The sequence below is a fragment of the Salinicola sp. RZ23 genome, assembly GCF_003206675.1.
In the GTDB taxonomy this organism is placed as follows: Bacteria; Pseudomonadota; Gammaproteobacteria; order Pseudomonadales; family Halomonadaceae; genus Salinicola; species Salinicola endophyticus.
The window spans coordinates 57672-172201 of sequence record NZ_PZJK01000015.1 but is presented as its reverse complement, the minus strand read 5'-3'; the positions used below and the strand labels follow the sequence as shown (position 1 = coordinate 172201).

General features: G+C 65.3%; 103 protein-coding genes and 6 tRNA genes (2 of these 109 cut by a window edge). 32 read left to right on the top strand and 77 right to left on the bottom strand.

Annotation, left to right across the window (positions count from 1 at the left end; all coding sequences use genetic code 11):
* From DOM67_RS15595 to fliD, 21 genes are all read right to left on the bottom strand, one after another.
* A protein-coding gene (locus DOM67_RS15595) for an RNA polymerase sigma factor FliA (protein ID WP_110677568.1) crosses the window boundary here: on the bottom strand, positions 1 to 188 show its 5' portion. The gene continues 511 nt to the left of window position 1, outside the view; the window shows 188 of its 699 coding nt (coding positions 1–188); its start codon is at positions 186 to 188; its stop codon lies beyond the left edge, outside the window.
* A 110-nt stretch (positions 189 to 298) separates the two neighbouring features.
* Positions 299 to 739 (bottom strand): flagellar protein FlhE, encoded by a 441-nt coding sequence (locus tag DOM67_RS15590; protein WP_110677566.1) that lies wholly within the window; start codon positions 737 to 739, stop codon positions 299 to 301.
* Entirely contained in the window at positions 739 to 2823 is a 2085-nt protein-coding gene (flhA, locus tag DOM67_RS15585; RefSeq protein WP_110677564.1) for a flagellar biosynthesis protein FlhA, read from the bottom strand. Before flhA ends, DOM67_RS15590 begins: the two co-directional genes overlap by 1 nt.
* Positions 2820 to 3989 carry a flagellar biosynthesis protein FlhB gene (gene flhB / locus DOM67_RS15580; RefSeq protein ID WP_110677562.1) on the bottom strand — a complete coding sequence of 390 codons (1170 nt, stop codon included), beginning with the start codon at positions 3987 to 3989 and terminating at the stop codon, positions 2820 to 2822. Before flhB ends, flhA begins: the two co-directional genes overlap by 4 nt.
* 364 nt (positions 3990 to 4353) lie before the next feature.
* Positions 4354 to 5013, bottom strand: a complete 660-nt coding sequence (gene cheZ, locus DOM67_RS15575) for a protein phosphatase CheZ (protein WP_110677560.1) — start codon at positions 5011 to 5013, stop codon at positions 4354 to 4356.
* A 19-nt stretch (positions 5014 to 5032) separates the two neighbouring features.
* Complete coding sequence (cheY, locus tag DOM67_RS15570) at positions 5033 to 5422, bottom strand: chemotaxis response regulator CheY (RefSeq protein WP_035471732.1); 390 nt, start codon at positions 5420 to 5422, stop codon at positions 5033 to 5035.
* Between the two features lie 67 nt (positions 5423 to 5489).
* On the bottom strand, positions 5490 to 6554 hold the full coding sequence (locus tag DOM67_RS15565; protein WP_110677558.1) for a chemotaxis response regulator protein-glutamate methylesterase: 1065 nt from the start codon (positions 6552 to 6554) through the stop codon (positions 5490 to 5492).
* Positions 6551 to 7447, bottom strand: coding sequence for a CheR family methyltransferase (locus tag DOM67_RS15560; protein ID WP_110677999.1), 897 nt, complete (start codon positions 7445 to 7447; stop codon positions 6551 to 6553). The genes DOM67_RS15565 and DOM67_RS15560 overlap by 4 nt, the downstream gene beginning before the upstream one ends.
* Positions 7448 to 7461: 14 nt before the next feature.
* Complete coding sequence (locus DOM67_RS15555; RefSeq protein ID WP_110677556.1) at positions 7462 to 9633, bottom strand: PAS domain-containing methyl-accepting chemotaxis protein; 2172 nt, start codon at positions 9631 to 9633, stop codon at positions 7462 to 7464.
* Between the two features lie 129 nt (positions 9634 to 9762).
* Positions 9763 to 11397 carry a methyl-accepting chemotaxis protein gene (locus tag DOM67_RS15550; RefSeq protein ID WP_110677554.1) on the bottom strand — a complete coding sequence of 545 codons (1635 nt, stop codon included), beginning with the start codon at positions 11395 to 11397 and terminating at the stop codon, positions 9763 to 9765.
* A gap of 340 nt (positions 11398 to 11737) precedes the next feature.
* On the bottom strand, positions 11738 to 12238 hold the full coding sequence (cheW, locus tag DOM67_RS15545; protein ID WP_110677552.1) for a chemotaxis protein CheW: 501 nt from the start codon (positions 12236 to 12238) through the stop codon (positions 11738 to 11740).
* A complete protein-coding gene (cheA, locus tag DOM67_RS15540) occupies positions 12235 to 14382 on the bottom strand; it encodes a chemotaxis protein CheA (RefSeq protein ID WP_110677550.1) in 2148 nt (715 codons plus the stop codon). The genes cheW and cheA overlap by 4 nt, the downstream gene beginning before the upstream one ends.
* A gap of 333 nt (positions 14383 to 14715) precedes the next feature.
* Positions 14716 to 15777, bottom strand: coding sequence for a flagellar motor protein MotB (gene motB, locus DOM67_RS15535; RefSeq protein ID WP_110677548.1), 1062 nt, complete (start codon positions 15775 to 15777; stop codon positions 14716 to 14718).
* Positions 15774 to 16661: a flagellar motor stator protein MotA gene (gene motA, locus DOM67_RS15530; protein ID WP_110677546.1), complete on the bottom strand. Its 888-nt coding sequence runs from the start codon at positions 16659 to 16661 to the stop codon at positions 15774 to 15776. Before motA ends, motB begins: the two co-directional genes overlap by 4 nt.
* A 174-nt stretch (positions 16662 to 16835) precedes the next feature.
* Positions 16836 to 17426, bottom strand: a complete 591-nt coding sequence (gene flhC, locus DOM67_RS15525; RefSeq protein ID WP_110677544.1) for a flagellar transcriptional regulator FlhC — start codon at positions 17424 to 17426, stop codon at positions 16836 to 16838.
* A 3-nt stretch (positions 17427 to 17429) separates the two neighbouring features.
* Entirely contained in the window at positions 17430 to 17762 is a 333-nt protein-coding gene (flhD, locus tag DOM67_RS15520; RefSeq protein WP_110677542.1) for a flagellar transcriptional regulator FlhD, read from the bottom strand.
* A 289-nt stretch (positions 17763 to 18051) separates the two neighbouring features.
* A complete protein-coding gene (locus DOM67_RS15515) occupies positions 18052 to 18339 on the bottom strand; it encodes an EscU/YscU/HrcU family type III secretion system export apparatus switch protein (RefSeq protein WP_110677540.1) in 288 nt (95 codons plus the stop codon).
* A complete protein-coding gene (locus DOM67_RS15510) occupies positions 18336 to 19589 on the bottom strand; it encodes a flagellar hook-length control protein FliK (protein ID WP_157958878.1) in 1254 nt (417 codons plus the stop codon). Before DOM67_RS15510 ends, DOM67_RS15515 begins: the two co-directional genes overlap by 4 nt.
* Positions 19586 to 19966 carry a flagellar protein FliT gene (locus tag DOM67_RS15505; RefSeq protein ID WP_110677536.1) on the bottom strand — a complete coding sequence of 127 codons (381 nt, stop codon included), beginning with the start codon at positions 19964 to 19966 and terminating at the stop codon, positions 19586 to 19588. Before DOM67_RS15505 ends, DOM67_RS15510 begins: the two co-directional genes overlap by 4 nt.
* A 14-nt stretch (positions 19967 to 19980) precedes the next feature.
* Positions 19981 to 20379, bottom strand: a complete 399-nt coding sequence (fliS, locus tag DOM67_RS15500) for a flagellar export chaperone FliS (RefSeq protein WP_110677997.1) — start codon at positions 20377 to 20379, stop codon at positions 19981 to 19983.
* 21 nt (positions 20380 to 20400) lie between these two features.
* Positions 20401 to 21729 (bottom strand): flagellar filament capping protein FliD, encoded by a 1329-nt coding sequence (gene fliD, locus DOM67_RS15495; protein WP_110677534.1) that lies wholly within the window; start codon positions 21727 to 21729, stop codon positions 20401 to 20403.
* Between the two features lie 242 nt (positions 21730 to 21971).
* On the opposite strand from fliD, the gene DOM67_RS15490 reads away from it, so the two are divergent.
* The 7 genes from DOM67_RS15490 (at position 21972) to DOM67_RS15460 (ending at position 26757) form a co-directional block, all read left to right on the top strand.
* The gene (locus DOM67_RS15490; RefSeq protein WP_110677532.1) at positions 21972 to 22472 is read left to right on the top strand and encodes a hypothetical protein; all 501 of its coding nucleotides are present in this window, start codon (positions 21972 to 21974) and stop codon (positions 22470 to 22472) included.
* 132 nt (positions 22473 to 22604) lie between these two features.
* Positions 22605 to 23228 carry a CBS domain-containing protein gene (locus DOM67_RS15485; RefSeq protein WP_110677530.1) on the top strand — a complete coding sequence of 208 codons (624 nt, stop codon included), beginning with the start codon at positions 22605 to 22607 and terminating at the stop codon, positions 23226 to 23228.
* Entirely contained in the window at positions 23212 to 24285 is a 1074-nt protein-coding gene (locus DOM67_RS15480; RefSeq protein ID WP_232825277.1) for an asparaginase, read from the top strand. The genes DOM67_RS15485 and DOM67_RS15480 overlap by 17 nt, the downstream gene beginning before the upstream one ends.
* Complete coding sequence (queC, locus tag DOM67_RS15475) at positions 24282 to 24971, top strand: 7-cyano-7-deazaguanine synthase QueC (RefSeq protein WP_110677528.1); 690 nt, start codon at positions 24282 to 24284, stop codon at positions 24969 to 24971. Before DOM67_RS15480 ends, queC begins: the two co-directional genes overlap by 4 nt.
* Positions 24972 to 24998: 27 nt before the next feature.
* Positions 24999 to 25655: a 7-carboxy-7-deazaguanine synthase gene (gene queE, locus DOM67_RS15470; protein ID WP_110677526.1), complete on the top strand. Its 657-nt coding sequence runs from the start codon at positions 24999 to 25001 to the stop codon at positions 25653 to 25655.
* Positions 25655 to 26506: a 6-carboxytetrahydropterin synthase gene (locus DOM67_RS15465; RefSeq protein WP_110677524.1), complete on the top strand. Its 852-nt coding sequence runs from the start codon at positions 25655 to 25657 to the stop codon at positions 26504 to 26506. Before queE ends, DOM67_RS15465 begins: the two co-directional genes overlap by 1 nt.
* Positions 26503 to 26757, top strand: a complete 255-nt coding sequence (locus tag DOM67_RS15460) for a YkgJ family cysteine cluster protein (protein WP_110677522.1) — start codon at positions 26503 to 26505, stop codon at positions 26755 to 26757. Before DOM67_RS15465 ends, DOM67_RS15460 begins: the two co-directional genes overlap by 4 nt.
* Positions 26758 to 27008: 251 nt before the next feature.
* Here the strand turns inward: DOM67_RS15460 and DOM67_RS15455 are convergent, their stop codons facing one another.
* The 11 genes from DOM67_RS15455 to DOM67_RS15405 all read right to left on the bottom strand — a co-directional run bounded on the left by DOM67_RS15455 (position 27009) and on the right by DOM67_RS15405 (position 37608).
* Positions 27009 to 28031, bottom strand: a complete 1023-nt coding sequence (locus DOM67_RS15455) for an NADP-dependent oxidoreductase (RefSeq protein ID WP_110677520.1) — start codon at positions 28029 to 28031, stop codon at positions 27009 to 27011.
* Positions 28032 to 28163: 132 nt separating this feature from the next.
* Complete coding sequence (locus DOM67_RS15450; protein ID WP_110677519.1) at positions 28164 to 29993, bottom strand: SurA N-terminal domain-containing protein; 1830 nt, start codon at positions 29991 to 29993, stop codon at positions 28164 to 28166.
* A 261-nt stretch (positions 29994 to 30254) separates the two neighbouring features.
* Positions 30255 to 30527: a nucleoid-associated protein HU-beta gene (gene hupB, locus DOM67_RS15445; RefSeq protein ID WP_035471690.1), complete on the bottom strand. Its 273-nt coding sequence runs from the start codon at positions 30525 to 30527 to the stop codon at positions 30255 to 30257.
* Between the two features lie 178 nt (positions 30528 to 30705).
* Positions 30706 to 33108, bottom strand: a complete 2403-nt coding sequence (gene lon / locus DOM67_RS15440) for an endopeptidase La (RefSeq protein ID WP_110677517.1) — start codon at positions 33106 to 33108, stop codon at positions 30706 to 30708.
* A gap of 244 nt (positions 33109 to 33352) precedes the next feature.
* Positions 33353 to 34645 carry an ATP-dependent Clp protease ATP-binding subunit ClpX gene (gene clpX, locus DOM67_RS15435; protein ID WP_035471685.1) on the bottom strand — a complete coding sequence of 431 codons (1293 nt, stop codon included), beginning with the start codon at positions 34643 to 34645 and terminating at the stop codon, positions 33353 to 33355.
* 64 nt (positions 34646 to 34709) lie between these two features.
* Positions 34710 to 35330: an ATP-dependent Clp endopeptidase proteolytic subunit ClpP gene (gene clpP / locus DOM67_RS15430; protein ID WP_106420094.1), complete on the bottom strand. Its 621-nt coding sequence runs from the start codon at positions 35328 to 35330 to the stop codon at positions 34710 to 34712.
* Between the two features lie 125 nt (positions 35331 to 35455).
* Positions 35456 to 36811 carry a trigger factor gene (gene tig, locus DOM67_RS15425; RefSeq protein WP_110677515.1) on the bottom strand — a complete coding sequence of 452 codons (1356 nt, stop codon included), beginning with the start codon at positions 36809 to 36811 and terminating at the stop codon, positions 35456 to 35458.
* 356 nt (positions 36812 to 37167) lie between these two features.
* A tRNA-His gene (locus DOM67_RS15420) sits at positions 37168 to 37242 on the bottom strand.
* Positions 37243 to 37265: 23 nt separating this feature from the next.
* A tRNA-His gene (locus tag DOM67_RS15415) sits at positions 37266 to 37340 on the bottom strand.
* 74 nt (positions 37341 to 37414) lie between these two features.
* Positions 37415 to 37491 (bottom strand) — tRNA-Arg (locus tag DOM67_RS15410).
* A gap of 40 nt (positions 37492 to 37531) precedes the next feature.
* Positions 37532 to 37608, bottom strand: a tRNA-Pro gene (locus DOM67_RS15405).
* Between the two features lie 273 nt (positions 37609 to 37881).
* On the opposite strand from DOM67_RS15405, the gene folD reads away from it, so the two are divergent.
* Complete coding sequence (gene folD, locus DOM67_RS15400) at positions 37882 to 38739, top strand: bifunctional methylenetetrahydrofolate dehydrogenase/methenyltetrahydrofolate cyclohydrolase FolD (protein ID WP_110677513.1); 858 nt, start codon at positions 37882 to 37884, stop codon at positions 38737 to 38739.
* Positions 38740 to 38767: 28 nt separating this feature from the next.
* Positions 38768 to 39472 (top strand): 5'-methylthioadenosine/S-adenosylhomocysteine nucleosidase, encoded by a 705-nt coding sequence (mtnN, locus tag DOM67_RS15395; RefSeq protein ID WP_110677510.1) that lies wholly within the window; start codon positions 38768 to 38770, stop codon positions 39470 to 39472.
* A gap of 190 nt (positions 39473 to 39662) precedes the next feature.
* Here the strand turns inward: mtnN and cysS are convergent, their stop codons facing one another.
* Positions 39663 to 41054: a cysteine--tRNA ligase gene (cysS, locus tag DOM67_RS15390; protein WP_110677993.1), complete on the bottom strand. Its 1392-nt coding sequence runs from the start codon at positions 41052 to 41054 to the stop codon at positions 39663 to 39665.
* Positions 41055 to 41059: 5 nt separating this feature from the next.
* Positions 41060 to 42772 (bottom strand): glutamine--tRNA ligase/YqeY domain fusion protein, encoded by a 1713-nt coding sequence (locus DOM67_RS15385; protein ID WP_110677508.1) that lies wholly within the window; start codon positions 42770 to 42772, stop codon positions 41060 to 41062.
* A 180-nt stretch (positions 42773 to 42952) separates the two neighbouring features.
* On the opposite strand from DOM67_RS15385, the gene DOM67_RS15380 reads away from it, so the two are divergent.
* Both DOM67_RS15380 and DOM67_RS15375 read left to right on the top strand, forming a co-directional pair.
* Entirely contained in the window at positions 42953 to 43444 is a 492-nt protein-coding gene (locus DOM67_RS15380) for a peptidylprolyl isomerase (RefSeq protein ID WP_110677506.1), read from the top strand.
* A gap of 59 nt (positions 43445 to 43503) precedes the next feature.
* Positions 43504 to 44229, top strand: coding sequence for a UDP-2,3-diacylglucosamine diphosphatase (locus DOM67_RS15375; RefSeq protein WP_110677504.1), 726 nt, complete (start codon positions 43504 to 43506; stop codon positions 44227 to 44229).
* Positions 44230 to 44412: 183 nt separating this feature from the next.
* On the opposite strand, the gene DOM67_RS15370 is transcribed toward DOM67_RS15375, so the two are convergent.
* Both DOM67_RS15370 and DOM67_RS15365 read right to left on the bottom strand, forming a co-directional pair.
* Positions 44413 to 48327, bottom strand: coding sequence for an AAA family ATPase (locus tag DOM67_RS15370; protein WP_110677502.1), 3915 nt, complete (start codon positions 48325 to 48327; stop codon positions 44413 to 44415).
* 52 nt (positions 48328 to 48379) lie between these two features.
* Positions 48380 to 49021, bottom strand: a complete 642-nt coding sequence (locus DOM67_RS15365; protein ID WP_110677501.1) for a tRNA-(ms[2]io[6]A)-hydroxylase — start codon at positions 49019 to 49021, stop codon at positions 48380 to 48382.
* A gap of 303 nt (positions 49022 to 49324) precedes the next feature.
* On the opposite strand from DOM67_RS15365, the gene acnB reads away from it, so the two are divergent.
* On the top strand, positions 49325 to 51928 hold the full coding sequence (gene acnB / locus DOM67_RS15360; protein WP_110677499.1) for a bifunctional aconitate hydratase 2/2-methylisocitrate dehydratase: 2604 nt from the start codon (positions 49325 to 49327) through the stop codon (positions 51926 to 51928).
* A 114-nt stretch (positions 51929 to 52042) separates the two neighbouring features.
* Here acnB and DOM67_RS15355 read toward each other — a convergent pair whose 3' ends face one another.
* On the bottom strand, positions 52043 to 52330 hold the full coding sequence (locus DOM67_RS15355; protein ID WP_157958877.1) for a hypothetical protein: 288 nt from the start codon (positions 52328 to 52330) through the stop codon (positions 52043 to 52045).
* A 249-nt stretch (positions 52331 to 52579) separates the two neighbouring features.
* On the opposite strand from DOM67_RS15355, the gene DOM67_RS15350 reads away from it, so the two are divergent.
* Positions 52580 to 53170, top strand: a complete 591-nt coding sequence (locus DOM67_RS15350) for an outer membrane beta-barrel protein (RefSeq protein WP_110677495.1) — start codon at positions 52580 to 52582, stop codon at positions 53168 to 53170.
* Between the two features lie 424 nt (positions 53171 to 53594).
* Positions 53595 to 55409, top strand: a complete 1815-nt coding sequence (locus tag DOM67_RS15345) for a glycerophosphodiester phosphodiesterase (RefSeq protein ID WP_110677493.1) — start codon at positions 53595 to 53597, stop codon at positions 55407 to 55409.
* Between the two features lie 121 nt (positions 55410 to 55530).
* Here DOM67_RS15345 and ppsA read toward each other — a convergent pair whose 3' ends face one another.
* On the bottom strand, positions 55531 to 57903 hold the full coding sequence (gene ppsA / locus DOM67_RS15340) for a phosphoenolpyruvate synthase (protein WP_110677491.1): 2373 nt from the start codon (positions 57901 to 57903) through the stop codon (positions 55531 to 55533).
* 252 nt (positions 57904 to 58155) lie between these two features.
* On the opposite strand from ppsA, the gene DOM67_RS15335 reads away from it, so the two are divergent.
* Positions 58156 to 58989, top strand: coding sequence for a pyruvate, water dikinase regulatory protein (locus DOM67_RS15335; RefSeq protein ID WP_110677489.1), 834 nt, complete (start codon positions 58156 to 58158; stop codon positions 58987 to 58989).
* Between the two features lie 367 nt (positions 58990 to 59356).
* Positions 59357 to 59746: a tautomerase family protein gene (locus DOM67_RS15330; RefSeq protein WP_110677487.1), complete on the top strand. Its 390-nt coding sequence runs from the start codon at positions 59357 to 59359 to the stop codon at positions 59744 to 59746.
* Between the two features lie 135 nt (positions 59747 to 59881).
* On the opposite strand, the gene DOM67_RS15325 is transcribed toward DOM67_RS15330, so the two are convergent.
* The 3 genes from DOM67_RS15325 to DOM67_RS15315 form a co-directional block, all read right to left on the bottom strand.
* A complete protein-coding gene (locus DOM67_RS15325) occupies positions 59882 to 60454 on the bottom strand; it encodes a hypoxanthine-guanine phosphoribosyltransferase (RefSeq protein ID WP_110677485.1) in 573 nt (190 codons plus the stop codon).
* Between the two features lie 68 nt (positions 60455 to 60522).
* Positions 60523 to 61539 carry a beta-N-acetylhexosaminidase gene (gene nagZ, locus DOM67_RS15320; RefSeq protein WP_110677483.1) on the bottom strand — a complete coding sequence of 339 codons (1017 nt, stop codon included), beginning with the start codon at positions 61537 to 61539 and terminating at the stop codon, positions 60523 to 60525.
* A 79-nt stretch (positions 61540 to 61618) separates the two neighbouring features.
* The gene (locus DOM67_RS15315) at positions 61619 to 62275 is read right to left on the bottom strand and encodes a TetR/AcrR family transcriptional regulator (RefSeq protein WP_110677481.1); all 657 of its coding nucleotides are present in this window, start codon (positions 62273 to 62275) and stop codon (positions 61619 to 61621) included.
* A gap of 282 nt (positions 62276 to 62557) precedes the next feature.
* Between DOM67_RS15315 and lexA the strand changes: the two genes are divergently transcribed.
* Complete coding sequence (lexA, locus tag DOM67_RS15310) at positions 62558 to 63205, top strand: transcriptional repressor LexA (RefSeq protein ID WP_110677479.1); 648 nt, start codon at positions 62558 to 62560, stop codon at positions 63203 to 63205.
* Between the two features lie 12 nt (positions 63206 to 63217).
* Positions 63218 to 64279 carry a DNA polymerase IV gene (dinB, locus tag DOM67_RS15305; protein WP_110677477.1) on the top strand — a complete coding sequence of 354 codons (1062 nt, stop codon included), beginning with the start codon at positions 63218 to 63220 and terminating at the stop codon, positions 64277 to 64279.
* A 37-nt stretch (positions 64280 to 64316) separates the two neighbouring features.
* Here the strand turns inward: dinB and purU are convergent, their stop codons facing one another.
* Positions 64317 to 65165, bottom strand: a complete 849-nt coding sequence (purU, locus tag DOM67_RS15300; protein ID WP_110677475.1) for a formyltetrahydrofolate deformylase — start codon at positions 65163 to 65165, stop codon at positions 64317 to 64319.
* Positions 65166 to 65478: 313 nt separating this feature from the next.
* Between purU and DOM67_RS15295 the strand changes: the two genes are divergently transcribed.
* Positions 65479 to 67080 carry a ribonuclease J gene (locus DOM67_RS15295; protein WP_110677991.1) on the top strand — a complete coding sequence of 534 codons (1602 nt, stop codon included), beginning with the start codon at positions 65479 to 65481 and terminating at the stop codon, positions 67078 to 67080.
* Between the two features lie 335 nt (positions 67081 to 67415).
* Here the strand turns inward: DOM67_RS15295 and DOM67_RS15290 are convergent, their stop codons facing one another.
* From DOM67_RS15290 to DOM67_RS15240, 11 genes are all read right to left on the bottom strand, one after another.
* On the bottom strand, positions 67416 to 67706 hold the full coding sequence (locus DOM67_RS15290; protein ID WP_110677473.1) for an H-NS family nucleoid-associated regulatory protein: 291 nt from the start codon (positions 67704 to 67706) through the stop codon (positions 67416 to 67418).
* A gap of 160 nt (positions 67707 to 67866) precedes the next feature.
* Positions 67867 to 68856 carry a GTP 3',8-cyclase MoaA gene (gene moaA, locus DOM67_RS15285; RefSeq protein WP_110677470.1) on the bottom strand — a complete coding sequence of 330 codons (990 nt, stop codon included), beginning with the start codon at positions 68854 to 68856 and terminating at the stop codon, positions 67867 to 67869.
* The gene (gene moaE, locus DOM67_RS15280) at positions 68853 to 69314 is read right to left on the bottom strand and encodes a molybdopterin synthase catalytic subunit MoaE (RefSeq protein WP_110677468.1); all 462 of its coding nucleotides are present in this window, start codon (positions 69312 to 69314) and stop codon (positions 68853 to 68855) included. The genes moaA and moaE overlap by 4 nt, the downstream gene beginning before the upstream one ends.
* Before the next feature lie 40 nt (positions 69315 to 69354).
* Complete coding sequence (moaC, locus tag DOM67_RS15275) at positions 69355 to 70137, bottom strand: cyclic pyranopterin monophosphate synthase MoaC (protein ID WP_110677466.1); 783 nt, start codon at positions 70135 to 70137, stop codon at positions 69355 to 69357.
* Between the two features lie 171 nt (positions 70138 to 70308).
* Complete coding sequence (gene mobB, locus DOM67_RS15270; protein WP_110677464.1) at positions 70309 to 70878, bottom strand: molybdopterin-guanine dinucleotide biosynthesis protein B; 570 nt, start codon at positions 70876 to 70878, stop codon at positions 70309 to 70311.
* Positions 70875 to 71480: a molybdenum cofactor guanylyltransferase MobA gene (mobA, locus tag DOM67_RS15265; protein WP_110677462.1), complete on the bottom strand. Its 606-nt coding sequence runs from the start codon at positions 71478 to 71480 to the stop codon at positions 70875 to 70877. Before mobA ends, mobB begins: the two co-directional genes overlap by 4 nt.
* Entirely contained in the window at positions 71477 to 72106 is a 630-nt protein-coding gene (gene upp / locus DOM67_RS15260) for a uracil phosphoribosyltransferase (RefSeq protein ID WP_110677461.1), read from the bottom strand. The genes mobA and upp overlap by 4 nt, the downstream gene beginning before the upstream one ends.
* 128 nt (positions 72107 to 72234) lie before the next feature.
* Positions 72235 to 72927, bottom strand: a complete 693-nt coding sequence (gene ung / locus DOM67_RS15255; RefSeq protein ID WP_110677460.1) for a uracil-DNA glycosylase — start codon at positions 72925 to 72927, stop codon at positions 72235 to 72237.
* Positions 72928 to 72986: 59 nt separating this feature from the next.
* Positions 72987 to 73475 (bottom strand): xanthine phosphoribosyltransferase, encoded by a 489-nt coding sequence (gene gpt / locus DOM67_RS15250; protein ID WP_110677459.1) that lies wholly within the window; start codon positions 73473 to 73475, stop codon positions 72987 to 72989.
* Between the two features lie 55 nt (positions 73476 to 73530).
* A complete protein-coding gene (locus DOM67_RS15245; protein ID WP_110677454.1) occupies positions 73531 to 74079 on the bottom strand; it encodes an adenine phosphoribosyltransferase in 549 nt (182 codons plus the stop codon).
* Between the two features lie 206 nt (positions 74080 to 74285).
* Positions 74286 to 74894 (bottom strand): riboflavin synthase subunit alpha, encoded by a 609-nt coding sequence (locus DOM67_RS15240; RefSeq protein ID WP_110677452.1) that lies wholly within the window; start codon positions 74892 to 74894, stop codon positions 74286 to 74288.
* Positions 74895 to 75198: 304 nt separating this feature from the next.
* Between DOM67_RS15240 and rutR the strand changes: the two genes are divergently transcribed.
* The 5 genes from rutR (at position 75199) to DOM67_RS15215 (ending at position 79222) form a co-directional block, all read left to right on the top strand.
* Positions 75199 to 75843: an HTH-type transcriptional regulator RutR gene (gene rutR / locus DOM67_RS15235; protein ID WP_110677450.1), complete on the top strand. Its 645-nt coding sequence runs from the start codon at positions 75199 to 75201 to the stop codon at positions 75841 to 75843.
* Between the two features lie 150 nt (positions 75844 to 75993).
* Positions 75994 to 77037, top strand: a complete 1044-nt coding sequence (locus DOM67_RS15230) for a methionine ABC transporter ATP-binding protein (protein ID WP_110677448.1) — start codon at positions 75994 to 75996, stop codon at positions 77035 to 77037.
* A complete protein-coding gene (locus DOM67_RS15225) occupies positions 77018 to 77671 on the top strand; it encodes a methionine ABC transporter permease (RefSeq protein ID WP_110677446.1) in 654 nt (217 codons plus the stop codon). The genes DOM67_RS15230 and DOM67_RS15225 overlap by 20 nt, the downstream gene beginning before the upstream one ends.
* Before the next feature lie 168 nt (positions 77672 to 77839).
* A complete protein-coding gene (locus DOM67_RS15220) occupies positions 77840 to 78640 on the top strand; it encodes a MetQ/NlpA family ABC transporter substrate-binding protein (RefSeq protein ID WP_110677445.1) in 801 nt (266 codons plus the stop codon).
* A 108-nt stretch (positions 78641 to 78748) separates the two neighbouring features.
* Entirely contained in the window at positions 78749 to 79222 is a 474-nt protein-coding gene (locus DOM67_RS15215) for a GAF domain-containing protein (protein ID WP_110677444.1), read from the top strand.
* Positions 79223 to 79264: 42 nt separating this feature from the next.
* Here DOM67_RS15215 and DOM67_RS15210 read toward each other — a convergent pair whose 3' ends face one another.
* The 10 genes from DOM67_RS15210 to glpK form a co-directional block, all read right to left on the bottom strand.
* On the bottom strand, positions 79265 to 80104 hold the full coding sequence (locus DOM67_RS15210) for an HDOD domain-containing protein (protein WP_110677440.1): 840 nt from the start codon (positions 80102 to 80104) through the stop codon (positions 79265 to 79267).
* A 205-nt stretch (positions 80105 to 80309) separates the two neighbouring features.
* A complete protein-coding gene (locus DOM67_RS15205) occupies positions 80310 to 82043 on the bottom strand; it encodes an ABC transporter substrate-binding protein (protein ID WP_110677436.1) in 1734 nt (577 codons plus the stop codon).
* A gap of 114 nt (positions 82044 to 82157) precedes the next feature.
* Entirely contained in the window at positions 82158 to 82430 is a 273-nt protein-coding gene (locus DOM67_RS15200; RefSeq protein ID WP_110677435.1) for a DUF2160 family membrane protein, read from the bottom strand.
* 236 nt (positions 82431 to 82666) lie between these two features.
* A complete protein-coding gene (locus DOM67_RS15195) occupies positions 82667 to 83467 on the bottom strand; it encodes a carbohydrate ABC transporter permease (protein ID WP_035471598.1) in 801 nt (266 codons plus the stop codon).
* 6 nt (positions 83468 to 83473) lie between these two features.
* Positions 83474 to 84337, bottom strand: a complete 864-nt coding sequence (locus DOM67_RS15190) for a sugar ABC transporter permease (RefSeq protein WP_110677434.1) — start codon at positions 84335 to 84337, stop codon at positions 83474 to 83476.
* Positions 84324 to 85436 carry an ABC transporter ATP-binding protein gene (locus DOM67_RS15185; protein WP_110677433.1) on the bottom strand — a complete coding sequence of 371 codons (1113 nt, stop codon included), beginning with the start codon at positions 85434 to 85436 and terminating at the stop codon, positions 84324 to 84326. Before DOM67_RS15185 ends, DOM67_RS15190 begins: the two co-directional genes overlap by 14 nt.
* Positions 85437 to 85446: 10 nt before the next feature.
* Complete coding sequence (locus DOM67_RS15180) at positions 85447 to 86544, bottom strand: ABC transporter ATP-binding protein (protein ID WP_110677432.1); 1098 nt, start codon at positions 86542 to 86544, stop codon at positions 85447 to 85449.
* A 404-nt stretch (positions 86545 to 86948) separates the two neighbouring features.
* Positions 86949 to 87025, bottom strand: a tRNA-Val gene (locus DOM67_RS15175).
* Between the two features lie 25 nt (positions 87026 to 87050).
* Positions 87051 to 87127: transfer RNA gene (locus tag DOM67_RS15170), tRNA-Val, on the bottom strand.
* A gap of 202 nt (positions 87128 to 87329) precedes the next feature.
* A complete protein-coding gene (glpK, locus tag DOM67_RS15165; protein WP_110677430.1) occupies positions 87330 to 88838 on the bottom strand; it encodes a glycerol kinase GlpK in 1509 nt (502 codons plus the stop codon).
* A gap of 325 nt (positions 88839 to 89163) precedes the next feature.
* On the opposite strand from glpK, the gene DOM67_RS15160 reads away from it, so the two are divergent.
* The 3 genes from DOM67_RS15160 (at position 89164) to DOM67_RS15150 (ending at position 92999) form a co-directional block, all read left to right on the top strand.
* Positions 89164 to 89955 carry a DeoR/GlpR family transcriptional regulator gene (locus DOM67_RS15160; RefSeq protein WP_110677428.1) on the top strand — a complete coding sequence of 264 codons (792 nt, stop codon included), beginning with the start codon at positions 89164 to 89166 and terminating at the stop codon, positions 89953 to 89955.
* 321 nt (positions 89956 to 90276) lie between these two features.
* Positions 90277 to 91809, top strand: coding sequence for a glycerol-3-phosphate dehydrogenase (gene glpD / locus DOM67_RS15155; RefSeq protein ID WP_110677426.1), 1533 nt, complete (start codon positions 90277 to 90279; stop codon positions 91807 to 91809).
* Positions 91810 to 91925: 116 nt separating this feature from the next.
* Positions 91926 to 92999, top strand: a complete 1074-nt coding sequence (locus DOM67_RS15150; protein ID WP_110677424.1) for an endonuclease/exonuclease/phosphatase family protein — start codon at positions 91926 to 91928, stop codon at positions 92997 to 92999.
* Between the two features lie 87 nt (positions 93000 to 93086).
* Here the strand turns inward: DOM67_RS15150 and DOM67_RS15145 are convergent, their stop codons facing one another.
* The 3 genes from DOM67_RS15145 to attM all read right to left on the bottom strand — a co-directional run bounded on the left by DOM67_RS15145 (position 93087) and on the right by attM (position 96759).
* Complete coding sequence (locus DOM67_RS15145; protein WP_110677423.1) at positions 93087 to 94466, bottom strand: class II fumarate hydratase; 1380 nt, start codon at positions 94464 to 94466, stop codon at positions 93087 to 93089.
* A gap of 252 nt (positions 94467 to 94718) precedes the next feature.
* Complete coding sequence (locus DOM67_RS15140; protein ID WP_110677421.1) at positions 94719 to 95846, bottom strand: zinc-dependent alcohol dehydrogenase family protein; 1128 nt, start codon at positions 95844 to 95846, stop codon at positions 94719 to 94721.
* A gap of 127 nt (positions 95847 to 95973) precedes the next feature.
* On the bottom strand, positions 95974 to 96759 hold the full coding sequence (gene attM, locus DOM67_RS15135) for an N-acyl homoserine lactonase AttM (protein WP_110677419.1): 786 nt from the start codon (positions 96757 to 96759) through the stop codon (positions 95974 to 95976).
* Between the two features lie 351 nt (positions 96760 to 97110).
* On the opposite strand from attM, the gene DOM67_RS15130 reads away from it, so the two are divergent.
* Together DOM67_RS15130 and DOM67_RS15125 are read left to right on the top strand one after the other, a co-directional pair.
* On the top strand, positions 97111 to 97530 hold the full coding sequence (locus DOM67_RS15130; protein ID WP_110677417.1) for a secondary thiamine-phosphate synthase enzyme YjbQ: 420 nt from the start codon (positions 97111 to 97113) through the stop codon (positions 97528 to 97530).
* A gap of 64 nt (positions 97531 to 97594) precedes the next feature.
* The gene (locus DOM67_RS15125) at positions 97595 to 98077 is read left to right on the top strand and encodes a GNAT family N-acetyltransferase (RefSeq protein ID WP_110677415.1); all 483 of its coding nucleotides are present in this window, start codon (positions 97595 to 97597) and stop codon (positions 98075 to 98077) included.
* Between the two features lie 97 nt (positions 98078 to 98174).
* Here DOM67_RS15125 and DOM67_RS15120 read toward each other — a convergent pair whose 3' ends face one another.
* From DOM67_RS15120 to DOM67_RS15100, 5 genes are all read right to left on the bottom strand, one after another.
* Positions 98175 to 99938, bottom strand: a complete 1764-nt coding sequence (locus DOM67_RS15120; protein ID WP_110677413.1) for an IlvD/Edd family dehydratase — start codon at positions 99936 to 99938, stop codon at positions 98175 to 98177.
* Positions 99939 to 100298: 360 nt separating this feature from the next.
* A complete protein-coding gene (gene araH / locus DOM67_RS15115; protein ID WP_110677412.1) occupies positions 100299 to 101300 on the bottom strand; it encodes an L-arabinose ABC transporter permease AraH in 1002 nt (333 codons plus the stop codon).
* Positions 101301 to 101369: 69 nt separating this feature from the next.
* A complete protein-coding gene (gene araG, locus DOM67_RS15110) occupies positions 101370 to 102869 on the bottom strand; it encodes an L-arabinose ABC transporter ATP-binding protein AraG (RefSeq protein ID WP_110677410.1) in 1500 nt (499 codons plus the stop codon).
* A 113-nt stretch (positions 102870 to 102982) separates the two neighbouring features.
* Complete coding sequence (locus DOM67_RS15105; protein ID WP_110677408.1) at positions 102983 to 103972, bottom strand: arabinose ABC transporter substrate-binding protein; 990 nt, start codon at positions 103970 to 103972, stop codon at positions 102983 to 102985.
* Positions 103973 to 104287: 315 nt separating this feature from the next.
* Positions 104288 to 105394, bottom strand: a complete 1107-nt coding sequence (locus DOM67_RS15100) for an aldose epimerase family protein (protein ID WP_110677406.1) — start codon at positions 105392 to 105394, stop codon at positions 104288 to 104290.
* 131 nt (positions 105395 to 105525) lie between these two features.
* Here DOM67_RS15100 and DOM67_RS15095 point away from each other — a divergent pair, with 131 nt between their 5' ends.
* Entirely contained in the window at positions 105526 to 106500 is a 975-nt protein-coding gene (locus DOM67_RS15095) for a LysR family transcriptional regulator (RefSeq protein ID WP_110677404.1), read from the top strand.
* Between the two features lie 30 nt (positions 106501 to 106530).
* Here the strand turns inward: DOM67_RS15095 and DOM67_RS15090 are convergent, their stop codons facing one another.
* On the bottom strand, positions 106531 to 107823 hold the full coding sequence (locus DOM67_RS15090) for an FAD-binding oxidoreductase (protein ID WP_110677402.1): 1293 nt from the start codon (positions 107821 to 107823) through the stop codon (positions 106531 to 106533).
* A gap of 264 nt (positions 107824 to 108087) precedes the next feature.
* Here DOM67_RS15090 and DOM67_RS15085 point away from each other — a divergent pair, with 264 nt between their 5' ends.
* Positions 108088 to 108849, top strand: a complete 762-nt coding sequence (locus DOM67_RS15085) for a lipopolysaccharide kinase InaA family protein (protein ID WP_110677400.1) — start codon at positions 108088 to 108090, stop codon at positions 108847 to 108849.
* A 15-nt stretch (positions 108850 to 108864) separates the two neighbouring features.
* Here DOM67_RS15085 and moeB read toward each other — a convergent pair whose 3' ends face one another.
* The 5 genes from moeB to hemA all read right to left on the bottom strand — a co-directional run bounded on the left by moeB (position 108865) and on the right by hemA (position 113690).
* On the bottom strand, positions 108865 to 109608 hold the full coding sequence (gene moeB / locus DOM67_RS15080) for a molybdopterin-synthase adenylyltransferase MoeB (RefSeq protein WP_110677398.1): 744 nt from the start codon (positions 109606 to 109608) through the stop codon (positions 108865 to 108867).
* A 39-nt stretch (positions 109609 to 109647) separates the two neighbouring features.
* Positions 109648 to 110148: an Lrp/AsnC ligand binding domain-containing protein gene (locus DOM67_RS15075; protein ID WP_110677396.1), complete on the bottom strand. Its 501-nt coding sequence runs from the start codon at positions 110146 to 110148 to the stop codon at positions 109648 to 109650.
* Between the two features lie 335 nt (positions 110149 to 110483).
* Positions 110484 to 111314 carry a peptide chain release factor N(5)-glutamine methyltransferase gene (gene prmC / locus DOM67_RS15070; RefSeq protein WP_110677394.1) on the bottom strand — a complete coding sequence of 277 codons (831 nt, stop codon included), beginning with the start codon at positions 111312 to 111314 and terminating at the stop codon, positions 110484 to 110486.
* Positions 111311 to 112399, bottom strand: a complete 1089-nt coding sequence (gene prfA / locus DOM67_RS15065) for a peptide chain release factor 1 (protein ID WP_110677989.1) — start codon at positions 112397 to 112399, stop codon at positions 111311 to 111313. Before prfA ends, prmC begins: the two co-directional genes overlap by 4 nt.
* Before the next feature lie 16 nt (positions 112400 to 112415).
* The gene (gene hemA / locus DOM67_RS15060; RefSeq protein ID WP_110677392.1) at positions 112416 to 113690 is read right to left on the bottom strand and encodes a glutamyl-tRNA reductase; all 1275 of its coding nucleotides are present in this window, start codon (positions 113688 to 113690) and stop codon (positions 112416 to 112418) included.
* Between the two features lie 306 nt (positions 113691 to 113996).
* Between hemA and DOM67_RS15055 the strand changes: the two genes are divergently transcribed.
* On the top strand, positions 113997 to 114530 hold the 5' portion of the coding sequence (locus tag DOM67_RS15055; protein WP_110677385.1) for a tetratricopeptide repeat protein. The gene runs 1230 nt beyond the window's last position; 534 of the gene's 1764 nt are visible here — the first part of the coding sequence; the start codon lies at positions 113997 to 113999; the stop codon falls past the right edge of the window.

Here is a 114530-nt window from a genome sequence, read left to right as displayed (position 1 = left end):
CTGGCGCCATGGGCATTGTCGTAACGCCCCATGGCGTCGAGTAGCCCCACCATACCGGCCTGGATCAGGTCATCGAGTTCGACACTCGCGGGCAGCCGGACCTGCAGCGAGAGAGCGTGTCGCCTCACCATCGGCATGTACTGTTCGATCATTGCCCGCTGATCGATCTTGCCCTGTACGGTATACATCGAATCGCCTCGTGATTAACCCGTCCGGCCCACCGCAAAACCGGTGCCAGTCGATATATTATGCGCCGCCGGAACCAGCGTTAGCCGTCAAACTCCCGGGCTAGAGGACGCTATTTTGCCTTTTTGTCGCCCTGCCGGGGTGCGCCGCGGGCGAAGTCCACCATGATCTGGCCACGACTGATCACCACGCGCTTGCCACTCTGCGGACGCAGACGGAACCAGAACGTCAACGGCTGCGCGGCATCGCGGCCGGCGAAGCGCCGGGTGCTGCCATGGGTCGTGTCCAGCGCCACGCAGAGCTCGGCCTGACACAGCCGTGCCTCGAGTCCCTGCACCGGGCCCTCGACATCGAAGCGCCAGGAGACCCGGGTCACGCGGGCCTGGCCGATGGATTCGGGGGGCATGACCGGAGCACTGCTCAGCGCGCGCTGGCTGGCCACCACCACCTGCCGCGGCAGCTTGCCGACCCAGGAACCCGCGGCCGCGGCCAGCGCGTCGCTCGCCCCCAGCACCGCGCACAGCGCCAGCGCCGTCAGCGGCACGCGAGACATCAGCCGTTACCCCCGATGGTGGCGGTGACCCGCAGCGTGCGGTCATCGGGTATCTCGGCCTGGGAGAGCACCACCAGCGACTTGATCTGCCGCCGCAGGAAGCGCGCCAGCAGCCCCCGCAACCCGTGCTGGACCACCAGCACCGCCGGTTCATCACGGCTCTGCTGGCGCTCGACCGCCGCCGCAGCCTGCTTCATCAGGGTGTCGGCCAGTCCTGGCTCGAGCGCCCCGCCGTTATTGAGCGCCTGGGTCAGCACCTGCTCGAGACGCGGCTCGAGCCCGATGACGTGCATCGGCTCGTGCCCGGGGAACCACTGCTGGGTAATGGCACGGCCCAGCGCCACGCGGACGATCGCGGTGAGCTCGCCGGCGTCGGTCTGCTGCGGCGCGAACTCGGCAAGCACATCGAGGATGGTATGCATGTCGCGAATCGGCACATCCTCGGCGAGCAGGTTCTGCAGGATACGCTGTACCGTAGTGAGCGGAATGAGCTTGGGTACCACGTCCTCGACCAACGACTTCTGCTGCTCGGAGACCTTGTCCAGCAGCTGCTGCACCTCCGCACGGCCCAGCATGTCGTCGGCATGCTCGTGCAGCAGGTGATTGAGATGCGTCGCCACCACGGTGCTGGCGTCGACCACCGTATAGCCGTAGATCTGCGCGCGCTCGCGCTGGGCGGTGTCGATCCAGTAGGCCTTGAGGCCAAACGCCGGATCCTCGGTCTCGACGCCGTCGATCGCCCCGGAGACCTGGCCCGGATCGATCGCCAGCCAGCGTCCGGGGAACGCCTCGGCGCGCCCGATCTCGACTCCCTTGAGGGTGATGACGTAGGTATTGGGGCTGAGCTCGAGGTTGTCACGGATATGCACCACCGAGGGCAGGAAGCCGACGTCCTGGGCAAACTTCTTGCGCACGCTCTTGATTCGACCCAGCAGCTCGCCCTGCTGGCGCTGGTCGACCAGCGGAATCAGCCGGTGCCCTACCTCGAGCCCCAGAGTATCGACCAACTGCACGTCGTCCCAACTCGCCTCTGGGGTCTCCTGCACCGCCGCGGGTGCCTTCTCCTCCACGCGCTGTGCGGTCTGCTGCTGATTCTGGCGCGACAGCCACCAGCCGAGACCGCCCAGGGCGGCTGCGAACAGCAGGAAGACCAGGTTGGGCATGCCCGGGATGACCCCGAGCAGCGTCATCACGCCAGCGGCGAGGTACATGACCCGCGGATTGTTGAAAAGCTGGCTGAGCAGCTGCTGGCCGACGTCCTGATCGGTGTTGACACGCGAGACAGTGACGCCCGCCGCAGTGGAGATGACCAGTGCCGGAATCTGCGCCACCAGGCCGTCGCCCACGGTGAGCAGCGTATAGGTCTTGGCGGCATCGGCGAACGGCATGCCGTGCTGACCGATCCCGATCATCAGCCCGCCGATCAGGTTGATCACCATGATCAAGAGCCCTGCCATGGCGTCGCCGCGTACGAACTTGCTGGCACCATCCATGGAGCCGTAGAACTCCGACTCCTGGTTGATTTCACTGCGTCGCCGGCGCGCCTCCTCTTCACCGATCAGGCCGGCGTTGAGGTCGGCATCGATGGCCATCTGCTTGCCGGGCATCGAGTCGAGGGTGAAGCGTGCACCGACCTCGGCGATACGCCCCGCCCCCTTGGTGATGACCATGAAGTTGATCACCACCAGAATCAGGAACACCACCAGCCCCACGGCGAAGTTGCCGCCGATCAAGAAAGCGCCGAAAGCTTCGATCACCTTGCCCGCGGCGTCCCCGCCCTCGTGCCCGTCCATCAGCACCACACGGGTCGAAGCCACGTTGAGCGACAGCCGCAGCAGGGTCGAGAACAGCAGTACCGCCGGGAAGGCGGCGAAATCGAGCGGCTTCTCGGTGAACATGCTGACCAGCAGCACCATGATCGAGAGCGCGATATTGAAGGTGAAGAAGAGATCGAGCGCGAACGGCGGCAGCGGCAGGATCATCATGCTCAGAATCATGATGATCAGCACCGGGCCGGCCAGCAACTTCAACTGTGAGCCGCCGGACAACTGTTGTCGGCCGAACCACTGGGTCAGCGCGTTCATTCACCCTCCTTGGGTGCATCAGTACCCTCACCGCGATCGTCGAGACTCGGCGGGACGGGGAGATCGTGCGGCGTCGGCGGCGTGTCACCGCCCTCGCTCGCCACCTGTTTGAGCCGGAACGCCCAGGCCAGCACCTCGGCCACTGCGGTGTACAGATCGGCCGGAATCTCTTGGTCGAGATCGACGTGCCGGTAGAGCGCGCGTGCCAGCGGCGGCGCCTCCAGCCGCGGGATGCAGTGCTCGTCGCCCAACTCACGAATGCGCGCGGCAACCGCGTCGGCACCCTTCGCGACCACCCGCGGTGCCGCCATCGACGCCTGTTCGTAGCTCAGCGCCACGGCGTAATGGGTCGGGTTGGTGACGATGACATCAGCATCGGGCACCTTGCTCATCATGCGCCGACGCGCCATCGCCTGCTGCTGCGAGCGAATGCGCCCCTTGACGTGGGGATCGCCCTCGCTCTCCTTGTGCTCTTGCCGGATATCTTCGCGGCTCATGCGCAATTTCTTGTGGTGGCTCCAGATCTGGTAGGGCACGTCGATCAGGATCACCACGATCATCGAGGCCACGATCAACCCACAGCCGATCGCCGCAATGCGCATCGCCGTGGCCAGCGCCTGCTGTATCGGCAGCTCCATCAGCCCGAGCAGATTGTCCTTGTGCGACCACAGGTAGTAGACGCCGACTCCCCCGACCAGCGCCGACTTGGCGATCGCCTTGGCCAGCTCGGCCAGCGCCTGGGTCGAGAACATGCGCTTCAACCCCTTGGCCGGGTTGAGCTTGCTGATCTGCGGCGCCATCGACTTGGCCGACATCAGCCAGCCGCCGAGCAACGTGTGCCCGAGCACCGCCGCCACCGCGAACAGCAAAAACAGTGGCAGCAGCACGATCAAGGTGCTCTGGCCCAGCGTCCAGACATGGCTGAGCGTGCGCGACGTGTCGAAGATCATGCCGCGATCGAATATGAACGACTGCTCCATCACCATGCCCAGGTCGTCGTACAGGTTGTGACCCATGAGCCACAGACCGCCGACACCACAGGCCAGCAGCAAAAAGGTGGCAAGCTCGCGCGAGCGTGCGACCTGCCCCTCCTCGCGCGCCTTCTGCAGGCGTCGAGGTGTCGCTGGTTCGGTCTTTTCCTGATCGCTATCGTTCTGCTCGGCCAAGCGGACTCCGCCACGGTAAGGCGCATCATCGCGTGGACGACATTCTGCGTGGCGCAGGGGGAAGTCAAAGGCGGAAATAGCACGGCCAAGTGGCGGCTATTTCTCGTGCAAGCACGGCGGAGTGGCCGGCCACACATTCAAGGCCGGCATACGGGAGGTCAGCAGGGAAAGGCCGACGCGCCCGGAGCGGCGCGGTGGACGTGCCGACCTGGGGCTATCGGCATAGCGCTACCGACATAGTGCTAAAGACGTGGTGCTAACGACCTGGTGTGGTGCTAACGACCTGGTGCTGACGACATGGCGCCATCAGTAGAGCGGCCTGCACAGGCAGACTGCCGCGCCCCTGCCGGGGCGCGGCATCGGTTCAGAAGCCGAGGCTGTCGAGCAGGTCGTCGACCTGATCCTGGTTGCTCACCACATCCGCGGCCTGGGGGTTGATCTGAGGGCCGTTGAGCAGCGATGACGACTGCTTGGCCGCGACGGTCGCCGAGAGCTCGCGCCGTTCGGCGCTGTCCGGCGCGTTGTCGATCAGCACCTGCAGCAGCTGCTGTTCGATCTCGCGGATGACATCCATCATCTTCTTGATCACCTGGCCGGTGAGATCCTGGAAGTCCTGGGCCATCATGATCTCGAGCAGTTGCGCATTGGTGGCGCTGGTCTGCTTGGGTACCATCTGCAGGTAGCTGCGGGTGTCGGTGACCAGCGCCTTGGCCTCATCGAGCTCCTTGGGCTCGGCGAACCAGGCATCCCAGCGCTTGTCCAGCGCCAGCGCTTCGCTCTCCAGCGAGTTCTGGATCGGTTGCGCCTGGTCGATGGCATTGAGCGCCCGCTCGGCGGCCTGCTCGGTCATCGAAGCGACGTAGCTCAGGCGGTCGCGAGCATCGGGAATCGCCTGGGCCGCGCGCTCGACCTCCTTGTCCAGGCCCAGCTCACGCATGTTGTCGCGCAGCATGCGCGTGAGATGGCCGATGCGACGAATCAGATCGTCGGGAGCCGCCGTCTCTTGAGGGTTGGCACCGCTCATGATCTACCCTCCTGTGGCGTCATTTGCCCAGTTTTTCGAAAATTTTGTTGAGCTTCTCTTCCAGCGTGGCCGCCGTGAACGGCTTGACAACGTAGCCGTTGGCGCCCGCCTGGGCGGCGGCAATGATATTCTCTTTCTTGGCTTCCGCCGTGACCATCAGCACCGGCAGTGACGACAGCGCCGGATCCTGGCGGATCTCCTTGAGCATCTCGAGACCATCCAGATTGGGCATGTTCCAGTCCGAGACCACGAACTCGAAGCCGCCGGCGCGCAGCTTGGTCAGCGCTTCCTGGCCATCTTCCGCCTCTTCGACGTTCTCGAACCCGAGCTCCTTGAGCAGGCTGCGCACGATCCGGCGCATGGTCGGGAAGTCATCCACGACCAGAATGCTCATGTTCTTGTCAGCCATCGTCTTTCCTCAATCCTTGTCAATACGCGGGCGATTGCTCTGGTTATCGGCAACCGCGTCGTCAGCTTTAAACCCGCTGTGCGCGACCGGAAGCGTGCATCTGCTGTACCAGATGGCGCGCGATATCCGGCAGCGACACGATCTCTTCAGCACCACCCAGGGCAATCGCCTCCTTGGGCATGCCGAACACCACGCAGCTGGCTTCGTCCTGGGCCACGGTATGCGAACCGGCCTGACGCATCTTCAACAGTCCAGCGGCACCGTCCTTACCCATGCCGGTAAGCAGCACCCCGAGCGCATTGCGCCCGGCACAACTGGCCGCCGAGTCGAACAGCACGTCGACCGAAGGACGGTGGCGATTGACCGGCGCGGTGTCATCCAGCGCAATCACATAGTTGGCCCCGGAGCGGGCCAGGCGCATGTGCCAGTCCCCGGGTGCGATATAAACATGACCTGGCAGCACTCGCTCGCCTTGCTCGGCCTCCTTGACGGTGACCCGACACAGGCGATCGAGGCGCTCGGCGAACGAGCGCGTGAAACCGCTCGGCATGTGCTGGGTCACCAGAATCGCCGGGCTGTTGGCAGGCAGCGGCTCGAGCACCTGGCGAATCGCCTCGGTGCCGCCGGTCGAGGCACCAATGATAATCAGCTTCTCGCTCGACAGCATCGGCGCCTTGAGCGCCTCGCGGGGTACCGCCGGGGACGCGCTCTCGGGCTGACGGCGTGGCCGCGACTGGGCCGCGGCGCGAATCTTGTCGGCGATCATGCCGGCATACTCGAGCATCCCTTCGCGGATACCCACTTCGGGCTTGGCGACGAAATCGACCGCCCCCAGCTCCAGCGCACGCAGGGTGATCTCGGAGCCGCGCTGGGTCAACGAGGAGACCATCAGCACCGGCATGGGGCGCAGGCGCATCAGACGCTCGAGGAAGTCGAGCCCGTCCATGCGCGGCATCTCGACGTCCAGGGTCAACACATCCGGGTTGTGGCGCTTGATCAGATCCCGCGCCACCAGGGGATCGGGCGCGGTGGCCACGACCTCCATGTCCGACTGCGACTCGATGATCTTGGTCATCAGATCGCGAATGAGTGCCGAGTCGTCGACGCACAGTACCTTGATCCGGGGTTTCATGCTGGGCGCCCTCCTCGCGCAGCGCCGGCAACGGCATTCGCCGCCAGCGTGTAGATGGTCTGACCGCGCAGGCGGAACGTCTGATTCAGGAACGAAAAGTTCTCGGAGTGGCCGGCGAACAGCAGACCATCCGGCTTCATCTGCGACGCGAAACGGCGCAGGATCGCCGACTGGGTCTCCTTGTCGAAATAGATCATCACGTTACGACAGAAGATGATGTCGAAAGGCGCATTCAGCGACCACTTGTCGGTGACCAGATTGAGCGTGCGGAAATCGATCATCGACGCGAGCTCCGGCCGCACTCGCGCCTTGCCAGCGCGCGCACCACTGCCGCGCTGGAAGAAGCGCCGGCAGCGCGCCTCGCCCAGCTTCTCCACCGATTCCAGAGGATAGATCCCCTGGCGCGCGGTATTGAGCGCCTCGGTATCGATGTCGGTGGCCAGGATCTTGACCTGCGACGCAGCCGAGCCCAGCGCCTCCTGCACGGTCATCGCCAGCGAGTAGGGCTCTTCACCGGTAGAGGCGCCGGCACACCAGATCTTGATGCTCGGGCCTCGGCGCTTGATCTCCTCCGCGAGCACCGGGAAGTGGTGAGCCTCTCGGAAGAAGGCGGTGAGATTGGTCGTCAGCGCATTGGTGAACGCTTCCCACTCGTCGGAGTCCGGCCTTGAGTCGAGATGCGCCAGATAGTCACTGAAGCGAGTCATGCCGTGTAGCCGCAGGCGCTTGGCCAGACGGCTGTAGACCATCTCTCGCTTGTTGTCGGCCATGACGATACCCGCACGCCGGTAGATCAATGCCCGTACCCGCTCGAAGTCGCGCACGGTGAAATCGAGGTCGCGAGAGAAGCTCGCCGGGGCATCGGCTGTTTCCGAATTGGCAACAGCAAACATGGTCTGATCGTTTTTCAAAATGCCTCCCACTCCCCTGTATCGTCGCCGCCAGCCGGGCGTGCCCGGGACTTGTCGCTCGACGCCAGCGCCGGGGCAGCGTTTTTCGACGCTGCCGGGTTAGGCGCCAGACGTGGCTCTCTGCCACCCCCGGGCGCCCGTTCTTTACCACTTCCGGCAAGCCGGAACACTGCGATGGAGCGCGCCAGGCTATCGACGCTGGTGCGCAGCTCGACCGCAGACGCCGCGCTGGTCTGCACGCGCTGGGCGTTCTGCTGCGTCACCTCGTCCATCTGTGCCACCGCCTGGCTGATCTGCTGAATGCCACTGGTCTGCTCGTCGGAGGCAGCCGATATCTCACTGATGATGTCATTGACCCGGGTCACCGCGTCGACCACCTCGCCGATCGCACCTTCGGCCTCGCGGACCAGGTCCGCACCGTGCCCCACCTCCTGGGTCGAGCTGTCGATCAGGTTGCGAATCTCCTTGGCGGCTTCGGCGCTGCGACTGGCCAGGTTGCGTACTTCTCCGGCCACTACTGCGAACCCGCGCCCCTGTTCACCCGCTCGTGCCGCCTCGACCGAGGCGTTGAGCGCCAGGATGTTGGTCTGGAAGGCGATCGAGTCGATCACCCCGACGATGTCCGCGACCTTGCGTGAGCTGTCGGTGATCCGACCCATGGTGTCGACCACCTGCCCCATGACCTCACCACTACGCCTGACCGTATCGGTGGCGCCACCCGCCAACTGGCTCGCCTGGCGCGCGTTGTCAGCGTTCTGCTTCACCGTCGCCGTCATCTGCTCCATACTGCTCGCGGTCTCTGCCAGCGAGGCGGCCTGCTGCTCGGTGCGCGAGGAGAGATCCTCGTTGCCCGTGGCGATATCCTGAGTCGCCGGACGCACCACCGCCACATTGGCATCGACGTCACTGACGATGGTTCCCAGACTCTGGCGCATGCCATTGAGCGCGATGATCAGTTGCCCCAGTTCGTCCTTGCGCTGCTGACTCAGCTCAGCACCAAGGTTGCCGGAGGCAATCTGCCGGGTGAAGTCGAGCGCTTCGCGCAGCGGCTTGAGTGCCGCGCGGATCGTGGTCACGCCGATGACCACCAGCACGACAGCACTGACCAGCAGCAACCCGATCAGTACCATCAGCGCATGGTGCTGAGCCGCCTCGGCGGCCGCCAACATCTCGTTACCGCTGCGTCGCTTGGCCTCCACCAGCGCGTTGAGGTCGGCGCTGGTCTTGTCGCTGTCCGCCTGCAGGACATCGTTGTAGGCGACGTAGGACTGATAGAAGTCACCGCTGTCCAGCGCTTTCATCACCGCCTCGAGCCCCTGCTCACGGTAGCGCTCGAGGTCGGCGTCGAAGGTCTCCGCGGCGGCTGACTGATTATCCGGTCGACCGTCATAGTAGGCGTCCCAGGTGGACTGCAATTCGGTGATCAAGGCCTCTACCTGGGTCTTGATCGGTGCCAGATCGGTGGCCATGGGGTTGCTGACCGGCTTCGAGACCAGATCACGCCCCTTCGACATCAACTGATCGATCTTCTGCAGTCGCGCCAGGTCACCCATACCCTCCTCGGCAAGCGTCTGCAGACGTTCACCGCTGGCGTTGAGCGCATGGATCGCCAGTCCGCCGCTAGCCCCCAGCACCAGCAGCGCAAACACCATCATCGCGATCAGGCGGCCCTTGAGTGACCCCAGACTGAAACGTTTGACGGACGCCAGCACGCCACGCCGCTGCAGGCGCCCCTGCTGCAGGCGGTAGCCGCGACCGCGGCCGGCGAGCATGCGCGGATAGCAGGCTTCGGCGAGCTTGCGCTCCTCTTCGCTGGGCTTGACGCGCACCGAGGTGTAGCCGACCACCTCTCCGCCATCGATGATCGGCGTGACCGTCGACTGCACCCAGTAGAAACTACCGTCCTTGCAGCGGTTCTTGATCACCCCGGTCCAGGTCTTGCCCTGCTTGAGGGTCTGCCAAAGGTCGGCGAAAGCCGCCGGCGGCATGTCGGGATGGCGCACGATATTGTGCGGCGCCCCCAGCAACTCGTCGTAAGGGAAACCACTCACGCTGACGAAGGCCGGATTGGCATAGGTGATCCGACTATCGAGGTCGGTTCGCGAAATCAAATAGGCGTCGTCGTCCAGCGGGACTTCCCGGTCGATCACGGGTTGATTGTTTCGCATCGCAGTTTCCCTGACATTGTTTCGGGTCCGTTGATGAGCAGATCGCGCTCCCCGACCCCGCTTTATTAGTTGCTCTAGCTATCGGCGTAAGCGTGCCGAACTTTAACCCTCGCCCGTCGGCACCCGGCCTCAGGCCTTGGACGACGCTGCCGCCAGCCGAGCCCGTGCGGCGGGCTGTCGCTCGACATGGGCGTCACTGCCGGTGGCATCGGTGGCCTGCACGCGATACTGCTCGAGCGCCGCCTCGAGGCGCCTGGCCTGTTCGACCAGGGACTGCGAGGCGCTGGCGGTCTGCTGTACCAGACTGGCGTTCTGACCGGTGACCTGATCTAGCTCGGAGATCGCCTGATTGACCTGCTCGATCCCCCCACGCTGCTCGCGCGAGGCCCCCGCGATCTCATCCATCAGACCGCTGACACTGGATACCGACGCGACGATCTCCTCCATCGCCGCCCCGACCTTGCCGACCAGGTCGACACCGGTTTCCACTTGCTCCCCGGCGGTGCCGATCAGCCCGCGAATCTCACGTGAGGCATCGGCACTGCGGCTGGCCAGGTTACGCACCTCTTCGGCGACCACCGCAAAGCCGCGCCCCGCGGTGCCCGCGCGCGCTGCCTCGACCGAGGCGTTGAGCGCCAGGATATTGGTCTGAAAGGCGATGTTGTCGATCATGTCGACGATCTCGGCCATCCGTCGCGAACTCTCCTGGATCTTGGCCATGGTCGATTCGACGTCGTGCATCATGCTGCCGCCCTGCTCGGCCCGATCTCGGGTCTGCGCCGCCGCCTGGGTCGCGGCATCGGCATTGTCGGCGTTGTGACGCACGGTCTGGGTCAGCTGCTCCATGCTCGAGGCGGTCTCGACGATCGCCGCTGACTGCTGGTCGGTGCGTACCGCCAGATCCTGGTTACCGCTGGCGATCTGTCCTGCACCCACGTTGACCCACTCGGCGCTGGCACGGACTTCCGCAAAGGTCTCGTTGAGCCGCCGGCGCATGCCCTCGATGGCATGCAGCAGGCTGCTGTCGTCGCTGGACTTGAGCACCAGCGGCTGCGTGAAGTCCCCGGCGGCGATGTGCTGGACGCGCTCCCGGGCCTGTCCCGGATCGCCACCCAGGCTCCCGAGCACGTTACGAATGACCCAGGCCACGATCAGTGACAGCACGCCGCCGATGGCCAGGATCAGACCCAGGTAGACCAGCAGACCCCGCATGATGATGGCGTCGATGTCATCGACGTAGACACCGGTGGCGATCTGCCAGTCCCACGCCGGCACACGCATGACATAGCTCAACTTGTCGAACATCTTGTCGCCGCCGCTGCGCCGGGACACGTAGCCCACCAGGCCACCCCCCGGCTGCTGTCCGGCAGCGAGCATGTCGCGATAGAGATAGTTGCCCTTCGGGTCCTGATAATCACGCATGCTGCTACCGGTGTCGCGGCGCGGGTGATAGACGATATCGAGATTGGAATCGAAGACGAACAGATAGCCGTCAGCACCGAAATTGAGATGCGAAAGATCGGCAATGGCGCGCTGCTTGGCCTCCTGCTCGCTCAGTTTGCCCTGCTGCGCCTGGTCGACGTAGCTGTCGACCAGCTGCTTGGCGCTGCCGATGAAATACTCGAGACTCTGGGTACGCTGTTCGAACAGATTGGCGCGCATGGAATAGAGAGACCACCCGGCGACCAGTATCAAACCGACCCACATCAGAATCAGGGTCGCCCACAGCTTACGGCGCATGGTCCAGTCACGAAGGTTCAACATGTGCTTATTTTCCTGAAGATTGATAAGTACCGCTGCTCAAGATGTGCGTCGGCAATGACGTGAATATCATGATCCCGCGGCCATCCCATATATCGGCTAAAACAGCGATGCCTTAAATCTTCCCTGTCCTGATTCCCTCGTGATCTGAATCCTCCCTGAGCAGTCACTGCCCAAATTCACACGCGCCACCGCCCTATTCATCTCGCCGGCGGCCTTGATCGACCTGACTCGACGGCCGCTGGACCGCAATGCCGAGGGCGATAGCGACAGGATCGTAGGCACCTAACGCAAGACCGCAGCCGAAGCTGCGGTCTTGATCTTCTCGGGGGCCGGCGCGAGCTCACCCCTGAGTGGCAGTGCGATCGACCAGTTGCATCTCTTCGTGAGTCAGCAACTTCTCGATGTCCACCAGCACCAGCATCCGGTCATCGAGACTGCCGATACCGTTGAGGTAGTCGGAAGAGAGCGTGACGCCGAACTCGGGGGCCGGTTTGATCTGATCCGGCGTGAGGCTCATGACGTCGGAGACGCCGTCGACCACGATACCCACGATGCGATCGGCCACGTTGACCACGATGACCACCGTCTGACCGCCATACTCGACGTTCTCGAGATGGAATTTCAGACGCAGGTCGATGATCGGCACGATCACGCCACGCAGGTTGGTCACCCCTTTGATGAACTCGGGCACGTTGGCGATCCGGGTGACGTTCTCGTAGCCACGGATCTCCTGGACCTTGAGGATATCGACCGCATACTCCTCGTCGCCCAGGGAGAAGACCAGATACTCATTGCTGGCTGCCTCGCTGACGATGGCCTCCACACTCGCTTGTGCTGTCATGCTGGCTGTACCTCCACTGAATGATGGTGTTTCGCCTGATGGCGCTGCTGGGACTTGCGCCGATCGAGGCGATGCAAGTCGGCAATGTCGAGAATCAGGGCAACGCTGCCGTCACCCAGGATGGTCGCGGCAGAGATACCCGGCACTCGGCGATAGTTGGTTTCCAGGTTCTTCACCACGACCTGCTGCTGACCGACTAAGTCGTCTACCAGCAGCGCATAGCGGCGTCCCTCGCCCTGCACGATCACGGCGATCGCTTCGGTCACCTTGGTCTTGGCGCCCGGGATATCCAGCGCATGGTGCAGCGTGATGATGGGCAGATACTCATCGCGCACCTTGAGCACCTGATCATCGCCGGCCATCGAGTAGATATCCTCGGCCAGCGGCTGCAGCGATTCGAGTACGGCGTTGAGCGGCAGCAGGAAGGTCTCCTCGCCACAGCGGATCGACATGCCATCGAGGATGGCAAGGGTCAGCGGCAGCACGATCCGCGTGGTGGTCCCCTTGCCCGGCTGGCTCATGATCTCGACGTGGCCACCCATCTCCTGAATGTTACGCTTGACCACATCCATGCCCACACCGCGGCCGGAGACGTCGCTGACCTGCTCGGCGGTGGAGAAGCCCGGCGCGAAGATCATCTGCCAGACGTCGTCGTCACTGATGTTATCCGGAATGGTCAGGCCGTTGGCGCGCGCCTTGGCCAGGATTCTGTCACGGCTGAGCCCGGCACCGTCGTCGATCACCTCGATCAGGATGTTGCCACCCTGATGCTGTGCCGAGAGCGTCAGCCGACCGGTGGGCGACTTGCCCGCGGCCTCGCGCTTATCCGGCGACTCGAGGCCATGGTCGAGACTATTGCGCACCAGGTGCGTGAGCGGATCGATGATGCGCTCGATCAGACTCTTGTCGAGCTCGGTCGATTTACCCTCGGTGACCAGCTCGACGTCCTTGCCCAGTTTGTCGGCCAGGTCGCGCACCAGTCGCGGAAAACGGCTGAAGACGTAGTCCATCGGCATCATGCGCACCGACATCACCGCTTCCTGCAGGTCACGCGCGTTGCGCTGGAGCAGGTTCATACCGTTGACCAGCGGGCCATGGGAGACGATATCCATGTCGCTGGCAGTCTGTTCGAGCATCGACTGGGTGATGATCAGCTCACCCACCAGATTGATGATCTGATCGACCTTGTCCACGGGCACCCGAATGGTGCCGGATTCACCGCCTTTGGCCTTGGCCTTGGCCGCCGCCTTCGCTTTGGCGCCGCCCGCGGCAGCCGGCTTGGCGGCAGGCGCCGCTGCGGCACTCTCCGCGGCCGGCTTCGCACTGACCTGATCAGGCTCGTCAGCGGCGGTGCTGGCAGCGGGCGCGCTGGCGGCGGGCGCACTGGCGGCGGGCGCACTGGCCTTGACCGACGGCGCACCACCGGCAGCAGACGCCTCGATCTGCAGCTGCTCCGGCTCGATGATGAAGCAGAGTACCGCTTCGATGTCGCTCTGGGATTCCGAACTCTCGAGGCTCACCTGGTAGCGCGTCTCGTCACCGGACTGGGCGCCGATCTCACCAAAGTGCTTGAGTTCGTCGACCAGCAGCTCACGATCCTTGGCACTCACCCCGAGCAACGTGATGGTGAGCTGACGCGCCCCCGAGACCGTAGCCTCGCTGGCGCTGGAAACTTCCGGCTCAGGTTCGGGCTTGGGCTCCGCGGCCGGCGCAGCCGCCGGCGTTTCCGCCGCCGCAGAGACGGCGTTGCGCAGACCCAGCTCGTCCTGCGCGATCTGCTGGAGAATGCGACAGATGCGCTCGAACGCCTCAGCGTCGGGTTCACTGCCGTTGCGATAGGCATCCAGTTGATCGTGAAGCATGTCTTTGGTTTCCAGGAACGTGTCGACGATGTCGCGCCGCAGGGTCAATTCGCCACGCCGGGTGTAATCGAGCAGATTCTCCAGGATGTGCGTCGTCTCCTGGAGCACCGTGAAACCGAACGTGCCCGCGCCGCCCTTGATGGAGTGCGCTGCCCGAAAGATGGCGTTGAGATCCTCGACATCGGGATCATCCACGTCGAGCTCGAGCAGCAGGCGTTCCATGTCCGCCAGAAGCTCCTCGGCCTCTTCGAAGAACGTGTCGTAAAAATCACTTATGTCCATTATGAAGCACCCAAGCCATTGATAATGCTCGCGCGATAGCGACCTCGGCACGGCCTAACCGCTTGCACCAACGCCTGTTCATGGCAACCCCCTGCGCTGAACGGCGTCGTTACTTGCCACTATCGGCAGCGCATGAGGATTGTTTAGGCGTTGCCGTTAAATACCCGTATCGGTAGCCGGCCTGGCAGACGGGCGAGAAGCTGGCCGCGGATACGACGTCATCGGAGGTAGCGAGCACCAGGCCATCCAGCGGTAGGCATCGATCACTCGACTGAGACGTGCAGGGCGCTTCGCCACCGCACCGGCCATGAGCCCGGTGCGGTGGGCGCGCGCCTATCCAGACTGCGCGGCGCCTGCAGCCGGCGAGGCATCCTCCGGGGCCGGAGACGTCGGCGCGGCGGCGTCAGCCGGCGCTTGGTCGCCCGGCGTGGCTTCGCCTTCCGGCGAGGCCGGCACCGCCGGCGCCGCATCACTGCCAGGCACGCCGATCGACGGCGTCGGAATCGCGACGCCGGTGTCGGCCTGTTCCTGATCATCCAGCGGGTTCGGCAGCGCCTTCTCGTCGCGCTGCTCGATCGCCCGCGAGGCACGATTGTCGAGCACGACGATGCTGATGCGGCGGTTGACGGCGTCGGCTGGGTCGGTACCCGGCAAGGTGACACGGGAGCCCATGCCGGCGACGCGCAGCAGCTTGTCGGGTGAGAGCCCGCCGGCGATCAGCTCGCGTCGAGAGGCATTGGCGCGGTCGGCGGAAAGCTCCCAGTTGCTGTAGCCTTTTTCACCCCCGGCATAGGGCAACGCGTCGGTATGCCCGCTGATACTGATGAGATTGGGCATCTCGTTGAGCACCGGCGCAATCTTGCGCAGGATCTTGACCATGTAGGGCTCCAGCCGATCGCTGCCGAGTTCGAACATCGGCCGTTGATCGCTGTCGACGATCTGCACACGCAACCCTTCGGGAGAGAAGTCCATGCGCAGCTGCGACTGCAGCTGGCGTAGCTGGGGGTCGTTACGGATCACACTGCTCAGGCGATCACGCAGGGCTCGCAGCATGCGTTGCTCGTCGCTCGGGCGGGTCTGCTGACGCACATCGACCCGACGCACCTCCCCCTTGCTGGCGGTGGGGTCGGCACCACCGCCGGGGATGACACTGCTACTGGCAGTGTTCTTGTCACCGCCCGTCAACGCCACCGCCAGCGGGGTACGGAAGTACTCGGCGATACTCTCGAGCTCGTTCTCGCTGACAGTGGAAAGAATCCACAGCACCAGGAACAGTGCCATCAGCGCGGTCATGAAGTCGGCGTAGGCGATCTTCCACGAGCCACCGTGATGCCCGGCCTTCTGTACACGCTTGCGCTTGACGATGATCGGCCGCCGCTCGCCTCCCGCACTCATGAGTTGTCCGTCCCGGTGCCTCGCAGGGTCTGGCCGCTCGAACGCACGTGCTCTTCGAGCTCACTGAACGAGGGCCGCACCGCCGTGAACAGCGCCTTGCGCCCAAACTCCACCGCCAGTTGCGGCGCCAGGCCGTTGAGGCTGGCCATCAAGGTCACGCGGATGCACTGCAGCATCTTGGTCGCTTCGCCGACCTGGAGGTTGAGATGGTGGGCGACCGGCGTGACGAAGCCGTATGCCATGAGGATACCGGCGAAGGTCCCTACCAGCGCCTGGGCAATCATCTGCCCCATCATCGCCGCGCCCTGGTCGGCGGCACCCAGGGCATGCACCACCCCCATGACTGCAGCCACGATACCGAAAGCCGGTAGACCATCGCCCACCGCAGAGAGCGAGTGCGCCGGCACTTCGGCCTCGTGCTGAAAGGTCTCGATCTCGTGCTCCATCAGCGCATCGATCTCGAAGGGGTCCATGTTGCCGCTGACCATCAGACGCAGGTAGTCGGTCAAAAATGCCATGATCATGGGGTCGGAGAGGATCTTGGGATAGTCGGCGAAGATCGCGCTCTCCTGGGGCGAATCGATATCACGTTCGATCGCCAGCATGCCGTCGCGGCGCGCCTTGGTCAGCAGGCGATACTGGAGCGCCATCAGCTCCATGTACATCATCTTGTTGTAGCGCTTGGTGCGCTTGAGCTTGGAGAACGATCGCAGCGTCGCCTTGATCGCCTTGCCGTTGTTGGCACAGATGAAGGCACCGATCGCGGCACCACCGATCATCACGAACTCCCAAGGCTGTATCAGCGCGCCCAAGTGGCCACCGATCGCCGCGTAGCCTCCGAAGACGCTACCGATAACAACGATGTAACCGATTAAAATCAACACGAGGCACGCTCCTGGGGACAATGCATGGCGAATCTGCCTTCTCTATCGGCAGACGCCAGGCTCCACTTGAGGGTGAGCGGCACAGAAAAGCCCGAGACCCGGGCATGCAGGGACCCAGCCCTGATACGCAAAACGGACCCCCGAGGGGGTCCGTTCCATGTCACGCCCAGCGTGTCAGCGCGAGGCGGTGCGGCGCAGCGGCTGCACTTGCTCGGTATCTCCCGCCGGCTCCTCGCTGGCACCCCGCTTGGCCTTGCGCGTCTTTCCGGCCCGCGACGGCGGCTGACAGATGCCACAGACGTAATCTCGCATCGGGCTGTGGGCGTGGGCAACGAAGTCGCCGCCGCAGCTCTGGCAGCGCGAGAGCTGGAGCAGATCGCTCTCGAAGAAACGCACCAAGGTCCAGGCGCGGGTCAGCCCGAGCGTGGGCTCCGCCTGATCCAGCTGCACCTGCTCCAGGTAGAGGCGATAGGCCTTCACGAAGGCGCTCATGCGCTCACAGCCGAGCTCTTCGTTGAGACGACGATAGATGTTGTAGAACAGCGACGAGTGGATGTTGGGCAGCCAGGTGACGAACCAGTCGGCCGAGAACGGCAGCATCCCCTTGGGCGGCGACATCCCCTTGACTTCCTTGTACAGCTTGATGAGCCGGCCACGGCTCAGCGCGGTCTCGGTCTCGAGCACCTGCAGACGAGCCCCCAGCTCGATCAGCTCGATGGCCAGCTGAACCTGCAACATCTCCCCCACCAGGCTCTTGTCGCTCATGGCTCAAACCTCCTGGGATGATGGCAGCGCAATACGATTGGCCCCCGCCATCAGCAGTGCGGCGTGGGTCTGGCTGAGCCCCTGGGCACGCGGGTTGTTGAGCAGCAGATCGAGCTGACGCGCGTCGGAGAAGCGCAGGTGACACAGCAACTGATTGGTACGCGACAACTGGGTCAACTGCTTGATCGACAGCCCGGCGATGGCATCGGCCATCTCGGCATCGAGATTCAAGCGGAACATGGCGGTCTCGCGGTCTTCATTCAGAAGCCGCTGAACCAGCAGCAGATAAGACAGATTGAGGTCTTGGATGTCTTCGAGATAGCCGTTCTTATGCATGCCTGGGGTCCCTGCGTGTGGGTTTTTTGTCGGCACCCGTGTTGCCGGGCGCTCCGCCTGCTTGTAAGCCGTTCATGCTTACATCAGATCTTTGTGATGGATATAGTGTGCAACTTTCAGATGAAAAAAATCAACCTTTGTTACTAAATTTTTCTCAGAGTAACGAGAAGTGTGGTGTAGACACCTTAACTCGAACTTAAGGTGTTTGATTGTTCGAGATATTTTTGGGAAGTTAACACTCCAACGTTACAAAATGATTAGTCACCTCATCGCCGCCGACGAGCCGCGATCAATGGGCATCGACCACCAACGCGGCACCGTCGACCTGAGCGATCCACACCAGCAGCTCTGCGACTACCTGGTAAAGCGACTCGGGAATGCGTTCATCGAGGTCGACCTGCATCAATAGCGCCACCAGCTCCGGCGCATCGTGCACGAAGATGCCCGCGGCGCTGGCCGAGGCAACGATGCGCTCGGCCACGTCGCCATACCCTTTGGCAACCACCCTTGGCGCGTCATGTCGTTCGCCGGAGTAGGCCAGGGCTACGGCACGCTTACGCGAATCGCTCTCGCTCATGCCAGCTTCTCCTCGGTCATTTCGAGATCGACGCGCAACCCCCGTGCCGTCAGTTGCCCACGCAAAGCCGGCAATTCATCGGCGATGCGCTCCCGCGCCTGCACGTCGCTCGCGGCAATCACGACACGCCAGTGATCTGCGGCGACGCTCTCCAGCTCGACCTCGATCTCGCCCAATCGCGGCAGCGTCAGGCGAATCTCGCCACGCCACTGGCGCGGGGCCTCCTCACGTCCGCCGGAGCCCTCCGATTGCTCATGCGATTCATGGTAGGGCATCTCCGTGAGCATGAAGAACATCGGCATACCCGGCAGCAGCTGCCCTTCCCAGCGCAGTGTCGGCGACGCCATCAGCTCGAGCTGATGACGCACCAGCGACTGCAGATGCTCGGACGGCTGCTGCGACAACTGATGCACTTGCCTCGGCAACGCCGACTCGTCACCCGCGGCGGCTTGCACACCGCTCAGCGGCGGCAACCCAGCCGTCACACCGGCAGCCGGCCGCGCTGCGACCTGGGTGCCATCCGCCCGGTAAGCCCCGGCTGGGGCACTGGACGAGGGAGCATGCGCGACTCCTCTCGCCGCGGCACCGGCCGCAGGAGCAGAACTTCGGGCATGCCCGTCACTGCGCGGGGCCGAACCGGAAGAGGACGTCCCCGAGCGCTCCAGAAGCAGTGAGCGCCACGCCGACATCAGCGGCGACAAGGCAGCCTGGGGCTGAGGGCTGGGGCGAAAGCTGAGCCCCATCCAGGCCTGCGGCTCCTGCCACAGCTTGGACAGGGGATAATTGCCCTGCAGCCAGCGCGACAGATGAGACTCATAGAAGACCCCGCTGCCGCTGATGCTGTTGGAGAGCGTGCTGGCGGCCGCCTCGGCGCTGGGATTCCGCGCCGACAGCAGCGCCGCGGTGGTCGTGATAGCCGAGCTCTGCGCCACCGGGTGGCGTGCCAGCAGTTGGGATATCTCCACCGCTGCGCGGCTCAAAGAGGTCTGCGCGGAAGCCACCGGCACCGGCCGCTCCGCGGTGAGTGGCGCTTGCCTGCCAGTCGCCGCGCGTGCCGCATCGCCTTCCGGCGCGGTCAGCCTCGGTTGGCTCTGACCATGCAGGCGCGAATCACTGCGGGCGGGTTGAATCGCATCGGAAGAGGCTTTAGGAGAAACCGGTGTCGGCTGATCCCGGAGTACGGGAACATCAACCCGCTTGCCCAGAACCTGGTGCAGCAGGGTGTCCAGAATGGGGGTAATTCCGCTCACATGCCGCCGTCGGGAGCGTTGAAGCGAAGGCGCGTGGAGATGCCGCCACGCCCACCCTGATACGCCTGCCCTACCGCCTGCTGGCGCCGGGAGTTGCCGATCATTTGCGCCAGCTCGTCGCGGCGGGCGTCGAGCAAACGCCGCGTCTCGGCGTCCTGGCTCAGGATCTGCTCGAGCAATTGAAGCTGATCCTGGCGCTCGCTCTCGCTCAGCCCACCCTGATCGCCGATCAGCCGCACCCGGTCCAGCTCGACCGCATAGCGGGCCTCCTGCTGGATCAACGCCTCCCAATCCTGAGACCGAGCATAGCCCAGCATCACGTTGGAGACTTCCAGCAGCTCACGGTAGCGCGCTACCACGGACTCATGCTCGGTCATTCGACCTCCCTCGCTCACGGGGCAGCTCCAGAAGCACGCAGTTCGCGCCAACCCGAGCCGAGATCATCAAGGATAGCCGCAGCCCGAGCCAGCGGCGCGGCGTCGTCACGCAGGTTCGCCTGCAACAGCAGACGCGACACGTAATCGTAAAGTCGTGCCAGGTTGGCCGCTATCTCGCCGCCCCTCTCGTGATCGAGGGCTGCGGCCAGGCCATTGTTGACGATATCGATCGCCTTGGAGATCGCCGCGCCCTTGGCCTCGCGGTTACCATCTTGCAGGTGCAGCTGGGCACTGCTGATGGCCGCCTGAGCGCCATCGAACAGCATCACGATGAGTTGGTGCGGATCGGCGGACATTACCGCCGACTCCACCCCCACTCTGGCGTAGGCGCCCGCGCCCCGTCGGTTAGTCATCATCATGCTAGGCACCTGTCACTACTTGGTTTGTGCGCTGAGCGCGCTGAACTGTTGGTTCAGGTAGCTGCTCATGGAGTTCATCTGCGACACCATTGAGTCGAGCCGACTGAATTGCTTGCGATAGCGATCGATGGTGTCGGAAATCGAATCTTGCATGCGTGAGTATCGATCCTTGAGACTCTCCAGCGTCGAGTCGATACCATCGGTCGCCGCTTGCAGCGAGCCGCCGCTGTCGAGAATCGTCCCCAAGGTCTTGTCGAAGCTGCCGGCGAAACCGCTATTGCCATCGGCCCCGGCAAAGAACTGGCTGACGCCATCGGTGTTATCGGTCAGCGCCTTGTCGAGCTTGTCGCTATCGATCTTCAGGCTGCCGTCGAGCTGACGCTCGATGCCCAGATTGGAGAGCAGACGATAGTCGCCGTCATCATCGGTTGGCGTGCTCAGAGCACCACGCAGCCGCGACTCGATCGAGCGCATGGTGGAATTGCCCAGCAGCAGCCCTGCCGTATCGGTGCTCGCATCGTAGCGGGTGAGCGCATCGGCGGTCTTCTGCACCGAGTTGTAGGCATCGACGAACGCCTTCACCGAGGCATTCATCGAGTCAGTGTCCTTGGACACCGTGAGAGTCGCCGCGCTGTCGGTGGTGGCGTCGAGCTTGAGCGTCACCCCCTGAATGGCTTCCTCGACGGTATTCGACTGGCTATCGATGTCGACACCGTTGACCGTGAGCTTGGCGTTCTGCGCCTCCACCTTGGTTTCGAAGCTGAAATCGTCGTCGCTGGAGTAGGCAATCTTGGTGTCGGTACCTGTCTCGTCCGAGGTCATCACCAGACGATAGCCGTTACCGTCGTTGATGATGGAGGCACGGGCACCCGCATCCTTGTCATTGATGGCGTCGCGGATATCGCTGAGCGAATCCCCGTCGTCATAGTCGACATCGATCTGATCACCGTCGCCGACGGTGAAACTCAAGGTACCGCTGAGGCCAAGGTTGTCCGACTTGCTGTCGAAGTCCTTCGAGGCCGAGGACTGCGCCTGAGCCAGCTGCGACACATCGATCTTGTAACGCCCGGCCTCTGCGCCTTCGCTGGTGGAGACGCTCACTGCACTGCCGGTGATATCGCTGCCGACAGCGGTGAAGGTAGACGGATCGCCGAGCTTGCCGATGGCGTCGCGCAGCGCATTCAGCGAGCTCTCCAGCTTGCCGAAAGCCGACAGCTTGGTCTTGTAGCTGCTCTGCTGCGCGGCGATCGGCTCCAGCCGCTTGTTCTCGGCTTTTTCGAGATCGCCGAGCAGCCCGTTCAAATCCAGGCCGGAGCCGATACCCAAGGACGCTATGCTAGCCATGATGTCTCTCTCGTTCTGGATGCCATTTCTACCACGCCGGGCCCGCGCGCAGCGGCTGAATAGGCGTGATTCGGGTCGTCTTATCACATGATCGGCCGGCGGCCCACAAAACTTTAGCGCTTGGCACTACATCTTTATCCCGTCGCGACGCGGGCCCCCGCGTGCAAGCACGCGCGGGTGGCCAGACGACGGCCGAATAGGCGATCATAGGCGGCTGACGATTCGTCATTACTGGAGAAGACATGGACGCGAACTCCCTGTACGCCGATTACCGCCTGTGGCAACGCTTCCAGCGCCAGGATCAGCTGTCGCGCGAGCACCAGGCAGCCGTGCGCAAGCTGGCAGAGACCGGGGCCATGGCGTCGCGTGTCACCGAGGCCTACCGTAGCATGGCGGAGCGCGGTGCCAAGGAGGGCGCGAGCTATCGCACCCTGTTCCAGCGTCAGCGCGATAGCGGCGACAACCTGGCCTGCGAGGGCTGGCTGTTCGTGCGCCGGGTGCTCACCGAAGGGGGCACCACGCGTATCCGCGCCACTCTATTCGAGGGTTTCACGCTCGAACAAGGGACACTGACGCCCTCCCCCGACACGGGCATCAAGATCACGCTGGACATCTATGACGAATTACTGGTGCAAAACAGCCTCAAGCTAGGCTGTCGCACCGATCGCCACGACGACGCGCGCGACACGCGCTTCATCACCTTTCTGGATAGCGTTCGCGGCGATCTGCAGCAGCGCGGCTGAGCTCGCGCTGCCCCCTATAGCCGACCTGCCGCCGCACCGGTGACGGCGTGGCAGCAGGCCGGCAGCGTTGCATCCAAGCCGTTTCCTTGACTTAGACACTTCTCGATTCAGACACTTGCCGGGAGATTTTCGATGGACAAGACCCCCCACCCCTCCAAGGTCCACTTCAGCGCACTGCCACTGGCCAGCCTCGATGGCGTCAGCGGTATCGTCCAGCCCGAAACGCAGACGCACAGCGTCACGCTGGAGAGCCCGGCAGTGCTGCTGGTCACCGACTTCAGCGTCAGCCGGCCGCACACGCTGCCGACCTCGAGCTCCGTCGATCAGGCGCTGGAGACCATGAAGCAGGCAGGCGTGCGACTGCTGATGCTGATCAATCCCGAAGGCCGTTTCACCGGCGTGGTCAATGCACGTGAGCTGATCGGCGGCCGGCGCGTCACCCTGGCCATGCAGCAGCATCAGATCGGCCGTGACGAGGTGACCGCGGAGATGATCCAGACCCCGCGCAGCGAACTGCACGCCCTATCCTACAGCCGGGTCTCCCACGCCAGCGTGGGTGATCTGGTCGAGACGCTGAAATCCTCCGGCGATCAGCACGTCCTGGTCACCGAACCGGACGGCCAGGGCATCGAGCGCATTCGCGGCATGATCTCCGCTTCCGATATCAGTCGTGCCCTGAGCGTCGATTTCAACCACCCGCCGGAAGCGCGCACCTTCGCCTCGATCTGCAAGGTGATCCGTGGTTACGACCTCTGACGCAGCCCAGCAGCCTCTGCTCGTCATCTACGCTGGCGGTACCATCGGCATGCGGGCGTCGAGCCGCGGGCTGATCCCCGCCGGTGACATGGCCGCGCGCCTGGAGATGGCACTGGCGACGCTGCCGCCGCTTCGGCGGCGCGCGCTACCGGACTATGTGCTGTGGGAATCCCCCGAGCCGATCGACTCCAGCAGTGCGACCTTCGCCGACTGGTCGGCGCTCGCCGCGCTGGTCGCGGCGCACTACGAGGCCTATGCCGGCTTCGTCATTCTCCACGGCACCGACACGCTAGCCTGGTGCGCTTCGACGCTGGCCTTCCAACTGCAGGGGCTGACCAAGCCGGTGGTCGTCACCGGTTCGCAGCGCCCACTGGGCCAGCCGGGCAGCGATGCGCTGAACAATCTGGAAGCGGCACTGGCGTTCGCTGCCACACCCGGCTGGCGCGAAGTCGGCCTGTGCTTCGACGGGCGCCTGCTGCGCGGCTGCCGCGCGCGCAAGTGGTATACCCGCGATGATAGCGGCTTCGAAAGCCCCAACTGGCCGCTGCTCGGAGAGTTGGTGGATGGCGTGGCCGTGCTCTACCCGGCGCGTGCCTGGCGCATCGAAGGCGCGCCACGATTCGAACTGCCGGCAAGGGAGCGCGCGCCCCAGGTGGTCCGCGTGACGCTGTGGCCGGGCATCGATGCCATGCTGATCGAACGCTGGCTCGAGTCACCACAGGTAGCCGGGGCGGTGCTGGAGTGCTGGGGTAGCGGCAACCTGCCCGACGATCCGGCACTGATCGGCGTACTCTCGCGCGCCGCCGCCGAGGGCAAGCCGCTGGTCGCCCTCAGCCAGTGCCCGATCGGCGGCGCCGACCCCGGCACCTACGCCAGCGGCCAGATCCTCAACGACATCGGCGTCATGTCGGGTGATGACATGACCGTCGAGGCCGCCTGCAGCAAACTGACGCACCTGCTCGTCCAGGGCCTGCCCCCGGAGGAGCTCCGACGGCGCTTCCTCACGCCACTAGCCGGCGAGCGAGGCGCGTTCACGCCACAGGTTGATTGCGCATGACTTCCCCTTCGACACCCACCCCGGCCGCACCTGCCGTGGTGATCTACTCCGGCGGCATGGATTCGTTCACCGTGCTGCATCGCGCGCTGCGCGAAGGCTACGCGGTCCACGCGCTCTCCTTCGACTATGGCCAGCGCCACGCCCGCGAACTGGAGGTCGCCCGCGATGTCTGCCAAGCGCTCGACGTGCCCCACCGTGTGGTCGACATTCGTGCCATTCATCAGTTAATCGGCAACTCGGCGCTGACCGACAGCAGCCGCGAGCTGCCCAAGGGTGACTACGGCGAGGAGAACCTCACCGCCACGGTGGTGCCCAACCGCAACATGATCCTGCTCTCGCTGGCGATCGGGCACGCCGTCAACATCGGTGCCGCCAAGTGCTTCTACGGCGCCCATGGTGGGGATCACGTGCTCTATCCGGACTGCCGTCCGGCATTCGTCGAGCGCATGAATGATGTCGCCGCCATCGCCAACTTCGAAGCGGTCGAGATCGTCGCCCCCTACCTGCACGCCGACAAGGCGCGCATTCTCGCCGACGGGCTCGCCATGGGCCTGGACTACGCCGACACCTGGACCTGCTATCTGGGTCAGGCCCAGGCCTGCGGCGAGTGCGGCAGCTGTCGCGAGCGTCTGGGCGCATTCGCCAGCCTCGGGGTAACGGATCCGCTGCCCTACGCCATCCCCTGACCATCGCCAGATCGAGACATCCGCTTCATGTATAGCGTCAAGGAAGCCTTCTACACGCTCCAGGGCGAAGGCGCCCAGTCGGGACGCGCCAGCGTTTTCTGCCGTTTCACCGGCTGCAACCTATGGTCCGGGCGCGAGGTCGATCGTGCCCGCGCGCAGTGCACGTTCTGCGATACCGACTTCATCGGCACCGATGGCCAGAACGGCGGCCGGTTCGCCGACGCCGAGGCCCTGGCCACGCACCTCGCGGCGCTATGGCAGAGCACCTCGAACTCCGCCGGGGCGCGCCGCTACGTCGTATTCACCGGCGGCGAACCCCTGCTGCAGCTCGACCCACCGCTGCTCGAGGCGATGCACGCACGCGACTTCGAGATCGCGGTGGAGACCAACGGCACCCTGCCGGTACCGTCCGACGTGGACTGGATCTGCGTCAGCCCCAAGGGCGACAATGCGCTGATCCAGACCCGCGGCGACGAGCTCAAGCTGGTCCACCCGCAGCCGGGCGTCGACCCGCAGCGCTTCAGCGGGCTCGACTTCACTCACTTCTTCCTGCAGCCGATCGACCCTGCCCCGGGTCGCATCGCCACCGACCGCGCGCCCATGGCCAGCGTGGTCGACTACTGCCTGCGCCACCCCCAGTGGCGCCTGTCGCTGCAGACGCACAAAATCGCTGGAATCGATTGATGACCCTGTTCGTGAACAATCTGACCAATATCGACGCCTCGATCTGGTCACCGCAGCTCGGCCTGATGGGGGCGAGCTGGCACGTCGACGTCGAACTCGATGGCGAGCTCGGCGAGGACGGCATGCTGTTCGACTTCGGCGAGGTCAAGCCATGGATCAAGTCACGCCTGGACGCCGGCCTCGACCACACCCTGCTGGTCCCCGCCCAGGCCACGGGGGTCAAGGTCGAAGAGTGCCTGGAAGGACTCCATCTGAGTGCCGAACTCCCCTACTCGTTCGAAGTGCGCGCACCGCGCCAGGCGTTCACCATACTGCCCTGGGGCGAGATCAACGCCGAGCGTCTCGGCGCCTATCTCAGCCAGGAGCTGAGCAAACGCCCGCCGCCGCGGGTGGAAGCGATCCGTGTGCGCCTGCGCGAGGAGCTTCCCGACGGTGCCATCTACACCTACAGCCATGGCCTCAAGCACCACGCCGGTAATTGCCAGCGTATTGCCCATGGTCACCGCTCGCATCTACGCATCTGGCGCGACGGACAGCGCGATCCGGAGCTCGAAGCGCACTGGTCGCGGCAGCTCGACCACAGCTACCTGGTCGATGAAGAGGATGCGATCAATCCACGCGAGAGCGGTCCACTCAAGGTGCGCTACCGCAGCGCCCAAGGCCAGTTCCAGTTACGCCTGCCTCGGGAGCGCTGCCACATTCTGCCCGCCCCCACCACCGTGGAGCATATCGCCGCCTGGCTGGCCCGGCAGATCGCCCAGGCCAGTGGCGCGCATATCCGCGTGCAGGCGTTCGAAGGCATCGACAAGGGCGCCCTGGCCCAGCATCGCGGCGAGCCGAGTCCCGCATGAGCACCTGTCGCCCCGGGTGCGGGGCTTGCTGCATCGCCCCATCGATCACTTCACCCATCCCTGGCATGCCTCACGGCAAGCCCGCAGGCGTACGCTGCGTCCAGCTCGATGACGACTATCTATGCCGGCTGTTCGACGATCCCCGGCGCCCCACCGTCTGTACTCGCTTCAACTTCGACCCGGAGCTGTGCGGCGATACCCGCGGACAGGCACTGCAATTGATCACCCGCTGGGAGCACGCCACCCAGTAAGCCGCCACACCTGTAAGGTGTCATGGCTTCCACAGCCATGACTGGCAAGACCCGGCACTGAACGCTCCCACCTCCTCCTTGCCTGCCAAGATCAGGGGGCGTCACACGCAAGAGGCCTCGACCGNNCGGTCGAGGCCTCTTTCATGGTGACAGCGGCGCGACTTCCGTTAAAAAGCGCTACCGCACCAACAGCACTACCGCCGTAACAACATGGTCATGGCGGCATGACTTGCAAGATAACGGTATAAGCCTCAGACGTCGGCAGCGCTGGCGTCGAGTCGAACCAGCATCTTGCCCTCATTGTCACCGGAGAAGAGCTTCAGAAACGCTTCCGGTGTCCGTTCGAGGCCCTCGACCACCGTCTCGCGATAGCGCACCTCGCCGGCGGCGACCCGCGGCGCCACCTCGGCCAGGAACGTCGGGTAGTGGGCCCAATGCTCGGCGACGATGAATCCCTCCATGCGCGCCTTACGGAACAGCAACCGATTGAGATTGCGCGGGCCGTCTCCCGCCTGGGCGTCGTTGTAGCGGTCGATCAGCCCACATACCGCGATACGCGCGTGGTCGCGCAAGTTGGCCAGCGCCGCATCCAGCAGCGGCCCGCCGACGTTCTCGTAGTAGACATCGATACCCTCCGGCGCCGCCTCGGCCAGCGCCTGGGTCAACGCCTCCACATCCTTGCCGCGATAGTTGACCGCCTTCGCGCCGAGCCCTTCGAGCCATTCGCACTTGGCATCGCTCCCGGCGACACCAACCACCTGGCAGCCTGCGGCCAGAGCCAGTTGCACCGCCAGCGAGCCCACCGCTCCGGATGCCGCACTGACCAGCACCCGCTCTCCCGGCTGCATCTGCGCGATCCGGTTGAGCCCGGTCCAGGCGGTCATGCCGGGCATGCCCAGCACGCCGAGATAGGCCTGAGGCGGCACCTCGTGCTGAGGTAGCGGCTCGACCCGGTCGGCCGACAGCTGGGCCACATCGCGCCATCCCGCCATGTGGCGCACGAGATCGCCGGACGCGAAGCGCTGATCGCGGGACGCCACCACCTTTCCGACAGCACCGCCGTCCATCGGCGCATCGAGGGCGTAGGGTTCGACATAAGTGGTGACGCCACTCATGCGTCCCCGCATATAGGGATCGACCGAGAGCCATAGATTGCGCACCCGCACCTCACCCTCGGCCAGGGGGTCGAGCGACTGTTCACGCAGCGTGAACTGATCCTGACGCGGCAAGCCCTGAGGGATCTCGGTGAGTGCGATATAACGACTGGTAGCCATAATAGAAAAAGCCCTCCTGGCAGGTAGATACGTCGATCAAGCCTAGGAGGGCATACGGCTCCCGGCAAGTCATAAGCTTGCCGGGATCTGAGCGCCTGGAGGGTGGGAAGGTTCAGCGCTAGATGAGTACACTCATGGCTTCTCGATCTCCGCTTCGCTCTGCAGCGACTCGCTCAGGCCCTGAATGGCATTCTGCGCCTTGATGCGCTGAGCCAGACGCCGGGTGAAGTCGGCGCTCTGGGCATCGGGCTTGCCGGCCGCGACCTTGTCGAGCGCGACGACCGCCACGGCATCCGGCAACTCGGTGCTAGTGTAGGTGGCCCCATCGGCAGCCGGCCGCGGCAAGCGGAACGCCGCTTCCAGTACCGGCTGCGGCACGCCGTCGGCATCGTCGCGGGTGACCTCATCGACACGCTGCCAGGAGAGCCCGGATACCGTCTTGCCCTGCTTCAGGCTCGCCACGGCCTGCTCGGCCTGGGCCTTCAGACGCTGGCGCGTCATCTCGGCCTTGACCGCGGCAGTGACCCTGTCGCGCACCTGCTCGAGGGGCAGCACGCTGGCGTCACGATGATCGACCACCCGCAGCACCACGCGCTGCTGGGCGTCGGTCTCGATGGCCTCGCTGTTGTAGCCATCCTCGAGCACGTCCGGCGAGAACGCGGCCGCGATCACGTCTGGATTGGAGAGCACGCCCTCACCGCCACCATCGCGTGAGAACCAGTCACTGCTCTTCAGCGGCAGCCCCATCTGCTTGGCCACGCTGGCGAGATCGTCGGCTTCGTAAGCATCATTGGTGAGTTTCTGGACCGCTTCGTTGAAGGCGTCCTGCGACTGTGCCAGCTGCACCTCCTTGACCAGTGCCGCCCGATCCTTCTCGAAACTGGGGATCTCGATGTCGGTCACCTTGATCAGGTGCAAACCGTAGTCCGACTTGACGATCTGAGAGACCTGGCCCTGATCCAGCGAGAAGGCGGCATTATCGAACGCCTTGCCGAAAAAGCCCTTCTGGATGACACCGATGTCACCGCCCTTGGCAGCGGAGGAGCTGTCATCCGAATAGGCCTTGGCCAGCTTGGCGAAATCCTCGCCTTGGGCCAGCTTGGCCTGCACCTCTTTCAGCCGCGCGCGCGCCTGCTGTTCGGTGCGGTCACCATCGCCGTAGGTGACCAGGATATGCGAGACCTGACGCGGCGCAGCCTTGCGATCCTGTTCGTAGGCCTGGCGCAGCTCGGCATCGGTCACCTCGACGTTATGGGCCAGATCCTGCTGATTGAGCACCACGTAGTTGACCTTGACCTGCTCCGGACGCCGGAAATCGTCCTGGTGCGCCTGATAGTACTTCTGAATCTCGGCGTCGCTGGGCGTGACCGGCTGGGCCAGATCGGCTGGCGTCAGCCGCGCGTAGCGGAAACTGCGCTGCTGCTGTTGCAGAGCGGCGAGACGCTGCTGCTCAGCGGGCAGCACGAAGGCCGACACGGCCAGCCCCTGCTGGATCTGACGCCGCAGGGTGTCGGCGCGCAGCTCGCGACGAAACGCCGCCGGCGTATAGCCGGCCTGAGCCAGGCGGGTGGTGAACAGCTGGTCCGAGAAGCGGCCCTGCTGATCCTGGAACTCGGGCAGCGACACGATGATCTGATCGAGCTGGGTATCGGAAACGAACAAGCCACCAGACTCGGCGTACTGATCCAGCGTCTTCTGACGAATCAGCTGGTCGAGCACCTGAGCTCGATACTGACGCTCCTGCTCCGGCGGTACCTGGCCGGAGCGAATGCCCCGCTGCACCTGAGTCTCCAAGGCCTGACGACTGATCGCCTCGCCGTTGACCTTGGCCACGTCGTTGCTGCCCGACTGGAAATAACTGACCAGTGACTCCGCGCCAAACAGCGCGAAGGTCACGATGATGGCCCCCACGATGACCTTCGCCACCCAGCCCTGGGAGCCTTCACGAATTTTCTGCAGCATGCTGTCCTCGCATGTCGGTAACCCTATCTCCGGAGCGCATCGTACACCGCCGCACGCGCCCCATGCATCCCCGCCGCGTGGCCCAGGGGCCGCCATGGCAGGCTCAGCGACAGTGATCGTCGCACGCCGGGACACTCCGAAAGGCAGTCATAAAAAAAGCGCATCGCTAAGGCGATGCGCTTACATGGTTACGGACCTGACCGTGCGTAACAGCCGCAGCTAAGTCACCCGCGGGAACAGGGCCCGTGTCACGCGGCAACCTTAGTTGACAGCGTCCTTGAGCGCCTTGCCCGCCTTGAAGCTGGGCACCTTGGCAGCACTGATGTTGATCGGCTTGCCAGTCTGCGGGTTACGGCCGGTGCGTGCAGCACGCTCCTTGACCGAGAAAGTCCCGAACCCAACCAGTGCCACGGAGTCGCCGTTCTTCAGGCTGTCGGACACGGACTCGATCATGGCGTCGAGTGCACGCGTCGCAGCTGCCTTGGGAATGTCGGCAGACGCGGCAATGGCTTCGATCAGCTCGGATTTATTCACACTTCACCCCTTGACTGTGTACAAAATTGAGAGGAAATCGACGCGCAATCTCTAACTGCGATAGCGATCACAACAAGTGGGCATTTTATAGCAATGCTCCAATTATGCTGTCAATCAAGATCGTGAGAAAAACCGCGTCACGTCTGACTTCACGCCTCGAATTCGCGCCGGAATTCGATCAATGCGTGCTGACATTGGCCTGCGATGAAGCGGCATCGTCGGCACGCTTTTCATCGACTTCCAAAGGATTCGTCAAGGCCACCGCCAGCACTTCGTCGATCCACTTCACTGGGCGGATATCCAACGCGCTCTTGATATTGTCAGGAACCTCCTTGAGGTCCCGACGATTCTCTTCGGGAATGAGCACCGTCTTTATACCACCGCGCCGTGCAGCCAGCAATTTCTCCTTCAGGCCGCCGATCGGCATCACTTCACCACGCAAATTGACCTCGCCGGTCATGGCCACATCGCAGCGAACGGCGCGCCCGCTGTAGGCGGAGATCATCGCGGTGACCATGCCGATGCCGGCACTGGGGCCATCCTTGGGGGTGGCGCCCTCGGGCACGTGAATATGCAGGTCTTCCTTCTCGAAGCGCTCCGGGTCGATGCCCAGTTGCGGGGCCCGTGCGCGCACCACCGTGTGGGCAGCGCTGACCGACTCCTTCATCACGTCGCCCAGCGAGCCGGTCTTGTTGAGACGCCCCTTGCCCGGGGTCACCACCGACTCGATATAGAGCAGCTCACCGCCCACCGAGGTCCACGCCAGGCCGGTGACACGCCCCACCTGATCGTCCTGGTCGGCCAGACCGTAGCTGTAGCGGCGCACACCGGCGTAGCGATCGATATCCGCCGCCGCCAGGGTCTGTCCCGCCTGGGCGCCCTGGCCCTTCTCCGCCTCCAGACGCTCGCGCAGCACCTTGCGGCACACCTTGGCGATCTGGCGCTCGAGCTCGCGCACGCCCGCCTCACGAGTGTAGTAGCGAATCAGTTCGAGTACCGCTTCGTCACCGAAGGTCAACTCCTGATCCTTGAGCCCGTTGGCCTTGAGCTGCTTGGGGACCAGGTAGCGCTTGGCGATGGCCAGCTTCTCGTCTTCGGTGTAGCCCGGCAGCCGGATCACCTCCATACGGTCGAGCAGCGGCCCGGGAATGTTCATCGAGTTGGCGGTGCAGATGAACATCACATCGGAGAGATCGTAGTCGAGCTCCAGATAGTGATCGTTGAACTTGTCGTTCTGCTCCGGATCGAGCACCTCGAGCAGTGCCGACGCAGGATCGCCACGATGATCCATGCCGATCTTGTCGACTTCGTCGAGCAGGAACAGCGGGTTGCGCACCCCTGCCTTGCTCATGCGCTGGATCAGCTTGCCCGGGAGCGAACCGATATAGGTGCGCCGATGGCCACGAATCTCGGACTCATCGCGCACGCCGCCCAGCGCCAGGCGCACGTAGCGACGATTGGTCGCTCGCGCGATCGACTGCCCCAGCGAGGTCTTGCCCACCCCCGGCGGGCCGACCAGACACAGTACCGGCCCCTTGAGCTTCTTGACCCGCTTCTGCACCGCGAGATATTCGAGAATACGTTCCTTGACCTCTTCGAGGCCATGGTGATCCTCGTCGAGCACCTTGGCGGCCAGCGGCAGATCGTGCTTGACCCGGGTGCGCTTCTTCCACGGCACCGACAGCACCCAGTCGAGATAGGAGCGCACCACCGTGGCCTCGGCGGAGGTCGGCGACATCATCTTGAGCTTGTTCAGCTCCTGGGTCGCCTTGTCTACGGCCTCCTGCGGCATGCCCGCTTCCTGGATCCGCTGCTCGTACTTCTCGGCCTCATTGGGCACGTTCTCGAGCTCGCCCATCTCCTTCTGGATGGCCTTCATCTGCTCGTTGAGATAGTACTCGCGCTGGGACTTCTCCATCTGATCCTTGACCCGCGACCGGATCCGCTTCTCGACCTGCAGCAGGTCGATCTCGGACTCGATCAGCGCCATCAGGTGCTCGATGCGATCGCGCACGCGATCCATCTCCAGCAGCTCCTGCTTGTCATCGATCTTCAGCGACAGGTGCGCGCAGATGGTGTCGACGAGCCGGCTGGGGTCCTCGATCTCCTGCAGAGAAGAGAGCACCTCACTGGGCACTTTCTTGGACAGCTTCACATACTGCTCGAACTGGTTGAGCAGCACCCGAACCAGCGACTCCTGCTCGCGCTCGCTGAGCGGCTCGCTGTCACGCGGCGTGGCATCGGCAGCGATGTAGCCGCCCTCTTCCTCGACCACGCGCTGCACGTCGACGCGGAAGGCACCTTCGATCAGCACCTTCACGGTGCCATCGGGCAGTTTCAGCAGCTGTTTGATATCGGCGACGGTGCCGACGCCGAACAGGTCATCGGCGCCCGGATCGTCATGCGCCGCTTCACGCTGGGCGACCAGCAGGACGCGCTTGTCGCTCTCCATGGCTGTCTCGAGCGCGCGAATCGACTTTTCGCGACCGACGAACAGCGGGATGACCATCTGCGGATACACCACCACGTCGCGCAGCGGCAGCAGCGGAAGTTTGAGTGTCTGGTCTGAGCTCTGCGCCATTACAGCATTTCCTCGACAAACGTTCGGATGGGTGAGCCACCAGAGCGGCAATAGCGGGGTACGTGGGGGCGAGGCCCCCAGGTTCCAAGGGGGCGTGACCTCGACCTGACACGCCGATGTCACGTCTTTGACATCAAAGGCGGCCTGCCAACACCGCTGGACGGCCGAGAGCGCTGCGGCCCCGACATGAAGAAGGGGCCCCTGAGGGCCCCTTCCCTGAGTCGAGACGTCAACGCGGGAGGCGTCAGCCGTCCTTGTTGGCGACCCGGCTCTCTTCCTGCTTGGAGTAGATCAGCAGCGGCTCGCTGTCACCCGAGATGACGGAACCATCGATCACCACCTTGGTCACGCCCTCCAGAGACGGCACGTCGTACATCGTCTCCAGCAGCACCGACTCGAGGATCGAGCGCAGACCACGGGCACCGGTCTTGCGCTCCATCGCCTTGTGGGCCACGGCGCGCAGCGCGTCCTCGCGGAAGTCGAGCTCGACACTTTCCATCTCGAACAGACGCGAGTACTGCTTGACCAGCGAGTTCTTGGGCTCGACCAGAATCTGGATCAGCGCCTCTTCGGTCAGCTCGGTGAGCGTGGCGATAACCGGGAGACGACCGACGAACTCGGGGATCAGGCCGAACTTGACCAGATCTTCGGGCTCGACATTGGCCAGCACATCACCAACGCCCTTGTCGCTCTCCTTGCTCTTGACCGTGGCGTTGAAGCCGATGCCACCCTTCTCGGCGCGATCGCGGATCACCTTGTCCAGGCCGGCGAAGGCACCGCCGACGATGAACAGGATATTGCCGGTATCGACCTGCAGAAACTCCTGCTGCGGGTGCTTGCGGCCACCCTGGGGCGGCACCGAGGCAGTAGTGCCCTCGATCAGCTTGAGCAGCGCCTGCTGGACCCCTTCCCCCGAGACGTCTCGGGTGATCGAAGGGTTGTCCGACTTGCGCGAGATCTTGTCGATCTCGTCGATGTAGACGATGCCGCGCTGCGCCTTCTCGACGTCGTAATCGCACTTCTGCAGCAGCTTCTGGATGATGTTCTCGACATCCTCGCCGACATACCCCGCCTCGGTGAGCGTGGTCGCATCGGCAATGGTGAACGGCACATTGAGCAGCCGCGCCAGCGTCTCCGCCAGCAGGGTCTTACCGCTACCGGTGGGGCCGATCAGCAGGATGTTCGACTTGCCCAGCTCGATGTCGTCGTTCTTGCCGCCACTCTTGCCGCCGCCACGCAGCCGCTTGTAGTGGTTGTAGACCGCCACCGACAGCACCATCTTGGCGCGATCCTGGCCGATGACATAGTCATCCAGCGTATTGCGGATCTCACGGGGTACCGGCAGGCGATCCTCATCGCTCTCGGCGTCGGCTTCCAGCACCTCTTCGCGGATGATGTCGTTGCACAGATCGACACACTCGTCACAGATGTAGACGGACGGCCCTGCGATCAGCTTGCGTACCTCATTCTGGTTCTTGCCGCAGAACGAGCAGTAGAGCAGCTTGCCGTTGTCGTCTTTGCCTTTACCGTCGGCCATTCGTGTACCTCGTCAGGACGGCGATGCCGAACATCGCCGTGTGAAACCTTGACTCAAAACGCTATCAGGATACCGGGCGCTTATCCAGCTTGGCGTCGATCAGCCCGTACTCGACGGCCTGGTCGCCGTCCATGAAATTGTCACGGTCGGTGTCCTGGGCAACCTTGTCGATATCCTGTCCGGTGTGATCGGCCAGAATCCGGTTGAGCTTGTGACGAATCGTCAGAATCTCCCGGGTATGGATCTCGATATCGGAAGCCTGCCCCTGATAGCCGCCCAGCGGCTGGTGGATCATCATGCGCGAGTGCGGCAGGCAGTAGCGCTTGCCCTTGGTACCCCCGGTCAACAGGAGTGCCCCCATGCTCGCCGCCTGACCGATACACACGGTCGACACGTCCGGCTTGATGAACTGCATGGTGTCGTAGATCGACATGCCCGCGGTGACCGAGCCACCAGGCGAGTTGATATAGAGGTGGATATCCTTGTCCGGATTCTCCGACTCCAGGAAGAGCAGCTGCGCCACCACCAGATTGGCCATGTAGTCTTCGACTTGGCCGACCAGGAAGATGACACGCTCCTTGAGCAGCCGGGAGTAGATGTCGTAAGACCGCTCGCCGCGTGCACTCTGCTCCACGACCATGGGAACCAGGCCGCCGGCATTACTGATGTCGAACTCGTTACGCATCGCGATTTCCTTGCATCTGGTGAGTGTCACACTCCTCTAGGCGGTGGCCGCGAAACCACGTTGCCGCCGCCAACCACCGCCGAGCCCCGACGTCTTGCCGGGGCCCGTCGCTTACCAAGCAGCGCTTATGCTTTGGAATCGCTCTCTTCACTCTCATCTTCATCGGCCGCATCGTCCGATTGTTGAGCGGCCTGCAGCACGTCTTCGTAGCTCATGCTGACGTCTTTAACCTGGGCCTGCTCCAGCAGCTTGTCAACGGCCTTCTCTTCGAGCACCGCGGACTTGATCTGGTTCTTGAGCTCGTCGTTCTTGAGATACTGCTCGACCACCTGCTCCGGCTGCTGGTACTGGGTCGCCAGTTCCTCGGCACGGGCACGGATCTCGTCATCACTCGCTTCGAGCTCGTTCTGCTTGATCACTTCGGCCAGCAGCAGGCCGATCTTGACCCGATTGCGCGCCTGATCGGCGAACAGCTCGTTGGGCAGCTGGCTGACGTCGAAATCTTCGCCCAGACCAAACTGCTGTGCTGCCTGACGCTTGAGACCATCGGTCTCCTGATCGATCAGCGACTGCGGCACGTCGACTTCGTTGGCCGCCTGCAGCGCCTCGAGCACCTGCTGCTTGACGCGGTTCTGCGTGGCCTGCTTGACCTCGCGCTGCATGTTGCTCTTGACCTCGGCACGGAACTTGTCGAAGTCACCGTCATCGACGCCGAACGCCTTGATGAACTCGGCATCGACTTCCGGCATCGTCTTGGCCGACACCTCGTGCACCTTGACCGCGAAAGTGGCTTCCTGACCGGCCAGATGCTCGGCCTGGTAATCTTCCGGGAAGGTCACTTGGATACGCTTCTCTTCACCCGCGCTGGCGCCCACGAGCTGCTCTTCGAAGCCCGGGATGAAACGGTTGGAGCCCAGCTCCAGCTCGTGCCCTTCGGCTTCGCCACCTTCGAACGGCTCGTCGCCGAGGAAGCCCTGGAAGTCGATCTTGACCTGATCGCCCATCTCGGCACCACGCTCGACCGGCTGGAACTCGGCGCGCTGGGTGCGCAGCGTCTCGATCATCTGATCGATGTCGGCTTCGGTGATCTCAGCCTGCGGACGCTCGACCTCGGTACCAGCGATGCTCTGAAGCTCGATCTCCGGATAGACTTCCAGCGTGGCCACGAACTCGAGATCCTTGCCGTCCTGGTTGACGGTCGGTTCGATCGAGGGATAGCCGGCCGGATTGAGGCTCTCTTCGGTGATGGCACGCACGTAGTGCTGGCGCATCAGCTCGCTGACCACCTCGTTGCGCACGTCCTGACCGAAACGCTGACGCACGACGGCCATCGGGATCTTGCCTTGACGAAAGCCATTCAGACGAACGCGCTTGGCGGTGTCTTGCAGACGAGCGGCGACGGCCTGATCGACCTCGCTCGCCGGCACCTGGACGGTGATGCGACGTTCGATCTGGGATGTCGTCTCAACGGAAACTTGCATAGATGATCCTCTACCGACGGGAGCGTTCTGTGATTGCAACTTCAAAAAATAAGGGAGAGATTCTATGAATCCCCATGCCTACTGGCAAGCAGACTTGCCGCCTACATTGGGCTGAAAAGCCCGAAAACCAAGGGGCAGCGACGAAAATCGCCAGAATAAAAGGACGACTAGTCGTCATCGACAGGCAAGCGTCGCCGCCAGACAGCCACGAAACCGGCGTGCGAGCCTCACGGTCACGACACGGACCACCCAAAGGCGTCGCCGTTCAGCCATCAGCGCTTACGTAGCGCAAACCCAAAGACAGCAGGAGCAAAACAGGAGAGGAAGAACCAGGAGGACATCCGAAAGAACAGAAATGGGGTGGATGATGGGGATCGAACCCACGACCACCGGAGCCACAATCCGGGGCTCTACCACTGAGCTACATCCACCATTTCTGAGTGCGTGTCGAAAGTGGGGTGGATGATGGGGATCGAACCCACGACCACCGGAGCCACAATCCGGGGCTCTACCACTGAGCTACATCCACCATCTCGACACTGACATCGCTTGGAACCACCACAACCCATTCAGCGTTTCACGACGTGAAAGCCATCCGGAGAGTGGCGCGCCCAGCAGGACTCGAACCTGCAACCTACGGCTTAGAAGGCCGTTGCTCTATCCGGTTGAGCTATAGGCGCATTCCAATACCGGCTGCCTGTTCATCGATCACCGACCTGCTGGTCGGGGTAGAGGGATTTGAACCCCCGACATCCTGCTCCCAAAGCAGGCGCGCTACCAGACTGCGCTATACCCCGTCGCCGGGCGACACGATCGATGACGCTACGAGCCCCTCGATGCGCTGCGTATTCTACGGATCATTTCTGTCGCGTCAAGCCCTTACGTGAATTTCAGACGATCCCGGGTCGCATCTGGCCTGCCCCACCGTCGCCCCAGTGACAGCCATCCTCAAAGCCTGCGTTGACTGGATCGGCTGGCGTGCGAAAATTGCCGCCTTCGCCGGCCTGGCCGAAGCCCCGCTTCGGCCAGAGAGACCGGCCGCTATTTCCGCCACTCAGAAAGGACAGTCGATGACCGCTCAGTTGATCGACGGCAAACGCATTGCCGGCGCCATCCGCGAACAGGTGACCACCGAGGTGGCCGAGCGCCTCCAGCTGGGACGCCGGCGCCCGGGCCTGGCGGTGATTCTGGTGGGCCACGACCCCGCCTCCGAGATCTACGTGAGCCACAAGCACCGCGCCTGCGAGAACGCCGGCATTCTCTCGTTCAGCCATCGTCTCGATGCCGCCATCAGCCAGCAGGCGCTGGAAGCGGTCATCGACGAGCTGAATGCGGACGAGACGGTCGACGGCATCCTGCTGCAGCTCCCGCTGCCCGAGCACCTGGACGCCAACCCCCTGCTCGAGCGTATCCGCCCGGACAAGGATGTCGACGGCTTCCACCCCTACAACCTGGGGCGCCTGGCCCAACGCATGCCGTTGCTGCGCCCGTGTACGCCCAAGGGCATCATGACGCTGCTCGAGCAGAGCGGTATCGAACTGCGCGGCCTCGAGGCGACCGTGGTCGGCGCCTCCAATATCGTCGGTCGGCCCATGGCACTGGAGCTGCTGCTGGCAGGCTGCACCACCACCGTGTGCCATCGCTTCACCCGCAGCCTGGAGGAGAAGGTCCGCCAAGCCGATCTACTGGTGGTGGCCGTGGGCAAGCCGGGTCTCATCGACGGCAACTGGATCAAGCCGGGCGCAGTGGTGATCGATGTCGGCATGAACCGCCACGACGACGGCAAGCTGGTCGGCGATGTCGACTTCGCCAACGCCGCCGAGCGTGCCAGCTTCATCACCCCGGTGCCCGGCGGGGTCGGCCCGATGACGGTCGCGACCCTGTTGCAGAACACCCTGCAGGCCGCCGAACTCCACGACGCCCACTGACCTTCGCCGCCACTCAAGGAATCCCGTGATGCAAACCATCGGCCTCATCGGCGCCATGGAGCAGGAAGTCACCCTGCTCGCCTCGCAGCTGGAAGACGCTCGCGTCGAACGTCACGCCGGCGCCACCTTTCACTGTGGCCGTCGCCACGGTGTCGAGATCGTGCTGCTGCAGTCGGGCATCGGCAAGGTCAATGCCGCTGTCGGCACTACCCAGATGATGAATCGCTTTCGCCCCGATGCGGTGATCAACACCGGCTCGGCAGGCGGCTTCGGCGCCGAGCTGGAGGTCGGCGATGTGGTCATCTCCAGCGAAGTGCGCCATCACGACGTCGATGTCACCGCCTTCGGCTACGCCCTGGGCCAGGTGCCGGGCATGCCGGCGGCGTTCGCCCCGGCGCCCGAGCTGGTCAGCGCCGCGCGCGCAAGCATCGAGAGCCTCGGCGAGCTGCGCGTGTTCGAGGGCCTGATCTGCACCGGCGACAGCTTCATGTCCGACCCGGCCCGGGTCGAGGGACTGCGGGCACACTTTCCCGAGATGCTGGCGATCGAGATGGAAGCGGCGGCGATCGCCCAGACCTGCCACCTCTTCGACTGCCCGTTCGTGGTCATTCGCGCGCTCTCGGATATCGCCGGCAAGTCCTCGCATCTCTCCTTCGACGCCTTCCTGGAGCGGGCGGCCACCCACTCGGCGCGGATGGTCGATGCCATTGTCGCGCGACTGGCGGCGCGCTGACACCACCGGAGAGAGCCAACCACGAAGCGCGGACTGTCGCGCATGAGAGCCGGGGCCACGCGCCCTGGACGTGACGAGGCCTGAAGACGACACCGCCTGCACATGACAGGCCCTGAAAACGCAGAGGCCCCGNNCGGGGCCTCTGCGTTACGGGTGCGGCAATGGCGCTCAGCCGCCGGCCGTCTGCGGGTTAATCACCGGCCGTCTCCAGGCTCCAACGGGTGCCCTCGCGGGAGTCCTTGAGCACGATACCCAGCGCCGCCAGCTCGTCGCGAATACGGTCGGCGGCGGCAAAATCGCGCTCGCGCTTGGCCTGTGCCCGCGCCTCGATACGCGCTTCGATCTCCGCCTCTGCCAGCGGCAGCGCCTGGGCGCCGGCCTTGAGAAATGCTGCCGGTTCGCGTTCGAGCAGACCCAGCATTCCGGCCAGCCGCTTGAGTTCGAACGCCAGCGCTGCGGCCCGCGGCATATCCGCATCGCGCAGGCGATTGACCTCGCGCACCAGTTCGAACAGCACCGACAGCGCCTCGGGGGTGTTGAAGTCGTCGTTCATCGCCGCGCTGAAACGCGCCGCATAGTCCGGCCCGACCTCGCCCTGGCAAGGCTTGATGCCATCCAGCGCGTGATAGAAGCGCTCCAGCGAGCGCCGCGCCTCGCCAAGGGAGGCCGGCGCGTAATTGATCGCGCTGCGATAGTGGCTGGCCACCAGCAAGTAGCGCACCACCTCCGCATCATGACTCTCGAGCACTTCGCGAATCGTGAAGAAGTTGCCCAGCGACTTGGACATCTTCTCCTGATCGACGCGCACCGCCCCGGCGTGCATCCACACATTGACATAGGGCTTGCCGGTGGCGGCCTCGCTCTGGGCGATCTCGTTCTCATGGTGGGGAAAGGTCAGATCCGGCCCGCCGCCATGAATGTCGAAGGTCTCGCCCAGGCAGCAGGTGGACATCGCCGAGCACTCGATGTGCCAGCCCGGACGCCCCTCGCTCCAGGGCGAGGGCCAACTTGCCTCGCCCGGCTTGGCCGCCTTCCACAGCACGAAGTCGAGCGGGTCCTCCTTGTGCGTATCGACCTCGACCCGCGCCCCGGCCCGCATCTCGTCCAGGTTGCGGTTGTTGAGCTTGCCGTAGGCGGCGAACCGACGCACGCGGTAGTAAACGTCACCGTTGTCCGCGGCATAGGCGTAACCGTTGTCGATCAGGCGCTGGATCATCGCCACGATCTCGCCGATATGGCCCGTGGCGCGGGGCTCCAGATCCGGGCGCAGTACGCCCAGGCGCGCCTCGTCTTCGTGCATTGCTGCGATCATGCGCTCGGTCAGTGCCGAGATCGGCTCGCCGTTCTCGTCGGCGCGCTTGAGAATCTTGTCGTCGATATCGGTGATATTGCGCACATAGGTCACGTCGAGCCCGGTCTGACGCAGCCAGCGGGTGATCACGTCGAAGGCCACCATCACCCGGGCGTGCCCCAGGTGGCAGTAGTCGTAGACCGTCATGCCGCAAACGTACATGCGCAGCTTGCCGGGCTCGATCGGTTCCAGCGGCGCCTTGCGCCGCGTCAGCGTGTTATAGACCTGCAGCTCGCTCATGCCGTCCCCTGCTGCTTCTGCTGAATCTTGGCCCAGGAGTCCTTGAGCCCGACCGTGCGATTGAACACCAGCTTGCCATCGCGACAAGCGTGGCGGTCGGCGCAGAAGTAGCCCACACGCTCGAACTGATAGCGCGCCTCGGGCGCCGCATCGGCCAGCGCCGGCTCGGCAATGCCGTGCACGGTGACCAGCGACTCGGGGTTGAGATGGTCGAGGAAGTCGGCATCCTTGTCGCGATCCGGCGCCTCGTCGAGAAACAGGTTGTCGTAGAGGCGCACTTCGACCGGCACGCCGTGCTCGGCGCTGACCCAGTGGATCACCCCTTTCACCTTGCGCCCCTCGGGATTCTTGCCCAGGGTCTCGAAGTCGACAGAGCAGTGCAGCGCCGTGATCTCGCCGCCATCGTCCTTGATCACTTCATCGCAGCGGATCACGTAGCCGTTGCGCAGACGCACTTCCTTGCCCGGCGCCAGCCGGAAGAACTTCTTCGGCGGCTCCTCCATGAAGTCGTCACGGTCGATCCAGATCTCGCGGGTCAGCGGCAGGCGCCGGGTCCCCATGTCATCGCGCGCCGGGTGCCCCGGCACCTCGAACACCTCGCCATGGTCGGCGGCGACATTGGTCAGCACCACCTTGAGCGGATTGAGCACGCACATCGCCCGCGGCGCGTTGTCCTCCAGGTCGGAGCGAATCGCAAAGTGCAGCATGGCGATATCGACCACATTGGCCGCCCGGCTGACCCCGGTCATGTCGCAGAACTTGCGCAGCGAGGTCGGCGTATAGCCGCGCCGGCGCAGCCCCGAGATGGTGGGCATGCGCGGATCGTCCCAGCCGTCCACCACCTGCTCGTCGACCAGCAGCTTGAGTTTGCGCTTGGAGGTCACGGTGTAGTTGACGTTCATCCGCGCGAACTCGGTCTGGCGCGGCTGCGACGGCACCGGCAGGTGCGCGAGGAACCACTCGTAGAGCGGGCGGTGATCCTCGAACTCGAGCGTGCACAGCGAATGGGTGATGCCCTCGATCGCATCCGACTGCCCATGGGCGAAGTCATAGGAGGGGTAGATCTTCCAGGCATCCCCGGTCTGGTGGTGATGGGCGTGGCGAATCCGATAGAGGATCGGGTCGCGCAGATTGATGTTGGGCGCGGCCATGTCGATCTTGGCCCGCAGCACCTTGGCGCCCTCGGCGAACTCGCCCACGCGCATACGCTCGAGCAGGTCCAGGTTCTCCTCCACCCCACGCTCGCGGTAGGGGCTCGGCCGGCCCGGCTCGGTCAGGGTGCCGCGGTACTCGCGGATCTCTTCCGGCGAGAGATCGTCGACATAGGCCAGACCTTCGCGCACCAGGTGCTGAGCCCAGGCATAGAGCTGGTCGAAGTAGCTAGAGGCATAGCGCACCTCACCGCTCCAGCGATAGCCGAGCCACTCGATATCCTCGCGAATGGCATCGATGTAGGCCTGCTCTTCCTTGGCCGGATTGGTGTCGTCGAAGCGCAGATGACAGTGGCCGCCGAACTGTTCCGCCAGACCGAAGTTGACCCAGATCGACTTGGCGTGGCCGATGTGCAGGAAGCCGTTGGGCTCCGGCGGGAAACGGGTCACGATCGTCTGGGCCTGCCCCGATTCGATCTCGTCACGAATCTGATTGCGCAGAAAATTCGGGGCTCCGTGCTGGGTATCGTCGTTCTCGACGCGACTCTCGACGCTCATGGAATGCAGACAACCTCTGTAATTCGTCGGACCGTGCAGTGACGGCGCTGGTGAAGGCAGGTTAACACGCGTGACGGGCGGTTTCTCCCGCCCGCGCAAAGCGGCTATTATAGCGCGACGCGCGGTCCCGGCGCCAAGCCAGCGCCGGCCCGGAACACGCCCTTTCGCTCAGGAAATATCATGATCGTTCTGCACACCAATCACGGCATCATCAAACTCGAGCTGGACGCCGACAAGGCGCCCAAGACGGCGGCCAATTTCGAGCAGTACGTCCGCGACGGCCACTACGATGGCACCCTGTTCCACCGTGTGATCGATGGCTTCATGGTCCAGGGCGGCGGCTTTGACACCGATTTCGAGCAGAAAGCGACACGGGCGCCGATCGAGAACGAAGCCGACAACGGCCTCACCAACCAGAAGGGCAGCGTTGCCATGGCGCGTACCCAGGACCCGCACTCGGCCAGCGCGCAGTTCTTCATCAACGTCTCCGACAACGACTTCCTCAACCACCGCGACAAGAGCCTGCCGGGCTGGGGCTACTGCGTGTTCGGTCACGTCGTCGAAGGTATGGACGTGGTCGAGCGCATCCGTCAGGTGGCCACCGGGCGCCGCGGCATGCACAGCGACGTGCCGGTCGAAGATGTCATCATCGAACGCGCCGAAGTTGTCTGAACGGCCACCGTTCGCCGCCCCCTAACGCCTTACCGACCGCCACAGCCATCGAGTCCGCCATGCAACTGCTGATCGCCGACCTTCATCTGCAACCCGACCAGCCCGAGATCGCCCAGGGTTTCATCGACTACCTGCGCGGCCCCGCCCGCGAGGCGTCGGCGCTGACCATTCTCGGAGACCTGTTCGAAGCCTGGATCGGCGATGACTACCGCGGCGAGTTCGAGCAGCACATCATCGCCGAACTGCGCGCCTGCCACGACGCCGGCACGCGACTCGCCTTCATGCACGGCAATCGTGACTTCCTGATCGGTGAAGCCTTCGCCGCCGACAGCGGCTGCGCCCTGCTCGAAGACCCCACCGTGGTGGAACTGGGCGGCCAACGCGCGCTGCTGATGCACGGTGACAGCCTGTGCACCGGCGACAGCGCCTATATGGCCTTCCGCCGCCAGGCCCGCGACCCGGCGTGGCAAGCACAGATCCTGGCGCTGCCGGTGGAGGAGCGCCTGGCGCTGGCGCGCAAGCTGCGCCAGCAGTCCGGCGAGGCCAACTCCAACAAGGCCGAGGACATCATGGATGTGACCCCGGCGGCGGTGGTCGACACGCTGCGCGAGCATGAATCGCGGCTGCTGATCCACGGCCACACCCACCGCCCGGCGGTGCACGAGCTGGAGGTCGACGGCGAGCGCGCCCAGCGCTACGTCATCGGCGACTGGCGGCCGAATCAGGGCTGGCAGCTGAGAGTCGAGGGCGACAGCCTGACACTGGAGTCGTTTGCCCTGGCCTGAACCTGCCCTTCCCTCAAGCTGCCCCGCCTGAGCCCGCCCACGGGCGGCGGGGCCAGCGGTTCCCCAGCGCCAACTTCCTGGCGCACCGTTTATCTTGCGACGCCGCTACCTAAGCCGCGGAGCACTTGCCTATCCCGCTGTGTCACCTCCCCGGAGGCGCGCCTCTTGCCGGCCATCCGCGTATCAGCCATGCCGCGCCCGGGTCGAGGCGGCCCGGCGGCCACGTCGGGGGCGCTGCGGCGGACGCGCGTCGGCGCTGACGTTGTCCAGCAGCGTGCGCCAGCGAATCAGTACCGGCGCATCGGAGAGCGCGACCTCGCCCAGGCGATAGCGCAGCGCCTGCTGGCTCTCGGCATCGTCGGGATTCACCAGCGTCAGCCACAGCGCCAGGCTGTGCAGTTCGAGGTGGGCACAGCTGGCTTCTTCCGCCCAGGTTCTCGCCTCGGCGATCAGCGCCTCGATCTCGGCCAGCGGCCGGCCCTGACGATGCTGGATCCGCGCCATCTGCAGCAGCAGCTGCGGCAGCATGGTCGAGCGGTTGTCACGGGCCTGCTCCAGACACGGCAGCAGGTAGTGCGCCGCACGCTCGAGCTGATCGAGCGCCAGACAGGCATCGCCGTACCATAGCGAGGCGCGCTGGTGGCGGGCCCGGCCGGTGAGTTCGATCAACCGCTCGACCCCCGCCTCGACCTGATCCAGCCCGGCCGTATCACCCGCCAGCGCCTGCCCCCAGCCGAGCACGCAGAGCGCCTCCAGATGCCAGCGCTGCAGATCCCGCGAGCGGGTCATCTCGAAAGCACGCTGGCCGCGCTCCAGGGCCAGATGGACATGCCCCAACTGACGGTAGAGAGAGGCGGCGAAGATCAGCGCCATGGCCAGCGACGCCGGGTGGCGAATGCTCTCCGCCAGCCGGATCGACGCCTCCATCTGCTGTTCGGCGCGACGGTAATCGCCGCGCAGGCAGAGCGCCCAGCTCTGGTAGCAGCTGGCCGCCACCTGCGGGTGATCGGAGTAAGGCAGCCACTCGAGCACCATCGGCTGGTGCAGTGGATCGATCTGCTCCAGATGCTCGAAGGCCCGCCCTACCTGCCCGCTCCAGTACTCGCCATAGGCGCGGGCATAGAGCGCCAGGCGACGGTAGCGCGGGTCGTCGATCCGCTGCGCCAGCTCGCGCAGGTGCTCGGCCAGGGCGTCGGCATCGCGGTTGGCGTAACGCTGGCTGGCGCCGACCCAGAGCCCCCAGGTGACCAGGAAGGCCTGATCCTCGGCACCCTCCTCCTGGGCGGGGCCATCGCGCCACAGCTGCTGCGCCTCGATGAAGCACGCCTGGGCCGGACGCGAACCATGCCCTTCCAGCGCGTAGTAGGCCTGACCCTGCACCGTCAGCAGGCTGATACGCCTTTCGGCCGCCCCGCCCACGCCACGAGCCAGACAGCCCAGTCCGGCTTCGGCCAGGCGCAGTGCGGTGCGATTGGCGCTGGCGCGCAGGGCGCCACGCGCCGCCATCTCGAAGTAGCGTGCGCCGCGACCCGGGTCACCGCTGCGCTGCAGGTGTTCGGCGAAATCGCCGGGATGGCGGCTGATCCAGGCCGGGCGCTGGGACTCGATCAGCGCTACCAGGCGGCCGTGCAGGGTCACGCGCACATCCTGGGGGCAAGACAGATAGGCGGCCTCGTGCAACAGCGGGTGGGTGAACTGGAAATCGAAGGGGGCGGCCTCGCACGGCTCGATGATCTCGAGCCGGCGCATCTGCTCGAGTGCCGCCCGCAGCGCCGCATCAGTCGTGTCGAGACACGCCCTGAGCAGCGCGGTCTCGAACTGGCGTCCGCACACCGCCGCCATGTGCGCCACACTGCGATCCTGGTGCAGTTGATCGATACGACTGGCGAGCAAGCCGAGCAGCCCGCGCGGCAAGGCGGCGGCATCGAGGGTGCGCCCCTCCCGGCGATCGATCTCGAGCCAGCGGCAGATCTCCTGCAGATAGAGGGGCACGCCCTCGCAGCGCGCGATCAGCTGCTCGCGCAGTGACGGATCCAGCGTCAGGCAGTGGCGCCGGGCGAGCACGTCGAGCATCTCGGCCGACTGCTCGGCCCCCAGGCGACCGAGCGCGATCTGCTGGTCCCAGTTGAGCCGGATCGAGGGCATCTCGCGGTTCTGATGCGAGGCCAGCAGCAGCAGCGAGGAGTGGATCGGCAAGCGCACCTGCAGGTTGTAAAGCACCTTGAGTGAAGGCTCGTCGAGCCACTGCAGATCGTCGATGATCATCACCAGCGGCCGGCGCGTCGCGGTCAACCGCAGGATCAACGACTGGGTCAGATGGCTGACCAACTCCACCGCCTCCTCCGCCGCCTCGCGGCTGGTGACTTCACGCACCAGCACGTCGAGCAGCAGGCGGCGCCGCTCGACGCCGATCTTGGCCAGGGTCGGCGTGGCATCGATCAACGCCTCCAGGCTGGCGAGCGCCGGCTCTGCGCCGAGATGCCAGCGCAGTAGCGACTGCACCACCGCATAGGGCGTCTGGCTCGACAGCCGTGTGGTCTGGCGCCAGAACAGCGCGACGTCCTCGTGCTGCAGACATTCGCGGAAACGAATCATCAGCGCCGACTTGCCGATCCCGGTATCGCCCAGCACCAGAAGGCTCTGACGCAGCCCCAGCGCCACTCGGGCCAGGGCGTCACGCAGCTGGCGCAACTCGGCATCGCGCCCCAGCAGGCTCGGCACTCGGGCCACCCGTCCGCCGTCGCCGGACGCCAACGCCAGGGCGCGCCGCACGACCCGCCCATCGGCGCTCAGCAGACGCGGCGTCAGCCGCGCCTGCAGATCGAACGCCGGCGGCAGGTGCTGGCTGGCATTGAGCGAAATCATCAGCTCCCCCGGCTCGGCCATCGCCAGCATCGCCAGCGCGACCTGGGTGACGTCGCCGAGCGGATCGATGGTGCGGCGCTCCGGCAGCCAGATCACCCGGCCGCTATCCAGTCCCGCACAGAGGGTAAAGGCGGGCGGCGGCACACTGCCCTCCCAGCACGCCGCGACCTGCGCCGAGAGCCCCTGCTGACAGTGATCGTAGAGCGCCACCAGCTCGGCCAATTGGTGTGTCGGGCCGTGGGTGGCGAAGCAGGCCAGCCCTACCCCGCTACCCACCGCCGCCTGCCAGAAGCCGCCGAGCTGATGACACTGGGTCTCCAACCAGCGGAACAGCTGATCCTGCAGGGTCAGGCAGGCCAGCGCCTCACCGATATCGTTGCCGCTCTCCGGTGGCTTGAGTGCGATCGCCATGATCGCCACCTGACGAAAGTCGATCTCTGCCGCCGAGTAGCCGGCCATCGGGGCCGCGGGAGCCGGCGGCGGCACCGCACGCTCCGCCGCCGGGATGGCGTCCGACCAGTCGCCGGCGAACTGCAGGAAGCCGGCGCTGGGCTGCTCGCCGGAGAGCGCCAGCTGACGCAGCAGGGAGTGGAAGCACTCACGTGCGGCGGCCACCTGACCATGACCGGCGAGGCAGCGGATCAGCTGCTCCTGGAACGCCGCATGCTCGGGAAAGCGCGTCACCAGCACCCGCAGTAGCGCCTCGGGCAGCGTCCGTACCTTGGCCAGGGTACGCTCGGCGTAATCGATCACCCGGTCACGCCAGTCGCCGCGCGCCTGCGTCAGCCAGTGGCTGAAGGCCTGGCACTGGGGCAGCGCCAGCTCCGCCACCAGCTCGCCGCGGTAGTCATTCAAGAGCTTCTCGAGCCGTGCGACATCCGGCGCCAGCGCGAGCTCACGCTCGATCTCGCGCAGGTCCCATGCCACCGACGTCGGCGGCACGCAGGCGATGGTCTGGCGGGTGACCGTCAGCGACGCCGCGCCACACTCACCCAGGGCGTGACGCAGCGAGTGCAGCGCATGGCGCAGGTTGGTCCGCGCGGATTTGAGGCTCTGGTCCGGCCACAGCAGCGCCGCCAGCTGCGCGCGGCTGACCGGACCGTGCTGCAGCAGCAGATAGACCAGCAGCGCCTTGACCTTGTCGTAGCTGAACTGGGTCAGCGTAGTGGCATCCTGGCGCAGGCCGAACTGCCCGAACAGGGTCAGGGTCGTGGTAGCGGATGGCCGAGTCATGCATCTCCTCGAAGGGGCCCAGCGCCGCGCCCGCGGCTGGCGTCAGCCGCCGTCATACCGCGGCCGGCACTCCGCTATGGAAGCGAAAGTGGGTGTCCGTGTCCTCGATCAGGGCACGCTCATGGGCGGAGAAACAGGCAATCCGTTCCGCCACCGCCGGCGCGCCGGCATAGCGCTGGGCAAGGCCGATATAGTCCTCGAAATGGCGCCCTTCCGAGCGCACCAGCGAGCGATAGAACTTGGCCAACTGCGCGTCGAGCCGCGGGATCAGCCGCGCAAAGCGCTCGCACGAGCGTGCCTCGATGAAGGCGCCGACGATCAGGATGTCGATCAGTCGCTGCGGCTCGTCGCGCGCCACGTGACGCCGCAGCCCCTCGGCGTAGCGTGACGCCTGCAGATGGCTATAGTCGACCCCCCGCTCCTGCATGATCGCCACCACCTGCTCGAAGTGCAGGAGCTCCTCCCGCGCCAGCTGCGACATCTTGGTCAACAGCTCCGGGCGATCGACATAGCGGAACATCAGGCTCATGGCGGTGGAGGCCGCCTTCTTCTCGCACTGGGCATGGTCGATCAGCAGCAGTGCCGGATTGGCGAGCGCCGCCTCGATCCAGCTCTCGGGGGTCGCGCAGGGCAGGAACTCGAGCAGCTCCCGCGGCAGCGTGGCGTCGGTCTCGGTAGCGGTATAAGCGGTCATGGCGATGTCGTCCGTGGGCAATCTCGGGCGGCCTCATGTTAGGGAAAGCCTGCGCAAATGTCTCCACGTACACCGTCGTCGGCGCGGCGAGCCCCGTCACGGGCCGGCGCGTCACCCGCCGAGCGGCGCCATGGCGGGGCTTGCGCGCCTCGCCTTAACATTGTCGACAGTTTCACGTAGACTGCGCAGCGCCCACCGCAGCCGGTCGTTTGCCGCCGCCCTCCCCACCGCTCCCGGCGGGGCCGTCGCGCGCTGCCACCGCCGCTCTCGCTGCGGGCTCTGACATTAGATGAGGGTTCAACCGTGCTCGAAGCTTACCGCCAACATGTCGAGGAGCGCGCCCAGGAAGGCGTGCCGCCGAAACCGTTGACCGCCGAAATGACCGTCCAACTGGTCGAGCTGCTCAAGCAGCCGCCCGCCGGTGAAGAGGCATTTCTCCTCGAACTGATCACCGATCGCGTACCGCCCGGTGTCGACGAGGCCGCCTACGTCAAGGCCGGCTTCCTCACCGCCATCGCCAAGGGCGAGGCGACCTCGCCGCTGATCGACAAGATCCACGCGGTCAAGCTGCTGGGCACCATGCAGGGCGGCTACAACATCGCCACCCTGGTCGAGCTGCTCGACGACAGCGAGCTGGCCCAGGAAGTGGGCGAGCAGCTCAAGCACACCCTGCTGATGTTCGATGCCTTCCACGATGTCGCCGAGCGGGCCAAGAACGGCAACGCCGTGGCCCAGAGCGTGCTCGAGTCGTGGGCCGAGGCCGAGTGGTTCCTGGCCAAGCCGGCGCTGGCCGACAAGATCAGCATCGCGGTGTTCAAGGTGCCCGGCGAGACCAACACCGACGACCTGTCGCCGGCGCCGGACGCCTGGTCGCGCCCCGATATCCCGCTGCACGCCAACGCCATGCTCAAGAACCCGCGCGACGGCATCGAGCCGGAAGTGCCGGGCAGCAAGGGCCCGCTGGCACAGATCGAAGCGGTCAAGGCCAAGGGCTTCCCGGTCGCCTACGTGGGCGACGTGGTGGGCACCGGCTCCTCGCGCAAGTCGGCGACCAACTCGGTGCTGTGGTTCTTCGGTGACGACATCCCCCACGTCCCCAACAAGCGGGCCGGCGGCTTCTGCTTCGGCGGCAAGATCGCACCGATCTTCTTCAACACCATGGAAGACGCAGGCGCCCTGCCGATCGAGATGGATGTCGACAAGCTCGAGATGGGCGACGTCATCGACGTCTATCCGTATGAAGGCAAGGTGACCCGCCACGACAGCGATGAGGTCATCTCCACCTTCGCGCTCAAGACCCAGGTGATCCTCGACGAAGTGCGTGCCGGCGGCCGCATTCCGCTGATCATCGGCCGCGGCCTTACCGAGAAGGCGCGCGACGAGCTCGGCCTGCCCGCCTCCGACGTGTTCCGCAAGCCGGAGCAGCCGGTCGATACCGGCAAAGGTTTCACCCTGGCCCAGAAGATGGTCGGCAAGGCGTGCAACCTCGAGGGCGTGCGTCCGGGCATGTACTGCGAGCCGAAGATGACCACGGTCGGCTCCCAGGACACCACCGGTCCGATGACCCGCGACGAGCTCAAGGATCTGGCGTGTCTCGGCTTCCAGGCCGATCTGGTGATGCAGTCCTTCTGCCACACCGCCGCCTATCCCAAGCCGGTCGACGTCGAGACCCACCACACCCTGCCGGACTTCATCCAGAACCGCGGCGGCGTGTCGCTGCGTCCGGGTGACGGCATCATCCACTCCTGGCTCAACCGCATGCTGCTGCCCGACACCGTGGGCACCGGCGGCGACTCCCACACCCGCTTCCCGCTGGGCGTGTCGTTCCCGGCGGGCTCCGGCCTGGTCGCCTTCGCCGCGGCCACCGGGGTGATGCCTCTGGACATGCCGGAGTCGGTGCTGGTGCGCTTCAAGGGCAAGCGTCAGCCGGGTATCACCCTGCGTGACCTGGTCCATGCGATCCCCTACTACGCGATCCAGCAGGGGCACCTGACGGTCGCCAAGTCGGGCAAGAAGAACATCTTCTCCGGGCGCATTCTGGAGATCGAAGGTCTCGAGGATCTCACCGCCGAGCAGGCCTTCGAACTCTCCGACGCCTCCGCCGAGCGTAGCGCCGCAGGCTGTACCATCACCCTCTCCGAGGAGAGCGTGACCGAGTACCTGACCTCCAATATCACCCTGCTCAAGTGGATGATCAGCGCCGGCTACGGCGACGCCCGCACCCTGGAGCGTCGTATTCAGGGCATGGAAGCATGGCTGGCAGATCCCAGCCTGATGCGCGCCGACGCCGACGCCGAGTACGCCGCGGTGATCGAGATCGACATGAGCGAGCTCGACCAGCCGGTGCTCTGCGCCCCCAACGACCCGGACGACGCGCGTCTGCTCTCCGAGGTTGCCGGCGAGAAGATCGACGAGGTCTTCATCGGCTCGTGCATGACCAACATCGGCCACTTCCGCGCCGCCGGCAAGCTGCTCGAGAAGCAGCCTGCGGGGAGCCTGAAGACGCGCCTGTGGCTTGCGCCGCCGACCAAGATGGACCAACATCAGCTGACCGAGGAGGGCTACTACGGCATCTACGGCAAAGCCGGTGCCCGCATGGAGATGCCGGGTTGCTCGCTGTGCATGGGTAACCAGGCACGTGTGGCGCCGAAGTCGACCGTGGTTTCCACCTCGACCCGTAACTTCCCCAACCGTCTCGGTGACGGCGCCGATGTCTATCTGGCATCGGCAGAGCTCGCGGCGATTGCCGCCGTCGAGGGCCGCCTGCCGACGGTCGAGGAGTACAAAGCGACCATGGGTGAGTTCGATGCGATGGCGGGCGAGATCTACCGCTATCTGAACTTCCATGAGATCGAGGACTTCCAGAAAGCGGCCGCTACCGTCATTCCGGTCGCCCAGGAAGCCTGATACGACTCTTCCGATGCTCGCAGCTTCATGAAGAGGCTACCGAAACGCCCCGCACCGCGCGGGGCGTTTTTTATGCGCAGTCGCCGCCGCCAGAACGCAACCCCCGGTGTGTGATCAGGGCGTCAGCAGCCCTTCGATGCCGTGGCACCAACGTGCCTGCCAGACGTGGGCAGCGGGCGCGGCGCGCTCGATCGCGCTGCGCTCCGCCGGCGTGGCGTAGACGAGGTAGTCGACCTCGAAGCGGTGGCACAGCGAGAACACCTCGCTGGGGTAATAGAGTCGCACGCCCTCGACCTCGGTGGCGTGCTGCCACGGCGCCTCGGTGACCATGGCGATCACCGCGTGAGTCGCGCTGAGGTCACGCAACCAGCCGTAGTGGCGTGACTCGCAGCCACACAGCACGACACGCCGTGGGCGACGGCGGCCTGGCAGACGACCGGCGGCCAGGCATCGCAGCGTGTCGAGGGGGCGAAAGAAGTCGATGACGGCAGCGCCTCGTCGCGGGTGGATGACCGCCCCATTGTCACGCGCCTACGCGCCGGCGACAAACCGGACGACGCAGGGCCGCACCGGGCTTGCGCCGGGACGGGTAGCAAATTAGAGTTTTTAGATAAAAGAACAGCGTTCATCAACGGGATGGAGATGGAAAACATGAAGATCAATACCTGGCTGGCACTCCCGCTGGCGCTGTCGCCGATGCTGCTGGCGCCTGCCGCCCAGGCCGCCAACGCCGACGGCCTGTATGTCGGTATCGGCGGTGGCTACGGCAAGGTGACCAGTAGCGACAGCGATGTCGGCCACTTCACCGGTGCCAGCGGCGGCGGCTACCATGTGGACGACGACGACAGCGTCTACAAGGCGTTCGTGGGCTACGAGTACAACCCGTACTTTGCCACCGAGGCGTTCTACGCCGACCTGGGCAAACCCAACATCATCCGCGGCGGCAACGTGGTCGACCTCAAGACCCGCGCCTACGGCCTGAACCTGATCGGCAAATATCCGCTGCCCGCCGGCTTCGAGGTGTTCGCCAAGGCCGGTATGGCGAAGTGGAACGTCGATGCCCGGGGCGATCTAGGCGCAGGCTCGAACCTCGACGACAACGACGGCATCGATCCGGTCTACGGCGCCGGTATCCAGTACCACTACCAGCATCTGCTGCTGCGTACCGAGTACGAGCGCTACGACTTCGACAGCGACTACAAGGTCGACGCCTACACAGCTTCGGTGGGCTGGCAGTTCTGACCCAGAGCCATTGCGCTACCGAGGCCGCCTGCGGGCGGCCTTGGCGTTTCCCGCGGATGACAATTCCTTTCGGACAGGGGAATCACTTGTGCGACTTGGGAACGCTGAATAAATCGCCGAACGAGATGAAGGGCAAGGCGCCCGGAGCGCAGACTCGCAGCAACGCGTAGAGAACGCCCGCAGGGCGGCCCGTCAGGGCAAGTTGCCGAAGGCAACGCGTCAAGCGAGACATAACATGGGGTCAGGCGAGCTTTCGACCGGACTGGCGTCCCAGTACCGCGTAACGCAGCCATACGCTGGGGACGCCGATTCCGTGCAGGTATTTATGCAGCGATTCCCTTGCGCCGATGACACTTTGAAGACAAGACTGACAGGGTCACAAGGAAGATGACCCCACACTGACCAGGACGTCGACGACCGCGACATGCTTGCCCCTCGCCCGCTGATCAAGGACATCACGCGCCAGATCGCCGTACACTGGCGCGCGCTCATCGCCTTTCATCTCTTTTTCACCCTGCTGGCCACTGCGCTCTGGGTGCCGCTCTCCGCAGGCACCCTGGCCGGACTGCTGAAGCGTATCGGCCAGCCGGTGCTCAGCAACGGCCAGATCGTCGATATCGCGCTCTCCGCCTGGGGCCTGTTATGGCTGCTGGCGGCCCTGGGCCTGAGCTTTCTGCTGATCTTCCTGCAGCAGGCGGGGATGATGCGCGTGGTCTCCAGCCGCCACGGCGGGCGCTATCGGGTCGCCATGGGCGCCCTCTGGCATGTGCTACGGCGCTTCCCGGCGCTGGCCGCGCTGGCCTTTCTCCAGGTCGGTGCGCATCTGCTGCTGGCGACCCCGTTCGCCCTCGGCGTGGCCCATCTCTATGCCTGGCTGCTGGGGGACACCGAACCCTATGTACTGCTTCGCGTGCTGCCCGTGGCGCTGTGGCAGTTCCTCGCTCTGGCGCTGCCGCTGCTGCTGGTCTGGGCACTGCTCGCCGGTACGCTCTATCTGCGCTGGTTCCTCGCCCTGCCGGCACTCGTGCTGGAGGAGCTGGGGCCGATGGCGGCGCTCACCCGCAGCCGTCACTTGACCCGCCAGCGGCGCTGGCGCATGGCGCTGCTGGTGCTCGCCATGGCGCTATCGGTGGCAGTGATCCCGATCGCCTTCAGCCTGCTGTTCAACGCCCTCGGCGGACCGCTGCTGGGGCACCTGCCCGAGCGTGCGAGCGTACTGATCCCCGCCATGCTCGCCTACCTGGCGCTCTATATCGTGGCCACCATCGCCCTCACCTTCCTCGGCGTCAGCGCCAACAGCCTGCTGGTCACCACCCTGTTCCAGCGCGCCAGCGGGCGCACGCCGGTACTCGACAGCGAACCCGCACCGCGCCGCTCGGGGGTGATCGCCTGGGGCGCGGAGATTCTGGTCCTGGCGTTCGCGCTGCTTCAGGCGGGATGGATTCTCCAGGGTTTCGAGATCAACGACACGGTCAGTATCACCGCCCATCGCGGCGCCTCGCATCAGGCCCCGGAGAACACCCTGGCAGCGCTGGAGGGGGCCATCGACGCCGGTGCCGACTACATGGAGCTGGACGTGCGCCTGAGCGGCGATGACCAGGTGATCGTCGCCCACGACGACAACCTGCGCCGACTCACCGGCATCGATCGCCGCTTGAGCGAGATGACCCTCGACGAGATTGCCCAGGTCGACGTCGGTGCCTGGTTCGGCGATGCCTTCATCGGCGAGCGCATCCCCACCTTTGCCGCGCTGCTGGCGCGCGCCCGCGGACGTATCGATCTCTATGTCGAGCTCAAGCCGGCGCCGCGCAGCGCCGACGCCCTGGCCCGCCAGGTGATCGCCCAGCTCCGCGCCAGCGACATGGCCGATCACGTGGTGATCGCGTCGCTCTCGCCGTCGGTGGTAGCGCGGGTCAAGCAGCTGGCGCCGGACATCCGCACCACGCTGTTCCTGCAGTTCCTTCTGCCCGGGGCCCTGGCGGAGACCCCCGCCGACATCATCGGCCTGCGCCATACCCAGGCCAACCCCAGCCTGCTGCGGACGCTGCACGGCAGCGGCCGCGGCGTGGCAGTGTGGACGGTGAATAACCCCGGCGCCATGTCACGCTATATCGACATGGGGGTCGACAACATCATCACCGACCGCCCCGAAGCGCTCAGCGCTCTGCTCGCCGAGCGCCGCGACATGTCCGATGGCGAACTGCTGCTGGTCAAGCTGCGCAATTGGCTAAGATCTTGAAAAAGAAGATGCGTAAAAACATGCTCGTGAACGCCATGAACGCCATGAACGCAAAAAGCCGGTGCGATCTCTCGCACCGGCCTGGATGACGCCACCTCGCGCAGCGAGGTTTGGCCGACAATCAGCCGAGGGTTTCGCCGGCCAGCATGAACCAGGTCTCAAGCACCGCGTCCGGGTTGAGCGAGACCGAGTCGATGCCCTGCTCCATCAGCCACTTGGCCAGTTCGGGATGATCCGAGGGGCCCTGGCCGCAGATGCCGACGTACTTGCCCTGGGCCTTGCACGCCTGGATCGCCATCGACAGCAGCTTCTTCACCGCCGGGTCACGCTCGTCGAAGAGATGCGCAATGATGCCGGAGTCGCGGTCGAGCCCCAGGGTGAGCTGGGTCAGGTCGTTGGAACCGATCGAGAAGCCGTCGAAGTACTCGAGGAACTCGTCCGCCAGCAGCGCATTGGCCGGCAGCTCGCACATCATGATCACTTTAAGATGATTCTCGCCGCGCTTGAGACCGTTGGCCTCGAGCAGCTCGACCACCCCCTTGGCTTCGGCCGGGGTGCGCACGAACGGTACCATGATCTCGACGTTGTCCAGGCCCATCTCGTCACGCACGCGCTTGAGCGCCTGGCACTCCAGCTCGAAACAGGGGCGGAAGTCGTCGGAGAGATAGCGCGAGGCGCCGCGGAAGCCGAGCATCGGGTTCTCTTCGCCCGGCTCGTAGAGCTTGCCGCCGATCAGGTTTTCGTACTCGTTGGACTTGAAGTCCGACAGCCGCACGATCACCCGCTTGGGATAGAACGACGCTGCCAGCGTCGAGATGCCCTCGACCAGACGATCGACGTAGAAGCTGACCGGATCGGCATAGCCGGCGGTGCGCAGGTCGATGGTCTGCTTGAGATCGCTGGAGAGCTTGTCGTAATCCATCAGCGCACGCGGGTGCACGCCGATCATGCGGTTGATGATGAACTCCAGCCGCGCCAGACCCACGCCCGCATTGGGCAGCCCGGCGAACGCGAAGGCGCGATCGGGGTTGCCCACGTTCATCATAATCTTGAACGGGATATCGGGCATGCTGTCGACGCTGGTGGCACGGCACTCGAACTCGAGCTTGCCGTTGTAGACGTGGCCCGTGTCGCCCTCGGCGCAGGAGACGGTGACCTCGAGCCCATCTGCGAGCAGCGCGGTGGCGTCACCGCAACCCACCACTGCGGGAATTCCCAGCTCGCGGGCAATGATCGCCGCGTGGCAGGTGCGTCCGCCACGGTTGGTGACGATCGCCGAGGCGCGCTTCATGATCGGTTCCCAGTCGGGATCGGTCATGTCGGTCACCAGTACGTCGCCGTTCTGTACCTTGTGCATCTCTTCGGGTGACGCCACCAGCCGGACCTTGCCCTGGCCGATGCGCTGGCCGATGGCGCGGCCGTCGACCAGCACGCGCCCCTTCTCCTTGAGAGTGAAGCGCTCAAGGGTGCCGGCATCCTGGTTGGAGACCACGGTCTCGGGCCGCGCCTGGACGATATAGAGCCTGCCGTCGTCGCCGTCCCGGGCCCACTCGATGTCCATCGGGCGGCCGTAGTGCTGCTCGATGGTCACGGCCTGGCGCGCCAGCGCCATCACATCGTCGTCGGAGAGACAGAAGCGCTGACGGTCGGCATGGGCGACATCGACCGTCTTGACCGAGCGGCCAGCGGCAGCGTCATCGGTATAGACCATCTTGATCCGCTTGGAGCCCAGGGTACGCCGCAGCACCGCCGGCCGACCGGCCGCCAGGGTCGGTTTGTGCACGTAGAATTCGTCGGGGTTGACCGCCCCCTGCACCACGGTCTCGCCCAGACCCCAGGCGCCGGTCACGAAGACCGCATCGCGGTAGCCGGACTCGGTGTCCAGCGTGAACATCACGCCGCTGGCTGCGGTCTCGGAGCGCACCATCTTCTGTACCCCGGCGGAGAGCGCCACGTTCTCGTGGGCGTAACCGCGGTGCACGCGATAGGAGATGGCACGGTCGTTGAACAGCGAGGCAAACACCTCGTGCACCGCGCGCTTGACGTTATCGAAGCCATCGATGTTGAGGAAGGTCTCCTGCTGACCGGCGAAGGAGGCATCGGGCAGATCCTCCGCGGTCGCCGAGGAGCGCACCGCCACCTTGAGCTGCGGGTAGCGCGCCTGCAGGGTCTGGTAGGCATCCGCCAGCGCCGACTCGAAGGCCGGCGGCAGCGGCGTGTCGATCACCCAGCCGCGAATCTTCTCGCCGACCTTGGCCAGCGTCTCGGTGTCGTCGACGTCCAGCGTGGCGAGCTCGGCATTGATGCGGTCGTTGAGCCCTTCGTGCTTGAGGAATTCGCGGTAGGCGTGTGCGGTGGTGGCAAAGCCGCCCGGCACGGTGACACCGGCATCGGCCAGGTTAGAAATCATCTCGCCGAGGGAGGCGTTCTTGCCGCCCACCCGCTCGACATCGCCCATACCCAACTGATCGAAAGTGATGATGAAGGGTTCCAAGATCCTCTCCTGCTCGTTTCGGCTGACGTTGTGGCACGTCCTCTGCGCCTCGATGGAGCCAGAAGCTAACAGCCGTTCCCGCGCTTAGCCAGCAGTTTAAGGGCGTAGGGTTTGGAGTATTTCTACAAGAATCCGGCCTTTTCCCCGGTTCTTGTAGTCAGCCGACGAATTCGCCCTGGAACCGACACAAGTGGTTGCCCGGACAGGAAATCCGGGTCGACAATGGGCCATCGACGCCGAGGACCGCCCACCATGACACGCACCGCCTTCTTCATCTCGGATGGCACCGGGATCACCGCCGAGACCCTGGGACGCAGCCTGCTCTCGCAGTTCGAGAACACCGACTTCCACCTGGTCACCAAGCCCTATATCGACACTCTGGACAAGGCGCGCTCGCTGGTCGGCATGATCGAGGCCACCGCCGAGCGCGACGGCGCGCGCCCGATCGTCATCGACACCATCGTCGACCAGTCGGTCCGTGCGATCGTCGCCGAGGCGCCAGCGTTCATGGTCGACATCTTCTCGACCTTCCTCGCGCCGCTGGAGGAGGAGCTGGCGACCCACTCCACCTACACCGTCGGCCGCGCCCACGCCATGGGGCGTGACGATGTCTACATGCACCGCATCGATGCGGTGAATTTCGCCCTCGACAACGATGACGGAGCGCGCACCCATCAGTACGAGGAGGCGGACATCATCCTGGTCGGCGTGTCACGCTGCGGCAAGACGCCCACCTCGCTCTATCTGGCGCTGCAGTTCGGCATCCGCGCTGCCAACTACCCGCTGACCGAGGACGATCTAGACGAGAACGGCATCCTCGCCCTGCCGGCATCGCTGGCCAAGCATCGCCACAAGCTGTTCGGGTTGACCATCGATGTCAGACGTCTGGCCGCGATCCGTACCGAACGCCGCCCCAACAGCCGCTACTGTTCAATGGATCAGTGCATGCAGGAGATCGAGCAGGCCGAAGCGCTCTACCGGCGCCAGAACATCCCGTTCATCGATACCACACGCTTCTCGATCGAAGAGATCTCCACGCGCATGATGAACGAGACGGGTCTGCAGCGACGCTTCAGCCCGCGCTAGAGAGTACGGCGACAGCGGTCTACGCTAGACAAAAGTGGCAGCAGTGGGCCGCGATGGGCAGAAGCGGCGGTAGCGGGCCGCCATGGACAGAGGCGGTAGCGGGCCGCCATGGACAGAGGCGGTAGCGGGCCGCCATGGACAGAGGCGGCCGCGGGCCGCAGCGCATGAGTTCGCTTCGAGCAGCGGTGCCTGACCGATCGACATGGGCGCGTTGGCCGTTGCCGATATCATTGACCGCCACCGGCCTTTAAAAATCCTCGACGAGCCCCATCTCATTAGCACGCAAACAGCCACTCCTTCTTGTTAACCCCACCCATACCGACCGGTATGTGGGAAAGCCATCAGGCGACTGTAAGAGGAACTCACCGTGCCGCTATTACGTTTTGATGTGATCAAAGGACGCGACGAAAAAGCGCTCAAGGCCTTGCTGGATACCGCCCATGAGGCAATGCTGGAAGCCTTCGAGGTGCCGGCAACCGACCGCTATCAGATCGTGCACCAGCACGAGCCCAATGAACTGGTCGTCGAGGACACTGGCCTCGGGTTCAGTCGAAGTGACAACCTGGTGATGATCAGCATCGTCAGCAAAGCCAGGACACAGCCCCAGAAAGAGCGGCTCTACGCCCTGCTTGCCGAACGCCTGGAATCCCAGTGCGGTATTTCACCCCAGGACCTCATGGTCTCCATTACCGAGAATGGAGATGCTGACTGGAGCTTTGGCATGGGTGAAGCGCAATTCCTGACCGGCAAACTCTAAGTCTCCCCCTCATCATATCCCTCGATACGCTCTTCGCCCCAGGCTTTACCAGCGCGACGCGCCTGGCAGGGGCGCCGAAGAGAAGTGACCAGGCAAACAGAGGCAGCGCTACGCACCACGCTGCCTCTGTGTCGTTTACAGGTCCTTGGGCGCGAAGATACCGGGGGCGTTGCGCCAGTACCCCTTGTAATCCATGCCGAAGCCGAACACGTAGCGATCGACCACTTCCAGGCCACAATAGGTCGCCTTGAGGTCCGGCGAGGCCTTGCGATCATGCTGCTTGTCGACCAGCACTGCGGTGGAGAGACTCGCCGCACCTGCCTGACGACAGTAGTCGAGAATCGCCGCCAGGGTAGCGCCCTCGTCGAGAATGTCGTCGACGATCACCACATGGCGCCCAGCCATGGGAATCTCCGGCGACACCCGCCAGAACAGCTCTCCACCGCGGATCCCGCCGCGATAGCGGGTAGCATGGAGATAGTCGACCTCGAGCGGGAAGCCGAGACGGGGCAGCAGATGCCCGGTGGTGATCAGGCCGCCATTCATCACGCAGTAGAACACCGGGAGCTTGTCACCAAGATCATGGGTGATCGCTGCAGCCATCTGGTCGAGAGCCTGCTCTACCTGGGCCTGGTCGATCAGACAGTCGGCGTTGTCCATGACCTCCTGCATCGAATTGAGCGCGTCGGGGAGCGTAGATTGGGTCATCGTATTCCGTATCAATAGCAGCGGGCGGCCACCGGCAGAGCCGGCGCCGCCTCTGGACAGAGGGCGGATCACTCCGCCTCGTTGAGGGCTTCCAGACGGGCATGGGTGCGCCGCCAGCGCGAGATCACCGCCAGCGACTCGAGGCTCGGCCTGGCGCGGGCGTAACGCAGCTTGGCGATCCGCGGCGCCTGGCGTCCGCTGCAGGCATCCACCACTTCCCGCGCTGCCGCGGGATCGTTGCAGATCACCGCCATGTCACAGCCGGCGGCCCAGGCCGCCTCGGCGCGTGCCGCCGGGGTACCGGCAGCGTGGGCGGCGGCCATGGTCAGGTCATCGGAGAAGATCGCCCCCTTGAACCCGAGCTCTTCGCGCAGCAACCCCAGCCAGCTGGGCGAGAAGCCCGCGGGGCGCTCGTCGAAGGCGGGAAAGATCACATGGGCCGGCATCACCGCATCGAGCTTGCCTGCCAGCCGCGCAAAAGGCACCAGATCGTGCGCGCGCAGCGCCTCCAGCGAGCGCGAATCCCGGGCCACGGCGTGGTGCGAATCCTGACGCGCCCCGCCATGCCCGGGAAAGTGCTTGCCGATGGCGACCATGCCAGCGTCATGCAGACCATCGATGAAGGCGCCGGCCAGCGCCGCGACCACCTCCGGGTCGGGGGAGAAACTGCGCGAGCCGATCGCCGGCGACTGGTCATCGTCGAGGTCGAGCACCGGGGCGAAGGTCAGGTCGAAACCGCACGCTGCCATCTCCATGCCCAGCAGCCAGCCGGTATCCAGCGCCAGGGCCAGAGCCGCCTCCGGCGCCTCGGCGAACTGTCGCCCCAGGGTCGCCATCGGCGGCAGCCGGGTCACGCCCTGCTTGAGCCGCTGCACGCGACCGCCCTCCTGGTCGACGGCGACCAGAATGTCCGGTCGGCAGGCGCGAATCTCGCCGATCAGCGCCTGGGTGGTCCCCGCATCCGGGGTATTGCGCGCAAACAGAATGACGCCCCCGACCTCGGGGCGCGACAGCAGCCGCCGCTCTTCCTCGCGCAGTCGAGTGCCCTCGACGTCCAGCATTACCGGACCCAGCGGTTGTGTCATAGCCGTTACCTGAAACCGTGAAGCGCCCGATTCTAGACGACCCGTCGGCGTCATGACAGAGGGCGCTGCCGCTACCGTGTCAGGTCGCTGCTGGCTCAGGCGACTCCAGCGGTGCCAGCATGCCCGCCGCCACCACCGGCTTGAGCCGCCGGATCAGATCGCGCACGGTGACATGCTCGTGGTACTCGTTGTCGGCGATATCGCGCAGCGCATCCAACCCAGAGAGCGTGAACACCACGGTTCCAAGCATGAAGTGGAGGCGCCAGAAGCGCTCCGCCTCCGGCAGCTCCGGCGTGGCCAGCCGCAAGCAGGCGACGAATCGGTGGAAGGTTTCGCCGTAGTGCGCCTGAATATAGCGCCGCAGATGCCCCTGGGCCTGGGTATAGGCCAGCCCAAGAAGCTTCATGAAGATCTTGAGACTGTGGCGCTCCGCCGGCACCTCGAGCACGCTTTCGGCGAGGCGTTCGAGCAGCACCTCGAGGGGAATGGTCTGCCCGCCATAGTGGCGTTCGAGCCCGTCGAGCGCGTGATTGAGACGCTCGGCGAAGGGGTCGAGGTAACGCGCGAAGACCGCCTGGATCAGTGCCTTCTTGGAGCCGAAATGGTAGTTGACCGCCGCCAGATTGACCTTGGCCCGGGTAGTGATGTTGCGCAGCGACGTTTCGGCGAACCCCTTCTCGGCGAACAGCACCTCGGCGGTGTCGAGAATGCGGGTCACGGTGTCGGATTGGGCCATGGACTACCTCTTTCCTGTCGACATCGGGGGCTGCTCGCTGACACCGAAGCTGCCGGCCGACGCCTGTCGAATCAGCTGAAAAACGCCTGTTTAAAACGCTTTTGAATCTAACCACTCCCGGCGCGGCGGCACAATCGCGGCAAACGTCGAAGGCACCCTGCCGCCCTCTTTTCCTTGCCCACCCTTTTCCCTTTGTCTACCCCTTTCCCTGCCCAGCAGGACTGGATACAATTCCAGACTGTATACATGACCAAGCCCTGACAGGCCCCGGGGAGACGCCCAATGTCGAGACCGCTCACCGCCCGGCAGCAGAACGTCTACGATTTCATCGTCAAGACGATGACCGAGTTCGGCTATCCACCCACCCGCGCCGAGATCGCCAAGGCGCTGGGATTCCGCTCCCCCAACGCCGCCGAGGAGCACCTGCGCGCGCTCGATCGCAAGGGCGTGATCCGCATGATTCCGGGGACCTCCCGCGGGATCCGCCTGCCCGCTGCGGCCGGCGCACCCGAGCCCGTCGAAGCCGTCGAGACGGGGCTGCCGATCGTGGGTAACGTCGCCGCCGGCAGCCCGATCCTCGCCGCCGAGCACATCGACCGCTACTGCCCGCTGCCGGCCGACTACTTCGCCCCCAGGGCCGACTACCTGCTGCGCGTACGCGGGCTGTCGATGAAGGACATCGGCATTCTCGATGGTGACCTGCTCGCCGTGCACCGTACCCAGGAGGTGCGCGACGGTCAGATCGTGGTCGCCCGACTCGACGACGAAGTCACGGTCAAGCGCTTCCAGCGGCACGGGCGCCGCGTCACCCTGCTGGCGGAGAACCCCGACTTCGCCCCCATCGAGGTCGACCTGGAGCATCAGCAGCTGGATATCGAGGGCCTCGGCGTCGGGATCATCCGCGGCGGCAATGGCCTGGGCCTGCAGTAGACGCCAACGGCCATGCGCAAGATCCTCCACGCGGACTGCGACTGCTTCTACGCCGCGGTGGAAATGCGCGACAACCCCGGGCTGCGCGACCTGCCGCTGGCGATCGGCGGCAGTGCCGACAAGCGCGGAGTCATCGCCACCTGCAACTACCCGGCCCGGCGCTATGGCATCCACTCGGCGATGCCCACCGCGCGCGCCCTGCGGCTATGCCCCGAGCTCAAGCTGCTGGCGCCGGACTTCGACCGCTACCGCCGCGTCTCGCATGACATCCAGGCGGTCTTCCACGAGCTGACCCCGCTGGTGGAACCGCTCTCCCTCGACGAAGCCTATCTCGACGTCAGTGAGGTCACCCGCTTCCAGGGCAGCGCGACCTGGATGGCGCACTGGCTCAAGCAGGAGGTGCTCGCGCGTACGGGCATCGTGGTCTCGGTGGGCGTGGCGCCCAACAAGTTTCTGGCCAAGATCGCCAGTGACTGGGACAAGCCGGATGGCCTGTTCGTGATTCCACCCACGCAGATGGCGAGCTTCATCGAGGGGCTGGCGGTCAACAAGCTGCACGGGGTCGGCCCCGCCACCGCGGCCAAGCTGGAGGGGCTGGGTATCGCTACCTGCGCCGAGCTGCGCGCACGGCCGCTGGAGCAGCTGATCGATGCCTTCGGCAAGTTCGGCCAGCGCCTGCACGAGCTGGCCCACGGCATCGATGACCGTCCGGTCAACGTCACCCGCGAACGCAAGTCGGTCAGCGTCGAGACCACCTACGACAGCGATCTGCCGGATCTCGCCCAGTGCCACCAGGCACTGGCACCGCTGATCGCCCGGCTCGACGAGCGCCTGGCCCGCCACGGCAACCCCGATATCGGCAAGCAGTTCGTCAAGGTGCGCTTCCACGACTTCACCAGCACCACCCAGGAGACCGGCGCCCGGGGCGTGATCCATGCACGCTTCCACGAACTGCTGGAGAGCGCCTGGCAGCGCGGCGGCCGCCCGGTGCGTCTGCTCGGGGTCGGCGTGCGCCTGGCCCCGGAGGCCGAGCAGCGCCAGCTCAGCCTGTTCGACGGCGAGCAGCCGACCTGACGCCGCAGGCGAGAGGCCGACCACACCGGGGCAGAACTCAGGAGAAGACGACGGTCTTGTTGCCGTGGATCAGCACGCGGTCCTGCAGATGCCAGCGCAGGCCACGTGCGAGCACCGCCTTCTCCACGTCGCGCCCCAGCCGGACCAGGTCCTGGGGCGTATGGCAGTGCGACACCCGCTGAATGTCCTGCTCGATGATCGGCCCCGCGTCCAGCTCCTGGGTGACGTAGTGGCAGGTCGCACCGATCAGCTTGACCCCACGCTCGAACGCCTGGTGATAGGGCTTGGCACCGGCGAAGGAGGGCAAAAAGCTGTGGTGGATATTGATGATGCGACCGGCATAGCGCTCGCACAGCGCCGGCGGAAGGATCTGCATGTAGCGCGCCAGCACCACACTGTCGGCGTCAGCCGCAGCGATCAGCCGTTCGACCTCGGCGAATGCCGGCGCCTTGTCGGCGGGGTCGACGCTCACCCGATGGAAGGTGATGCCGTGCCACTCGACGAGCGCGCGCAGATCGTCGTGGTTGGAGATCACGCAGGGGATATCGCAATCGAGCTCCCCCGCCGACCAGCGGTAGAGCAGGTCGACCAGGCAGTGCGACTCGCGCGATACCATCAGCACCACCCGCTGACGCCGGCTGGCATCGCTGAGTCGCCAATCCATCGCGAACTCGCGGGCGATGCTCTCGAACTCGGCACGGAAGGCCGCGGCGCCGAGCGCCTCCGACTGAATGTCGTAGCGCATGAAAAAACGCCCGTTATCCAGATCGGAATGCTGGTTGGCCTCGATGATGGAACCACCCTGGGCGGCGATGAAGCCCGAGACCCGGGACACGATCCCGACCCGATCGGGGCAGGAGACGATCAAACGATAATTGTGCGGCATAACTCACGCTGACAGGGTCGAAGAAACGAAAAGTCGCCGCGCAACGACGGGCGCGACGACGCAACCTGCCTCGGCAGCGGCGGGACAATGCCCGCCGCGATCGGGGCTGCGGCATTGTACCCGATTCGCCGTGGCTGCGGCGCTCGCCTCGCCGGGCTCAGATCCCGGTTTGAGCGGGTCGAGAACGATGCCTTATAGTGAGTCGAGACTTTTCCCGTTAAGGAAGCCGATGTTTCGTCCGCGCGTGCACATTCGCCCCCGTACCTATCCGCCTCTGCTGTTTCATCCGTTGGGCGGTTGCGGTGAAATCGGCATGAACCTTTCGCTCTATGGCTACGACGATCACTGGATCGCGGTCGACTGCGGCATGATGATCCGCCAGGATCTACCCGACTCACCGCTGCAGATTCCCGACGTGGCCCATCTGGCCGCGGAGGGCATGATCCCCGAGGCGGTCTTCATCACCCATGGCCATGAAGACCATATCGGCGCCCTGGCCTGGATCTGGCCCCACTGGGGCTGTCCGGTCTATGCCACGCCGCTGGCGATCGAGATGCTGCGCGCCAAGTTCCTGGAACGCGGTCTGCGCACCGATGCGCTGTGCCCGGTGACGCCCGCCAGCAGCGTCGAACAGACGCCCTTCACGGTCAGCTTCGTGGCGGTCACCCACTCCATTCCCGAGAGCTGCGCGCTGGCGATCGAGACGCCGGGGGCACGCGTGCTGCACACCGGCGACTGGAAGCTCGATCCGGCCCCGCTGATCGGTCCGCCGATCGACTCGCGCCCCTTCGAGCGCCTGGCGCCGGTGGACCTGGTGGTGGCCGACTCGACCAATGCCGACGTCGAGGGCCACTCGCGCAGCGAGTCGGAAGCCGGCGCCGCCCTCGAGGCGGTGATCCGCGAGTGCCGAGGACGGGTCGCGGTCAGTTGCTTTGCCAGCAACCTCGCGCGCATCCAGTCGCTGGGGCAGATCGCCGCGCGCTGTGGGCGTCGCGTGGCACTGCTGGGACGCTCGATGGAGCGCATGGTCGCCATCGCCCAGCAGCTCGGCTATCTCGAGGACTTTCCGCCCCCGGTACCAACCTACGATCTCGGCTATCTGCCGCCCGAAGAAATCCTGATCATCGCCACCGGCAGCCAGGGGGAGCCGCGCTCGGCGCTGTCGCGACTCGCCCAGGGGCGCCACCCGCTGCTGGACCTGGAAGCGGGCGATCACGTCATCTTCTCGGCGCGCGCCATCCCCGGCAACGAGCGCCCTATCGAACGCCTCAAGAACGGCTTCAAACGCCTCGACGTTCACATCCACGACGAGCACTCCGACCCGGCACTGCACGCCTCCGGGCATCCCGCACGAGCCGAGCTGCGCCAGCTCTACGGCTGGCTCAAGCCACGACTGCTGCTGCCGGTGCACGGTGAGCTGACCCATCAGGAAGCCCACCGCGAGCTTGCCGAAACGCTCGGCATCGTAGTGCCCGAGCGGGTCGTGAACGGCGACCTGCTGGCGCTGGAGAACGGCACACTCAGCCCGCGCCGCCATTTCCATCTGCAGCCGACGCTGCTTTCGCCACGCACCCGCGCCGGCCGCCCCGGCGCAGCCACCACCCCTCGCCGCGCCGCCAGCTCGCTGTCGATCGCACTCACGCTGCTGCCGACCGAAACCGGCTGGACGCGTATCGGCAGACTGCTGTGGGATAGCGAGAGCGCGCTCGATCTGGACGAGGAGGCCTTGGCAGACTGGCTCGACCAGCGCATCGACGCCACCCCGGCGGAGTCCCTGCTGCAGTTGCGTCAGCAGCTGTTCGCGCCGCTCAACGAGTGGCTGCAGGCACACCTGGCCAAGTTGCCGGAGCTGCATCTACAGCTGATGCCCGCCGACCCGCAGCCAGAACATGAAGTGCGCTCGGCCTCCGGCTGAGCGCTGACCCCGTTTGCGCGCCCCCACCGTCGCGCCGAGGCGAAACGCAGCCATGAAAAAACGCGCCGAGCAAAGCTCGGCGCGTTTCGAATTGACGGCAGTGACGGCTCAAAAGCCGATGACTCCCGCACATAACCGTTCAACGTCGTGATGTCGGCTGGCGAGGTTCCGCCGGGCTCGACGCCGTAGTGTGTTTCAGGAATCGCGGCACCGCTTACCGCTTACCGCACCCTGACGACATCAATCCCAAAGAATTTGCGACTCACCACCACCAACAGCTATCAGACGCTATCCCGCACCCGCCAACATCAACTCCCATCTACCCATCCCAGCACTCAGACTTTGCTGGCATTCTTGGGCGGACGTCCCCGGCGCTTGCGCGGCTGTTCGCCCACCAGGTCGTCCATCGACAGCCCGGCATCGTTCATCGCTTCACGAATCTCGGCGAGCTTGCGCTGCTTGTCGGCCTCTTCTTGCTGACGCTGGTGATCTTCATGCTGTTTCTGCTCGATCACCTCATTGATCACTTCGGACAACTTGTGCAGTTGCTCCATGCTCAGCTGACGAGCAGCAGCGCGCGCCACGTTTTTATTGCGCGCGATACGTTCCAAAGATTCCGTGGACATCGTCCCTCCTTACCATGCGCATTGCCGGCTTTGCGCCGAATCATTTCCAGAAAGTATATTCCCGAGGCATAGTTTGGCAAGGATTTAAATCAAAAAAAGGCCGGCACAAAGTGCAGACCTTTTAATAATCGCTGAAGCCTTTGCCGGGTAGCGAAGTCGATTAGCCTCCCGTCATATTCATGAACCTGACGACCTGTACATCCCCATCGGTAGTGAAGTGATGGCGCTCCGGCTTGAGCGCCATGGCCGCCACGATCTGCGCTTTCAACGGCTCGAGTTCACCGGGATAGCGGCGCAGCGTGTGACGCAAATCGACCGAGTGCTCGTTACCCAGACAGAGCAGCAGGCGCCCTTCCACGGTGACCCGAACACGGTTACAGGTGCTGCAGAAGTTATGGCTGTGGGGGGAGATGAAACCGATTCGGCTATCGCTGTCATGCATCCGAAAATAGCGCGAAGGCCCCAGCGAAGACTCGGCGGAGGGGAGCAGCGCATGCCGGGTTTCGATCCGCGCCTGAACATCGTCGCTGGAATAAAAGGTCTCGCCGCGAGAGTGATCGGAGACATCCCCCAGCGGCATTTCTTCGATAAAGCTGATGTCCAACCCTTCCGTCCTGGCGAAGTCGACCAGATCGAGAACTTCGTCGTCGTTACGCCCCTTGAGAATCACCGCATTGAGCTTGATACGCTCGAAGCCCGCATCCTGGGCGGCGTGAATACCGTCGATCACCTTGGCCAGATCACCGGTACGGGTAAGCCGACGGAAGCGCCCCGGATCGAGAGAATCGAGACTGATATTGAGTCGCGACAAGCCGCCGCGCTTGAGCGCGACCGCGTGCTTGCCCAGACTGGCACCGTTGGTGGTCATGGCCAGTTCGCGCAGGCCAGGCAGCCCGCCGATGCGTTCGACCAGACCGTCGATACCCTGGCGCACCAAGGGCTCGCCGCCGGTCAGGCGAATCTTCTCCACGCCCAGTTCGGTGAAGGCCCGCGCCACCTGCTCGAGCTCCTCGAGGGTGAGCACCTGAGCCCGTGGCAGAAAGGTCATCTCCTCGCTCATGCAGTAGACGCAGCGGAAATCGCAGCGATCGGTGACCGAGATGCGCACGTAGCGCACCCGGCGCGAGAAGTCGTCGATCAGTGCTGTCATGCTCGCTCCCAACGACCGGCATCGTCATGGTCGCTCTGTCGTTCAGAAACCCAGTAGTCCCCACTGGCCGTATGCTCTTTCTTCCAGAACGGCGCCCGCGTCTTCAGCCGATCCATGATGAAATCACAGGCCTCGAAGGCCGCCCGCCGATGCGCACTGGTCACCATCACCAGCACGATGGGATCTCCCGGTGCCAGCCGACCGACCCGATGGATCACGCCGACCCCGGTGAGCGGCCAGCGCGCCCCGGCATCACGAGCGATGGCCGCGAGCGCCTGCTCGGTCATGCCGGGGAAGTGCTCAAGGGTCAGCGCCTGGACGTCGGGACGCTCGTTGACATCGCGGACCAGGCCGGTGAAGCTCACCAGCGCGCCGATATCGCGGCGCCCGGCGGTCAGGCGCTGCTGCATGGCGGCGGCATCGAATGCCGCCTGCTGCACGCGAATGTCGATCTGCATATCTTGCTCCCCGGGCTGCTTTCCATCATGGCGCATGTCGCTAGCCGCCGGTCACGGGTGGAAAGAAGGCAACCTCATCCCCTGGCGCCACCGGCGTCGTATCCGAGGCCATGACCTGGTTGCAGGCCGCCAGTACCCGGCCTTCCCCGAGCAGGGCGTAGCGCGGATCGGCCGTCATCAGCGCACGCTTGACCCCGGCGATATCGGCCACCGCCAGCTGCGCCGGATCGAGTTCGGTCCCGGCTTCCCCCAGGCGCTCGCGCAGCTCGGCGAGAAAGCGCACCGCCACGATCGGCGTCTCGCCGAGGGATGCCCCCTCGTCAAGGACCGCCGGCGCCGTGTCCGCTGTCGCCTGGCGTGAGAAATCTCCCGAGCGTCCGCCACGCTTCTCCTCGAGCTGCACGCCGTCGATGATCATCGCTTTATCCACCGCCTTGCACATGTCGTAGAGCGTCAGACATGCCACCGATACCGCAGTGAGCGCCTCCATCTCCACTCCGGTGCGGCCATTGAGGCGGCAGAACGCTTCGACCCAGACGCAGTTCTGCGCGCTGTCGAGCTCGAAGTCGAGCGTCACCTTCGATAGCGCCAGAGCATGGCACAGCGGAATCAGCTCGTGGGTACGCTTGGCCGCCTGGATGCCAGCGATACGTGCCGTGGCCAGCACGTCGCCCTTGGGCAGGCCGCCCTCGGCCAGCAGCGCCAGCGTGGCCGGCTGCATGCGGATGCGTCCCCGCGCCCGCGCCTCCCGCCGGCTCTCCGGCTTGTCGGCCACATCGACCATGTGGGCCTCGCCGCGCGCGTTGAGATGCGTCAAGGTCATGACAGGATTCGCCTCGCTTTCAAAGTCTTACGCCAAACCCTCAGCATAGTTAATTTTCCGGCGCTACGCCCGCTCGCCAGTTACCCCGAAGCGGGCCGCGGTCCAGACGCGAGCGACTCGACCCGGACACGCGCGCCGCGGGCCAGGCACAGGCAGGCCCGGCGATGCATCTCACACCGCGGTGCGGCGCTCGGCCCAGGCCAGAATCCAGGCCAGGATGGCCGTGGGGTCGTCGAGGTCGAGCAGCGTCACCCCCGGTGCCACGCGCTCACGCGCCGCGGCGATGGCGCTGGCCGGCTTGAGCGCCACCGCCTCGACCCAGGGATCGTCGATGGCCAGCAGCGGCTCGTCACGCTCGCCACGATAGAGCTCGAGCTTGGGCAGCGGCCACTGCTTGAACCCTTCGACCAGAATCAGCGCCGGACGCAGTGCGGACACCTGCCTCACCAGCGCAGGCAGGTCCGGCTCGTCGCGTCCCGGGGTCTCCATCATCAGCGCAAAGCGCCTGCCGGAGGCCACCAGCATGGGCGCGGCGCCGGCCTGGCGCAGGCGATGACTATCCTTGCCCGGCTGGTCGATATCGAAGGCGTGATGGGCGTGCTTGATCACGGCCGCCGGCCAGCCGTGCTCGGCCAGCCGAGGCAGCAGCGCCTCGAGCAGCGTGGTCTTGCCGGTACCGCTCCACGCCACTAAACCGAGCAGCGGAATCCCACCGGCGCATGCGGCCAGCGATTCACTCATTTCTCACCCTCATCCCCCCAGGGGGCGCGTTCGGCGCGCTCGCGCTCCTGCGGCGTGTTGAGATTGGCAAAGCTTACGTGGCTGTCGGCGAAGTCGACCTGGCACCAGCGGTGACGCTGGTAGAAGTCGAGTACCCGCCCGGCGCCGCTCTCCAGCCAACCCGCCATATCTTCTTCGAGCGAGGTACGCATCAGCGCCGTCAACGGTTGCAGCCGCTCGCCGTCATGCACCACGACGATATCGGCTTGCCCCGCCGCCTGTGCCAGCCGCCGGCAGAGATCGGGCGGCAGCCAGGGCGTATCCACCGGAGCCAGCAGCAGCCAGGGCGTGGAGGCGACACGCATGGCAGCCAGCGCGCCGGCCAGCGGGCCGGGAAAATCGGGCTCGCTATCCACGACCACCGGTACGCCATAGCCACGATAGCGCGGCAGATGGCGATTGGCGCTGATCACCAGCGCCCCGACCTGGGGACGCAGGCGCGTCAGCACATGCTCGATCAACGGGCGCCGGGCCAGCTCCACCCAGCCCTTGTCCTCGCCGCCCATGCGCTGACCGCGCCCACCGGCCAGCACCACACCGGTGATCTCGGCAGCCGCGATCACCGGGTGCCGAAGATCTTGTCGCCGGCGTCACCCAGCCCGGGCACGATATAGCCGTGCTCGTCGAGCTTCTGGTCGACCGCCGCGGTGTAGATCTCGACCTCGGGGTGCGCCTGCTGCACCCGTTCGATGCCCTCCGGGGCCGCCACCAGCACGATCACCTTGATCTGCTGACAGCCGCGCGCCTTGAGCATGTCCAGCGTCGCCACCATGGAGCCGCCGGTGGCCAGCATGGGATCGATGACGATCGCCAGGCGCTCGTCGAGGGCACTGACGAACTTCTCGAAATAGGGCACCGGCTCCAGGGTCTCCTCGTTGCGATAGAGGCCGACCACGCTGATACGCGCGCTGGGAATGAGGTCGGTGACGCCGTCGAGCATGCCCAGCCCGGCGCGCAGAATGGGTACGATGGTGACCTTCTTGCCCTTGATCTGCTCCACCGCGATCGGCTCGCCGCTCCAGCCCTCGATGGTCGCCGGCTCCAGCTCCAGGTTCTGGGTCGCTTCGTAGGTCAGCAGCTTGGCCACTTCGCAGGCCAGCTCGCGAAAACTCTTGGTGCTGATATCGGCAGCCCGCATCAGTCCGAGCTTATGTTGAACCAGCGGATGGGCGATGGGATGAACACTCATGAATAGGCGCCTTCGTCAGCATTGAAAAACACGCCCATTGTACGCGACAAGCGCGCCCCACGGCGACGCGAACTCATCCCGCCGGCGTGCGCCTCAGCCGCCGGGCCGCGCGTGGGTGGCAGCGTCACTCACTCGGGTGTCGCCGGCAACTGCCAGTCGATGGGATCGCGCCCGCGGGCGGAGAGGAAGGCGTTGGCCTGGGAGAAGTGGCGCTGGCCGAAGAAACCGCGATGGGCGGAGAGCGGCGACGGGTGGACCGAATGCAGCACCAGATGGCGCTGGCGATCGACGAAGCTGGCCTTCTTCTGGGCGTAGCTGCCCCAGAGCAGAAAGACCACGCCATCGCACTGCTCGTTGACCACCTGGATGGCGCGGTCGGTGAAGCGCTCCCAACCGCGGTTGCGGTGCGAACCGGCGTTGCCCTGCTCCACTGTGAGCACGCTGTTGAGCAGCAGCACACCCTGGCGCGCCCAGTGCTCGAGGAAGCCATGAGAGACTGCCTCGGTACCGACGTCCTGGGCCAGCTCCTTGTAGATGTTCTGCAGCGAAGGCGGCGTGGGCACCCCCGGGCGCACCGAGAAGCACAGTCCGTGGGCCTGGTTGGGGCCGTGATAAGGGTCCTGGCCCAGGATCACCACCTTGACCTGCGACAGCGGGGTCAGCTCGAAAGCCCGGAACCAGTGCGAGGAGTGCGGATAGATCACCTTGTGCGCGGCCTTCTCGGCCGCCAGGAAGGCGCGCAGCTGATGCATGTAGTCGGCGTCGAACTCCGCCCCCAGCTGAGCATTCCAGCTGTCGGGCAGCGGCGTTTTCGCAGGCATGCCGGAGTCTCCCTAGGGGTGGATGGTGGGGGCGGTGCTGTGGTTCGCGGGCGCCGCGCTCACGGCTTGGGCGGGCGCACCTGATCGACCAGCGGCTCGACGTAGGCGTGGCCCAGATCCCAGGGGAACTGGATCCAGCAGTCCTGGGCCACCTCGGTGAGATACTGATCGACAAGCGGCCGCCCTTCCGGCTTGGCGTAGACCGTGACGAAGTGGGCCTTGGGCAGCATCTCACGCACCGCCCGCGCGGTCTTGCCGGTGTCGACCAGATCGTCCACCAGCAGCCAGCCGTCCCCGTCGTGCTCGACCCCTTTCATCACGTCGAGCTCGCCCTGGGACTGCTCGTCATAGCTCTTGATGCACACCGTATCGATCAGGCGCACGTTGAGTTCACGCGCGATCAGGGCGGCGGGGATGAGACCACCGCGGGTGATCGCGACGATCCCTTTGAAGTCACGCTCGACCAGATGGTGGCAGAGCGTGCGCACGTCCCGGTGGAGTTGATCCCAGGAGATCGTGAATAGCTGATGATAACGATTGGCGCTCATGCTCTTTGTCCCACCCGATGATGGCACCGCCGCCGGTGATCGGCGGCGGCGTGAATCACTCGTCTTCGTTGAAACTGCACACGGAGAAGACGCTGTAGCCCGCCTCGCGAATCTTGGCCGACCCACCCAGCTCCGGCAGATCGAGAATCGAAGCCAGCTCGACGATATGCCCACCGCTGCGGGCGATCAGCGAGGCCGCGGCCAGCATGGTGCCGCCGGTGGCGATCAGATCGTCGATGATCACGATACGGTCGTGCTCGCGGAAGGCATCCGAATGCAGCTCGACGGTGGACTCACCGTACTCCAGCGTGTAGGTCTCGCTGATCGTCTTGAACGGCAGTTTGCCCTTCTTGCGCACCGGCACGAAGCTGCAGCCCAGTTCGTAGGCCAGCGGCGCCCCGACGATGAAACCACGCGCATCGATCGCGGCAATGGCATCGACCTCGAGCTCCTGATAGCGGTGCACGAAACTGTCGATCAGCTTGCGGAAGGCGGCGCTGTTCTGCAGAAGCGGCGTGATGTCACGGAAGTTCACACCGGGCTGGGGCCAGTCCGGCACGGTACGGATGACCGACTTGATATAGTCGCCGTAGATACTGCTCATCTAAAGAAACTCCATTGGCCGGAATCGGCGCATCCTGGTGCGGGTCCCCGGGCCGCTGACTCGCGGGTACCGCCCCTCTGGTACTGACATTCTGGCACTGGCCACAGCACACGCCAGAAGACGAGGCACAAAGGCGCTTATGTTACCCAAGCCGCCGCGTCGACGCGACCCATGTGCCACCACCACCGGCGTGCTGGACGCAGGCACTAGCCCCGGGCGGCCAGCACGCGCTCCACCGTCTCGACGATCGCCTGGGTCTGCGGGTCGATCTCGATGTTGACCTGATCGCCGGGCAGGCGTTCGCCGATGGTGGTCCGCGCCAGCGTCTCCGGGATCAGATTGACGCAGAATCGCTCGCCGCGCACCTCGCCGATGGTCAGACTGATGCCGTCGATACCGATATAGCCCTTGTCGAACACGAAGCGCTCGAGCCCCGCGGGCAGCGCGAACCACAGCCGCCGATTGTTGGGCGCTTCGTCGATCTCGGTCAGCCGCGCCATGCCCATGATGTGCCCGGACATGGCATGGCCGCCGATCTCGTCGCCGAAGCGCGCGGCGCGCTCCAGGTTGACCCGATCACCGACCTTGAGCGCGCCGAGATTGGTCAAGCGCAGGGTCTCACGCATCAGATCGAAGCTGACGTGTTCGCCATCGATCGCGGTGACCGACAGACAGCAGCCGTTGTGGGCCACCGATGCGCCCAGCGCCAGCCCTTCGCGCATCGCCGGTGACATTGCCACCACGTGCGTGTGCAACTGCTCGCGTGGTTCGATGGCGACCACGCTGCCCATATCCTGGACGATCCCGGTGAACATCGCAGCGATCTCCTTTTCACAGTTGAAGCCCGCGGTCGAGCCAGCAGTCGAGAGTATATCGAGTGGAAAACCCCAGCCCGACGCCCCGTTTGCCGGACGCGGCCAGAGCGCGCGTAGGGTAGCACGCGAGCGCGCGCGCGACATTGACGCCCATCGCGGAGCCCGCCTACTATGACCGCCCCGTGACATGCTCCATCCCGAGAGGTGGCCAGCAGCGGTGATACGGCTCGTCACGGCGCCACGACATCTGCCCCCACGGGCCGCCTCTGTAACGAACGATAGCCATGAGTCAGCGTTGCAGCCCATGACCAGCTCCTCCCGCCCGGCCACAGCGCGGGCCCGCGCCAGCGAAGCACGACGCCAGACGATTCTCGACGCGGCGCTGTCGCTGTTCTCGCAGTTCGGCCTGCATGGCGCCAGCCTCGACGCCATCGCCGAACTCGCCGGCGTCTCCAAGACCAATCTGCTCTACCACTACGCCAGCAAGGAGACACTCTATCTGGCGGTGTTCGAGCGCATTCTGCAGAGCTGGCTGGTGCCGATGGACCTGATCTGCGCCACCACACCGCCCGAGACCGCCATCCGCCGCTATATCGAGCTCAAGCTCGAGCTCGCGCGGGATCAGCCGCAGGCCTCGCGCCTCTACTGCCTGGAGGTGATCCAGGGCGCACCGCTGCTGGGCAAGGTGCTGGCCGACCAGCGCCGCATGATGGCCGAAAAGTCGCGTGCGGTGCAGCACTGGATCGACAGCGGCCAGCTCTCCCCGGTCGATCCCTACCACCTCATCTATCTGCTGTGGAGCACCACCCAGCACTACGCCGATTTCGCGGTGCAGATCCAGGCCATCTCCGGTCAGGATCTCTCCGATCCGGACTTCTTCGCTGCCAGCGTCGACAACGTCCAGCGCATCGTGCTCGGCGGATTGCTGCCGCGGGCAGGGGATGCGTGAGCCGTCATCGTCGGGCAGCCCGCCGCTGTCGCCCTGCCCTGGCCTGATCAGTATACTAGCGCGCTCGTCGACGCCGGGGCGGCCCCTTGGGCCACGCCCCACGGCGTCTTACGCCTCTATATGCACGCCCCCAGGGTAGCGATACGTTTCATGATCACACTTGAACGGGTTTCCAAGACCTACGGCAGCGGCGGCCGCGCGGTGCAGGCGCTGGAGGATATCGACCTGACGGTGCCCAAGGGCACCATCCACGGTGTCATCGGTCTCTCGGGCGCCGGCAAATCGACGCTGATCCGCTGCGTCAACCTGCTCGAGCGCCCCAGCGCCGGGCGCGTCTTCGTCGACGGCCAGGAGCTGACCGCACTCGATGCCGCCCAGCTGCGCCAGGCGCGCCACCAGTGCGGGATGATCTTCCAGCATTTCAACCTGCTGACCAACCGCAGCGTCTACGACAACGTGGCGCTGCCGCTGGAACTGATGCGCGAGTCGCGCAAGGCGATCCGCGAGCGGGTCATGCCGCTGCTCGAGCTCACCGGACTGGCCGACAAGGCGCGCCAGTACCCCGCCGAGCTCTCCGGCGGACAGAAGCAGCGCGTGGCGATCGCCCGTGCCCTGGCCAGCCGGCCCAAGGTGCTGCTGTGCGACGAGGCGACCTCGGCCCTCGACCCGCAGACCACCACGTCGATCCTTTCACTGCTGCAGGAGATCAACCAGCAGCTGGGGCTGACGATCCTGCTGATCACCCATGAGATGGAGGTGGTCAAGAGCATCTGCCACCGGGTCGGCCTGATCTCCGACGGCCGCCTGGTCGAGGAGGCCGACGTGGGGGACTTCTTCACCGCGCCGGCGACCCGCCTGGGACGCGAGTTCCTCAACGACTTCCTCGAACTCGAACCGCCCCAGGCGCTGGTCGAGCGACTGGAAGCCGAGGCAGGCCCGCACACCCACCCGGTAGTGCGCCTGACCTTCTCCGGCGACAGCGTCTCGACCCCGCTGATCTCGCGGCTGGCCCGCGAGCACGGCATCGATGTCAGCATCCTGCAGGCCAAGGTGGAGTCGATCCAGGGCCGCACCCTGGGGCTGATGATCGCCGAACTGATGGGCGGCGCCGAGCAGACACGCCAGGCGCTCGCCACGCTCGAATCCTTCGACCTGCATGTGGAGGTGCTCGGTCATGTCCAGCGCACTGATTGATCTCGTCTGGCAATCCACCCTGGAGACGCTCTACATGGTGGCGGTCTCCGGCCTGATCGCCGCCCTGCTGGGCGTACCGCTGGGGGTGCTGCTCTACGTCACCCGGCCGCGCCAGATCCTGGCCCAGCCGGTGATCAACACCCTGCTCGGGGTGATCACCAACATCGGCCGTTCGATCCCGTTCATCATTCTGCTGGTGGCAATCATCCCCTTCACGCGGATGATCGTGGGCAGCTCGATCGGCACCAACGCCGCCGCGGTACCGCTGACCATTGCCGCTATCCCGTTCGTCGCCCGCCTGGTGGAGGGCGCGCTCAACGAGGTTTCACCAGGGCTGGTCGAGGCGGCGCAGTCGATGGGCGCCACGCCGCTGCAGATCATCCTCAAGGTACTGCTGCCGGAAGCCCGCGGCGGTATCATCAATGGCCTCACCATCACCGTGGTCGCGCTGGTGAGCTACTCCGCCATGGCCGGCGCGGTGGGCGGTGGCGGCCTCGGTGATCTCGGCATCCGCTACGGCTACAACCGCTTCAATCCCACCGTGATGCTGATCACCGTGGTGGTGCTGGTAGTGATGGTGCAGCTGTTCCAGAGCCTGGGCGACTATCTGGTGCGCAAGAGCGACCACAAGTGACCCCAGGAGAGCGAGTCGCCCCGGCACACCGGGGCGATGACGTTCACCACCAGCCCTCATAACCAGAATGCATTACCAAGAGCACGGTTATTCCGTTATATTGTTTTGGTAACGTGCGGCCGGGCTGCCGGCCGCCATTCGCTTCATCGATCAGGGAGAGTTTCGTCAATGCCGATTTCACTCACGCGCGCACTCGGCGCCACCGTTCTCGGCCTGGGGCTGATCACCGGTACCGCTCACGCGGCTGACGACACCATCAAGGTGGGCACCATGGCCGGCCCGGAGAGCGATGTCATGCAGACCGCCAAGCAGGTGGCCAAGGAGAAGTACGGTCTCGACGTCGAGATCATCGAGTTCACCGACTACGTCACGCCCAATGCGGCGCTGGCCGACGGCAGCCTCGATGCCAACGCCTACCAGCACGAGCCCTACCTGCGCGCGATGATGAAGGATCGCGGCTACGACTTCGCCATCGCCGGCAAGACCTTCGTCTACCCGATCGGCGCCTACTCGGCCAAGTACGACAGCATCGACGACCTGCCCGACGGTGCCACCATCGCCCTGCCCAACGACCCCACCAACGAAGGGCGAGCGCTGATCCTGATGCACAACAAGGGGCTGATCAAACTCGACGATCCGAGCAATCTCGAGGCCACCCCGATCGATATCGTCGACAACCCCCACGACTACTCGTTCAAGGAGATCGAGGCCGCGCAGATGCCGCGCGTGCTGCCGGACGTCGACATGGCCTTCATCAACTCGACTTTCACCCAGCCGGCCGGCCTGACGCTGGACGACGCGCTGATCAAGGAGGGGGCAGAGTCGCCCTACGTCAACCTGATCGTGGTGCGTGACGGCCACCAGAACGACAAGACGGTGCAGGAGCTGGTCAAGGCCTACCAGTCCGACGCGGTCGAGCAGAAAGCCGAAGCGATGTTCAAGGGCGGTGCCGTTCCCGGTTGGAAATGACCCCCGCGAACGCCATCTGAGAACCAGCGCCCCGGCGCTGGTTCTTTCGTTGCGGCGCCGCCTCAGGCCCGCCCACGCCTTCACTCACACCCAGGAGCGCCTGTTTGCATGTCCGCTCGAACCGATACCGACTACGCCAGCCTGGCACGCCAGCTACACGCCCTGCTCGATACCCGCGACTGGCTCACCAATGCCGCCCAGACCAGCGCCTTCCTGATGCAGGCGCTCGACGCGCTCAACTGGGTTGGCTTCTACCTGCAGCGCCAGCCGGAAACCCTGGTGCTGGGACCGTTCCAGGGCCAACCGGCGTGCAACCCGATCCCCTTCAGCCGCGGGGTGTGCGGTGCCGCGGCGCGTTCGCACACCACCCAGCGCGTCGATGACGTCCACGCCGTGCCGGACCATATCGCCTGCGACGCCGCCTCCCGCTCGGAGCTGGTGGTGCCGATCGTCGTCGCGGGCCGACTGTGGGGCGTACTCGACATCGACAGCCCCCAGGCGGCACGCTTCAGCGCCGCGGATCAGGCCGGTATCGAAAGTCTGTGTCGGATCTTCGTCGAGGCGAGCGATCTGGAAGAGTGAGCGCCGGGACGCCAGCGCTCGCGCTGGCCCCGGCTGTGGTCTTCAAGCCTTGCCGAGAAACACCTCGAGCTCGTCATCGGCGCGCAGGCTCGACACGCTCTCTTCGTAGAGTGCGAGGAGATCGAGGGCGAGCGGCCGGCGCACGTCGCGCGGCATCTCGCCCAGGGCGTGCTCCTCACGCTGACCGCTGGCGACGTCGCGATAGATGCCGATGGCGAGATGCACCGCGGCGGCGTAGGGCGAGAACGGCTCGGCCTCCAGCGGCGCACTCTGGTAGGTCAGCGCGCGGCAGATGGTCTCGGGAAAACGCCAGCGGCGCCCCAGCTCTGCCCCCACCTCGCTGAAGGTGTAGCCGAACTGGCTCGACTCCAGCTCGCTGCGCGGCGCGCCCTGGGCAACCAGGGTATCGATGCGCGCCATCACCTCGGGATGGGCGATATGCATCAACGCCGAGCCGACGTGGTGCAGAATGCCGCAGGTGAAGGCGGTCTCCGGTGAGAGCCCCCCGATCCGACTATGGCGCACGATCGCACGGGCCAGATTGGCGACCATGAACGAGGTCTTCCAGAAAGCCCGCCGATCCAGCCCCGGCACGTGCTCGATGACACCGACCATCCCCGACGCGATCACCAGCGTGCGCACACGCTCGAACCCCAGCAGCAGGATCGCATCGTCGATCGAGGCGACGTTGCGCCCGACACCATAGCGCACCGAATTGGCCGCGCGCAGCAGCTTGAGACTGAGCCCCGGGTCCTTGCGGATATTGGCCGATATCTGCTGAATGCTGGCGCGATCGTCGTCGAGACTGGCGATCAGCTCGGCCACCACGCCAGGGATGCTGGGCAGACGGTGAACATGCTCGAACAGCGGCTGATAGGTCATCGACGACTCTCCTCTTGGCCGGCATCGACGCAAGGCTCGCCACGAGACCCGCCCACGTTCGCCGACTTTTCGTGCAGAACCTCACCGCGTGGCTGCACCTGTGGGTGCCCGACCCGGGAAGACGGCGGTAACACACAAAAAAGCCCGCCGGTTTGGGCGGGCCATGATAGCGTTGCTGGTCGTCGTCAGCGACCGTTTTCCGCGCTCAGCTCTCCTGCCACGACTTGACCATCTCGGCGTAGGGAACGGTCTTGCCCTGCGGCTTCTCGTTCTCGAGCTTGGGCTTGGGCGCGCCCGGCTGGTCGAGCCAGTACTGCGCATCACGCGGCTTGTTGAGCTTGGGCCCGCACTGCGGCTGGACATTGGCGCGTTCGAGACGCTCCATGATCCGGTCCTGGGCATCGGCCAGGCCATCGAGCGCATTCTGCACGCTGGTCTCGCCGCTGACCGCCCGCGAGATGTACTGCCACCACAGCTGCGCCAGCTTCGGATAGTCGGGCACGTTGGTCCCGGTCGGCGACCACTCCAGCCGCGCCGGGCTACGATAGAACTCCACCAGCCCACCCAGCTTGGGGGCGGCGTCGGTCATCGCCTGGGACTGGATGTCGGACTCGCGGATCGGGGTCAGCCCCACCAGCGTCTTCTTCAGCGAAACCGTCTTGGAGGTCACGAACTGGGCATAGAGCCAGGCGGCCAGGCGATTCTTCTCCGGGGTCGACTTCATGAAGGTCCACGAGCCCACATCCTGGTAGCCCTTCTTCATGCCCTTCTCCCAGTATGGCCCCACCGGCGACGGCGCCATGCGCCACTTGGGCGTGCCATCGGCGTTGACCACCGGCAGCCCCGGCTTGGTCATGTCGGCGGTGAAGGCGGTGTACCAGAAGATCTGCTGCGCCACGCTGCCCTGGGCCGGCACCGGACCGGCTTCGGAGAAGGTCATGCCCTGCGCTTCCGGCGGCGCGTAGGCGTGCAGCCAGTCGATGTACTTCTCGGTGGCAAAGACCGCCGCCGGGCTGTTGGTACCGCCACCCCGCGACATGCTCGACCCCACCGGATGACACTGCTCGACGCGAATGCCCCACTCGTCGACCGGCAAGCCGTTGGGCAGGCCCTTGTCGCCCTCCCCGGCCATCGAGAACCAGGCATCGGTGAAGCGCCAGCCCAACGACGGATCCTTCTTGCCGTAGTCCATGTGGCCGTAGACGCGCTTGCCGTCGATCTCCTTGACGTCGTTGGTGAAGAAGTTGGCGATATCCTCGTAGGCCGACCAGTTGACCGGCACGCCGAGTTCGTAGCCATACTTCTGCTTGAACTTGGCCTTGAGGTCGGGGTTGTCGAACCAGTCGGCGCGGAACCAGTAGAGGTTGGCGAACTGCTGGTCGGGCAGCTGGTAGATCTTGCCGTCTGGGCCGGTGGTGAACGACAGCCCGATGAAGTCGTCGAGATCCAGCGTCGGTGAGGTCACCGCGGCAGCATCGCCCTTGATCATGTCGGAGATCGGGACGACCTTGCCGTAGCGCGAGTGGGTACCGATCAGATCCGAGTCGTTGACGTAGCCGTCATAGATGTTGCGACCCGACTGCATCTGGGTCTGCAACTTCTCGATCACATCGCCTTCCTGCAGCAGATCGTGATGCAGTTGAATCCCGGTGATCTCGCTGAACGCCTTGGCCAGCACCTCGGATTCGTACTTGTGGGTGGTCAGCGTCTCCGACACCACGTTGATCTGCATGCCGCGGAACGGCTTGGCCGCATCGATGAACCACTGCAGCTCCGCCATCTGCTGCTCGGGACTCAGGGTCGAGGGGGTGAATTCATCCTGCAGCCAGCGCTTGGCCGCATCCTGGTATTGGTCGGCCTGGGCCGCACCGCTGGCGAGTATCAGGCTCAGCAGGCCGAGCGTGAGCGGCCGATAGCTGGCGTGGGCTTGTCTGAACATAGCGTTACCTCGGTTATTGTGTGGTTCTGCGCCCTGGCGGAGGCGGCGACGCGCTACCGCGCGAGGACTCCGTCAGCGTGTGCTCCATGACATCCAGCTCGGTTTTGCGGTGTTTCACCCCCATTTCAGCAGTGCGATCAAACCCGCCACGCATACCAGCGTGACGATCCACAGCGGCCAGCCGGTCAGCGCCAGTGCCAGCAGATGGGCATAGGCGGCGATCAGCAGGCCAATGAACAGGCGATCACCGCGGGTGGTGGAGATCGGCAGGAACCCCTTGCGTTGGTGCCCCGGTGACACCGTCTGCCAGATCGACATCCCCACCAGCATCAGCGCGATGATCACGAAGAACGACGCCGTCGGCAGCGTCCAGGCCATCCAGCTCATCAGCGTTTCCCCCATAGGTTTTGCACTAAAACTGCCTTCGCTCGTCAATTTTTCATATAGCACCTAGGTGCTGTCTGAAAGTCGACGAGCGCAGGCCAGGCAAGGCAAAAATCGGCGAAAACGCGGAGTTTACGGGTTGTAAATGAGCATTTTGAGCCGATTTTTAACGCCGCATGGGCGAGCGCAGTACTTTTCAGACAGTGCCTAGGACGAAGGCTCGAATCGATTGCCATGACTCACACCCGCCCCAGGGCGAAGCCCTTGGCGACGTGGTTGCGCACGAAGTAGATCACCGCGATACCCGGCAGCAGCGCCACCACCCCGGCCGCCGCCAGTACGCCCCAGTCGATCCCGGAGGCGGAGACCGTACGGGTCATCTGCGCCACGATCGGCTTGGCATCGACCGAGGTCAGGGTGCGTGCCAGCAGCAGCTCGACCCACGAGAACATGAAGCAGAAGAACGCCGTCACACCGATCCCCGGACGGATCATCGGAATGAAGATGAACACGAAGAAGCGCGGGAAGCTGTAACCGTCGATATAGGCGGTCTCGTCGATCTCCTTGGGCACCCCGGACATGAAGCCCTCGAGAATCCACACCGCCAGCGGCACGTTGAACAGGCAGTGAGCCAGCGCCACCGCGATCGGGGTATCGAACAGCCCTACCGCAGAGTAGAGCTGGAAGAACGGCAGCAGGAACACCGCCGGCGGCGCCATGCGGTTGGTCAGCAGCCAGAAGAACATGTGCTTGTCGCCGAGGAAACGATAGCGCGAGAAAGCATAGGCCGCCGGCAGCGCCACCAGCAGCGAGATCGCCATGTTCATCGAGACATAGGTGAGCGAGTTGAGATAGCTGGTGTACCAGCTCGGCTCGGTGAAGATGACACGATAATTGTCCAGCGTCGGCGCCACCGGCCACAGTGTCAGCCCGCCCAGGATCTCCTGGTTCGACTTCAGCGACATGTTGATCAGCCAGTAGATCGGCACCAGGATGAACACCAGATAGAGCAACATCACCAGACTCTTGCGCACGTGCATGGCGTCTCACCCCTTGTCGTCGTTGTGGGTCATGGCGGTATAGAACACCCAGGTCACCAGCAGGATGATCAGGAAGTAGATCAGCGAGAACGCTGCGGCCCGGCCCAGGTCGAACTGCCCCAGCGCCATCTGGGTCAGGGTCTGGCTCAGGAAGGTGGTCGCCGTGCCCGGCCCACCACCGGTGAGCACGAAGGGCTCGGTGTAGATCATGAAACTGTCCATGAAGCGCAGCATCACCGCGATCAGCAGCACGTTCTTGAGCTTGGGTAGCTGGATATAGCGAAACACCGCCCAGGAGGAGGCGCGATCGATGCGCGCCGCCTGATAGTAGACATCGGGGATCGAGCGCAGCCCCGAGTAGCACAGCAGTGCCACCAGCGACGTCCAGTGCCAGACATCCATGATCAGCACCGTGATCCAGGCATCCCGCGGGCTGGAGGCATAGTTGTAGTCGACCCCCAGACCGTTGAGCAGCGAGCCGTAGAGACCGATGTCCTCGCGCCCGATGATCTGCCAGATCGTGCCCACCACGTTCCACGGCACCAGCAGCGGCAGCGCCAGCAGAATCAGGCTGACCGGGACGCCCAGGCCACGCCGCGGCATCGACAGCGCCACGATGATGCCCAGCGGGATCTCGATCGCCAGCACGCAGAAGGAGTAGATGAACTGGCGCACCAGGGAGTCGTGCAGCCGCGGGTCGCTGAGAATCTCGCGATACCACTCGGTGCCGACGAAGTAGCGCGTACTCGGGTCGAAGATGTCCTGCACCGAGTAGTTGACCACGGTCATCATCGGGATGATGGCGCTGAAGGCGACCAGCACGAAGACCGGCAGTACCAGCCACCACGCCTTGTTGTTATACGGCTTCATCGGACATCTCCAGCAGCAGGTCGTTGGCGTAGAAGCGCATCCACGCCTCGGGCAGGTGCAGTCCCACCGTCTCCTCACCGAGGCTTTTGTACTCGTCCACCCGCACCTTGATGAGCTGGCTCGGGTCCGCCGTGAGTGCCACATCGACGATCTTGAACGACCCCTGATCCTGGATCAGATCGATCCGCCCGGTCAGGGTCGCCGAATCGGCCGGCACCACCTCGACGAACTCCGGACGGATGCCCAACTGCAACCGCGCGTTCTCCTGCGCCGCGAGGCGCGCGTGCCACGCCTCGGGTAGCGCCAGCTCGTTGCCGTGACAGTGGGCGCGCCCGGCCACGATCTCGAGGTCGAGCAGGTTCATCCCGGGGCTGCCGATGAAGTAGCCGACGAAGGTGTGGCGCGGCATCTCGAACAGCTCCCGCGGCGTGCCGAACTGCACGATCTGACCGCCGTACATCACCGCGATCTTGTCGGCGAAAGTGGCCGCCTCGAGCTGATCATGGGTGACATAGACCATGGTCACGTTGAAGCGCTGGTGGATCTCCTTGAGCTTGCGGCGCAGGCGCCACTTGAGCTGAGGGTCGATCACCGTGAGCGGCTCGTCGAACAGGATGGCGGCGACGTCGTCACGCACCAGACCGCGCCCCATCGACACCTTCTGCTTCTCATCCGCGGTGAGATTGCGCGCCTTGCGCGTCAGCAGCGGCTCGATCTCCAGCGCCGCCGCCACCTCGCGCACCCGCGCCTCGACGGTAGCCTTCGGCTTGCCCTGATTGCGCAGCGGGAAGGCCAGGTTGTCGAACACCGTCATGGTGTCGTAGACCACCGGGAACTGAAAAACCTGGGCGATGTTGCGCTGCTGCGGGCTCAGTGCATTGACCACCTTGCCGTCGAACAGCACCTCGCCCTCGGACGGCGCCAGCAGCCCGGACATGATATTGAGCAGCGTGCTCTTGCCGCATCCGGAGGGCCCCAGCAGCGCATAGGCGCCACCCTGCTCCCACACGTGCTCCATCCGGCGCAGGGCGTAATCCTCTGCCGCACTCGGATTGTCCTGGTAACTGTGCGCCAGCTGGGCCAAGCGAATCTCTGCCATGATCGTCTCCTCAGGCGCGCGCCGCGGTGGCGGGGGATGCCGGCGAGAGCAGCAGCTCCCCGCCCGGCTCGAACACGAACATCTCGGCGCACGGCAGATGGATCTCGAGCGCCTGATCCACCGCCAGCTCGTGAATACCGCCCAGATGCGCGACCAGATCGATCTCGTCGTGAGTCATGTGCAGGAAGGTCTCGGAACCGCCGATCTCGGCCACCCGCACCTGCACCGGCAGGCACAGCGCCTCCCCCGTGGCCAGCGGCGCGAGCGAGACGTGGTGCGGCCGCACGCCGAGACGGTAGTGGCCCTCCTCCAGACGCTGCCAGGCCGCCGGCAGCGGTAGTCGCTGGCGGCCGATCCGACACTCGCCCCCGGCGATCTCGGCCGCCAGCAGATTGATCGGTGGCTCGCCGAACAGGCTCGCCGCCTCCAGATTGCAGGGCTGACGGTAGACCGCCTCGCTGGGGCCGCTCTGAACGATACGACCCTCCTTGAGCAGCACCGTGGTCCCGCCCAGGGCAAGTGCCTCGGTGGGCTCTGTGGTGGCGTAGACCGCCAGGGTGTCACGCGATGCGAACAGCTTGCGCATCTCCACCCGCAGCGACTCGCGCAGCTTGTAATCGAGATTGACCAGCGGTTCGTCGAACAGCACGAGGTCCGCGTCTTTGACCAGCGCCCGCGCCATGGCCGTGCGCTGCTGCTGGCCGCCGGAGAGCGCCTGCGGATAGCGTCCGAGCAAATGGTCGATGCCCAGCATGTGGGCGGTCTCCTCGACCCGGCGCTGGATCTCGGCCCGCGCCACCTTGGCTTGCTTGAGCGGCGAGGCGATATTGTCGAAGACGTTCAGGGTGGGATAGTTTATGAACTGCTGATACACCATCGAGACGTTGCGCTGCCGCACCGGCACATCGGTCATGTCACGGCCGCCCAGCCACACGCGTCCGCGGGTGGGCGTGTCCAGCCCCGCCATCAGCCGCATCAGCGTGGTCTTGCCAGCCAGCGTATGACCGAGCAGAACGTTGAACGAGCCGCCGTCGAGCTGCAGATTGGCCTCGTCGATATAAGTCTCGCCACGTACCTTCAACGTCACGTTTTCGAGTTGTAATGACATCGGCCGGGAAACCCCTTTGTTTTCTTTTCCGAGCATCGTAAAACAGCCATTCGAAAAAGCCATAGGGCGCGCCAGGCGGTCCTGCCAAGTAATTGCTTAGCTTTTGATTAATAAGGAATTAAAGATCATTGAACCTTAGTATCAGCGACTATTGGACGATAGAAAAACCGTCCTTTTATTACGACTAAAGTCGTTATATCTGTTGGCTTTCGAAAGCCTTTGCTTTTCGAAAAATGACATGAATGGTGCAACGGATCCGTGTCTTAAGCGGTAGAAAGGCGAGGGAAAGAGACGTGCAAAGGGACAGAATGAAGGAAAAGCGCCAAGGGGAAGAAAAAGCATGGCGGGAAGAGTGAGGGCGACACAAACGCAAAACCCCAGGCCAAGGGCCTGGGGTTTCGAGATGGTAGGACCGAGCGGATTTGAACCGCTGACCTCCACGATGTCAACGTGGCGCTCTAACCAACTGAGCTACGGTCCTGCAAATGGTGGCAGTGCAAGGCGACTGGTAGGACCGAGCGGATTTGAACCGCTGACCTCCACGATGTCAACGTGGCGCTCTAACCAACTGAGCTACGGTCCTGCTGCTGTCGCTGTGGTGTCATCGACAGGCTTGTGCTGCCTTTGCACCTTAGTTATCCGGCCTGCCTCGCCGTGACAACGGAAGCGAATTTTACCCATGCCGCTGAAGATTGCAACCCTCTACGTATAAAAAAATTCGCCAAGCCGTTGTCTGCCCTGACTTTAATCACCCACGGTAAGCAGATGCTAGCCGCGTCGGGCACTCAGCCCGCGGCGACGGCCGTCTCGTCATGGTGCATGACCCGGGCAATCGCATCGAGCCAGCCGGCATAGAGCGTCTGCCGCTGCGCTTCTGCCATTCGCGGCTCGAAGGTGCGCTCGCACGCCCACAGCCGGCTGATCTCGTCGAGATCGGCATACCAGCCGATCTGCAGCCCGGCCAGATACGCCGCACCCAGCGCAGTGGTCTCGAGAATCGTCGGCCGATCCACCGGCACCCCCAGCATATCGGCCAGGAACTGCATTACCCAGCTGTTGCAGACCATGCCGCCATCCACTCGCAGACGCTCGATGGGCGTGCCGATGTCGTCATCCATGCAGCGCTGCAGATCGCGGGTCTGATAGCACACCGCCTGCAGCCCCGCCGCCACGATCTCGCCGATGTCGGTATCCCGGGTCAGGCCGAAGATCGCCCCGCGCGCCTGGGGGTCCCAGTGCGGCGCGCCGAGGCCAGTGAAGGCCGGCACCAGATAGACCCCATGGCCGAGCCGGGTCTGCTCCGCCAGCGCCTCGGTGTCGGCGGCCGCCTCGAACAGCTTGAGTCCATCGCGCAGCCACTGCACCGTCGCCCCAGCGACGAAGATACTGCCCTCCATGGCATAGGTCGGCTTGCCATGGAGGCGGTAGGCCACCGTGGTCAGCAGTCGGTTATGTGAGATCGCCGGCTCGGCACCGGTGTTCATGATCATGAAGCAGCCGGTGCCGTAGGTGCTCTTGCACATGCCCGGCGTGAACCCGGTCTGACCGACCAGCGCAGCCTGCTGATCCCCGGCGATGCCGGCGACGGGGATCTCGCCACCGAGCAGCGCCGCCTCGGTTGTGCCGAAGGGGGCGCTGGAGTCCATCACCTCCGGCATCAGTGAGGCGGGAATCTCGAACAGCGCGAGCAGCTCCTCGTCCCACTGCTGGGTATGGATGTTGAATAGGCAGGTGCGGCAGGCGTTGGTGGCATCGGTGGCATGCACCTTGCCGCCGGTCAGGCGCCACAGCAGAAAGCTGTCGACAGTACCGAAGGCGAGTTCACCACGCTCGGCACGCTGGCGCGCACCCTCGACATTTTCCAGTACCCAGCGCAGCTTGGTGGCAGAAAAGTAGGGGTCGATGAGCAGCCCCGTGCGCGCCTGGATGAACGCCTCATGATCCTGCTGCATCAGTTCACGACAGTAGTCGCTGGTGCGACGGTCCTGCCACACGATGGCGTTATAGAGGGTTTCGCCGGTGTTGCGGTCCCACACCAGCGTGGTCTCGCGCTGATTGGTGATGCCGATACCGGCGACATCCGCAGCACTGATGCCGTGCTTGTCGATGACCTGACGGCAGGTGCTGAGTACCGTCGACCAGATATCCTCACTGGCATGCTCGACCCAACCGCCGTGCGGAAAGTGCTGAGCGAACGTTTCCTGAGCGACCGCAGCGACCTGCCCCTGGCGGTCGAACAGGATGGCTCGGGAGCTGGTGGTCCCTTGATCGATCGAGAGAATATAGGCAGCCATCGCTTCACTCCTTGCCTCTTCGGCTCGCGACACACTCGCCCGCCGGGGTGATTGACATGGGCCCCAACCGTATTTTCATTTTCGCTTGGCAACAATATAAATTCGTTTTCCAACACTTAGACCATGGTCTAGCGCCTTGGGCCTCTAAAGAGGACGTCTTGGCCCCCTTTTGTGGCTGCGGGGAGGGCACCTTCTGATAATATTCGAATCACAACATTGGCCGCGCAGATCGCCGGCCATGGCAGGACAGCGCCATCCCCCGCTCGCGTCATGTCGGCACGGCGGCGGCGTTGTCACCGTGTCGCCAGCCGCATCAGGACCCAACATGACCCAGCAGGACCGCCACGACGCCATCATCGCCCTGGTCAAGCGCCAGGGCTACGCTGCCATCGAGCAGCTGGCGACGGAGTTCAACGTCACCCCGCAGACCATTCGTCGGGACCTCAACCAGCTCGCCGAAGAGGGCGCGGTGCGTCGCGTCCACGGAGGCGCCGGGCTGGAGTCGAGCACCGTCAACACCGCTTACCACACGCGCAAGACGCTCAATCTCGAGGCCAAGCGGCGCATTGCCGAGCTGCTGGTCACCCAGATCCCCGACTCGGCGTCGCTGTTCATCAACATCGGTACCAGCAACGAATTCATTGCCGAGGCGCTGTGCCAGCACAGCGGGCTCGAGGTGATCACCAACAATCTCAACGTCGCCGCCATCCTGCAGCACAAGACCGACTTCAACGTCATCGTCGCCGGCGGCCAGGTACGCTCACGGGATGGTGGCATCATCGGTGAGGCGACGATCGACTTCATCAATCAGTTCAAGGTCGATTACGGCATCATCGGCATCAGCGGCATCGACCGTGACGGCTCGCTGCTGGAGTTCGACTATCAGGAAGTGCGCGTGGCCCAGGCGATCATCCGCAATTCGCGCCAGGTCTACCTGGCTGCCGACCACTCCAAGTTCCAGCGCAACGCTGTGGTACGCCAGGGCAACCTGAGTCAGGTCGACGCCTTCTTCACCGATCGCCAGCCGCCGGACACCCTGGTCCGCCTGATGCATGAGCACGGCGTCGAGCTGCACGTGGCCGACGACCCGGCAGCGGACCAACCGGCGTCAGCCTGAACCCGCGCCGGCGCCAGCCTCTCCCTGCCCCGAATCGCAGCGCGGCCGTGGCGCCGCCGCGCTCTGACACCACCCCAGGACACGGCTGCTGCCGAGCGTCATCTCACTAGACGCCACGCTGCCACCCTTCTCGATCCGCCTCGCTCCTTCCCCCTCGGCATCCAACGCTCTGCCCACACGCGGCTGGCCCGTCTGCGACCAATGATCTAGTCAGAAACCCCGGATTTCACCGCGAAACCGGTACCGGCCTATTGATGTTCGAAAGTGGTTGATCTATTTTCGTTTCCGAAAAGAGATCTCACACCACGCGGGGGAGACGGCATGAGTACGGTTGCTCACGACAAGACCTACGACATGATCGTCGTGGGCGGCGGCATCAATGGCACCGGTATCGCCAACGATGCCGCCGGCCGCGGCCTGTCGGTACTGCTGTGCGAGCAGGCCGACCTGGCCAGCGCGACGTCTTCCGCCAGCAGCAAGCTGATCCATGGCGGGCTGCGCTACCTCGAACACCGCGAGTTTCGGCTGGTGCGCGAAGCGCTGCGCGAGCGCGAAGTGATGCTGCGCAAGGCCCCCCATATCGTCTGGCCGATGCGCTTCATCCTGCCGCACCAGCCGCATCTGCGCCCCGCCTGGATGATCCGCGCCGGGCTTTTTCTCTATGACCACCTCAGTCACCGCGACAGCCTGCCCAATGCGCGCTCGCTCAAGTTCGCGGCTGACGACCCGCTGGTCCCGGAGATCAAACGCGGCTTCGAGTACTCCGACTGCTGGGTGGACGACGCCCGCCTGGTGCTGCTCAATGCGCTCCAGGCCCAGGACAAGGGCGCCGACATTCGTCTGCGCACGCGCTGCACTGCGGCAAGCGAGGAGAGTGGCGGCTGGCGGGTGAGCCTGGAAGACCGCCTCTCCGGCGAGCACTATCAGGTACGCGGCAAGGTGCTGGTCAACGCCAGCGGCCCGTGGGTGGAGTCCTTCGTCAAGGGCAGCGCCCAACGTCAGTCGCGCTACGGCATCCGCATGATTCAGGGCAGCCATCTGGTCGTGCCACGGCTCAACCACGACGAGCGTGCCTACATCCTGCAGAACCAGGATGGGCGCATCGTCTTCGTGCTGCCCTACCAGCAGCACTACAGTCTGATCGGCACTACCGACCGCCGCTACCAGGGCGATCCGTCCCAGGTCGGCATCAGCGAGGAGGAGATCGGCTATCTGCTCGACGTGCTCAATGGTCACTTCCGGCGCCAGCTCGGTCGCGACGACGTCATCGCCACCTACTCCGGTGTGCGTCCGCTGTGCGACGACGAGTCGGAAAACCCCTCGGCGATGACCCGCGACTACACCCTGGATCTGGATACCCACGGAGCCCCCCTGCTGTCGATCTTCGGCGGCAAGATCACCACTTATCGCAAGCTCGCCGAGGCCGCCCTGCGCAAGCTGCAACCGCTGCTACCGGAGATGCGCGCGGCCTGGACTGCCGAGGCTACCCTGCCCGGGGGCGACATCGAAGGCCGCGAGGCGTTCGCTGACCGCCTCCAGCGCGACTATCCGTATCTGCCGGCGGCGTGGGCGGAGCGCTTCGCCTCCAGTTACGGCAGCTTGTGTCTTCGGTTCTTGGATGGCGTCACCCGCCGCGAAGAGATGGGCGAGGAGTTCGGTGGCGGTCTGACCCGCGCCGAGGTCGACTATCTCATCGCCCATGAGTGGGCTCGCACCGCCGACGACATCCTGTGGCGGCGCACCAAGCTGGGGCTGGTGCTGACGCCGGCCCAGGTCGAGACGCTGAACGCCTATCTGGCAACCCACCCCCGCCTGGCGGCAGCCCGCCCTGCAGACGCCGTGGGCGCGACCTGAGCCTGGCAGACTAGCCCTACCGAGCGCCATCTCCGGCGCCTTGGAAAAGCGGCGGTGTGACCCCTGCCCTCTGCTACGCTGGAGGCACCCGCCACTCTTTTCCGAGGACCTCCGCTTTGCAACTCCTGTTCACGCTGCTGGGCTGCCTGGTGCTGATCGTGACTCTGGTGCCCTATCTGCGGATTCGGCACTGGAGCGTGAGAAGCTTCGACTTCCCCCTGCTGCAGCTCGCCTGTATCGCCACCGCGCTGGCGCTGCTCCAGCTCGCCTGCCAGCCGCACGCCTGGTGGCACTGGTGCGGACTCGGGGCCAGTCTGATCGCCGCCTGCGTCCAGTGGGCACGCATCTATCCCTGGACCCCACTGGCACGCTGTGCCGTGGTCAAGGCGCGCGAGCGAGAGGCCAACCGCGAGCTCACGCTCATGGTCTCCAACGTGCTCACCCCCAACCGCCAGGCCCACAAGCTGATCACCCAGGTCGAGCAACACCGACCCGATCTGCTGTTGACGCTGGAGTCCGATCGCTGGTGGGGAGACCGCCTCGACGAGGCGCTGGGCGAGCAGTACCCCGAAGCCGTACGTATCCCGCTCGACAACCTCTACGGAATGCATCTCTACTCGCGTCTCGCCCTCGAAGAGGTCGAGGTGAAGTGGCTGATCCAGGATGACATTCCCTCGATCCACGCCTGGGTACGCCTGGACAGCGGTCAGCGCGTGCGTCTGCACGCACTCCATCCGCGCCCGCCCGCGCCCTCGGAGAGCGACGAGTCGCTTTGGCGAGATGCCGAGCTATTGCTGGTGGGCGAGGCGATCGCCGGTGACAAGCATGCGACGCTGGTGGCCGGCGACCTCAACGATGTCGCCTGGTCGCGCACCACCAAGCTGTTCTGCAAGGTCAGCGGCATGCTCGATCTACGCCGCGGCCGCGGTCAGTACAGCACCTTCCATGCCAAGTACCCGTTCCTGCGCTGGCCGCTGGATCACGTCTTCGTCTCCGAGCAGTTCACGCTGGTGGCGATGCGCCGCCTGAAGGAGATCGGCTCGGATCACTTCCCGATGCTGGTGACCCTGCGCCACGACCCCAGCCGCGCCGACGAGAACGAGCCGGAAGCCGCCGATGCCGAGGAGCGCCGCGACGCCGACGACACCATCGAAGAGGCCAAGGAGCGCCACGGCGAGGCGCCAGTATGAGCTGACGCCCCTTGACCGACACCTAAATCCCTGCCGATCCAGACACCAACGCCANNTGGCGTTGGTGTCTGCGTGTATGCCCGACGCCTATTCGGGAATCCCGCCCTCGGTCAGCTTGGCCGGGTCGAGCAGGCGTTCCAGCTCCTCGCGGGAGAGATCGGTCTCCTCCTCGGCCACATCGATGATCGGACGACTGGCCTGGTACGCCTTCTTGGCCACGGCAGCGGCGGCATCGTAGCCGATCACCGAGTTGAGCGCGGTGACCAGGATCGGATTCTTGGAGAGCGGCGTCTCGATATTGTCCCGGCGCACGTTGAAGGTGGCGATGGCGCGGTCCGCCAGCAGTCGGCTGACGTTGGCCAGCAGCCGGATCGAACCGAGCAGGTTGTGGGCGATCAGTGGCAGCATCACGTTGAGCTGGAAGTTGCCGCTCTGGCCCGCCACGGTGATCGCGGTATCGTTGCCGATCACCTGGGCCGCCACCTGGATCGCGGATTCGGGGATCACCGGATTGACCTTGCCCGGCATGATAGAGCTGCCCGGCTGCAGCGCTTCCAGCTCGATCTCGCCCAGCCCCGCCAGCGGCCCCGAGTTCATCCAGCGCAGGTCGTTGGCGATCTTCATCACCGCGCAGGCATAGGTGCGCAGATGCCCGGAGAGCTCCACCGCCGCGTCCTGGGAGGCGAGGCTGGCGAAGAAGCTGTCGTTGGGGCGGAACTCGAGATGGGTATCGCGGGCCAGCCGCTCCGCCACCCGCTGGGCGAACTCGGGATGGGCATTGACCCCGGTCCCCACCGCGGTGCCGCCCAGCGCCAGGCGCGTCACTCGCTTGAGACCGTCCTCCAGGCGCTCGATCGCCTGGCCGATCTGGCTCGACCAGCCGCCCAGCTCCTGACTCATCCGCACCGGCATGGCGTCCATCAGGTGGGTGCGCCCGGTCTTGACCACATCGTCGAGGGTCTGCGCCTTGTCGTCGATGCTCGAGCGCAGATAGTGCAGCGCCGGCAGCAGCCGCTCACGCACCTGGACCGCCGCGGCCAGATGGATCGCGGTGGGGATCACGTCGTTGCTCGACTGCCCCATGTTGACGTGATCGTTGGGCCCCACCGCGAGCGAGTCGCTGCTGGCCAGATGCGAGATCACCTCGTTGACGTTCATGTTGGTCGAGGTGCCGGAGCCGGTCTGGAACACATCCACCGGGAACTGATCGGCATGCTCACCGGCGATGATCTCGTCGGCGGCGGCGATGATCGCCCGTGAGCGCGCCTCGTCGAGCAGCCCCAGCTCCTGGTTGACCTCGGCGGCGGCTCGCTTGATCCGCGCCACCGCGGCAATGAACTCACCCGGCAACGGCTGGCCGCTGACCGGGAAGTTGTTCACGGCGCGCTGGGTCTGGGCGCCGTAGCGCGCACTGGCGGGCACCTCGAGTTCGCCCATGCTGTCACGTTCGATACGCGGTTGAGTCATGACTTCCTCCTGACGATGGCGGATGAACGCCGGTGAAATGTGGCGCCGCCGCCTGGCGACGGCGCCAAAGGGACTCACTCAAGACTAGCAGGCCCTGCGCCTGTTGCTTCTGCCATCGCCCCCGCACGGCCGCCATAGCCCCAGGGCGGATGCCAGAGATCCGCGAGCGACCGCGCACGCCCCATGAAACGACACCGCCCGCGCCGAGAGGGCGCGGGCGGTGGGGGTTCCAGCAGAGGGCGTGGCTGTGAGTCAATCGAAGTCGATGATCTGGCGGATCGCTTCGCCGCTGGCGAGACGATCGAAGCCGAGATTGATCTCGTCGAGGCGCAGCCGATGGGTGAGCAGCCGCTCCACCGGCAGCCGGCCGGCGCGGTAGAGTGCGATATACTCCGGCACGTCCAGCGACGGCACGTGCCCCCCCAGATAGGAGCCCTTGAGGGTACGCTCCTCGGCGACCATCCGCGTGGGGCTGATGGCGAAGCGCACGTCCGGATGCGGTAGCCCCGAGGTCACGGTGGTGCCACCACGGGCGGTACACTCGTAGGCGAACTCCAGCGCCTTGGAGACACCGGCGAACTCGGCGGCGATATCCACCCCGCCGCCACTGATCTCGCGCACCTGGTCGATGGCGTCGGCATCGCCGCTATTGACCACATGGGTAGCCCCCATCGCCTTGGCGGTCTCCAGCTTGTCGGGGGCGATGTCGGCGGCGATCACATGGCGGGCGCCGCCCCCGGCAGCCCCCATCACCGCCGCCAGCCCGACCCCGCCGAGCCCGACCACCAGCACCGACTGCCCCAGACGCAGGCCCGCGGTATGCACCACCGCACCAACCCCGGTGAGCACCGCGCAGCCGAACAGCGCCGCGATATGGAACGGCAGATCGGCGTCGATCCGTGTCAGCGAACGCTGCGAGGCCACGGCATACTCGGCGAAGCCGGAGACGCCGATATGGTGATAGATCTTCTGCCCGCCCTTGTGCAGACGCATGCCGCCCCCCAGCAGATGCCCCGCGCCATTGGCCACCTGCCCCGGCGCGCACAGCGCCGCGCGTCCCGAGAGACACGAGGCGCAGCCCCCGCAGCTGGGCGCGAACGAGAACACCACGTGATCGCCGGGGGCGAGATCCTCGACGCCGTCGCCGACCTCGACCACCTCGCCGGCGGCCTCGTGCCCCAGCACCATCGGCAGCGGCCGCGGCCGATCGCCGTTGATGGTGGAGAGATCCGAGTGGCACAGCCCGGCAGCGCGCATGCGCACCAGTACCTCGCCGCGCCCGGGCGGATCGAGCTCGACCTCCTCGATCGACAGCGGCTGCGACTCCCGGTACGGGCGTGGCTTCTGCATCTCGTGGATCACGGCTGCATGCATTTTCATCGCGACTTCCCTATTCAGTGGATCGACCCGGCACGCCTCGGCACGCCGGGTACGATTGGCCTTCGTGTCTCAAGCGCTTCTCAGGCCCAGTGCTCAACGTTTCATGCATGGCCCAGTGCTCAACGTTTCATGCATAGTACTCGGGCGCGTGACGGAAGGTCGGCCACGCCTCCGGGTCGTGCCCGGTGACCACCAGCGCCCCGGTCTTCTCGGCCAGCGCATGCAGCTTGCGCACAGAGCGCACCGTATCCACGGTCGAGGCAAGAAAGCCCGGCAGCGCCTTCTCATCCCAATGATCGGTGGTGTAGGCCGCATCCACCGCCAGCAGAACCGGACCGGTTTCGGGGAGCTGGAGCAGAAAGCTGGCATGGCCGGGGGCATGCCCCGGGGTGAAGATGAAGCGGATGCTGCCGTCGCCGAAGACGTCATAGCCGTCGTCGCCATCCTCCAGCAGATGCCACTTCAATCCGGGGCGATCGAAATCGGCACGGATATAGCCACCGGCGGAAAACCAGTCCGGGGCCATCGCATACTCGTATTCGCATCGCCGCACGATATGCGTGGCGTTGGGAAAGCGCCCGGTGGCCCCGGTGTGATCCAGATGCAGGTGGCTGTGCAGGACATAGCGGACCTCCTCGGGCTCGATGCCGAACGCCTTCAGTGCCTGAACGCACCCCTCCTCCTCCCGCATTACCGGCCAGTAGACCGCGGTGATATCGCCCCAGTGCTTCTCCGGATCGCTGGCGCACTCGACGGCACAGCCACCATCGATGACCACATGTCCCTGCGGATGCGTAATCAGATACCAGGGCACGGGGATCTCGTACTCATCCAGCCCCGCATTCATCTTGATATTGCACACCCGGCACTTGAGCGTGCCGGTCTGGAACATGTAAAGACGTGGGGTAGTCATGACGCACTCCTGGTTTGAACACACGGAGATGACATTGCCGCTGGCCGCGGCACGCGTAGCGCGCAAGGTGCAACGACCGCGAGCGCCGTCGCTCCTCGCAGCCGGGCGACTGAACGTGTCAGAGTAGGACACGGCCAAACGGCATGAACAGCGGACTTTGGTCCCACGCATGCACTCTCTCAGAGGGTGTTTACAAATTCGGCGAGCGAAGGCAAGACAAGGCAAAATCGGTCGAAAAAGCGGAGTTTACATGGGGTAAATGAGCATTTTGAGGCCGATTTTAACGCCGTATTGCCGAGCGCAGGCATTTTGTAAACACTCTCCCAGCACACTCACGGAGACGTCTCAACCATGTGGCACCGTCAGCCATTCACGCTCTCCGCGCGCCCGCGCGGCTTTCATCTGGTCACCGACGAGATCCTGGCGGCCCTGCCACGGCTGGCCGAGATCCGTACCGGCCTGCTCCATCTCCAACTGATGCACACCTCGGCCTCGCTGACCCTGAACGAGAACGCCGATCCCGACGTGCGCCATGACATGGCACTGTTCGCCGCCAGGATCGCCCCCGAGCGCCTCGACGGCCTGCGTCATACCCTCGAAGGCCCCGATGACATGCCCGCCCACGTGTTGGCCAGCCTGTTCGGCACTCAGCTGACCCTGGCCGTGGACAACGGCCGCCTGCTCACCGGTACCTGGCAAGGCATCTGGCTCGGCGAGCACCGCCAGCACGGCGGCGCACGCCGGATCACCGCCACCCTGACGGGCGAGTGACCTCGACAGCCCCGACCGCGAATCCACCCGGAAAAGCGCTCACCGCTACACTCTGGAGCTATGCATGCCCAACATTCATATTCGCCCCGCCACCCCTGACGACGTGACGCAGATTCTCGCCTTCGTCCGCGAGCTCGCCATCTACGAGAAGAGTGAGCACGAAGTCGTGGCGACCGAAGAGAGCATCGCACGCTCGATCTTCGCCCCACAGGCCACGGCTCACGCCCTGATCTGCGAGCGCGACGGCCAGGCCATCGGATTCGCGGTGTACTTCTACAACTACTCCACCTGGCTGGCGAAGAACGGGCTCTTCCTGGAAGACCTGTATGTCACCCCGGAATCGCGCGGCACCGGCGCCGGCAAGTCGTTGCTCAAACATCTGGCGCAGATCGCGGTGGAGCGCGACTGCGGCCGCTTCGAGTGGAACGTTCTGGACTGGAACGAACCGGCCATCCAGTTCTATGAATCGATCGGCGCCAAACCGCAGAGTGAGTGGATCGGTTATCGCCTGACCGGCCAGGCGCTACAGGATCTCGCGGCATCCTGATCGCCCGCGGCCGGCGGAGCCGAAAGGTGGCACCCTCAAGGGCAACGGGCTTCCGACGCTGGCGTTCTCCCCCTGGCACTCTCCCTACCCACGGCGTTCAGTGCGAGTGCCGCGGCACCTCGGCGCCGCGGCAGCCGCGCAGGAAGTCGAAATCACAGCCCTCGTCGGCCTGCAGCACGTGCTCGATATAGAGCTGGCGATAGCCGCCGCTGCTGGCGATCTGGCTTGATGCCGCAGTGGGGTCGGCCACGGCCAGGCGTCGTGCGATCTCGGCGTCGTCGACCTCCAGCTCGAGCTTGCCGCTGTCGCAGTCCAGGCTGATCCAGTCGCCGTTCTCGACCGCCGCCAGCGGGCCGCCGGCAGCCGCTTCCGGGGCCACGTGCAGCACCACGGTGCCGTAGGCGGTGCCGCTCATGCGGGCATCCGAGATGCGCACCATGTCGGTGATACCCTGCTCGAGGATCTTCGGGGGCAGACCCATGTTGCCGACTTCGGCCATGCCGTGATAACCCCGCGGCCCACAGTGCTTCATCACCAGGATGTCGTCCGGCGAGACCTCCAGATCGGGATCGTTGATGCGCGCCTTGTAGTCATCGAAGTTCTCGAACACCACCGCCCGCCCGCGATGGGTCATCAGCGCCGCGGTCGCCGCCGAAGGCTTGAGCACCGCACCGTTGGGCGCCAGGTTGCCACGCAGGATGCAGATCCCGCCATCGTCGCGCAGCGGATTGTCGAGCGGTCGGATCACGTCGTCGTTGTAGAGCGGCGCCTCGCACACGTTCTGCCACAAGGTACGGCCATTGACCGTCAGCGCGTCCGGGTGCGGCAGGCGGTCGGCGTCGCCCAGGCGCTTGAGCACCGCCGGCAGGCCACCGGCGTAGTAGAACTCCTCCATCAGGTAGCGCCCGGAGGGCTGCAGATCGACGATCGTCGGCATGCCGCGCCCCATCCGGGTCCAGTCGTCGAGGGTCAGATCGACCCCGATACGCCCGGCGATCGCCTTGAGATGGATCACCGCATTGGTCGAGCCGCCAATGGCGGCATTGGTGCAGATGGCGTTCTCGAACGCCTCGCGGGTGAGGATCTTCGACAGCTTGAGATCCTCGCGGACCATTTCGACGATGCGATTACCGGAGAGGTGGGCGAGCACGTAGCGGCGCGAATCCACCGCCGGAATGGCGGCATTGTGGGGCAGCGACACCCCCAGCGACTCGGCCATGCAGGCCATCGTCGAGGCCGTGCCCATGGTGTTGCAGGTGCCGGCCGAGCGCGACATCCCCGCCTCCGCCGCCATGAAGTCGTGCATCGAGAGCTTGCCCGCCTTGACCTGTTCGGAGAGCTGCCACACCACCGTACCGGAGCCGATGTCCTTGCCCTGATGCTTGCCGTTGAGCATCGGCCCGCCGGTGACCACGAGCGCCGGAATGTCGCAACTCGCCGCCCCCATCAGCAGTGCCGGGGTGGTCTTGTCACAGCCCACCAGCAGCACCACGCCGTCGATGGGATTGCCGCGGATCGCCTCCTCGACGTCCATGCTCGCCAGATTGCGGGTGAACATCGCCGTGGGGCGCAGGTTGGACTCGCCGTTGGAGAACACCGGGAACTCCACCGGATAGCCCCCCGCCTCGAGCACCCCCTGCTTGACGTGCTCGGCGAGCTTGCGAAAGTGCGCGTTGCAGGGCGTCAGCTCCGACCAGGTGTTGCAGATGCCGATGATCGGCTTGCCCTGGAACTCGTGATCGGGAATGCCCTGATTCTTCATCCAGCTACGGTACATGAAGCCGTTCTTGTCGGCCCGGCCGAACCACTCCGCAGAGCGCAGTCGCGGGGTCTTGTCAGCCGTGTCGCCAGCATCGCTCATCTCGTCTCTCCTTGGTCCGCCGTGGCCGACAACGCGGCCCCGTAGCGTCTGGTTCGGGTCAGGGTCATGCCGGTACCAAGCCCCAGAGGGGACACCCCCGGAGCGGCGTGTACACGCTCTGGCATGAACGCCTCCTTATGGGTCCTGGCGGTGAGCCGGTCATCCTGGCGTGTCAGCCTGCACATTACGGGCGAAACTCAATAACCAACTAATAGCAAATCATCCACGCATTGATACGCTTTTGAATATCATTTGTGCAACACGGTTCACCCGCCTGGTGCGCCCCGGCGCCACCTGCGGACACCCTCAGACCAAAGTCGAATCACCAGAGACCAAAGTCGTAGGCCGAGTCGTCACCTCTCAGCCGGCCCGCCGCGACTGCTTCCAGCGGTCGAACATCACCGCCAGCAGCAGGATCGCGCCGCGCACCAGGTATTGATAGAAGGTCGGCACGTTGAGCAGCCCCATGGCGTTCTGCACGCAGCCCATGATCAGCACCCCTACCAGCACGCCGGTGATCGAAGCGACCCCACCGGAGAGCGACACCCCGCCCAGCACGCAGGCCGAGATCACCGCCAGCTCCAGCCCCTGGGAGGTATTGGGATCCCCCAGCCCCATGCGCGAGGTGAGCAGGACGCCGGCGATCCCCGCCACCAGCCCCTGCAGCGCGAAGACGGTGATCTTGAGCCGGCGCACGTTGACCCCGGCCAGCGCCGCGGCCTCGGCGTTGCCGCCGGTGGCCAGGGTATTGCGGCCGAAGGCGGTCAGATTGAGCACCACGCCGAATACCACGAAGCAGGCGATCATGGTCCATACCGGCAGGGTCAGGCCGAGGAAAGCGGCACTGCCGAGATCGAAGAAGCCGGGTACGGTGATCATCACCGCATCGCCGCCGGAGGTGATGTAGGCCAGGCCGCGCACGAACTCCATCGCCGCCAGGGTGGCGATCAGCGAGTTGATACCGAAGCGCGCCACCACGAAGCCGTTGAAGGCGCCCACCGCGGCCCCGGCGGCGATCCCGACCAGCACGCCGACAGTCACGCTGCCGGTATTGGAGGTGACCATCGCCGCCACTACGCCGGCAAAGGCGACGATCGAGGCGACCGACAGGTCTACCTCACCCAGGGCCAGCACCATCATCATGGTGGTGGCGATGGTGCCGATCAGGGTCACCGAGAGCAGCAGGCCGACGATGTTGCGTCCGGTCAGGAAATCCGGCACCAGCACCGAGAGACCGATGAACAGCAGCACGAACACTGCGATCAGCCCCGAGGTATCGAGCAGGGTGCGCAGCGGCTTGGGCAGCCCGCGCCGGCCCACCGCGGCCGGCGCTGCCTGGGAGACGAGTTTGTCACTGGACATGCGGGGTCATCCTCTGGAACGGAAAGGGTCGATGAAGATCGCCGGCGTCGAACTCGATCGGACAGCGGCTCACGCCGGCAGCGCCAGGCCGAGCAGCCGCTCGGGGGTGGCCTCCGCACGCGGGACGACCTCGATCAGTTCGCCGTCGCGCATCACCCCGATGCGGTCGCAGATCGAACTCACCTCGGCGAGGTCGCTGGAGATCACCAGCACGCTCTTGCCCTGCTCGGCGAGATCGTAGAGCAGCGCATAGATATCACGGCGGGCGCCGACGTCGATGCCGCGGGTCGGCTCGTCCATCACGAACAGCTCGATCTGCTCGGCCAGCCAGCGCGCCAGGATCACCTTCTGCTGGTTGCCACCGGAGAGATTGGCGATCGGCGTGCGCGGCCCGGGGGTCTTGATCCGCAGCTGGCGGATATAGTCGCGGGCGTTCTCGGTCTCGCGGGCGACATGGCGGAACACACCCCAGCGGCGGAAGAAGCGCCGGCAGCTGATATTGAGGTTGTCGGCGACGCTGGCCACCGGAAAGATCCCCTGGGACTTGCGGTCCTCCGGGCACATCGCGATGCCGGCACGAATCGCCGCCTGGGCACTGGCGAAACGCCGCGCCTCGCCGGCGAACACCACCTGCCCCGCCGAGGCACGCTCAGCGCCGCAGACCAGCCGCATCAGCTCACTGCGCCCGGCGCCGACCAGCCCGAACAGCCCCAGCACCTCGCCGCGGTGGATCTCCAGCGATACCGGAGCACGCACGCCGCGGCCCTCGAGTCCTTCCAGGCGCATCAGCACCTCGCCCTGGCGGCGCGGGCGATAGCCGTAGACGTCCTCGATCTCGCGTCCCACCATCTCGCTGACCAGGGTGTCGTGATCTAGCCCGTCGAGGGTCGGATGGGTGCGAATATGGCGACCGTCACGGAATACCGTGACCGCATCGCACATCTCGAACACCTCCTCCATGCGATGAGTGACATAGAGCACCACCCGGCCCTCGTCGCGCAGCCGCGCCACGATCCGCTTGAGATGGCGCGTCTCCTGTACCGACAGCGAGCTGGTGGGTTCGTCGAAGGCGATGATGCGCGCATCGCGCAACAGCGCGCGGCCGATCTCGATCATCTGCTGCTGGCCGATGGAGAGCTCGCGCACCTTGGTCGCGGGGTGAATGGCGCCCTCGCCCAGCTCCTCGAGAATGGCCAGCGCGCGCTTGCGCAGGGCTCGCCGGTCGACCATGCCGTAGCGCACCGGCAGCTGGCCCAGCAGCAGGTTCTCGGCCACCGACAGGTTGGGTGACAGGGTCAACTCCTGGTAGATGATCGCCACACCGCGGGCGAGCGCCTCGCGGGCGTTGGTGAACACCTGGCGCTCGCCGTCGATCCACAGGGCGCCGTCGGTGACCTTGTTGACGCCACTGAGCACCTTGAGCAGGGTCGACTTGCCCGCGCCGTTCTCGCCCATCAGCGCGTGCACCTGGCCGCGATGCGCCTCGAAGCTGACCGCGTCGAGGGCCTTGACCCCGGGAAAGGTCACCGTGACGCCCTCGACGCGCAGATAGGCTGGGGAATTCGCCATCTCGACTCTCCTGGTCGCGGCCTTGAAGACCGCCGGGGTGAACACTGGGGAAATGCAGAGCGACCGATGAGACTGGCCACGGCGGCGCCTGGCGGCACCGCCGCGTCACGCGCTCAGAGCCCCAGGTCCTCGCGCACCTGCTGCCAGTTGTCGCGGGTCATCAGCGTGCCGGTGGTCTCGGTATTGGCCGGGGGTTTCTTGTCCTGGGTGATCCAGGTATAGAGATTGTCGGCGCTCTGACGCCCATGCATGGTCGAACTCACCGCCACGGTGCCGTAGAAGCCGGTCGGCTTCTGGCGCGAGAACTCGGCGAAGGCCGCTCCCGAACCGTTGATCCCCACGCCGATCACCTGATCCGGAGAGAGGCCGTACTGCTCGCTGGCCCGCACGCCGCCGAGCACGCTCTCCTCGTTGAGGGCATAGATCACCCAGTGCTCGAAACGCCCGTTCTTGGAGAACACCGGCGAGGCGGCGGCGAAGGCGCTGCTGGTGTCGGTATTCTGCTGCGGCGCATCGAAGATGTTCTGCTCGACGAAGCCGGCATCGAGCAGCGCATCGGTGGCGCCGTCGGTGCGCGCCTTGGCGGTGGGCAGCTCGTTGTTACTGATCCGCAGCGCCGCGACCTGCTGCGGGTCCCAGCCGCGCCGCTGCATCTCGGCGGCGATCGCCTCGCCTACCTGACGCCCGATCTTGTAGCCCGACATGCCCAGATGGGGCACGTCCGCCATCGGCTTGCCATCGGCGCCCAGGAACTGGTCGTCCACGGTCACCACCTTCATGCCGTACTGCTTGGCGCGGTTGGCGATCGCCGGTCCCAGGCGCACGTCCGGCGGACAGATCACGAAGCCCTGCGCCCCCTGGGAATTGAGATTGTCGATCGCACTCAGCACCTGCTGACCATCCTCGCCGGACAGCCGCACCACCTTGAAGCCCTTCTCCTGGCCGAGCTTGGTCGCCGCATCCTGCTCATTGATGAACCACGCCTGCTCCGGCTTCTTGACGATAAAGCCGATCTTGACCTCGTCCTGCGCCAGCGCCGGCGTGAGACACAGGCTCAGGCTGACGCCCAGCGCCAGCAACGACGGTATGACCTTGCGATTCATGCGACTCTCCCCCTGCCCTCGTGGGCGCGTGGTTATCGTTATTGGCGCGCCGGGAGCCGGCGCCATACGCGCTCGACGATAAGCGCTGCCGCAATAACCAACTAATAACGAGGAGCCCAATTTGCGATACGCAAATGGATATCCAACGAGAGAGACCTGAGGTACAGCGCGGGGCCGCCACCGGTAGCGGCTCGATGGCGCCAGACTAAAGTCTTCCGAGACTTTCGTTAACAGCGTCAACTAACCCCGGAAAGCCCCGCCTCGGATGAGTCGCCGTTCCACGCCGGACGAACCAGTGACACGGGACGCGAGGTGTCAGTCGGAAGCGGCGAGGCAGGAGAAGCGATAGCGGGTGCGCGAGCGATAGACCTCTCCCGGCTGCAGGATGGTGCCGGGGAAAGCGGGTTGATGGGGCGAATCGGGGAAGTGCTGGGTCTCCAGTGCCAGCCCGGCATGCCGCCGGTAGGGCTGGCCAGCCTTCCCTCTCAGCGTGCCATCGAGGGCGTTGCCAGCGTAGAACTGGATGCCCGGCTCGCTGGTGGCAACCTCGAGCACCCGGCCACTCTCGGCCTCGATCACCTGCGCAGCGACTCTGAGACCCTGGTTATCGGCCTCGTCGCCATCGAGTACGAAATTGTGGTCATAGCCGCCGGCCCGAACCAACTGCGGGTGGTGCTGCGCAAGCCGTGCACCGATCGCCGTCGGCGTGGTGAAATCGAAGGGTGTCCCGGCCACCGGCGCGATCTCGCCGCGGGGAATCAGCTGCTCATCGACCGGGGTAAAGGCGCTTGCCGCCAGCATCAGGCGGTGGTCGAGCACATCACCGCTGCCCTCGCCGCGCAGGTTGAAGTAGCTGTGCTGGGTCAGATTGACCGGGGTCGCTCGCGTGGTTTCGGCGTGATAGGCGATCTTGAGGCTGTCGTCATCGCCCAGCAGATAGCGGACCCGCACACTCAGCCGCCCCGGATAGCCCGCCTCGCCATCGTCGCTGACACGGCTCAGTATCAGGCCACTGCCGCGGGCTTCGACGAAGGTGTCAGCCTGCCACAGACAGCGGTCGAATCCCGGGTCGCCGCCATGCAGCGAGTTGGCGCCGTCATTGCTGGCCAGCCGGTAGCGCTGGCCCTCCAGACTGAACTCGGCGCCGCCGATACGATTGGCGTAGCGTCCGATCAGGGCACCAAAGTAGGGGTTGGCCTGACGGTAGGCCGGCGAGAGATAATCGGCCAGCGAATCGAAGCCGAGCACGATGTCGTCGAATCGCCCCTGGCGATCCGGTGTCTTCAGCGAGAGGATGATGCCGCCGTAGTCGGTCACCCGCAGCTCGATGCCGCTGGCATTGGTGATCCGATAGCAGCTGACCGGGCGCCCATCGGGCAGGGTGCCGAAATCACTGCGCTGGATGTTGGCAGGCAAGGACATGGGGACTGGGACTCTTTTGGCAGAGGGAATCCGCGGCGACCGGGGCCGCCGACGGGTTGTCGCGCCGATTGAGCCTGTGCCAGACCGCGATCGCTATCGGTAAAACGTCGAATGGAGGCATCACCCAGCGCATGAAATCCCGACCCGAGGCCCCGCTGCCCGCCGACTGGTTCCTGAAAGCACGGCTCAAGTTCCGCCACCTGCAGCTGTTCGTGACGCTCGACGAGTGCCGCAACCTGCATCGCGCGGCGGCACAGCTGGGCATGAGCCAGCCCGCCGCCTCCAAGCTCCTGGGCGATATCGAAGGGCAGCTCGGGGTCAGTCTGTTCGAGCGCCACGCCCGCGGCGTGACGCCCAACTGGTACGGCGAGATCCTGATCCGCCACGCCCGCAGCATGTTCACCTCGCTGGCCCAGGCCGGCGACGAGCTCAACGCCTTCAGCGCCGGCAACGCCGGTACGGTATCGGTGGGCACGGTGCTGGCACCGGCGGTCACCCTGCTCGCCAGCGCAGTCGAGCGCGTACACCGTGACAGCCCGCACCTGCAGGTCAACATCGATGTCGACGTCAGCCACAATCTGGTGCCGCGACTGCGCGACGGCGAATTCGATTTCGCCATCGCGCGCATCCCCAGCGCCCTGCCCGCAGGCGACTTCGTGTTCGAGGAGATCGGCGAGGAGGCGCTCTGCTTCATCTGCCGCCACGACCATCCGCTGACAAGAGTCGAGATACCGACCCTGACCGCTATGCGCGACTACCCCTGGGTGCTGCAGCCGACCGGCTCACTCATGCGCCAGCGGGTGGAACATCTGTTTCTGCACTTCGGCGTCGCGCCCCCCGAGCGCATCATCAACACGCCGGACATCTACATGGCACTGGCGATGGTCGACAAGTCGGAGGCGATCACGGTGACGACCCAGGAGGTCGCCGAGCTGCTCTGTGCCCAGCCGCGCTTCGCCACCCTGCCCTTGCCCGAGGCGCTGAGCGTCCAGCCCTACGGCCTGATCAGCCTGCGCGAGCGCCGTCTCTCCCCCGGCGCGGCAAGGCTGATGCACGTGCTGCACCGGATGATCCGCGACTACCGCAGCAACCCGGGCAAGCGCTGACAAGACCCGCGCTCGCTCAGGGACAGCGACTCAAAGGCGGTCGCGCAGTCGATAAAAGGTCGTCGCCAGCGCCAGCAGCGGCACTCGCCAACGCTCGCCACCGGGGAAGTGGCGATGGCGGATGGCGGCGAAGTCGTCGAAACGTTCGAACTGCCCGCCGATCGCCTCGGCCAGGATCTGACCGGCGAGGCCGGCCAGGGCCATGCCATGCCCGGAGTAGCCCTGGGCGTAGTAGAGATTGTGGCCGATCCGGCCCAGGTCGGGGGCACGATTCAGGGTGATGCCGACATCGCCGCCCCAGCGATAGTCGATGCCGACGCCGCGCAGCGCCGGAAACAGCGCCTGCATCTTGTCACGCATGCGCCGATCGAGCCCGCGCGGCTCGCGCCCGGTATAGCTCACCTCGCCGCCGTAGAGCAGGCGTCGGTCGGCGGAGAGACGGTAGTAGTCGAGCACGAAGTTGGCATCCGAGACCGCGGCATCGGTGGGCAGCAGGCTCGCCGCGCGCGTCTCGCCCAGCGGCTCGGTGGCGATGATGTAGTTGGCCACCCGCATGATGCGTCCGGTCAGCGCCGGTACCAGGTTGCCCAGATAGGCATTGCCGGCGACCACCACCGCGTCGCAGCGCACCTCGCCAGCCGCGGTGGCGACCCGCGGCCTGTCGCCCTGGATCACGTCGAGGGCGCGGCTGCCGGGATGCAGCTCGGCCCCGGCGTCCTGGGCAGCGCGGGCCAGCCCCAGGGTGTAGTTGAGCGGGTGCAGGTGACCGCCACCGGCATCGTAAAGACCGCCCAGATAGCGCGGGGTGCGCACGTGGGCGGCCAGCGCCTCGCGATCGAGCCACTGCTCGCCGTGGTAGTCGAAGGTTCGCGCCATGTAGTCGGCGTGCTCGCGCATCGCACTCAGGTGGCGCGGCTTGACCGCCGCATGCACGTAGCCCCAGCGCAGATCGCAGGGAATCGCGTGGGTCTCGATCAGTGTCTGGGTCAGACGCACCGCCTCGCAGCTCATCGCCCACAGCCGACGCGCCGCATCGCGCCCCACCGCCTTGTCGATCACCGGCATCTCGGTACCGAAGCCAGGCAGAATCTGGCCGCCGCTGCGCCCCGACGCGCCATGACCGATCTCCCCCGCTTCGAGCAGCACCACCCGGTAGCCGCGCTCGGCCAGATGCAGCGCCGCCGAACAGCCGGTGACGCCACCACCGATCACGCAGACATCCGCCTTGACCTCCCCCCGGAGCGGCGCGGCGGGGGCGAGATCGACCTGGCGACTCGCCCGGTAGTAGGAAAGCGGCGCCTGGGCCGTGGTCTGGGCTGTCATCGGGACATCGAACTCCACCAGTGGAAAGGGGGGCGGCCAGAGCCGCTACGCGATCCGGACACCGAAACCCATACAGGGGTTCGGGTGCAGGATGCACTTCTACTACACCACTCACGCCGGACACACGACTGAGTCCGGGCGCATGAAAGATTAAGCTCGGCTTAAACGAAATGTTAAGATCGGATGAAATCGCGAGGCGTAAGGTAGCGTCGTCAGCCATCGACGATACCACGCTCCGCCCTGGCCACAAGTTAGAGAACGCCCGTGAAACGCTTCCTCTCCGCCGACGCCCGCCCCTACTTCGCCGCCAACGAGCTGACCGACTTCGACGCCCTCTGGTCGCTGTCGCTGACGCCGGTGGACGCCCCCAACCTGGAACGTGGGGGCCACTCGGAGGTGTGCCGCATGACGCTGGAAGCCCCCGGCCTGCCGCCGCGGGACTTCTTTCTCAAGCGCCAGACCAACCATCTCGGCCGCAGTCTAAGCCGCCCCTGGGGTGAGCCCACCTTTGCCCGCGAGGCGCGCAATATCGCCGCCTTTCACCGTCTCGGCATTCCGGCACTGGAGAGCGCCTACTTCGAAGAGCGCCGCCGCGACGGACGCTGGCAGGCGATCCTGGTAACCCCGGCGCTGAGCGGCTACACCGACATGATCGAGCATCACGCCCACTGGGAGACCCTCGAGCCAGCCACCCGGGACGCCATCGTCGACACCTGCGCCGACCTGCTCGGTACCCTGCACCGCCGCCGCTGGCGCCACGGCAGCCTCTACGCCAAGCACGTCTTCCTGCGCCCGTCGGCAGAGGCGGCCAGCGGCTTCGAAGCCCGCTTCATCGACCTGGAAAAGTCACGTCCGCTGCTCAATGCCAGACGCGAGAAGCGCCGCGATCTCGAGGTATTCGCCCGCCGCCTGCCGCAGTGGCGCAGTGCCACCTGGCGTCGCTTCCTCGGCCGCTATCTCGCGCGTCCGGCGGACAGCGCCGAGGTCGAGCGCTGGCTCGGTGCGCTGACGCTGCCCAACCGCTGAATCCCGGCCTGACCGTCAGCGCGGCCCGCAGACCGGGCAGGCCGGGTCCCGCGGCAGCGAGAAGTGGCGCCACTCGCCGTTCAACGCATCGAAGGTGGAGAGCCCGCGGTGCGGGCGGCCGGCGCCACTCAGCCACTTGAGCGCTTCCAGCGCCTGGAAGCTACCGATCACCCCGACCAGCGGTGCGATGACGCCGCTCTCGGCGCAGCTCAGCGCCTCGTCATCGCCCTGCTCGCCGTAGAGGCAGGCGTAGCAGGGGCTGTCGTCGGCCTGGTCGAACACTGCCAGCTGGCCCGAGAAGCGGATCGCGGCGCCACTGATCAGCGGCGTACGGCTCGCCACGCAGGCGCGGTTGATGGCGAAGCGGCTGCTGAAGCGGTCGGTGCAGTCGAGCACCAGGTCGGCCTCGGCGACCGCCGCGGCGAGCGTTTCGCCGCTCAACCGCGCCGTCATCGGGACCGCCTCGCAGTCTGGATTGAGCGCGCGCGCCGCGGCGCACGCCGAATGCGCCTTGGACTCGCCCAGACTGGCCTGGGTATGCGCGATCTGACGCTGCAGGTTGGAGAGTTCGACGTGGTCGTCATCGGCGATGCTCAACCGCCCGACCCCGGCGCTGGCCAGGTAGAGCGCCGCCGGCGACCCCAGCCCGCCGGCCCCCACGATCAGCACATGGGCATCGAGCAGGCGCTGCTGCCCCTCGATGTCGATCTCGTCGAGCATGATATGGCGGCTGTAACGCAGCAGTGCTTCATCGTTCATCGTTCGTCCCTTGGCGCCCGTACCGCGCCAGCGGACGGGCTACTTCTCTTCCAGCCGGTCGAGGTCGGGGATCGGCAATGCCAGCTCCTCCTTGACCTCTTCCATGACCACGTAGCTCTTGGATTCTTTCACGCCGGGCAGGGTCAGCACCACATCGCCCAGCAACTGACGATAGGCCGACATCTCGGGAATACGGCACTTGAGAATGTAGTCGAACTGCCCGGAAACGAGATGACACTCCTGGATCTGCGGCAGCTTGGCCACCGCGCGGCGAAACTCGTCGAACACCGCGGGTGACTGCGTGTTCAGGCTGATCTCGACGAACACCAGCAGCTTGGCGCGCAGCGCGCCGGGGTCGAGCACCGCCTTGTAGCCGCGAATGATGCCCGCTTTCTCCAGACGTTTGACCCGCTCCAGGCAGGGCGTGGTGGAGAGCCCCACCTGGGCCGCCAGGTCGACGTAGGAGATGCGCGCATTCTCCTGCAGGCAGCGCAGAATGTTGAGATCGATCCGATCCAGCGATCGTGATTTGGCTTTCATTTGCTGTCGTTGTTCCAAGCCGGTGGCAGTATGAGTGACGATTCCCCACCCGCCGCACACGGCGACAGCCAGCATGCCCAGCCATCCGAGATGGCAACGCCAGCCAACGGTGCTTACGGGTAAGGGGGCACTATTACTAACACGATGTCACATGCCAGCTCCAGGCGCGCGCAGGACTTGAGGAAACGCTGTATCAGCAGCGGTCGGAGATAGGTATAGGGAATGGAGAGTGGGGGAATGGCGAGTGGGGAATAGAGGCCGGGTGGATGGAGGTCGGGTGGATGGAGGTCGGGTGGATGGAGGCTGGCGCGTCCTCCCCGGCTTGCCGTCGGGTTTCAGCCCCAGCGGCCACCGCTGACCCGATCGTGGCCACCCAGGTCGGTGAGCGACGTGATCTCGCCGTAGCCCGCGGCGCTGAGCAGCGCACGCACCGCGCCTGCCTGGGTATAGCCGTGCTCCAGCCATAGCCAGCCACCGGGCTCGAGATGATCCGGGGCGCTTGCCACCAGTGCGCGCAGATCGGCCAGGCCGGCGTCGGCGGCAACCAGCGCCCGGCGCGGCTCGAAGCGCACATCATCCCGACCGAGATGGGGATCATCGGCATCGATATAGGGCGGATTGGAGACGATGATCGCGAAGCGCTCCCCGGCCAGCGCGTCAAACCAGTCGCTGGTGACGAAGCGCGCATTGTTCAGCCCCAGGCGCGCCGCATTGGCGCTGGCCAGCGCCACCGCCTGGGGCTCGACATCGGCCCCCAGAACCCGCCAATCGGGGCGCTCGCTGGCGAAGGCGAGCGCGATCGCGCCGGTACCGGTGCCGAGATCGAGCAGCGCGCCCTGCGCTGCCGTGGCCACCTCCAGCGCTGCCTCGACCAGTCGCTCGGTATCCGGACGCGGGATCAGCGTGGCCGGCGAGGTATCCAGCTCGAGCCCCCAGAATTCGCGCCGCCCGGTCAGATAGGCGACCGGCCAGCCCGCCGCGCGGCGTTCGACCAGCACCTCGAAGCGCATCTTGCTCGCCGCCGGCAGCTCGCGATCTCCCCAGGTGTAGAGCCAGGTGCGATCCACCCCGTGGGCGTGCATCAGCAACACTTCGGCATCCAGGCGAGCGCTGGGCGAGGCGCTCAGGCGCTGGGCTGCCTGACGCAGCGCCTCGTCGGCGGTCACGCCTCGCCCTGCAGTGCTGCCAGCTGGTCGGCCTGATACTCGTTGACCAGCGGCTGCACCACCTCGTCGAGATCGCCCCCCATCACCTCGCCCAGCTTGTAGAGCGTCAGATTGATACGGTGGTCGGTGAGCCGCCCCTGGGGAAAGTTGTAGGTACGGATACGCTCGCTGCGATCCCCCGAGCCCACCAGCGAGCGCCGGGTATCGGCCTGCTGCTGGCGCTGGGAGTCGACCGCTGCCTGCTTGAGCCGGGCGGCCAGCAGCGACATCGCCTTGGCCCGGTTCTTGTGCTGACTGCGCTCTTCCTGGCACTCCACCACCAGCCCGGTGGGCAGGTGGGTGATGCGGATCGCCGAGTCGGTGGTGTTGACGTGCTGACCGCCGGCACCGCTGGAGCGGAAGGTATCCACGCGCAGATCGTTGGTGTTGATATCGACCTCACCGACCGCGTCGGCCTCCGGCATCACCGCCACGGTGCAGGCAGAGGTGTGGATGCGCCCCTGGGACTCGGTCGCCGGGACCCGCTGCACGCGGTGCGCGCCGGACTCGAACTTGAGCACAGCGTAGACGCTGTCGCCCTTGACCCGGGCGATCAGCTCCTTGTAACCGCCCTGCTCGCCGTGGCTGGCGCTGACCACCTCGATACGCCAGCCGCGGCGCTCGGCATAGCGCGAGTACATCCGGAACAGATCGCCGGCGAAGAGTGCGGCCTCGTCACCGCCGGTACCGGCACGGATCTCGAGGAAGACGTCGCTGCCATCGTCCGGATCCTTGGGCACCAGCAGGCGCTTGAGCGCCTCCTCCTGGGCGGAGAGGCTGGCACGGCCGGCGTGCCACTCCTCCTCGGCCAGCTCGCGCATCTCGGGGTCGCTGTCCTTGAGCATCTGCTCCGCCGCCTCGATATCGCCCTCGGTGCGGCAGTAGTCGCGCCAGGCCTCGACCAGCGGCTCGAGTTCGGCGTACTCGCGGGAGTAGTCGCGAAAGCGCGGCTGATCGGCGATCACGTCGGGCTCGGAGAGCAGCGCGGAGAGTTCTTCGAAACGTTCACGGAAGGCGTCCAGTCGTTCGCGCAAAGACGCTTTCATGCCCATCCCTGTATTTTCATACCGAGTCCTGTGTCGTGGCGGGGGCGCCGACGAGCAAGCTGTCGGCGGCCTGGATGATGTCGTGGCGGGACTGCCCGGAGGCTTCGCGCAGGCGCAGCGTGGGGCCGTGCATCAGCTTGTTGGCGAGCTGATGCGAGAGGCGCTTGATCACCGCTTCCGGGTCTTCACCGCGGGCCAGTTGGGCCAGCGCCTCGCGCTCGGCAACCTCGCGCAGCGACTCGCCGTGCTGACGGTAGCGCCGGATCAGATCGCCGGCACCGCGCACCCGGCGCTCGTGCAGCCACTGCTCCACGCCGTGGTCGATCAGCGCCTCGGCCTGACGCGCCGCCACCTCCCGATGACGCCGATTTTCGGCGATCACCTGCTGCAGATCGTCGACGCTGTAGAGGAAGACATCGGCGAGATCGCCCACCTCCGGCTCGATGTCGCGCGGCACCGCGATGTCGACCATGAACATGGGCCGGTGGCGCCGCACCTTGAGCGCGCGCTCGACCATGCCCTTGCCCAGAATCGGCAGCTCGCTGGCGGTGGAGGCGATGACGATGTCCGCCTGTTCCAGCGCATGGGGGATGTCGCTGAGCTCGATCGCCCGGGCACCGCAGGTCTCGGCCAGCGCCTGCGCCCGCGGCAGGGTGCGGTTGGCCACGGTCAGTCCCATGATGCCCGCCTCGCGCAGATGCCGCGCGACCAGCTCGATGGTCTCGCCGGCGCCGATCAGCAGCGCCCGGGCCCGGCCGAAGTCATCGAAGATGCGACTCGCCAGGCTGACCGCGGCGTAGGCCACCGACACCGGGTTCTCGCCGATCGAGGTCTCGGTCCGCACCTGCTTGGCAATCGAGAAGGTCTGCTGGAACAGCCGCTCCAGCTCGCTGCCGAGCCCGGCGTGCTGCCGTGCGATCTGATAGGCATCCTTGAGCTGGCCGAGAATCTGCGGCTCGCCCAGCACCATCGAATCGAGACCCGCAGCGACCCGCATCAGATGACGGGCGGCCTCGCGCTCATGGTAGTGGTAGGCGCAGCTCAACAGATCCTTCGCCGGCATGCCATGGAAGTCGCCGAGCCACTCCACCAGTTGACGCTCGCCGTCGTCCACGGTGATGCAGTAGAGCTCGGTGCGGTTGCAGGTCGACAACACCGCCGCTTCGCGCACGTCAGGCAGCGCCCGCAGCTGAGTCAGCGCGGATTCGAGCTGCGCCGGCGAAAAGGCGACGCGCTCGCGCACGTCGACAGCGGCGGTCTTGTGATTGATACCCAGAGCTAGCAGCGTCATGAAATCACGGTCAAAAATCTTGCAAGGGTCGAGGCGCCATCGCCACCTGTCGTCTCAGGCAAGCGGGCGGGTGAGCGGATCCGGCGATGTCAGGTCGCGGCCCGCGCGCTTACCGCACTGCGGCATATCCTGCCCACGGCCATCGACGGCCGCGCCATTTTAGCACAGCCTAAAGACACTTAGCAGGCAACCCGTCCGTGCGCCCCTGCGTCATTGCTGCACGCCCTCGCACCAGGGCGATGCGCCGAGATTGACCCGCGACCGCCAGCCGTTATGCTGAGTCGATCGACTGATCCCGAGGACGGCATGCCCAAACGTCTGTTATACGCCGCCGGCTGCGCGGCCCTGCTGGCCGGCTGTCAAAGCATGTCGGCCGACCCCGCCGCCCCCGCTGACGACCCCATGGCCTCGGCACCGCCGATCACCCGCGGTTTCGACGCCGCAGGTCTTTCGCAGGTGCTGCTGTCGGAGATGGCCGGGCAGCGTGGCGACTTCCATCGCGCGGCCACCGGTTATCTGGCCGCAGCCGAACGCTATCGCAGCGCGGCGCTGGCAGAGCGCGCCACGCTCGCCGCACGCTACACCGACGATACCGCCCTGCTCGCCACTACCGCCTCACTCTGGCAGCAGTACGCCCCTGACGACAGTGCCCCGGAAGAGCTCCTCTCGGGCATCGCCATCGATCGCGGAGACTGGACGGGGGCGCTGCGCCACCGCCTCGAGCTGGCCCGCGACGGTCAGCCGGCGCGCCTGCTCGAACTGATCGAGCTGGCGATCGAGGCGCGCACCCCGTTGGCACCGCTGCGCGACCAGTTGCAGACGTTTCTTGCCACGCACCCG

Bases quoted from the DNA above. Each gene is read 5' to 3' on its own strand.
- DOM67_RS15210 (WP_110677440.1), bottom strand. From the start codon at position 80,104: ATGACCTATCAGCCGCTGTTCGAGCATGTTCACCGTCTGCCCAGCATC.
- DOM67_RS15120 (WP_110677413.1), bottom strand. From the start codon at position 99,938: ATGAGCGATGCTGGCGACACGGCTGACAAGACCCCGCGACTGCGCTCT.
- fliS (WP_110677997.1), bottom strand. From the start codon at position 20,379: ATGACTAACCGACGGGGCGCGGGCGCCTACGCCAGAGTGGGGGTGGAG.
- tig (WP_110677515.1), bottom strand. From the start codon at position 36,811: ATGCAAGTTTCCGTTGAGACGACATCCCAGATCGAACGTCGCATCACC.
- DOM67_RS15370 (WP_110677502.1), bottom strand. From the start codon at position 48,327: ATGACTCGGCCATCCGCTACCACGACCCTGACCCTGTTCGGGCAGTTC.
- DOM67_RS15245 (WP_110677454.1), bottom strand. From the start codon at position 74,079: ATGAGCAGTATCTACGGCGACTATATCAAGTCGGTCATCCGTACCGTG.
- DOM67_RS15140 (WP_110677421.1), bottom strand. From the start codon at position 95,846: ATGAAAATGCATGCAGCCGTGATCCACGAGATGCAGAAGCCACGCCCG.
- queC (WP_110677528.1), top strand. From the start codon at position 24,282: ATGACTTCCCCTTCGACACCCACCCCGGCCGCACCTGCCGTGGTGATC.
- lon (WP_110677517.1), bottom strand. From the start codon at position 33,108: ATGGCGCAGAGCTCAGACCAGACACTCAAACTTCCGCTGCTGCCGCTG.
- DOM67_RS15460 (WP_110677522.1), top strand. From the start codon at position 26,503: ATGAGCACCTGTCGCCCCGGGTGCGGGGCTTGCTGCATCGCCCCATCG.
- DOM67_RS15290 (WP_110677473.1), bottom strand. From the start codon at position 67,706: ATGTCCACGGAATCTTTGGAACGTATCGCGCGCAATAAAAACGTGGCG.
- DOM67_RS15200 (WP_110677435.1), bottom strand. From the start codon at position 82,430: ATGAGCTGGATGGCCTGGACGCTGCCGACGGCGTCGTTCTTCGTGATC.
- DOM67_RS15335 (WP_110677489.1), top strand. From the start codon at position 58,156: ATGACACGCACCGCCTTCTTCATCTCGGATGGCACCGGGATCACCGCC.
- fliD (WP_110677534.1), bottom strand. From the start codon at position 21,729: ATGGCTAGCATAGCGTCCTTGGGTATCGGCTCCGGCCTGGATTTGAAC.
- DOM67_RS15160 (WP_110677428.1), top strand. From the start codon at position 89,164: ATGACCCAGCAGGACCGCCACGACGCCATCATCGCCCTGGTCAAGCGC.
- DOM67_RS15315 (WP_110677481.1), bottom strand. From the start codon at position 62,275: ATGGCCCAATCCGACACCGTGACCCGCATTCTCGACACCGCCGAGGTG.
- DOM67_RS15380 (WP_110677506.1), top strand. From the start codon at position 42,953: ATGATCGTTCTGCACACCAATCACGGCATCATCAAACTCGAGCTGGAC.
- DOM67_RS15195 (WP_035471598.1), bottom strand. From the start codon at position 83,467: ATGCACGTGCGCAAGAGTCTGGTGATGTTGCTCTATCTGGTGTTCATC.
- flhA (WP_110677564.1), bottom strand. From the start codon at position 2,823: ATGAACGCGCTGACCCAGTGGTTCGGCCGACAACAGTTGTCCGGCGGC.
- araG (WP_110677410.1), bottom strand. From the start codon at position 102,869: ATGGCGAATTCCCCAGCCTATCTGCGCGTCGAGGGCGTCACGGTGACC.
- moaA (WP_110677470.1), bottom strand. From the start codon at position 68,856: ATGACAGCACTGATCGACGACTTCTCGCGCCGGGTGCGCTACGTGCGC.
- DOM67_RS15485 (WP_110677530.1), top strand. From the start codon at position 22,605: ATGGACAAGACCCCCCACCCCTCCAAGGTCCACTTCAGCGCACTGCCA.
- DOM67_RS15465 (WP_110677524.1), top strand. From the start codon at position 25,655: ATGACCCTGTTCGTGAACAATCTGACCAATATCGACGCCTCGATCTGG.
- DOM67_RS15295 (WP_110677991.1), top strand. From the start codon at position 65,479: ATGAACCTTTCGCTCTATGGCTACGACGATCACTGGATCGCGGTCGAC.
- DOM67_RS15385 (WP_110677508.1), bottom strand. From the start codon at position 42,772: ATGAGCGTCGAGAGTCGCGTCGAGAACGACGATACCCAGCACGGAGCC.
- DOM67_RS15455 (WP_110677520.1), bottom strand. From the start codon at position 28,031: ATGGCTACCAGTCGTTATATCGCACTCACCGAGATCCCTCAGGGCTTG.
- cheA (WP_110677550.1), bottom strand. From the start codon at position 14,382: ATGGACATAAGTGATTTTTACGACACGTTCTTCGAAGAGGCCGAGGAG.
- DOM67_RS15345 (WP_110677493.1), top strand. From the start codon at position 53,595: ATGCTTGCCCCTCGCCCGCTGATCAAGGACATCACGCGCCAGATCGCC.
- DOM67_RS15190 (WP_110677434.1), bottom strand. From the start codon at position 84,337: ATGAAGCCGTATAACAACAAGGCGTGGTGGCTGGTACTGCCGGTCTTC.
- ung (WP_110677460.1), bottom strand. From the start codon at position 72,927: ATGCCTGCGAAAACGCCGCTGCCCGACAGCTGGAATGCTCAGCTGGGG.
- flhD (WP_110677542.1), bottom strand. From the start codon at position 17,762: ATGCATAAGAACGGCTATCTCGAAGACATCCAAGACCTCAATCTGTCT.
- flhC (WP_110677544.1), bottom strand. From the start codon at position 17,426: ATGAGCGACAAGAGCCTGGTGGGGGAGATGTTGCAGGTTCAGCTGGCC.
- motB (WP_110677548.1), bottom strand. From the start codon at position 15,777: ATGAGTGCGGGAGGCGAGCGGCGGCCGATCATCGTCAAGCGCAAGCGT.
- gpt (WP_110677459.1), bottom strand. From the start codon at position 73,475: ATGAGCGCCAATCGTTATCATCAGCTATTCACGATCTCCTGGGATCAA.
- rutR (WP_110677450.1), top strand. From the start codon at position 75,199: ATGACCAGCTCCTCCCGCCCGGCCACAGCGCGGGCCCGCGCCAGCGAA.
- DOM67_RS15125 (WP_110677415.1), top strand. From the start codon at position 97,595: ATGCCCAACATTCATATTCGCCCCGCCACCCCTGACGACGTGACGCAG.
- hemA (WP_110677392.1), bottom strand. From the start codon at position 113,690: ATGACGCTGCTAGCTCTGGGTATCAATCACAAGACCGCCGCTGTCGAC.
- cheW (WP_110677552.1), bottom strand. From the start codon at position 12,238: ATGACAGCACAAGCGAGTGTGGAGGCCATCGTCAGCGAGGCAGCCAGC.
- DOM67_RS15490 (WP_110677532.1), top strand. From the start codon at position 21,972: ATGGACGCGAACTCCCTGTACGCCGATTACCGCCTGTGGCAACGCTTC.
- DOM67_RS15095 (WP_110677404.1), top strand. From the start codon at position 105,526: ATGAAATCCCGACCCGAGGCCCCGCTGCCCGCCGACTGGTTCCTGAAA.
- queE (WP_110677526.1), top strand. From the start codon at position 24,999: ATGTATAGCGTCAAGGAAGCCTTCTACACGCTCCAGGGCGAAGGCGCC.
- glpK (WP_110677430.1), bottom strand. From the start codon at position 88,838: ATGGCTGCCTATATTCTCTCGATCGATCAAGGGACCACCAGCTCCCGA.
- DOM67_RS15230 (WP_110677448.1), top strand. From the start codon at position 75,994: ATGATCACACTTGAACGGGTTTCCAAGACCTACGGCAGCGGCGGCCGC.
- upp (WP_110677461.1), bottom strand. From the start codon at position 72,106: ATGAGTGTTCATCCCATCGCCCATCCGCTGGTTCAACATAAGCTCGGA.
- moeB (WP_110677398.1), bottom strand. From the start codon at position 109,608: ATGAACGATGAAGCACTGCTGCGTTACAGCCGCCATATCATGCTCGAC.
- DOM67_RS15505 (WP_110677536.1), bottom strand. From the start codon at position 19,966: ATGACCGAGCATGAGTCCGTGGTAGCGCGCTACCGTGAGCTGCTGGAA.
- DOM67_RS15075 (WP_110677396.1), bottom strand. From the start codon at position 110,148: ATGAAAGCCAAATCACGATCGCTGGATCGGATCGATCTCAACATTCTG.
- DOM67_RS15105 (WP_110677408.1), bottom strand. From the start codon at position 103,972: ATGAATCGCAAGGTCATACCGTCGTTGCTGGCGCTGGGCGTCAGCCTG.
- DOM67_RS15225 (WP_110677446.1), top strand. From the start codon at position 77,018: ATGTCCAGCGCACTGATTGATCTCGTCTGGCAATCCACCCTGGAGACG.
- folD (WP_110677513.1), top strand. From the start codon at position 37,882: ATGACCGCTCAGTTGATCGACGGCAAACGCATTGCCGGCGCCATCCGC.
- DOM67_RS15185 (WP_110677433.1), bottom strand. From the start codon at position 85,436: ATGGCAGAGATTCGCTTGGCCCAGCTGGCGCACAGTTACCAGGACAAT.
- DOM67_RS15130 (WP_110677417.1), top strand. From the start codon at position 97,111: ATGTGGCACCGTCAGCCATTCACGCTCTCCGCGCGCCCGCGCGGCTTT.
- cheY (WP_035471732.1), bottom strand. From the start codon at position 5,422: ATGGCTGACAAGAACATGAGCATTCTGGTCGTGGATGACTTCCCGACC.
- DOM67_RS15205 (WP_110677436.1), bottom strand. From the start codon at position 82,043: ATGTTCAGACAAGCCCACGCCAGCTATCGGCCGCTCACGCTCGGCCTG.
- DOM67_RS15550 (WP_110677554.1), bottom strand. From the start codon at position 11,397: ATGTTGAACCTTCGTGACTGGACCATGCGCCGTAAGCTGTGGGCGACC.
- moaC (WP_110677466.1), bottom strand. From the start codon at position 70,137: ATGACCTTGACGCATCTCAACGCGCGCGGCGAGGCCCACATGGTCGAT.
- DOM67_RS15145 (WP_110677423.1), bottom strand. From the start codon at position 94,466: ATGACTCAACCGCGTATCGAACGTGACAGCATGGGCGAACTCGAGGTG.
- clpX (WP_035471685.1), bottom strand. From the start codon at position 34,645: ATGGCCGACGGTAAAGGCAAAGACGACAACGGCAAGCTGCTCTACTGC.
- DOM67_RS15365 (WP_110677501.1), bottom strand. From the start codon at position 49,021: ATGACCGCTTATACCGCTACCGAGACCGACGCCACGCTGCCGCGGGAG.
- DOM67_RS15375 (WP_110677504.1), top strand. From the start codon at position 43,504: ATGCAACTGCTGATCGCCGACCTTCATCTGCAACCCGACCAGCCCGAG.
- prfA (WP_110677989.1), bottom strand. From the start codon at position 112,399: ATGAAAGCGTCTTTGCGCGAACGACTGGACGCCTTCCGTGAACGTTTC.
- mobB (WP_110677464.1), bottom strand. From the start codon at position 70,878: ATGAGTGAATCGCTGGCCGCATGCGCCGGTGGGATTCCGCTGCTCGGT.
- DOM67_RS15215 (WP_110677444.1), top strand. From the start codon at position 78,749: ATGTCCGCTCGAACCGATACCGACTACGCCAGCCTGGCACGCCAGCTA.
- purU (WP_110677475.1), bottom strand. From the start codon at position 65,165: ATGCCGCACAATTATCGTTTGATCGTCTCCTGCCCCGATCGGGTCGGG.
- attM (WP_110677419.1), bottom strand. From the start codon at position 96,759: ATGACTACCCCACGTCTTTACATGTTCCAGACCGGCACGCTCAAGTGC.
- DOM67_RS15325 (WP_110677485.1), bottom strand. From the start codon at position 60,454: ATGACCCAATCTACGCTCCCCGACGCGCTCAATTCGATGCAGGAGGTC.
- clpP (WP_106420094.1), bottom strand. From the start codon at position 35,330: ATGCGTAACGAGTTCGACATCAGTAATGCCGGCGGCCTGGTTCCCATG.
- DOM67_RS15180 (WP_110677432.1), bottom strand. From the start codon at position 86,544: ATGTCATTACAACTCGAAAACGTGACGTTGAAGGTACGTGGCGAGACT.
- dinB (WP_110677477.1), top strand. From the start codon at position 63,218: ATGCGCAAGATCCTCCACGCGGACTGCGACTGCTTCTACGCCGCGGTG.
- mtnN (WP_110677510.1), top strand. From the start codon at position 38,768: ATGCAAACCATCGGCCTCATCGGCGCCATGGAGCAGGAAGTCACCCTG.
- DOM67_RS15350 (WP_110677495.1), top strand. From the start codon at position 52,580: ATGAAGATCAATACCTGGCTGGCACTCCCGCTGGCGCTGTCGCCGATG.
- lexA (WP_110677479.1), top strand. From the start codon at position 62,558: ATGTCGAGACCGCTCACCGCCCGGCAGCAGAACGTCTACGATTTCATC.
- DOM67_RS15090 (WP_110677402.1), bottom strand. From the start codon at position 107,823: ATGACAGCCCAGACCACGGCCCAGGCGCCGCTTTCCTACTACCGGGCG.
- glpD (WP_110677426.1), top strand. From the start codon at position 90,277: ATGAGTACGGTTGCTCACGACAAGACCTACGACATGATCGTCGTGGGC.
- DOM67_RS15450 (WP_110677519.1), bottom strand. From the start codon at position 29,993: ATGCTGCAGAAAATTCGTGAAGGCTCCCAGGGCTGGGTGGCGAAGGTC.
- DOM67_RS15560 (WP_110677999.1), bottom strand. From the start codon at position 7,447: ATGTTTGCTGTTGCCAATTCGGAAACAGCCGATGCCCCGGCGAGCTTC.
- cheZ (WP_110677560.1), bottom strand. From the start codon at position 5,013: ATGAGCGGTGCCAACCCTCAAGAGACGGCGGCTCCCGACGATCTGATT.
- DOM67_RS15565 (WP_110677558.1), bottom strand. From the start codon at position 6,554: ATGAAACCCCGGATCAAGGTACTGTGCGTCGACGACTCGGCACTCATT.
- DOM67_RS15220 (WP_110677445.1), top strand. From the start codon at position 77,840: ATGCCGATTTCACTCACGCGCGCACTCGGCGCCACCGTTCTCGGCCTG.
- DOM67_RS15555 (WP_110677556.1), bottom strand. From the start codon at position 9,633: ATGCGAAACAATCAACCCGTGATCGACCGGGAAGTCCCGCTGGACGAC.
- DOM67_RS15100 (WP_110677406.1), bottom strand. From the start codon at position 105,394: ATGTCCTTGCCTGCCAACATCCAGCGCAGTGATTTCGGCACCCTGCCC.
- araH (WP_110677412.1), bottom strand. From the start codon at position 101,300: ATGTCCAGTGACAAACTCGTCTCCCAGGCAGCGCCGGCCGCGGTGGGC.
- nagZ (WP_110677483.1), bottom strand. From the start codon at position 61,539: ATGACACAACCGCTGGGTCCGGTAATGCTGGACGTCGAGGGCACTCGA.
- DOM67_RS15590 (WP_110677566.1), bottom strand. From the start codon at position 739: ATGTCTCGCGTGCCGCTGACGGCGCTGGCGCTGTGCGCGGTGCTGGGG.
- DOM67_RS15515 (WP_110677540.1), bottom strand. From the start codon at position 18,339: ATGAGCGAGAGCGATTCGCGTAAGCGTGCCGTAGCCCTGGCCTACTCC.
- moaE (WP_110677468.1), bottom strand. From the start codon at position 69,314: ATGCAGATCGACATTCGCGTGCAGCAGGCGGCATTCGATGCCGCCGCC.
- DOM67_RS15240 (WP_110677452.1), bottom strand. From the start codon at position 74,894: ATGTTCACCGGGATCGTCCAGGATATGGGCAGCGTGGTCGCCATCGAA.